This is a genomic window from Pseudoduganella umbonata (assembly GCF_014192225.1).
In the GTDB taxonomy this organism is placed as follows: Bacteria; Pseudomonadota; Gammaproteobacteria; order Burkholderiales; family Burkholderiaceae_D; genus Rugamonas; species Rugamonas umbonata.
The window spans coordinates 56,476-171,818 of record NZ_JACHXS010000008.1; the positions used below are offsets into that span (position 1 = coordinate 56,476).

The 115,343-nt window shown below is 65.1% G+C and carries 94 protein-coding genes and 1 tRNA gene (2 of these 95 only partly in view); 34 read left to right on the forward strand and 61 right to left on the reverse strand.

Annotated features, from left to right (window positions below; genetic code table 11):
* From FHS02_RS19895 to FHS02_RS19915, 5 genes are all read right to left on the reverse strand, one after another.
* Nucleotides 1–137, reverse strand: the start of a protein-coding gene (locus FHS02_RS19895; RefSeq protein WP_137316669.1) for a type II secretion system F family protein. 1,048 nt of this gene lie to the left of the window's left edge; only the first 137 of its 1,185 coding nucleotides appear in the window; the start codon lies at nucleotides 135–137; the stop codon falls past the left edge of the window.
* A 32-nt stretch (nucleotides 138–169) separates the two neighbouring features.
* Nucleotides 170–610, reverse strand: a complete 441-nt coding sequence (gene gspG, locus FHS02_RS19900) for a type II secretion system major pseudopilin GspG (protein ID WP_137316668.1) — start codon at nucleotides 608–610, stop codon at nucleotides 170–172.
* A gap of 195 nt (nucleotides 611–805) precedes the next feature.
* Complete coding sequence (locus FHS02_RS19905) at nucleotides 806–1,378, reverse strand: serine acetyltransferase (RefSeq protein WP_137316667.1); 573 nt, start codon at nucleotides 1,376–1,378, stop codon at nucleotides 806–808.
* Nucleotides 1,379–1,518: 140 nt separating this feature from the next.
* Complete coding sequence (locus tag FHS02_RS19910; RefSeq protein ID WP_229422402.1) at nucleotides 1,519–2,232, reverse strand: LuxR C-terminal-related transcriptional regulator; 714 nt, start codon at nucleotides 2,230–2,232, stop codon at nucleotides 1,519–1,521.
* Nucleotides 2,229–2,897, reverse strand: a complete 669-nt coding sequence (locus FHS02_RS19915) for a response regulator (protein WP_137316666.1) — start codon at nucleotides 2,895–2,897, stop codon at nucleotides 2,229–2,231. The genes FHS02_RS19910 and FHS02_RS19915 overlap by 4 nt, the downstream gene beginning before the upstream one ends.
* 578 nt (nucleotides 2,898–3,475) lie before the next feature.
* Between FHS02_RS19915 and FHS02_RS19920 the strand changes: the two genes are divergently transcribed.
* A complete protein-coding gene (locus FHS02_RS19920; RefSeq protein WP_137316665.1) occupies nucleotides 3,476–4,840 on the forward strand; it encodes an acyltransferase family protein in 1,365 nt (454 codons plus the stop codon).
* Between the two features lie 339 nt (nucleotides 4,841–5,179).
* Here FHS02_RS19920 and FHS02_RS19925 read toward each other — a convergent pair whose 3' ends face one another.
* Both FHS02_RS19925 and FHS02_RS19930 read right to left on the reverse strand, forming a co-directional pair.
* Nucleotides 5,180–5,815, reverse strand: coding sequence for an NF038129 family PEP-CTERM protein (locus FHS02_RS19925; RefSeq protein ID WP_137316664.1), 636 nt, complete (start codon nucleotides 5,813–5,815; stop codon nucleotides 5,180–5,182).
* A gap of 9 nt (nucleotides 5,816–5,824) precedes the next feature.
* Entirely contained in the window at nucleotides 5,825–8,827 is a 3,003-nt protein-coding gene (locus tag FHS02_RS19930; protein WP_137316663.1) for an ExeM/NucH family extracellular endonuclease, read from the reverse strand.
* 282 nt (nucleotides 8,828–9,109) lie between these two features.
* On the opposite strand from FHS02_RS19930, the gene rfbB reads away from it, so the two are divergent.
* Genes rfbB through rfbD form a run of 4 tightly spaced genes read left to right on the forward strand, consistent with a single transcriptional unit; the run spans nucleotide 9,110 to nucleotide 12,507 of the window.
* A complete protein-coding gene (rfbB, locus tag FHS02_RS19935) occupies nucleotides 9,110–10,195 on the forward strand; it encodes a dTDP-glucose 4,6-dehydratase (protein WP_137316662.1) in 1,086 nt (361 codons plus the stop codon).
* A complete protein-coding gene (gene rfbA / locus FHS02_RS19940; protein WP_137316661.1) occupies nucleotides 10,192–11,097 on the forward strand; it encodes a glucose-1-phosphate thymidylyltransferase RfbA in 906 nt (301 codons plus the stop codon). The genes rfbB and rfbA overlap by 4 nt, the downstream gene beginning before the upstream one ends.
* Nucleotides 11,094–11,639 (forward strand): dTDP-4-dehydrorhamnose 3,5-epimerase, encoded by a 546-nt coding sequence (gene rfbC / locus FHS02_RS19945; RefSeq protein WP_137316660.1) that lies wholly within the window; start codon nucleotides 11,094–11,096, stop codon nucleotides 11,637–11,639. Before rfbA ends, rfbC begins: the two co-directional genes overlap by 4 nt.
* Before the next feature lie 10 nt (nucleotides 11,640–11,649).
* Nucleotides 11,650–12,507, forward strand: coding sequence for a dTDP-4-dehydrorhamnose reductase (gene rfbD, locus FHS02_RS19950; RefSeq protein ID WP_137316659.1), 858 nt, complete (start codon nucleotides 11,650–11,652; stop codon nucleotides 12,505–12,507).
* Between the two features lie 161 nt (nucleotides 12,508–12,668).
* On the opposite strand, the gene FHS02_RS19955 is transcribed toward rfbD, so the two are convergent.
* The 7 genes from FHS02_RS19955 to FHS02_RS19985 all read right to left on the reverse strand — a co-directional run bounded on the left by FHS02_RS19955 (nucleotide 12,669) and on the right by FHS02_RS19985 (nucleotide 21,230).
* Nucleotides 12,669–13,715 (reverse strand): TIGR03790 family protein, encoded by a 1,047-nt coding sequence (locus FHS02_RS19955; protein ID WP_307722177.1) that lies wholly within the window; start codon nucleotides 13,713–13,715, stop codon nucleotides 12,669–12,671.
* A 204-nt stretch (nucleotides 13,716–13,919) separates the two neighbouring features.
* Nucleotides 13,920–15,338: a mannose-1-phosphate guanylyltransferase/mannose-6-phosphate isomerase gene (locus FHS02_RS19960; RefSeq protein WP_137316658.1), complete on the reverse strand. Its 1,419-nt coding sequence runs from the start codon at nucleotides 15,336–15,338 to the stop codon at nucleotides 13,920–13,922.
* Nucleotides 15,335–16,501, reverse strand: coding sequence for a nucleotidyltransferase family protein (locus FHS02_RS19965; RefSeq protein WP_137317734.1), 1,167 nt, complete (start codon nucleotides 16,499–16,501; stop codon nucleotides 15,335–15,337). Before FHS02_RS19965 ends, FHS02_RS19960 begins: the two co-directional genes overlap by 4 nt.
* Nucleotides 16,502–16,520: 19 nt before the next feature.
* Nucleotides 16,521–17,519: a UDP-glucose 4-epimerase GalE gene (gene galE / locus FHS02_RS19970; protein ID WP_137316657.1), complete on the reverse strand. Its 999-nt coding sequence runs from the start codon at nucleotides 17,517–17,519 to the stop codon at nucleotides 16,521–16,523.
* Nucleotides 17,520–17,583: 64 nt separating this feature from the next.
* Nucleotides 17,584–18,660, reverse strand: a complete 1,077-nt coding sequence (gene wecB / locus FHS02_RS19975) for a non-hydrolyzing UDP-N-acetylglucosamine 2-epimerase (RefSeq protein WP_307722176.1) — start codon at nucleotides 18,658–18,660, stop codon at nucleotides 17,584–17,586.
* A 203-nt stretch (nucleotides 18,661–18,863) separates the two neighbouring features.
* The gene (locus FHS02_RS19980; protein WP_137316656.1) at nucleotides 18,864–20,144 is read right to left on the reverse strand and encodes a nucleotide sugar dehydrogenase; all 1,281 of its coding nucleotides are present in this window, start codon (nucleotides 20,142–20,144) and stop codon (nucleotides 18,864–18,866) included.
* 42 nt (nucleotides 20,145–20,186) lie between these two features.
* A complete protein-coding gene (locus FHS02_RS19985; RefSeq protein WP_175424930.1) occupies nucleotides 20,187–21,230 on the reverse strand; it encodes a glycosyltransferase family 4 protein in 1,044 nt (347 codons plus the stop codon).
* A gap of 269 nt (nucleotides 21,231–21,499) precedes the next feature.
* Here FHS02_RS19985 and FHS02_RS19990 point away from each other — a divergent pair, with 269 nt between their 5' ends.
* Nucleotides 21,500–22,807 (forward strand): phenylacetate--CoA ligase family protein, encoded by a 1,308-nt coding sequence (locus tag FHS02_RS19990; protein ID WP_137316654.1) that lies wholly within the window; start codon nucleotides 21,500–21,502, stop codon nucleotides 22,805–22,807.
* Between the two features lie 164 nt (nucleotides 22,808–22,971).
* On the opposite strand, the gene FHS02_RS19995 is transcribed toward FHS02_RS19990, so the two are convergent.
* The 14 genes from FHS02_RS19995 to FHS02_RS20060 form a co-directional block, all read right to left on the reverse strand.
* Nucleotides 22,972–24,093 (reverse strand): glycosyltransferase family protein, encoded by a 1,122-nt coding sequence (locus tag FHS02_RS19995; RefSeq protein WP_137316653.1) that lies wholly within the window; start codon nucleotides 24,091–24,093, stop codon nucleotides 22,972–22,974.
* Nucleotides 24,094–24,105: 12 nt separating this feature from the next.
* Nucleotides 24,106–25,623, reverse strand: a complete 1,518-nt coding sequence (locus FHS02_RS20000; protein WP_137316652.1) for an MATE family efflux transporter — start codon at nucleotides 25,621–25,623, stop codon at nucleotides 24,106–24,108.
* Between the two features lie 213 nt (nucleotides 25,624–25,836).
* The gene (locus FHS02_RS20005; protein ID WP_137316651.1) at nucleotides 25,837–28,077 is read right to left on the reverse strand and encodes a heparinase II/III domain-containing protein; all 2,241 of its coding nucleotides are present in this window, start codon (nucleotides 28,075–28,077) and stop codon (nucleotides 25,837–25,839) included.
* Nucleotides 28,078–28,358: 281 nt separating this feature from the next.
* Nucleotides 28,359–29,951: a hypothetical protein gene (locus FHS02_RS20010; protein ID WP_137316650.1), complete on the reverse strand. Its 1,593-nt coding sequence runs from the start codon at nucleotides 29,949–29,951 to the stop codon at nucleotides 28,359–28,361.
* Nucleotides 29,952–29,971: 20 nt separating this feature from the next.
* Nucleotides 29,972–30,649 (reverse strand): exosortase-associated protein EpsI, B-type, encoded by a 678-nt coding sequence (epsI, locus tag FHS02_RS20015; protein ID WP_137316649.1) that lies wholly within the window; start codon nucleotides 30,647–30,649, stop codon nucleotides 29,972–29,974.
* Entirely contained in the window at nucleotides 30,646–31,551 is a 906-nt protein-coding gene (gene xrtB, locus FHS02_RS20020; protein ID WP_137316648.1) for an exosortase B, read from the reverse strand. Before xrtB ends, epsI begins: the two co-directional genes overlap by 4 nt.
* The gene (gene epsG / locus FHS02_RS20025) at nucleotides 31,551–32,426 is read right to left on the reverse strand and encodes a chain length determinant protein tyrosine kinase EpsG (RefSeq protein WP_229422401.1); all 876 of its coding nucleotides are present in this window, start codon (nucleotides 32,424–32,426) and stop codon (nucleotides 31,551–31,553) included. The genes xrtB and epsG overlap by 1 nt, the downstream gene beginning before the upstream one ends.
* Before the next feature lie 24 nt (nucleotides 32,427–32,450).
* Nucleotides 32,451–33,857 (reverse strand): chain length determinant protein EpsF, encoded by a 1,407-nt coding sequence (epsF, locus tag FHS02_RS20030; protein ID WP_137316646.1) that lies wholly within the window; start codon nucleotides 33,855–33,857, stop codon nucleotides 32,451–32,453.
* Between the two features lie 55 nt (nucleotides 33,858–33,912).
* Nucleotides 33,913–34,701 carry a polysaccharide export protein EpsE gene (gene epsE, locus FHS02_RS20035; protein WP_137316645.1) on the reverse strand — a complete coding sequence of 263 codons (789 nt, stop codon included), beginning with the start codon at nucleotides 34,699–34,701 and terminating at the stop codon, nucleotides 33,913–33,915.
* A 55-nt stretch (nucleotides 34,702–34,756) separates the two neighbouring features.
* Nucleotides 34,757–35,767: an EpsD family peptidyl-prolyl cis-trans isomerase gene (locus tag FHS02_RS20040; RefSeq protein WP_260115659.1), complete on the reverse strand. Its 1,011-nt coding sequence runs from the start codon at nucleotides 35,765–35,767 to the stop codon at nucleotides 34,757–34,759.
* A gap of 199 nt (nucleotides 35,768–35,966) precedes the next feature.
* Nucleotides 35,967–37,349 (reverse strand): undecaprenyl-phosphate glucose phosphotransferase, encoded by a 1,383-nt coding sequence (locus tag FHS02_RS20045; protein ID WP_137316644.1) that lies wholly within the window; start codon nucleotides 37,347–37,349, stop codon nucleotides 35,967–35,969.
* 15 nt (nucleotides 37,350–37,364) lie between these two features.
* Nucleotides 37,365–38,564 carry an XrtB/PEP-CTERM-associated polysaccharide biosynthesis outer membrane protein EpsL gene (gene epsL / locus FHS02_RS20050; RefSeq protein WP_137316643.1) on the reverse strand — a complete coding sequence of 400 codons (1,200 nt, stop codon included), beginning with the start codon at nucleotides 38,562–38,564 and terminating at the stop codon, nucleotides 37,365–37,367.
* Nucleotides 38,565–38,595: 31 nt separating this feature from the next.
* A complete protein-coding gene (locus FHS02_RS20055; protein ID WP_229422400.1) occupies nucleotides 38,596–39,336 on the reverse strand; it encodes a CAAX prenyl protease-related protein in 741 nt (246 codons plus the stop codon).
* Between the two features lie 120 nt (nucleotides 39,337–39,456).
* Nucleotides 39,457–41,367 carry an ATP-binding cassette domain-containing protein gene (locus FHS02_RS20060; RefSeq protein WP_137316642.1) on the reverse strand — a complete coding sequence of 637 codons (1,911 nt, stop codon included), beginning with the start codon at nucleotides 41,365–41,367 and terminating at the stop codon, nucleotides 39,457–39,459.
* Between the two features lie 102 nt (nucleotides 41,368–41,469).
* Between FHS02_RS20060 and FHS02_RS20065 the strand changes: the two genes are divergently transcribed.
* Nucleotides 41,470–41,544: transfer RNA gene (locus tag FHS02_RS20065), tRNA-Arg, on the forward strand.
* Between the two features lie 332 nt (nucleotides 41,545–41,876).
* Nucleotides 41,877–42,668 carry a PEP-CTERM sorting domain-containing protein gene (locus tag FHS02_RS20070; protein ID WP_229422399.1) on the forward strand — a complete coding sequence of 264 codons (792 nt, stop codon included), beginning with the start codon at nucleotides 41,877–41,879 and terminating at the stop codon, nucleotides 42,666–42,668.
* 607 nt (nucleotides 42,669–43,275) lie between these two features.
* On the opposite strand, the gene FHS02_RS20075 is transcribed toward FHS02_RS20070, so the two are convergent.
* The 22 genes from FHS02_RS20075 to FHS02_RS31240 all read right to left on the reverse strand — a co-directional run bounded on the left by FHS02_RS20075 (nucleotide 43,276) and on the right by FHS02_RS31240 (nucleotide 69,154).
* Nucleotides 43,276–44,472, reverse strand: a complete 1,197-nt coding sequence (locus FHS02_RS20075) for a glycosyltransferase (protein WP_175424929.1) — start codon at nucleotides 44,470–44,472, stop codon at nucleotides 43,276–43,278.
* Nucleotides 44,473–44,575: 103 nt separating this feature from the next.
* Nucleotides 44,576–45,655, reverse strand: a complete 1,080-nt coding sequence (locus tag FHS02_RS20080; RefSeq protein WP_137316640.1) for an acyltransferase family protein — start codon at nucleotides 45,653–45,655, stop codon at nucleotides 44,576–44,578.
* A gap of 216 nt (nucleotides 45,656–45,871) precedes the next feature.
* A complete protein-coding gene (locus FHS02_RS20085; protein ID WP_137316639.1) occupies nucleotides 45,872–46,261 on the reverse strand; it encodes a RidA family protein in 390 nt (129 codons plus the stop codon).
* A 2-nt stretch (nucleotides 46,262–46,263) separates the two neighbouring features.
* On the reverse strand, nucleotides 46,264–47,451 hold the full coding sequence (locus tag FHS02_RS20090; protein WP_137316638.1) for an acyl-CoA dehydrogenase family protein: 1,188 nt from the start codon (nucleotides 47,449–47,451) through the stop codon (nucleotides 46,264–46,266).
* 1 nt (nucleotide 47,452) lies between these two features.
* Nucleotides 47,453–48,307 carry an enoyl-CoA hydratase family protein gene (locus tag FHS02_RS20095; protein ID WP_137316637.1) on the reverse strand — a complete coding sequence of 285 codons (855 nt, stop codon included), beginning with the start codon at nucleotides 48,305–48,307 and terminating at the stop codon, nucleotides 47,453–47,455.
* Nucleotides 48,304–48,813 (reverse strand): MarR family winged helix-turn-helix transcriptional regulator, encoded by a 510-nt coding sequence (locus tag FHS02_RS20100; RefSeq protein WP_229422398.1) that lies wholly within the window; start codon nucleotides 48,811–48,813, stop codon nucleotides 48,304–48,306. Before FHS02_RS20100 ends, FHS02_RS20095 begins: the two co-directional genes overlap by 4 nt.
* Nucleotides 48,810–51,164, reverse strand: coding sequence for a bifunctional salicylyl-CoA 5-hydroxylase/oxidoreductase (locus FHS02_RS20105; protein WP_137316636.1), 2,355 nt, complete (start codon nucleotides 51,162–51,164; stop codon nucleotides 48,810–48,812). The genes FHS02_RS20100 and FHS02_RS20105 overlap by 4 nt, the downstream gene beginning before the upstream one ends.
* Nucleotides 51,161–52,777 (reverse strand): AMP-binding protein, encoded by a 1,617-nt coding sequence (locus FHS02_RS20110; protein WP_137316635.1) that lies wholly within the window; start codon nucleotides 52,775–52,777, stop codon nucleotides 51,161–51,163. Before FHS02_RS20110 ends, FHS02_RS20105 begins: the two co-directional genes overlap by 4 nt.
* A gap of 110 nt (nucleotides 52,778–52,887) precedes the next feature.
* Complete coding sequence (locus FHS02_RS20115) at nucleotides 52,888–53,565, reverse strand: response regulator (protein ID WP_137316634.1); 678 nt, start codon at nucleotides 53,563–53,565, stop codon at nucleotides 52,888–52,890.
* A gap of 72 nt (nucleotides 53,566–53,637) precedes the next feature.
* Complete coding sequence (locus FHS02_RS20120) at nucleotides 53,638–57,861, reverse strand: hybrid sensor histidine kinase/response regulator (RefSeq protein ID WP_137316633.1); 4,224 nt, start codon at nucleotides 57,859–57,861, stop codon at nucleotides 53,638–53,640.
* A 10-nt stretch (nucleotides 57,862–57,871) separates the two neighbouring features.
* Nucleotides 57,872–59,035 carry a patatin-like phospholipase family protein gene (locus FHS02_RS20125; protein WP_137316632.1) on the reverse strand — a complete coding sequence of 388 codons (1,164 nt, stop codon included), beginning with the start codon at nucleotides 59,033–59,035 and terminating at the stop codon, nucleotides 57,872–57,874.
* A 203-nt stretch (nucleotides 59,036–59,238) separates the two neighbouring features.
* Complete coding sequence (gene ggt / locus FHS02_RS20130; RefSeq protein WP_137316631.1) at nucleotides 59,239–61,047, reverse strand: gamma-glutamyltransferase; 1,809 nt, start codon at nucleotides 61,045–61,047, stop codon at nucleotides 59,239–59,241.
* A 69-nt stretch (nucleotides 61,048–61,116) separates the two neighbouring features.
* Complete coding sequence (locus tag FHS02_RS20135; protein WP_137316630.1) at nucleotides 61,117–61,875, reverse strand: 3-hydroxyacyl-CoA dehydrogenase; 759 nt, start codon at nucleotides 61,873–61,875, stop codon at nucleotides 61,117–61,119.
* Nucleotides 61,876–62,011: 136 nt separating this feature from the next.
* On the reverse strand, nucleotides 62,012–62,572 hold the full coding sequence (locus tag FHS02_RS20140) for a hypothetical protein (RefSeq protein WP_137316629.1): 561 nt from the start codon (nucleotides 62,570–62,572) through the stop codon (nucleotides 62,012–62,014).
* Nucleotides 62,573–62,683: 111 nt separating this feature from the next.
* Nucleotides 62,684–64,843 carry a sodium-translocating pyrophosphatase gene (locus tag FHS02_RS20145; protein WP_137316628.1) on the reverse strand — a complete coding sequence of 720 codons (2,160 nt, stop codon included), beginning with the start codon at nucleotides 64,841–64,843 and terminating at the stop codon, nucleotides 62,684–62,686.
* 195 nt (nucleotides 64,844–65,038) lie between these two features.
* On the reverse strand, nucleotides 65,039–65,695 hold the full coding sequence (adk, locus tag FHS02_RS20150) for an adenylate kinase (RefSeq protein WP_137316627.1): 657 nt from the start codon (nucleotides 65,693–65,695) through the stop codon (nucleotides 65,039–65,041).
* A gap of 120 nt (nucleotides 65,696–65,815) precedes the next feature.
* Nucleotides 65,816–66,589 (reverse strand): 3-deoxy-manno-octulosonate cytidylyltransferase, encoded by a 774-nt coding sequence (kdsB, locus tag FHS02_RS20155; RefSeq protein ID WP_137316626.1) that lies wholly within the window; start codon nucleotides 66,587–66,589, stop codon nucleotides 65,816–65,818.
* Nucleotides 66,590–66,671: 82 nt separating this feature from the next.
* Nucleotides 66,672–66,848 (reverse strand): Trm112 family protein, encoded by a 177-nt coding sequence (locus tag FHS02_RS20160; protein WP_137316625.1) that lies wholly within the window; start codon nucleotides 66,846–66,848, stop codon nucleotides 66,672–66,674.
* A complete protein-coding gene (gene lpxK, locus FHS02_RS20165) occupies nucleotides 66,829–67,854 on the reverse strand; it encodes a tetraacyldisaccharide 4'-kinase (RefSeq protein WP_137316624.1) in 1,026 nt (341 codons plus the stop codon). Before lpxK ends, FHS02_RS20160 begins: the two co-directional genes overlap by 20 nt.
* A gap of 97 nt (nucleotides 67,855–67,951) precedes the next feature.
* Nucleotides 67,952–68,374, reverse strand: coding sequence for an ExbD/TolR family protein (locus tag FHS02_RS20170; protein WP_137316623.1), 423 nt, complete (start codon nucleotides 68,372–68,374; stop codon nucleotides 67,952–67,954).
* Nucleotides 68,375–68,383: 9 nt separating this feature from the next.
* Nucleotides 68,384–68,989, reverse strand: a complete 606-nt coding sequence (locus FHS02_RS20175) for a MotA/TolQ/ExbB proton channel family protein (protein WP_137316622.1) — start codon at nucleotides 68,987–68,989, stop codon at nucleotides 68,384–68,386.
* 3 nt (nucleotides 68,990–68,992) lie between these two features.
* On the reverse strand, nucleotides 68,993–69,154 hold the full coding sequence (locus FHS02_RS31240; RefSeq protein WP_221403912.1) for a hypothetical protein: 162 nt from the start codon (nucleotides 69,152–69,154) through the stop codon (nucleotides 68,993–68,995).
* 828 nt (nucleotides 69,155–69,982) lie between these two features.
* Here FHS02_RS31240 and xseA point away from each other — a divergent pair.
* Nucleotides 69,983–71,341, forward strand: a complete 1,359-nt coding sequence (xseA, locus tag FHS02_RS20180) for an exodeoxyribonuclease VII large subunit (RefSeq protein ID WP_137317729.1) — start codon at nucleotides 69,983–69,985, stop codon at nucleotides 71,339–71,341.
* A 66-nt stretch (nucleotides 71,342–71,407) separates the two neighbouring features.
* Here the strand turns inward: xseA and FHS02_RS20185 are convergent, their stop codons facing one another.
* Nucleotides 71,408–72,382, reverse strand: a complete 975-nt coding sequence (locus tag FHS02_RS20185; RefSeq protein ID WP_137316621.1) for an IS1595 family transposase — start codon at nucleotides 72,380–72,382, stop codon at nucleotides 71,408–71,410.
* A 130-nt stretch (nucleotides 72,383–72,512) separates the two neighbouring features.
* Between FHS02_RS20185 and FHS02_RS20190 the strand changes: the two genes are divergently transcribed.
* From FHS02_RS20190 to mgrA, 3 genes are all read left to right on the forward strand, one after another.
* Nucleotides 72,513–73,532: a LacI family DNA-binding transcriptional regulator gene (locus FHS02_RS20190; RefSeq protein WP_217496864.1), complete on the forward strand. Its 1,020-nt coding sequence runs from the start codon at nucleotides 72,513–72,515 to the stop codon at nucleotides 73,530–73,532.
* Nucleotides 73,533–73,688: 156 nt separating this feature from the next.
* The gene (sodB, locus tag FHS02_RS20195) at nucleotides 73,689–74,267 is read left to right on the forward strand and encodes a superoxide dismutase [Fe] (RefSeq protein WP_137316620.1); all 579 of its coding nucleotides are present in this window, start codon (nucleotides 73,689–73,691) and stop codon (nucleotides 74,265–74,267) included.
* A gap of 98 nt (nucleotides 74,268–74,365) precedes the next feature.
* Nucleotides 74,366–75,406, forward strand: coding sequence for an L-glyceraldehyde 3-phosphate reductase (mgrA, locus tag FHS02_RS20200; RefSeq protein ID WP_137316619.1), 1,041 nt, complete (start codon nucleotides 74,366–74,368; stop codon nucleotides 75,404–75,406).
* Here mgrA and FHS02_RS20205 read toward each other — a convergent pair whose 3' ends face one another.
* Nucleotides 75,407–76,147 carry an SDR family oxidoreductase gene (locus FHS02_RS20205; protein WP_137316618.1) on the reverse strand — a complete coding sequence of 247 codons (741 nt, stop codon included), beginning with the start codon at nucleotides 76,145–76,147 and terminating at the stop codon, nucleotides 75,407–75,409.
* 220 nt (nucleotides 76,148–76,367) lie between these two features.
* Here FHS02_RS20205 and FHS02_RS20210 point away from each other — a divergent pair, with 220 nt between their 5' ends.
* Nucleotides 76,368–77,390 (forward strand): SDR family oxidoreductase, encoded by a 1,023-nt coding sequence (locus FHS02_RS20210; RefSeq protein ID WP_137316617.1) that lies wholly within the window; start codon nucleotides 76,368–76,370, stop codon nucleotides 77,388–77,390.
* 209 nt (nucleotides 77,391–77,599) lie between these two features.
* Here the strand turns inward: FHS02_RS20210 and FHS02_RS20215 are convergent, their stop codons facing one another.
* Nucleotides 77,600–77,998, reverse strand: a complete 399-nt coding sequence (locus FHS02_RS20215) for a hypothetical protein (protein ID WP_137316616.1) — start codon at nucleotides 77,996–77,998, stop codon at nucleotides 77,600–77,602.
* Between the two features lie 292 nt (nucleotides 77,999–78,290).
* Here FHS02_RS20215 and FHS02_RS20220 point away from each other — a divergent pair, with 292 nt between their 5' ends.
* The 6 genes from FHS02_RS20220 to FHS02_RS20245 all read left to right on the forward strand — a co-directional run bounded on the left by FHS02_RS20220 (nucleotide 78,291) and on the right by FHS02_RS20245 (nucleotide 83,907).
* On the forward strand, nucleotides 78,291–78,560 hold the full coding sequence (locus tag FHS02_RS20220) for a DUF4148 domain-containing protein (protein ID WP_137316615.1): 270 nt from the start codon (nucleotides 78,291–78,293) through the stop codon (nucleotides 78,558–78,560).
* Between the two features lie 28 nt (nucleotides 78,561–78,588).
* Nucleotides 78,589–80,031 carry an efflux transporter outer membrane subunit gene (locus FHS02_RS20225; protein ID WP_137316614.1) on the forward strand — a complete coding sequence of 481 codons (1,443 nt, stop codon included), beginning with the start codon at nucleotides 78,589–78,591 and terminating at the stop codon, nucleotides 80,029–80,031.
* A gap of 71 nt (nucleotides 80,032–80,102) precedes the next feature.
* Complete coding sequence (locus tag FHS02_RS20230; RefSeq protein ID WP_137316613.1) at nucleotides 80,103–80,597, forward strand: MarR family winged helix-turn-helix transcriptional regulator; 495 nt, start codon at nucleotides 80,103–80,105, stop codon at nucleotides 80,595–80,597.
* A 37-nt stretch (nucleotides 80,598–80,634) separates the two neighbouring features.
* A complete protein-coding gene (locus tag FHS02_RS20235) occupies nucleotides 80,635–82,815 on the forward strand; it encodes an FUSC family protein (protein WP_137316612.1) in 2,181 nt (726 codons plus the stop codon).
* The gene (locus FHS02_RS20240) at nucleotides 82,805–83,005 is read left to right on the forward strand and encodes a DUF1656 domain-containing protein (RefSeq protein ID WP_137316611.1); all 201 of its coding nucleotides are present in this window, start codon (nucleotides 82,805–82,807) and stop codon (nucleotides 83,003–83,005) included. The genes FHS02_RS20235 and FHS02_RS20240 overlap by 11 nt, the downstream gene beginning before the upstream one ends.
* A 20-nt stretch (nucleotides 83,006–83,025) precedes the next feature.
* Nucleotides 83,026–83,907: an HlyD family secretion protein gene (locus tag FHS02_RS20245; RefSeq protein WP_229422396.1), complete on the forward strand. Its 882-nt coding sequence runs from the start codon at nucleotides 83,026–83,028 to the stop codon at nucleotides 83,905–83,907.
* Between the two features lie 149 nt (nucleotides 83,908–84,056).
* On the opposite strand, the gene FHS02_RS20250 is transcribed toward FHS02_RS20245, so the two are convergent.
* On the reverse strand, nucleotides 84,057–85,187 hold the full coding sequence (locus tag FHS02_RS20250) for a LacI family DNA-binding transcriptional regulator (protein WP_137316610.1): 1,131 nt from the start codon (nucleotides 85,185–85,187) through the stop codon (nucleotides 84,057–84,059).
* 169 nt (nucleotides 85,188–85,356) lie between these two features.
* Nucleotides 85,357–87,564, reverse strand: a complete 2,208-nt coding sequence (locus FHS02_RS20255; RefSeq protein ID WP_229422395.1) for an alpha-glucuronidase family glycosyl hydrolase — start codon at nucleotides 87,562–87,564, stop codon at nucleotides 85,357–85,359.
* A 114-nt stretch (nucleotides 87,565–87,678) separates the two neighbouring features.
* Here FHS02_RS20255 and FHS02_RS20260 point away from each other — a divergent pair, with 114 nt between their 5' ends.
* Both FHS02_RS20260 and FHS02_RS20265 read left to right on the forward strand, forming a co-directional pair.
* Nucleotides 87,679–88,797, forward strand: coding sequence for an endo-1,4-beta-xylanase (locus tag FHS02_RS20260; RefSeq protein ID WP_229422394.1), 1,119 nt, complete (start codon nucleotides 87,679–87,681; stop codon nucleotides 88,795–88,797).
* A gap of 67 nt (nucleotides 88,798–88,864) precedes the next feature.
* Nucleotides 88,865–89,410, forward strand: coding sequence for a hypothetical protein (locus FHS02_RS20265; protein WP_137316609.1), 546 nt, complete (start codon nucleotides 88,865–88,867; stop codon nucleotides 89,408–89,410).
* A gap of 118 nt (nucleotides 89,411–89,528) precedes the next feature.
* On the opposite strand, the gene FHS02_RS20270 is transcribed toward FHS02_RS20265, so the two are convergent.
* The 3 genes from FHS02_RS20270 to FHS02_RS20280 are packed head-to-tail and all read right to left on the reverse strand — an operon-like array spanning nucleotide 89,529 to nucleotide 95,239.
* Nucleotides 89,529–92,390, reverse strand: coding sequence for a glycosyl hydrolase 115 family protein (locus FHS02_RS20270; RefSeq protein ID WP_137316608.1), 2,862 nt, complete (start codon nucleotides 92,388–92,390; stop codon nucleotides 89,529–89,531).
* 3 nt (nucleotides 92,391–92,393) lie between these two features.
* Complete coding sequence (locus FHS02_RS20275) at nucleotides 92,394–93,992, reverse strand: glycoside hydrolase family 43 protein (protein ID WP_217496863.1); 1,599 nt, start codon at nucleotides 93,990–93,992, stop codon at nucleotides 92,394–92,396.
* Nucleotides 93,989–95,239, reverse strand: coding sequence for an SGNH/GDSL hydrolase family protein (locus FHS02_RS20280; RefSeq protein WP_137316607.1), 1,251 nt, complete (start codon nucleotides 95,237–95,239; stop codon nucleotides 93,989–93,991). Before FHS02_RS20280 ends, FHS02_RS20275 begins: the two co-directional genes overlap by 4 nt.
* A 198-nt stretch (nucleotides 95,240–95,437) precedes the next feature.
* On the opposite strand from FHS02_RS20280, the gene FHS02_RS20285 reads away from it, so the two are divergent.
* The 9 genes from FHS02_RS20285 (at nucleotide 95,438) to FHS02_RS20325 (ending at nucleotide 108,116) form a co-directional block, all read left to right on the forward strand.
* Nucleotides 95,438–96,850, forward strand: coding sequence for an enolase C-terminal domain-like protein (locus FHS02_RS20285; protein WP_137316606.1), 1,413 nt, complete (start codon nucleotides 95,438–95,440; stop codon nucleotides 96,848–96,850).
* A 46-nt stretch (nucleotides 96,851–96,896) separates the two neighbouring features.
* A complete protein-coding gene (locus FHS02_RS20290; RefSeq protein WP_137316605.1) occupies nucleotides 96,897–98,114 on the forward strand; it encodes a fumarylacetoacetate hydrolase family protein in 1,218 nt (405 codons plus the stop codon).
* Nucleotides 98,114–98,908, forward strand: a complete 795-nt coding sequence (gene xylB, locus FHS02_RS20295; RefSeq protein ID WP_137317723.1) for a D-xylose 1-dehydrogenase — start codon at nucleotides 98,114–98,116, stop codon at nucleotides 98,906–98,908. The genes FHS02_RS20290 and xylB overlap by 1 nt, the downstream gene beginning before the upstream one ends.
* On the forward strand, nucleotides 98,905–99,798 hold the full coding sequence (locus FHS02_RS20300; RefSeq protein ID WP_137316604.1) for an SMP-30/gluconolactonase/LRE family protein: 894 nt from the start codon (nucleotides 98,905–98,907) through the stop codon (nucleotides 99,796–99,798). Before xylB ends, FHS02_RS20300 begins: the two co-directional genes overlap by 4 nt.
* A complete protein-coding gene (locus FHS02_RS20305) occupies nucleotides 99,795–101,561 on the forward strand; it encodes an IlvD/Edd family dehydratase (protein WP_137316603.1) in 1,767 nt (588 codons plus the stop codon). Before FHS02_RS20300 ends, FHS02_RS20305 begins: the two co-directional genes overlap by 4 nt.
* Nucleotides 101,562–101,928: 367 nt before the next feature.
* Nucleotides 101,929–102,927, forward strand: a complete 999-nt coding sequence (gene xylF, locus FHS02_RS20310; RefSeq protein ID WP_137316602.1) for a D-xylose ABC transporter substrate-binding protein — start codon at nucleotides 101,929–101,931, stop codon at nucleotides 102,925–102,927.
* A 17-nt stretch (nucleotides 102,928–102,944) separates the two neighbouring features.
* Nucleotides 102,945–104,474, forward strand: a complete 1,530-nt coding sequence (gene xylG, locus FHS02_RS20315; protein ID WP_137316601.1) for a D-xylose ABC transporter ATP-binding protein — start codon at nucleotides 102,945–102,947, stop codon at nucleotides 104,472–104,474.
* 22 nt (nucleotides 104,475–104,496) lie between these two features.
* Nucleotides 104,497–105,639: a sugar ABC transporter permease gene (locus tag FHS02_RS20320; RefSeq protein WP_137316600.1), complete on the forward strand. Its 1,143-nt coding sequence runs from the start codon at nucleotides 104,497–104,499 to the stop codon at nucleotides 105,637–105,639.
* Between the two features lie 83 nt (nucleotides 105,640–105,722).
* A complete protein-coding gene (locus FHS02_RS20325) occupies nucleotides 105,723–108,116 on the forward strand; it encodes a glycoside hydrolase family 3 N-terminal domain-containing protein (RefSeq protein WP_137316599.1) in 2,394 nt (797 codons plus the stop codon).
* An 80-nt stretch (nucleotides 108,117–108,196) separates the two neighbouring features.
* On the opposite strand, the gene FHS02_RS20330 is transcribed toward FHS02_RS20325, so the two are convergent.
* The gene (locus FHS02_RS20330) at nucleotides 108,197–108,508 is read right to left on the reverse strand and encodes a hypothetical protein (RefSeq protein WP_229422393.1); all 312 of its coding nucleotides are present in this window, start codon (nucleotides 108,506–108,508) and stop codon (nucleotides 108,197–108,199) included.
* A 49-nt stretch (nucleotides 108,509–108,557) separates the two neighbouring features.
* The gene (locus FHS02_RS20335) at nucleotides 108,558–109,214 is read right to left on the reverse strand and encodes a thiol:disulfide interchange protein DsbA/DsbL (RefSeq protein WP_229422392.1); all 657 of its coding nucleotides are present in this window, start codon (nucleotides 109,212–109,214) and stop codon (nucleotides 108,558–108,560) included.
* Between the two features lie 183 nt (nucleotides 109,215–109,397).
* Between FHS02_RS20335 and FHS02_RS20340 the strand changes: the two genes are divergently transcribed.
* The 3 genes from FHS02_RS20340 (at nucleotide 109,398) to FHS02_RS20350 (ending at nucleotide 113,294) form a co-directional block, all read left to right on the forward strand.
* Nucleotides 109,398–111,509, forward strand: a complete 2,112-nt coding sequence (locus tag FHS02_RS20340; RefSeq protein WP_137316598.1) for a M1 family metallopeptidase — start codon at nucleotides 109,398–109,400, stop codon at nucleotides 111,507–111,509.
* Complete coding sequence (locus tag FHS02_RS20345; protein ID WP_137316597.1) at nucleotides 111,506–112,390, forward strand: hypothetical protein; 885 nt, start codon at nucleotides 111,506–111,508, stop codon at nucleotides 112,388–112,390. Before FHS02_RS20340 ends, FHS02_RS20345 begins: the two co-directional genes overlap by 4 nt.
* 112 nt (nucleotides 112,391–112,502) lie before the next feature.
* Nucleotides 112,503–113,294, forward strand: coding sequence for a DODA-type extradiol aromatic ring-opening family dioxygenase (locus tag FHS02_RS20350; protein WP_229422391.1), 792 nt, complete (start codon nucleotides 112,503–112,505; stop codon nucleotides 113,292–113,294).
* Nucleotides 113,295–113,650: 356 nt separating this feature from the next.
* Here the strand turns inward: FHS02_RS20350 and ylqF are convergent, their stop codons facing one another.
* Nucleotides 113,651–114,598, reverse strand: a complete 948-nt coding sequence (ylqF, locus tag FHS02_RS20355) for a ribosome biogenesis GTPase YlqF (RefSeq protein ID WP_137316595.1) — start codon at nucleotides 114,596–114,598, stop codon at nucleotides 113,651–113,653.
* 94 nt (nucleotides 114,599–114,692) lie between these two features.
* Between ylqF and FHS02_RS20360 the strand changes: the two genes are divergently transcribed.
* On the forward strand, nucleotides 114,693–115,343 hold the 5' portion of the coding sequence (locus FHS02_RS20360) for a hypothetical protein (protein ID WP_137316594.1). Its footprint extends 45 nt past the window's final position; the window shows 651 of its 696 coding nt (coding positions 1–651); it begins with the start codon at nucleotides 114,693–114,695; its stop codon lies off the right edge, out of view.

Sequence of the window (115,343 nt, forward strand, 5' to 3'; positions counted from 1 at the left end):
CCGCGCACCGGGTGGATGGCACTGACGAACAGGCCGCGCGCCTCGACCTGGCGCCGCGCGTCGGCTTCGTCGCGACCATCGACCACGAGATGGCCGATCACCATTTCCGGCGACAGGGTACGGACGTCGAACTGCATGGGATCGCTACCGGAAACGGGTCAATAAAAGGTTATTGCGAGGTGATGTCGGCGTTGTCGGCGGTGCCGCCGGGTTGGCCATCCTTGCCCAGCGAAGTGATCTCGTATTCGCCGCGCGTGCCCGGCGCCTTGTACTGGTAAGGATGCCCCCATGGATCGGGCGGCACGCCCTTCTTCAGGTACGGGCCATTCCACTTCGCACCCGCGGTGGCCGGTGCCGCCAGCAGCGCGCCCAGGCCCTCTTCCGTGGTCGGATAGCGGCCGACGTCGAGGCGATACGTATCGAGCGATTTTTCGAAGGCTTCGATCTGCGCCTTTGCTACCGTGACTTCCGATTTGCCCAGTTGCGAGAAATATTTGGGACCGACATACGCGGCCAGCAAGCCGATGATGACGATCACCACCAGCAGCTCGAGCAGCGTGAAACCGCGCGCGCGGCGCGGCGCGGCCGCGTACTGATTTGGGTTGCGCATTACGTCTTTCACCAGAAACCGCGCTTTGCATTGTGCTGCATGCATCCGTAACCACCTCCGATTGCCGAGTTGACGTCGAAGGCTACCACGTCATTTAAGGTTTAGACAATTTTATTCTATGTTGCAGACCAGGCGGCCCGGACCAGCCCGGTTCCGCCTGCGGCAGCGGGCCCGGACCATCGCCATGTTCGAACTTTAAATGTTTTCCAGCCTCGCCAGCACCGACTCATCGGTTACCGGGCACCACCGGGCGTTCTCCCAATAAACCCACCTGTCGGAATAGCTGTAGAAGCGGTTGTCGGGCGCGGAGCTTTTCTGGATGATTTCCGACGATCCGGAGACCACCACGCTGTTATCCGGCACATCGCGGAATACCACGGCATTCGCACCGATCCGAACGTTATCCCCGATGCGGACATTGCCAACGATCTTCGCACCGGCGCCGATATAGCAGTTACGGCCAATCACGGGAGCACCGAGGCCCCTTGAATCCGGCAACAGGTTCGAACCGATCGTTACTTGCTGAAAAATGACGCAGCCACTGCCGACTTTTGCGCCGCCTGATACAAAGATACTTTTAATTCCGTGTGGAAAGCACGGCTGGCCTTCGAAATCCGAGTTCCATGCGACGGAACTACTGTTCTCATACTGGTAAATCTCGTACAGCTTGATGAATGCCTTTTTCAGGAACCGGTTTTTCGACTTGATGCATAGCGTTTTCAATTTCCAGACCGAGCCAAACGGCAGGACCAGCAGCTTAGCCAACATTACGTTTCCCCGCAAAAAAAATAATAAAGTAGCAAGACTACTGGAAGAGCGCGGCGCTGGCAAGCGCAGCGGAATCGCTGGCCAGCCACCGGCCGGCGTGCAAAACGCACCTGCTTCGCCGACGTTCTCCCGGCGAATCGCTATCGCAGCATTGTGCTGCGCGCCACCGCATGCGTGCGATTGCTGACCCCGAGTACCCGGTACAGGCGCTGCAGGTGGTTTTTCACAGTCAGCGCACTGATACCGAGGATGTGCCCGATCTCGTCGTTACTCTTGCCCTCGCGCAGCCAGCGCAATACCTGGGTTTCGCGCGTCGACAATCCGCGTTGCGGCGGGACGCCGACAGGGGCCAGCCTCAGCAGTGCAAGATGCAGGTGCGGCAGCAGCAGACGGAGGAAATGCGCATGGCGCCCGTCGGGCCGCCGGGGCAGGTCGCACAACAGGAAGAAGGTGAAGCCACCCGCCAGCGGAGCGCTGCCGTGCGCCAGCAGGTTGACGACCCCAAGCGACGCCAGGCTGCCATCATCGTCGGCCTGCAGCGCCAGCGGCCGCGCCCCGCCGCTGCGCCAGCGCTCCAGCAGCGCCGGTAACGGCCCGCGGGCCGGGTCGCGGAAAGCCTGCGCCGCCGGTGGCGCAGCAGCGTCGGCATGCAGCAGGTCGGTACGCAGCACCTCGCCGGCCGGCCCCACCTGCAGGCAGACGAGCAGGCGATGCGGCAACAGCGTCTGCAACTGCCCCTGCGCCCACAGGAACAGTTCGCGTGACTCTGCCAGGTCCAAGCTCGATTCGATGGCGTGCAGCAGGTACTCCTGCTCCTGCCGGCTGAGGATGACCAGCCCGTCCATCGCTGTCATGCCGGAACGAAGCGATAGCCGCTGCCACGCACCGTCTCGATATGGGCATGCAGCCCGCTGGGCGCAAGCGCATGGCGCAGACGGCCTACATGAGCATCGACCGTACGTTCGTCCAGGTAGGCATCGACGCCCCACACGCCATCGAGCAGCTGCGAGCGCGTGTGCACACGTTGCGGATGCTGCATCAGGAAGTTCAGCAGGCGGAATTCGACGCCGCCCAGCACGATCTGCCGGCTGCCGGCCATGACACGCTGGGTGCCGGCATCGATGCGCAATCCTGTTGGTCGTGCCGGGTGATAGCGCCGCAGCACGGCGTGGATGCGCGCCAGTGTCTCGCGCGGCCCGACCGGCTTGGTAAGGTAGTCATCGGCGCCCGCCTCCAGCGCCACCACGGTGTCCTGCTCGGCGTCGCGCCGTGCCACCATGATCAGCGGCAGCTCGGCCGTGCGCGGCCGCGCGCGCAGCCGGCGGATCAGTGACAGGCCGCTCTGGCCCGGCAAATCCCATTCGACCAGCACCAGGTCGGGCAATGCTTCGTCGATCAGTACCAGGGCGCTCTCGGCATCGGCCACGCCACGCACGGCATGGCCGGCCTGCCGGAGGTTGTGCCCGAGCGCCTGCTGGGTCGAGGCATCGTCGTCGATGATGAGTACCTGGATTGACATGGTTCGCCACAGGAGCTGTTGAATATCAATGTGAACTATGCACGAGCCATGGCGAACCAGCCAATACAATTTCGGCAAGGGATTGATAGCTTGCACGAATAAATGCAGGGGGCACTGGCGGGCTTGCCCTTGCCATTCGTCCGTATTCTGCAAAAGGGGAATCCACTACCAATATGAAAGAAAGTACAAGCCCCCGATTCACATTTCTGCAACTACGCTGTACAGGGTAACTTTAATAAGCTTATAATAAAGATATCAGTATCAGCGGCCCTTCCGGTCCTGCCGGGCGACGCCAGTCGGCGCTCAGCTGTAGCCGCATCGTGCTGCCCACCGTCCGGCTCGATATGTATCGCATGCCGGCCGACATGAATTCATATCCCAACCGACGTCGAGGCCTGACGCATTTCCGGCAGCGTTGCAATCGCGGACATACGGAACCGGCTGCTCGCCAGCCGTTGCCGATCGTCGCTTCGAGGATATCGTTCGTGATGGTATCTGTGCTCTTCCGTCAACCGTCAGCCACCTGATGCGTGCCGGACCAGCGGCCGCGTGCATTCAACAGAGCGTTTTGCACGGGAATGGCCGTATTCGTAACGCTGGGAATCCGCAGCCGTACCAATATCGAGTCATCCACCGACGAGCAATGTGAAATGAAAAGTGAAAATCTGGACTCCGGCGCTGTTGACGTTAAAACCGCGGATCCCCCTGCCAAGGACAAGGGATTTTGGGCGCTGAACTGGCTTCGCTTTATCCTGGCGATCTACCTGGTGATGTTTCATACCTTGCTGGTTAATTATCCGACGATCCGGGACGGCTGGTTCGCGGCCTCCCTGAGCCTTGGAAATATGGCCACCAGTATATTCTTCGTGCTTTCCGGCTTCCTGCTGATGCACGCGTATGTGGTGATGAAAAACGGCCGCGAACTGAACACGCGTAATTTCCTCGTCGCCCGGTTTTCGACGCTTTATCCCCTGCACGTCGCCGGCCTGCTGCTGGCAGTCATTCCCGTTTGCGTCACGATGTTCGCGCGTGGCGGGATTACCGTCGGCATGGATTCGCTCGCGCAGATGACGAGGGTGCTCGAGCCATGGGAAGTCGCGCTCGCCCTGCTCATGTGTCTTACCTTGCTCAACGCCTGGAATCCGTTCTACATGGTCTTCAATGGCCCGTCATGGTCGCTCTCGGCACTGGGATTTTATTACGTGCTGTTCCCGCTCATGGCATTGAAGATTTACCGGATGAAGTCGCCCAGGACAGCAATCGTTCTGCTTGCCCTGTTGTTCCTGTTGCCCGGCGCGCTTGCCGATCTGCTGCATCGAACGGATGTGTTCACTGAAGGGTTATTGCACAGGAACCCCGTCATCCGGCTGCCACTGTTCGTTGCCGGCATGGTCCTGTGCGTGATCTTCGCCCGCAGCAAGCACTTCGGCACCCCCATGCAATGGTTCACGTCCGGGTCGCTGATCGTTGCCACTGTCGCGCTGGGCATGATTGCGGTGCACCAGGAACTGCGCTTGCACATCTTCCGGAACGGCCTGTTTTACCCGGCCAGCCTCGCACTCATCTGGATCTGCGCTTGCGCCAAACCGATAGGACAAGGCAGATTGCGCTACTGGGGCGACCGCCTGGGCGCGGCATCGCTCCCCCTTTTCCTGCTGCATATCCCGCTGTTCGCGATGTTCAGGAAGGCCGAGCAGTTCATCGCTGTATGGCCGTCGACGTCAGGCGGCTTTACCACGGTACTGGCCGCCGCGCGCCAAGCCGGACAGTCCCTTGTCTTCTATCCGCTGTTCCTGGTCCTGCTGGTGGCGGTATGCGTACTGGTCCAGGAGCGTTTTGTCACCCGCATGCAGAAAGCGATACGAAACCGCTTCGCCGACCGTAGCGACGCGGCAAGCGGCGCGAGGAACGCGGGCCGCGAACGGGCGACCGGAACTTACTGACCCTGGAAACGATTGCACCGGCTCCGCGAGCCGGCGCAGCCTGCAGGCATAAAACTTCCCTGCCATTCATGTCAGGCGGCGGCTGGCCGTGGCATGCGAGTACCGACGCTTCATCCTTCAGCGCCCGGACACGAATCCATCGCTTTCGTATGGTTGCTCATGGCCAGTGCCTCGATCAGCCCGCAATCCTGCAGTGCCGGTGGTCACGCGCTTTCCGCCGGAGCCACCTCGACAAGCCACGAGACAGTGACCGTTTCGACTGATTCGCCGAGCTCGCGCCGAACCGCCCAAAAAAAAGCCGTACCCCGCGGGGTACGGCTGGCTGGAACGTGCGGTGGATCAGGCGCGGCGGCGGGCGGCGCCGGCGAGCAGCATCGTACCAATACCGAGCATTAGCCACGCCGACGGTTCGGGCACCGGGGAAATCGCGGCGGCGCCCGAATAGCTGGCCGGGGCGAACGTGCCGCTGCCGCCCACCGTGGTGGCAGGCGCCCACGTGATGTCGACCAGCCTGCCGTCGACGGCGGACGAATTGCCCAGCGTTGCCGTGACACCGGCGTCATATGCCCATACCGCGAAGGTCGATCCATAAGCGCCACCGGACAGGTCGACGTTGTCGCCACTGAAGGTGACGTTGAAGCTCAGCACCTGGCCATAATCGACAGCGCGGAACAGGCTGTTGAGGGCTTCGCCATTGCCGATGACGTAGCCGGCGGCCTGCGAGCCCGTGACCTGACCGGCGGTCTCCACCAGCGCGCCCTCATCAAAGCCCTGGAAGGCGCTCAGCGTGATCGTGGTGGCCGGCGACACGCCGGGGTTGGCCGGGTTGTACTGGAAATCGAGCCAGCCACTGTCGCCGAACATCGTGGTATCGATGCTCACAGCCAGCGTGGTGTCGGCCAGCGCGGCACTGCTGCCAAAGACCAGTGCCAGCGCGGCGACGGCGGTACGCAATTTCAGAATATTCGCAAACATGTGTTTTCCTTAGAAGTTACCGCTGTAGATTTTTGCCGTGTACGTGGCATTGACCTTGGCCGGGTTGCGCAGGGTCAGCGGCACCGTCACGGAAGCACCCGGTGCCAGGCTGCCACCAATGCGGATGTATGGCGCGCCATCATGTGTACCGGTCGCGTTGACGACTGTGACGCCGGCGGGCAAGCCGTCGAACTGCAGTGCCAGCGGGCCGGCCAATGTGGCGCCGGAGCGGTTTACCAGCGTGACCGAACCGGTGAACAGTTGCGTGAGGCGGTTGAAGCCCAGGCCGGTAGCGTTGACTTGCACGCTGGCCGTGACATCGCGGTAGGCCGGCGCCAGCGCCAGGCTGACGACCAACGGATCATGGTCGGACGCGCGGTACGGCTGCGCATCGTACAGGTCCTGCGGCTTGCCGTTGGTGTTGTAGTCGATCACTTCCGGCTCGTCGGCATTGGCATGCCATTCGGCGGCGCCGACCACTTGCGGGCTGAGCGAGGCGCTGGCCAGCGCATGATCGAGGTAACCGGCCTGGTGGCCGAACACATACGAGTACGGCGTGCCGGTCGGGCGCACGAAACGTTCCAGCTGGTTCACGTACCCTTTGGCCGTGATCGTGGCGATCGGATCCTCCATCCCGTACGAATTCATGTCGCCGATCAGCAGCACGTCGTCGTCGCCGGCAGCGGCCTGCACTTGCGGCACGAACGAATCGACCAGGCGCTGCGCCTGCGCGATACGGGTGGCATTCCAGCAGCTCTGGCCATCGCCGTTATCGGCCTCCGGGCCCGGGCCGGACGGGCAACTGCCTTTCGACTTCAGGTGGTTGACGACCACGGAGAATTTTTCGCCATTGGCGGCGCGGAATGCCTGCGCCATCGGGGGCCGGTTGTTGACGCTATTGGCATCGGACAGTGCGCCACCAACCAGCGTGACGGCCGCCGGCTTGTAGATCATCGCCACGCGGATCGCATCGGTGCCGGTGGCGGCCGGCTTCGGCACCACCGCGTACACCGGCGCACCGTAGGCCGCATTCAGGCTGTCCACCAGCTGGCCAACGGCAGTGTCGCCATTGTTCTGGATCTCCATCAGGCCGACGACGTCGGCATCGACAGCTTTCAACTGGTTGACGATCTTGTCGCGCTGGCGCACGTACTCGGCGAGGTTGTCGGCGCCGCGGCAGTTGCTCCGGCTGGTCGTCGAACCCACCGTGCAACCCTGGCTGGATTGCCCGGCGGCCGTGGTGCCGTCGGTAAACGTGGTGAAGAAGTTCAGCACGTTGGCGCTGGCCACCTTCACGTTCCCGGCCGGCAGTGCGGGGGCACCCTCGCGCGGATTATCCCGAGTGATGGCCGGCACCACGGTCGGCTGCAGCTTGAAGCCGGCGCCGCCCGCACCCAGTGCGCCGTAGTCGACGACACCGGTCAGGTCATGCACCAGGTCGCCTGCGCGCACGGTGCGGCCTTCGCCGATGTATGGGACGGTCGCCGGTGTCGTGAAGATGCCGTCGTCGAGCACGATCAGGTTGGCGGCATTGGCCGCAGCCAGTGCGGCCGCCTCGGCGCTGCGCGGTGCGTAGCGGTTCGTCGGGATTTCCAGGCGACCGGACGACAGCGACAATTCGCCGCGCGTGCCCAGGTAATCGGTCTGCGAGATGGTCAACGGAGTCGTGAAGCGCACCAGCATGCCCTCGACCTGGTCCAGGCGCTCGTTCGGCAGCGCGATATTGGCGGGTACCACGCCGTGGCCGGTCGACAGCACCGGCGCGAACGTCACGTCGGTCATCTCCGTGTAAGAGCGGTTTGCGCCGCCCGGCGTGTATTCGGTGATCTTGCCGGTGATGCGCACACGCTGGCCTACGGTGACGCCTTCGGCGGCGGCCGCGTTGAACACATACAGGCCATCGGACGTGGCTGGATCGCCGTCGCCGTTGGCATCCTGCAGGAAGAAGCCGCCTGCCACTTTTGCCGTGACGATGCCTTCGGTCGTCTGCACGCTGTTGGCGTACTGGCTGGTGGCGCCACTGCCCTGGATCTGCGGAATGGTGCGCGTGATCGGCGCAAGCGGGCGCACGGAAACGTTGACCGTGCAGCTGGCGTCCTGCGCCTCGTCGTTGGCGAAGCGGATCGTGACCGGGAAATCGCCCAGCGGAACGTCGGCTGCCACGTCGATGCGACCGGCTGCGCTGCCTCCCTCGGCAGTAGCGGGCGTGAAGCCGAGGCTGATGCCGGGCACTGCGGCGGAAGTGATCGACGCCGCGTTGACGATGCTGTCGGCATCGCTGGCAGCGAGTGACGCGGCGCCGGCGTAGCCCTGCGCGATGCCCAGGCTGGCCGGGCAGCGCAGCACGATCGGCTTGACGACCGGTACGTTGCACGAATGCGCCGGCGCGGCCGCATTGCGCGGGGTCGGCGCGGCCACGGCAAAGTCGGCGCTGTTGTTATCCGTGTCGATGCAGCCGGCTTCGCTGCGCAGGACGGCGGTGGCATTGGCGGTGCCGCCCGCCGGCGCGCTGCCTTCGAAGTGGCCGGCGCTTCCCCAGCCTACCAGGTCGACCAGGGCGCCCCCGCTCGGCGCTGCGCCGGCCAGCGGGGCGATGGCGCTGACCAGGGCCACCTTGCCGCCACTGCCGCTCATCGCGATCGCACCGGTCGTGTCCGGGTCCAGGGAGACACTGCCGCCGTTGCCGGTAGCCTGCTGCACCAGGTAGTACTTGCCGGGCTCGATCGTGATCGCCGGCAGCGGCGTTACCTGCCAGCTGCTGCCGGTGGCGCTCGCGTATTGCACGCTCCAGTTCGTCAGCGTGACCGCCGCGTCGCTCCGGTTGAACAGTTCGATGAAGTCGGATCTCAGCGTGGCGCCGCTATTGCCGCCGCCGCCATAGACCTGGCTGATGACGACGTCGGATGCGGCGAGTGCCGGCGCGGCAAAGCCCGTCAGCGACGCGGCCAATGCGGCGGCCAGGGCCGTGGCCAGCGCGGTCTTGCGTCCCGGAGTCGGAGCGTGTGGTGTCATGTTATCCCTGCGATATTGAAAAAGTGAATCGAATATTGCCAATTGCATATTAACTAAACGATATGACTTCTTAATGACACTTCGGTAGTCCGTTCGGACTAATGGATAGTGGGACGATGCCGATGCATGGAATTCGGCGCCGGCACTCTACTGGCGGAAGTAAGTTTTCAAAAAAAACAAAGCAGTTCCACCAGGAATCATTACATTTTTTGCAAGGAATCTGAGCGAAGTTCGATTACAATGCCGGTTGCAACCCTACTAATTCTTTGCACAGGATATTCAATGATTTTCGTGACAGGCGGGGCCGGGTTCATCGGCTCGAACTTCGTGCTGGACTGGCTCGCGCAATCGGACGAGCCCGTGCTCAACTTCGACAAGCTGACCTATGCCGGCAACCTGAACAACCTGGCCGCGCTGAAGGACGATGCGCGCCATGTATTCGTGCGCGGCGACATCTGCGACGGCGAACAGGTGCTGGCGCTGCTGCGCGAGCACCAGCCGCGCGCGATCGTGCACTTCGCGGCCGAAAGCCACGTCGACCGGTCGATCCATGGCCCGGCGGAATTCATCAACACCAACATCAATGGCACCTTCGCGCTGCTCGAAGCGGCGCGCGCGTACTGGAGCGGCCTGCCCGAAGCGGAAAAAGGCGCGTTCCGCTTCCTGCACGTTTCCACCGACGAGGTATATGGCACGCTGGGGCCGGACGATGCGCCGTTCACCGAGACCACCGCGTATGCGCCGAACAGCCCGTACTCTGCCTCGAAGGCCGCCTCGGACCACCTGGTGCGTTCGTACCACCACACCTACGGCTTCCCGACGCTGACGACGAACTGCTCGAACAATTACGGCCCTTACCATTTCCCGGAAAAGCTGATCCCGCTGATGATCGCCAACGCGCAGGCCGGCAAGGCGCTGCCGGTGTATGGCGACGGCCAGCAGATCCGCGACTGGCTGTACGTGTCCGACCACTGCGCGGCGATCCGCCGCGTGCTGGCCGACGGCCGGCTGGGCGAGGTGTACAACGTGGGCGGCTGGAACGAGAAGGCCAACCTGGACGTGGTGCACACGCTGTGCGACATCCTCGACAGCCTGAAGCCGAAGGCCGACGGTGCCAGCTACCGCACGCAGATCGCCTACGTGAAGGACCGCCCGGGCCATGACCGCCGCTATGCGATCGATGCGCGCAAGCTCGAGCGCGAGCTGGGCTGGCGCCCGGCCGAGACGTTCGAGACCGGCATCCGCAAGACCGTGCAGTGGTACCTGGATCACCCCGACTGGGTGGCCGACGTGCAGTCCGGCGCTTATGCCAAGTGGGTCGAAACCAATTACTTCAACCGCGAAGCGGAAGGGAGCAGCGCAGCATGAGCATCGATACCATCAAACAGCGCAAGGGCATCATCCTGGCCGGCGGTTCCGGTACCCGCCTGTATCCGGTGACCACCAGCGTGTCGAAGCAGCTGCTGCCGATCTACGACAAGCCGATGATCTACCATCCGTTGACCACGCTGATGCTGGCAGGCATGCGCGAGATCCTGATCATCTCGACGCCGCAGGATACACCGCGTTTCCGCGACCTGCTGGGCGATGGCAGCCAGTGGGGCCTGCAACTGTCTTACGCGGTGCAGCCCTCGCCGGATGGCCTGGCGCAGGCGTTCATCATCGGCCGCGAATTCGTCGGCGATGCGCCGTCGGCGCTGATCCTGGGCGATAACATCTACTACGGCAACGATCTCGACGCGCTGCTGCGCAGTGCTGCCGGCCAGCCAGACGGGGCCACCGTGTTCGCCTATCACGTGCACGATCCCGAGCGCTACGGCGTCGTTGAATTCGACGGCGAGCGGCGCGCGGTCAGCATCGAGGAAAAGCCGGCGGCGCCAAAATCGAATTATGCGGTGACGGGCCTGTACTTCTATGACAACCGGGTGTGCGATATCGCCGCATCGATCAAGCCATCGGCCCGCGGCGAACTGGAAATCACCGACGTGAACAAGGTGTACCTGGAACAGGGCCACCTGCGTGTGGAACTGATGGGCCGCGGCATGGCGTGGCTGGACACGGGCACCCACGATTCACTGCTCGACGCTTCCCAGTTCATCGCCACGATCGAAAAACGGCAAGGACTGAAGGTCGCCTGCCCGGAGGAAATCGCCTACCGCAAGGGCTATATCGATGCCGAACAGTTGCTCCGCCTCGCAGAACCGTTGAAGAAAAACGGCTATGGCCAATACCTGCTGCAGATCCTGCAAGATAAAGTGATTCCACGATGAACGTCATTCCTACCCCGATCGACGGCCTGCTGATCATCGAACCGACCGTGTTCGGCGATGAGCGCGGCTTTTTCTACGAGAGTTTCAATGCCCAGCGCTTTGCCGAGCTGACCGGCGTGCAGCTGCCTTTCGTCCAGGATAACCATTCGCGCTCGGCGCGCGGCGTGCTGCGCGGCCTGCACTACCAGATCCAGCAGGCGCAGGGCAAGCTGGTGCGCGTGACGGCCGGCAGCGTGTTCGACGTGGCCGTCGATCTGCGCAAGAGCTCGTCCACATTCGGCCAGTGGTATGGCCTGGAGCTGTCCGCGGAGAACAAGCGGCAGTTCTGGATACCGCCGGGTTTCGCACACGGCTTCACCGTCACCAGCGAGTTCGCCGAATTCCTGTACAAGACAACCGACTATTATGCGCCGGCGTACGAACGCTCGCTGCTGTGGAACGACCCGGCCGTCGGCGTCGAATGGCCGGTCGAAGGCACACCGCTGCTGTCGGCCAAGGACCAGAAAGGCCTGCCGCTGGCTGAAGCGGACGTGTTCGAATGAGAATCTCCGCATGAAAATCCTACTCACCGGCAGTACCGGCCAGGTCGGCCACGAACTCGAACGCAGCCTGCAGGGGCTGGGCGAAGTGATCGCGGTCGACCGTGGCCGCATGGACTTGTCGAACCTGGACCAGGTGCGCGACGTGATCCGCTCCGTGCGGCCGCAACTGATCGTCAATCCGGCCGCTTACACGGCGGTGGACAAGGCCGAAAGCGAACCGGAACTGGCGCATCGGATCAATGCCGAGGCGCCAGCCGCCATGGCGGCCGAAGCGAAGGCGCTGGGTGCGGCGCTCGTTCATTACTCGACCGATTACGTGTTCGACGGGCGCTCGCCCGGCGCGCGCGTGGAGACCGATACCGTGGGCCCGCTGAACGTGTATGGCGCCAGCAAGCTGGCCGGCGAACAGGCCATCGCCGCCTCGGGCGTGCCGCACCTGATCTTGCGCACCAGCTGGGTGTACGGGATGCGCGGCAAGAATTTCCTGCTGACGATGATGCGCCTGGCAAAGGAACGCGACGAACTGCGCATCGTCGACGACCAGCATGGGGCACCCACGTGGAGCCGCACCATCGCCGACACGACGGCGCTGATCCTGGCACAGGCGCGTGCCGGCGGCCAACCCTGGTGGGAACGGAACAGCGGCCTGTATCACCTCGCCAGCGAGGGCCGCACCACGTGGTTCGGCTTCACCCAAGCCATCCTGGAGGAGACCGGCATCGATTGCAGGCTGGTGCCGATCACCACCGACCAGTATCCGCTGCCGGCCCCGCGGCCGCAGTATTCGGTGCTCGATACCAGCCGCCTGCAGGAGCGCTTCGTGCGCCTGCCCGACTGGCGCGAAGCACTGCGCCTCTGCGTGCGGTGAACAGGCGGGCGCCCGTCATAGGCGCCCCACAATAGCGTTCGGCGGTGCCCGGCGCTTTTGCCGGCAATGCGCCGCGATGCCAGTAACGGATACCTGTTTCGGGTATCCGTTACTGGCATCTGCGACTAGTCACGGTGCGTTGCGATGCCGATGATTCATGCTTACCGGCGATACGGCGCAGCCAGCGGCTCGCCGATGAAAACGCCCTGCGCCGGCCACGCCACGCTGCGCCAATAGGCTTCGATCGCCGTACTGCCATTGGCATAGTGGCGCAGCAGCACGGCGGGATTGGGGAATTTCTGCCAGAAATTGCACGGCTCGCTCACAGTGCCATAGCTTGCCGTCGCCCCGGCCTGCAGCCACTGCAGGCTGCTCATCTGCCCTTCTCCCAGCAGGTCGCCGCCGACGGAGGTCAAGTGGTCGGCCAGGGCGCCGGGCAGGAACTGGAGCGTGTCGAGTTTCGGTACACGCGCCTTGCCCGTCTGGTAGATCATGATGTCGCGCTTGCCTTCCAGTGCATCGGCCTGCAGCGTATGAATCGTCAACTTGCGTTGCGGGATCGTGCCGGACTTCGGAAAGAACTGCGCGCGGCTGTTGCGCGGCTTTTCGCTGGTAACGAGATAGTAGGCCCCTGCGTTCGATACCCGGAATCCGCTTGCCTTGCCGCGGTCGATGAGTGCCTTCCCTTCCTCAACGGAGTCGGTGGGCAGCAACATCGCCAGCCGCATGCCCTGCTGCACCTGGCGCGGCATGACGGAAGCATTGAAATACGGGCTGGGCTTGCCGGGCGCACACGTCTTGACACATTGCTGCTCGTCGTAGCCGAGCGCGTAGGCGGCCGTGATGCCGTTGCACCCGACGGCATACGGTGCCGTCCATACCATCAGTACGGCTTGCACTTCCGCAGTCAGTTTTCCGTCGATTTCCGCCTTGAGCTGCGCGAATTGTTCCGCGTTCAACGAGCGGGGCTTGCCAGGAATACGAACATGCACGATGTTCGCATCGGGAATACCGCGGGCGGTACGGTAATACTCGCCGAGCTCGACGCTATTGGGCTCGTCGTCGTTGATGACGACTGCGAGTTGCGCTGGCTGAAGCGCCGGCGCCGCGTGGGCGGTGGCAGCAGCCATCAAGGCTGGCAAGAAAAAGGCTATGCGCAAAATGACCGGACTCCTTGCGAGCAGAGATGAACTCGGGATAAACAGCAAATAAGCACTCGGTAATCATCAAGTACGCATCGAACAAGCATCAAATAAGCATCAATGCAAACATCCGCGTACACACCAGTGCAGACAACGTACAAGCGTCAAGGTGAAAAAAAACGGAAGCCTAGGCTTCCGTTTTCATTATAGCGCGGAGACCTGGCGGGCCGGCATCGGCTACCGCCAACCGAACGTCTCCATGCGAAGTGATCAGGTTCTCTGGTACACATCCTCGAAGCGCACGATATCATCCTCTCCCAGGTAGCTTCCGGATTGCACCTCGATCAGGTGCAGCGGAAGTTTCCCGGGGTTTTCCAGGCGGTGGTTCATGCCGATCGGGATATACGTGGACTCGTTTTCCGTGAGCAGTTCGACCTTGTCGCCGCACGTGACCCGGGCCGTACCCGATACCACGATCCAGTGCTCGGCGCGATGATGGTGCATCTGCAACGACAGTTTGCCACCAGGATTGACCGTGATGCGCTTGACCTGGAAGCGGTCGCCGATATCGATACCCTCGTAGCAGCCCCACGGACGGTAGACCTTCGTATGGTGGAGGTGTTCCGTACGATCCTGGCATTTCAGGTGGTCGACTACCTGCTTGACACGCTGCACCTGGTCCTTATGGGCGACCAGCACGGCATCGTTGGTTTCCACGATCACGACGTTCTCGATGCCGATCACCGCCACGCAGCGGTTTTCCGCACGTACCAGAGAGTTCTTCACGCCATCAAGGTAGACGTCGCCACGGCAGGCATTGCCGTTGGCGTCGCGCTGCTGCACTTCCCACAGTGCCGACCAGGAACCGACATCGTTCCAGCCGATCGCGGCTGGAACAACGACCGCGTGGCGCGTATGTTCCATCACCGCGTAGTCGATCGAATCGGATGGGCTGGCGGCGAACGCTTCCTCGTCCAGCCGGCAGAAGTCCAGGTCGCGGTAGCCTTTCGCCACCGCTTCGGCGGTGGCGCTGGCGATCGCCGGCTGGAACTGCTGCAGCTCTTTCAGGTAGTCGTCGGCCCGGAACAGGAACATGCCGCTGTTCCAGAAATAATTGCCGGCTTTAACAAACTCTTCCGCAGTGGCGCGATCCGGCTTCTCGACGAAGCGATCGACCTTCAGGCAGTTGTCGCCCACCGGCAGCGGTTCACCACTCTTGATGTAGCCATATCCCGTCTCCGGTGCCGTTGGCACGATGCCGAACGTGGCCAGTGCGCCATGCTCGACCAGTGCCGCGGCGCGCAAGATCGCAGCGTAGAACGCTTCCGTGTCGCTGATGACATGGTCGGCCGGCAGGACCAGCATCACCGCTTCGGCATCGATCGCCTTCAGGTAATGGGCGGCGGCGGCGATTGCCGGCGCCGTGTTGCGACCTTCCGGCTCGAGCAGGATGCCGAGCGGCTTGACGTTTATCTCGCGCAGTTGTTCTGCGACGAGAAAACGGTGCTCATTGCCGCAAACAATCAGCGGCTGCAGCAGTTCGGGGCGTCCGTTCAGGCGCAATGCCGTGTCCTGCAACATCGTCTTGTCGGCAACCACAGGCAACAATTGCTTCGGCAGTGCCGCCCGGGACAGTGGCCACAGGCGGGTGCCGGCGCCGCCGGACAGGATGACGGGATATATCTTCATGCTTTCTTCTGTTCCAAAGGAGTGACTTCTTGTTCGCCTTCCCGGCGACGGGCCGCACGACGGTCGCGTGCATTGGCCCATTCATCGGATTCGTACTGCGAAACGTGTTTCATTTCGCCAGCGCGGTCGACACTATAGTCTTTAAAGACAATCAATTCGTCCAGCGTAACATCCGGTAACACACGCGTGTATTCGAACAGCACGCTGCGGCGTACGGTTGAACCCGCACAGATATGGCTGCCGTGGCCGATCCAGGTCGGACCGACGATGCACGCACCGGCATCGACCTTGACGCCGGAGCCGATATAGACCGGCCCTTCGATCTTGGTGCCACCGCTCCAGTCGATGCTGGTGTTCAGGCCAACCCACAGGCCTTCGTCGACCTGGATGCCGGGTACGGCCATGTTGGCGACTTCGCCCAGCAAGACACCCTGCAGGACTTCCCAGTAATCCTTGACGCTGCCGATGTCGATCCAGTTGAACTTGCGCGTCTGGTTATAGAACGGCAGGCCTTTTTCGGCCAGCAGCGGGAACAGTTCGGAGCCGATGTCGAACGGACGATCCGACGGAATCAGGTCGATCACTTCGGGTTCGAAGATATAGATGCCGGTACTCGCGCAATTCGATTTGGCATTCGCCGGATCCGGTTTTTCCTGGAACTCGCGAATGCGGCCATCTTCGTCGCTGACCACGACGCCATAGCTGGACACCTTATCCCACGGCACTTCGCGCGTGATGACGGTGGCCAGCGCGCCCTTGCGGCGGTGCTCGAACAGCGCCGATTTCAGATCGAGGTCGATCAGCGCATCGCCGCACAGGACGATCGTGGTCTCGTCGAAGAAGCCGCCGAATTCCTGGATTTTCTTGATGCCGCCAGCAGAGCCGAGCGGCTCGGGTACCACTTCGCCGTCGTCGTTGGTATATCCTTCGAACGAATAACCGATCTGCACGCCGAACTGGTGCCCTTCGCCGAAGTACTCCTCGATCTTTTCGTGCAGATAGCTGACGTTGACCATGATCTCGGTCACGCCGTACCGGGCGAGATGCTCGACCAGGTATGCCATCACGGGCTTGCCAAGGATCGGAATCATTGGCTTTGGAAGTTCGTACGTCAATGGCCGCACGCGCGTGCCTTTGCCGGCCGCGAGTATCATTGCTTTCATGTGAAGACCCCCTGGGAAATTATCGCGATGAGGATTGCCAACGCCATGTGTCGATACACATGCGGGCAATGTCGAACTGTGCTTTCCAGCCGAGCTCGCGCTCAGCCTTCGCCGTATCCGCATAGCAGGCGGCGATATCTCCGGGTCGTCGATCGACGATCTTGTAAGGAACTTGCCGGCCGCTCGCAGCTTCGAACGCGCGCACCATCTCGAGCACGCTGTTGCCGCGGCCGGTCCCTAGATTGTAGGTATAGACGCCAGGCCCTGTCGCCAGCTTGTCCAGCGTCTTGACGTGGCCGATCGCCAGGTCGACCACGTGGATGTAATCGCGCACGCCGGTGCCGTCAGGCGTCGGATAATCGCTGCCGAATACGGACAGCGATTCGCGCTTGCCTTCGGCTACCTGTGCCACGTAAGGCATCAGGTTGTTGGGGATGCCGCTCGGCTCTTCGCCGATCAGGCCGCTTTCATGCGCCCCCACCGGATTGAAATAGCGCAGCAAGGCGATGCGCCAGCTGTTATCGGATTTGTGGAGATCGCGCAGGATCTCTTCGATCATCAGCTTGCTTCGGCCGTAAGGATTGGTCGCCGAGAGCGGGAAATCCTCGGTGATCGGCACCGTAGCCGGATCGCCGTACACGGTTGCCGACGAACTGAAGACGATCGACTTGACGTCGAACTTTGCCATCGTCTCCAGCAACGCCACGCTGCCGGACACGTTGTTGTCGTAGTAGCGCAGCGGTTGCGCCACCGATTCGCCGACGGCCTTCAGGCCCGCGAAGTGAATCACCGAATCGAACTGCCGGGACGCAAAGACGCGTTCGAGCGCCGCACGGTCGCGGATGTCCGCCTCGATGAATTCAAATGCCTTGCCGGTGATGCGCTGCACGCGATCCTGCACGGCGCGGTTGGCGTTGGCGAGGTTATCCAGCACGACCACTTCGTGGCCGGCACTTGCCAGCTCGACGACGGTATGCGAACCGATGTACCCCATGCCACCAGTAACGAGTATCTTCACACTTCATCCTTTGCGAAAAAAAAGGCAGCCCTGCTGGCTGCCCTTTGCTCAAATCAGGGCCTGATCAAGCACGGCAACGATACGCTGCGCAGCCTGGCCATCCCACAGATGCGGCTTTACCCTGCTTGCCGTCGCCACGCAATACCTTGCGCGCCTCGTCGACGATACGCACCGGATCGGTACCGACCAGCACATTGGTGCCCTCTTCGACTGTTACCGGTCGCTCGGTATTCTCGCGGATCGTAATGCACGGCACGCCCAGCGCCGTGGTTTCTTCCTGCAGGCCGCCACTGTCGGTCAGCACGACAGCCGCATCCTTCCACAAATCGAGGAACGCCATGTAGGCCTGTGGACCCACCAGCGATACATTCGGTCCCAGGTCGATGCCGAACCGCTCCAGATTCCCGCGGGTGCGCGGGTGCACCGGGAAGACCAGCGGCAGTTCGCGTGCGATCTCGGTCAGTGCCGAACCGATTTGCGCCATCATCGCCGGATCGTCGACATTGCTCGGGCGGTGCAGCGTAACGACGCCGTAACGCCGGCCGGCCAGTTCGCGCTTCAGCGACTGGCTTTCGAAGCCGCCCTGGGCCAGCTTGCCGGCCTGGTACAGCACATTATCCACCATCACATGGCCGACATAGTGCACGCTTGACTCGGCCTTGCCTTCACGCCGCAGGTGTTCGACAGCGCTCGGCTCGGTGGCGAAGAACCAGTCGCTGATGCTGTCGGTAACCAGGCGGTTGATTTCCTCGGGCATCGTCATGTCGCCGCTGCGCAAGCCGGCTTCCACGTGCGCCACTGGAATGTTGAGCTTCTTCGCAACGATCGAGCAAGCCAGCGTGGAGTTCACATCCCCCACCACCAGCACCGCGTCGGGACGCTGCTCCAGACACAGCTTCTCGAAGCCCAGCATGATCTTGGCGGTCTGGTCGGCATGACTGCCGCCACCGGCTCCCATGAACACGTCTGGCGCCGGGATGCCGAGCTCTTCGAAGAACACGTCGTTCATCTCGCGGTCGTAGTGCTGCCCCGTGTGGATGATGCGATAGGCCAGCCGTGGATGACCGGCCATTGCACGCACGATCGGCGCGATTTTCATGAAGTTCGGGCGCGCCCCGGCCACCAGGTAAACGGTCTTCACGCTAGGTTCTCCTGTGAAAGCATTGTTGTGTCCTTTACGCTAATTGCAGTTGAAAAACCCGTCAGGGCCTGGCGCGGTGTTCTCGCTCGCGGCGCCAAGGGGCCTAACCCAGGCCGTCGGCGCCGCGTGCCCGACAAGGGCCTCCGAGCAGCCACGGCGACGCATTGCATTGCGTTGCATCGCGCTGCGGCCGGGCGGGCGATTTACAGGCGCCAGACTTGCAGGCCGGCCTGCTCCAGTTCGGCTTTGTCGTAGCCGGATTTCACGTCCATGAAGCAGCCACCCTTGACCAGTTTCTTGCACAGGTCTTCGGCCGTGAGCGCCTTCAGTTCGCGGTGCGCCACGGCGGCAACGATGGCATCCGCGCGCGGCAGTTCGTTCCAGCCGAGCAGGCGCACGCCGTATTCGTGCATCGCCTCGTCAGGATCGGCGTGCGGATCATGTACGAACACTTCGACGCCGAAACTCTTCAGTTCGTTGATGACGTCGCCAACCTTCGAGTTGCGCAGGTCCGCGCAATCTTCCTTGAACGTCAGCCCCAGCACGTTTACGCGCGCGCCCTTGATGTAGCTGCCGCTGGCGATCATCTGCTTGATGGTCTGCTCGGCGATGTACTTACCCATGCCGTCATTGATGCGGCGGCCGGCCAGGATCACCTGAGGGTGGTAACCCAGCATCTCCGCTTTGTAGGTCAGGTAGTAAGGATCGACGCCGATGCAGTGGCCGCCGACCAGGCCCGGACGGAAGTTCAGGAAATTCCATTTGGTACCGGCAGCGCGCAACACTTCGGTGGTATCGATGCCGATTTTTTCGAAGATGATCGCCAGTTCGTTCATCAAGGCGATATTCAGGTCGCGCTGCGTGTTCTCGATGACCTTGCAGGCTTCGGCGGCCTTGATGCTCGAGCACCGGTGCACGCCGGGCTTGACGATCGACTCGTACATCGCGGCGACCTTTTCGAGCGTCTCCGGCGTATCGCCGGAAACCACTTTCAGGATCGTCGTCAGCGTATGTTCCTTGTCGCCCGGATTGATGCGCTCCGGCGAATAGCCGACGTTGAAGTCGACCTTCCAGCGCTTGCCGGAAGCCTGTTCCAGCACCGGGATGCAGACTTCCTCGGTGGCACCTGGATACACGGTGGATTCATAGACGACGATGGCGCCCTTCTTCAGGTGCGGGCCGATCGTGCGGCTGGCGCCGATCAGCGGACCGAAGTCAGGGGTGTGGGCGTTATCGACCGGGGTCGGCACGGCGACGATGATGATGTCCGCTTCGGCCAGCACGGCCGGGTCGGAGGTATATTCCGCATGAACCGATGCGGCCATCTGTTCGTCGGACAACTCACGCGACGGGTCGACGCCGCGCTGACATGCCGCCACCTTGGCGGCGGCAATGTCGAAACCAATGGTACGGCCGAGTTTGCCGAATTCCACAACGAGGGGCAGGCCGACGTATCCCAGGCCGAGTACCGCGATTGTCATGATTGAATCACTTTCATTAAATTTTAAAAAATGCAGACCCGGGGCTTACGAGCACCCAAGGTCACGATAGAGACGACCCAGCTTGTCGAGCACCACGGCCGTGCCGAACCTGGTCTCGATAGTGTGACGCGCCCGTTCGCCGAGACGGGCGCGCAAGTCGTCGTTTCGAATCACCTCGGCCAGCGCGGCGGCCAGCGCCACCGGCTGTCCGGGAGGGACCAGCATGCCGTTGTCGCCGTTGGTGATCGCTTCCGGGATACCGCCAACGGGCGTGACAACGACAGGAAGACCGGCAGCCATTGCTTCCAGCATCGCCATCGGCAAGCCTTCATCATAGGATGGCAAGCAGAACAAGGTGGCTTTCTCGACACGGCGGGCCTTCTCTTCCGCGCCGATCCAGCCTGCGATCTCGACATGCTTGCCGATACCGAGCTCTTCGACGGCGCGGGCTACCGCGGCCAGGTCGCCGTCGCCACCGATCACGAGACGAACTTCAGGAATCGTCGCCGACAGGATCTTGACGGCCTGCAGCAGATCGAACGTGCCCTTGCGCTGCCCCGCGCGGCCGAGGAACAGGATGTTGGCCCGTTCCGGCTGGCGCCCGGTCACGGCCGGCAGGTGCACCGAATTCGGAATCACGCGCACATTGGCGCCCGGCGCGAATTCGTGCAGGAAGCCGGCCCAGCTTTCCGACAGTGTGACCACCGCCGAGCTCTTGTGCAGTGTGTGGTGTATCCACCGGCGTGCCAGCGGACCCGACCCGACGGTGGCGAACTTGTTGAACTCCGCGCCGTGCAGGTGGAATACCGTCTTGCAACCGAACGCACGCGCCAGCGCGAGCAGCACCGACTTGCGGTAAAAGCTGACACCCGAGGCCGCGTGCACGTGTACGCATGGGCGCTGCGCCCCGGAACAGCCTTTGACCAGCTGCACGACGGCGCCGATGGCAACGCCGAGTTTGCGCACGCCGGAAACCTGCGCATGGGTGACGATATAGCGCGCATCGTTCAGCTCGAAGAACCCGGCACGCTGCAATACGGCTACCACCGTAGCGATCCCACCTTTCGCTTCCGGACTGGTACCCATCATGATTACTTTTGCCGCTTTTACCATAGTTCTCTCATCCATCCGATTCCTGCAGCTCGATCACGGAGGTGCATGACCGCGCTCGCGTCGCCGGGACGGTCTGCCGCACTCCCTGAAGACGAGACTATTGAATACACATCATAACGATTATACAATATTTTTGGCAGCGCTGGCACCCGACCGAACAGTAAAACGGCATCCGGCGGGCCTGCGCACTATTGCAATTAAGGTATCATTGCATCCCATACCCATCTCTTGAGATTCGCTTCGACATGACCGTACCTTCCGCCACCCTGCCTTCCCGGACCGACACGCAGTCGCCGCTGGCGACCCTGAAGTTCCGCCTGATCGACCTGATGCGCGGGACGAGGACGCTGGAGCTGCTGGCGCAATTGCGCCAGCGGCAGTATGACAGCCCGGAAAAGCTTGCCACGCAAGGCAAGGCAGACCTGGCACGCTATTTCGATGAATTGCGCGCGAACATTCCGATGTTCCGCGACATCCCGGCATTCACGGACCTGCCCCTCACCGACAAGGCATTCATCAATGCCCACCGCGAAGAGCTGCGCAACCCATCGTACAAGGGCAAGGTCATTCGCAAGAAAACGAGCGGCTCGACCGGTTCGCCGCTTGTCTACTATACATCAACGGAAACACAGTCCTACCTGTGGGCAGGCTTGCTGCTGTCGTGGGAAGTAGCCGGCTACAAGCTCGGCGAACCGGTGGCCTTCCTGAGCGGCTCGGCACTGGCCGGCGACGGCTTCAAGCAGCGCGTGTATTACAAGCTGTTGAATGTACAGGTGCTCTCGGCGTTCAACCTGTCGGCGCAAACCATGTCCGGCTATGCCGCCGCCATCGAACAGCAGGGCTTCCGCCTCCTGTACGGATATGCGTCGGCGATCCACCGATTCGCCTGCCACCTCAATGCAAGCAATACCCGCCCGAAACATCGTTTGCGCGGCATTATCTGCACCGCCGAGACGCTTACGCCGGCCATGCGCAAGGACATCGAGCAGGCTTTCGGCGTGCCGTGCTACAGCCAATACGGCTGTAACGACGCCGGCGTGTCCGCGTTCGAATGCGAACACCGGGAAGGGTTCCATCTGCTGTCCACGCGCTGCCATGCCGAAATCGTCGACGGCAATCGCCTGATCTCGACCGACCTGACCAACCGGGCGATGTACCTGCCGCGCCATGATACCGGCGACCTGGTCCGCATGGCCGACAAGCCATGCCGTTGCGGCCGCGGGCTGCCGCTGATCGCCGAAGTGATCGGCCGGCAGAACGATGTGGTGGTGGACCAGCGCGGCCATGCCGTTCACTCGGAATTCTTCTCGCACCTGTTCCGCGAGGATGCGCGCATCCAGCGCTTCCAGGTGGTATTCGACGAGCGCACGCTGAATGTCAACCTGCATGGCGACCAGCTGAGCGACGCAGAACTCGCGGCGCTGGCCGCGCCTTATCGCGAGCGCATCGCGCAGGCCATGTCTTTCGAAGAAGTGCAGTTCGTCTGCAACCAGCCGTTCATTACCCTGGCCAACAGCAAGCATCGCTTCATCATGCGCCGTCCGGCCGCCTGACCGGCGCGCGCGCATGCGCCGCAGGCAAGCCCCGCTTGCCTGGAATTTCCCGAACGGGGCGAACTGCCCCATCCCCGCCCGCGGCCTATAGCGCTGACCACCGCTCCTTACGCGATGCCAGCGGCGCCCTTCACCGCCGGGCGCCGCCTATCCTGCCCGGAACCTCAGGCACGCGCAGCGACGGTCTCCCGGATGATCTGCGCATATTGCTTGGCCACGACACTGGCGGTGTGTTCGGATTCGTAGCGGAGCCGGCCGCCTTCCTGCATGGTGGCGTAATACTCGGGATCCTCGTACAGCCGCCGGACCGTCGAGATCAGCGCCTTCTGGGTCTGGGGCATCATGCCCGACCAACTGGGAACGATGTTGAAACGCGATTGCGGACACAGCACAGGGGTCGAGGTCGACCATGCGTCGCACAGGAAGCCCCAGCCGGTTGTCGATGCGGTATAGGCAAAGTAGGCCGATCCCAGCCGGCGCAGCGCTTCCATGCGGGTGACACCCGGCAGATGCTGGATGCGGTCGCCGTAACGCGCAATCAATTCCTTCACGATGTGCTCGAACGGGCCGCGGCCGATGATCGTGAAACGCTTGACCGGCGTATGCTCCAGAATGGCCGGTATCGTCTTCAGCCAGAGCTGGCAATTCTTGTGACGGATCAGCGAACCGATATAGATCATCTCGTCCCGGTCGCGTTCGGCCGGCAGCTCCAGGCCCGCCGGCTGCTGCGCGCAGTGGCCGGCATAGTACACCGGCGGGCCTCGCCTGCTCAGGCTGGCCAGCAGCGGCACATCGTTCGGGTCGTTGACCATGATGGCATCGGTCCTGCCGGACAGGCTGCTCCACAATTTACGGCCGACCACTTCGCGCCCGAGCCAGGGCACGCCGAGATACTTGCGGCGCGGGATCAGCGTCAGCGGATCGGACGATTCGAGACGCAGGAGCACCGGCACGTCATGTTTTTGACGGATCAGATTGGCCAGGCGCAGGCAATTTGTCGAGTTAACAAAGAGAAACTCCGGCCGGAACTCATCCGCGAGCTTCAGGGCCTCGGCATCGGCCGGGCCGCCATGGAACAGATCCTGGCCCGCCGCGTGGAATACGCGGCATATTTCCACCCCATGAAAGTTCTCGTAATCACCTGCCTCTTCACTGCTTTTCAGGCCCGAACCACGCGTGGTCAGCACACGCACGGCGTTACCGCTCTCGACCAGGGGCAGCAGTGCATACACCACCTCATCGAAAAGGGGGTTCAGGCCGGGGTAAATCGCCAAAATTCTCAACATGCTCTCCAGTTGTCAAACGCCCTTGAACAGCGTACGGCCGCTGCTGCGATTGATGAGTTGCCGGTCGGTCCGGTCGATAACGCGCAGGGCCAGCGTACCGATGCAATAGACAAGCGTCAGCAGAATCATGCCGGCAACCATCCAGTGCAGGCCCGCATGCGGCAGGAATGCCGCGGCAGCGATGCCGCAGCCGAGCGCAAGCATGGAGCGGGCGATCCAGTCCCAACCGGTCTCCCATTCCCGCCCGGCGCCGCGGATCGTGCGCAGGGCCAGCAGGTTCGCCACCACTTCCCCGCTGATGAGGACCGCGGGAACGAACCACACACCAAGGCGGGTCGGTCCGATCAGCAACAGCGGCGGAATGACCAGCAGCGACAGTGCGCAGGCCTTGGCCCACAGGGCCATCATGTCGGCGGCATTGAAGACGACCGCCAGGATAAGCCGATGCAGGCGCAGCGCCAGCCAGAATGTCAGGACCGCGAACAGTACCCCGTAATCGCCATAGCGGTGCGCGCTGGCGACCTCCAGCAGCTCCCGCCCATACAGTGCCGCGATACCACAGACCGGCAATAAGGTCAGCAGACTGACCTTGAAGAGGAAGCGCGCCCACATGCGCAGGTCATCGAAATTGCGGTCGCGCGCATAGCTGCCGATCATCCGCGAGCGCACCAGCGAAAACACCAGCATGCCCGGCAGGTAATTCCGGATGATCTCGATCAGCCGCACGACGAACCCTGCCCCCGCCACCGTCGCCGGTGGCAGGAAACGGCCCAGCACCAGCATCAGGAACGATGTCGAGAACAGGTACTCGATAATGCCGGTACCGTAGTTGAGCATTGCTACCTGCCGCATCTGGCGCATCCCTGGCGGAACCCAGTCCGGGTCCGGCTTGCCCATCGACTTCAGGCCAGCCAGCATGAATACCAGCGACAGGATGAAACAGATGCACGCTGCCGCGGTCTCGGCGATCAGCATCATCTGGGCCGTGCCCGCGCCGTTTGCGCCCATGTAGGCAAGCGCGGCAATCAGCAACAGCGACTTGGCGATCATGATGAATTGCAGGCGCGCCTGGAGAGACAACGCCTCCAGCGCATTGTCGCGCACGATGCGCAAGGCCCCCTCGGCCACCAGCAGGCCGGCGAAATACCAGACCAGGTCGACCGGCAGCTTGCCCATGCCGGCCGGGAAGAATTTGGGCAGCGCGATCAGCACGGCACCGACGGGCACCAGTACCAGCACGCGCACTACCGCCACCCTGGCGATAAGTCCCAGCAACCGGGCACGGGTGGAATGCAACCGGTAGACCGGGGCGTAGCGCAGGATGATCCAGTCGAGGCCGAGGGTGCTGAAGCCAAGCGTCACCTCGAGCATTGCCATGCAAACCACGTACCGGCCGAACTCGTCGGCGGTGAGGTAGCGCGCCAGCATGCCGAGGATGGTCGCGGTGAGGATTGCAGTGGGAACTTTACCGATCAGGAAAGCAACGATGTTGCGCCTGGTATTGGCACCCGAGTACGGGTGGTCGCTCATGGCATGATGCCGACGAATGAAGGCCGCGGGAAAGGAAGGGATGCTTCGATGCACGACAGGGAGATCGCAGGAATGATGCCGGTTGCCTGCAGTGGCCTGGATGCTTTGATACGCGTCATTGAAACTAGCTCATCCTTAATTTTATTGAGCTAATTATAACAAAAGCGATTGCTTAGTCAAAAAGCAATCGCTTTCGTGCGTGCCGGAAAAGGCTTATTGCGGCAGCGTGATCGCCTGGCCTCCGATGGTCAGCGTACGGCCCGTGCTGGTCGTCGTCAGGTAAGCCGGCGGCTTCTTGCAGCCAACGTCGAGCAGCATCAGGAACTCCGCCTTCGTGGCCGACGGCCGGGTGTAGGCAGCATGCGCCTCGTAAGTACCCGCCTTCGGCGCAGCGCCGGAGCGGGTCTCGAACGTCGTGCCCGAAGTCAGCGGCTGGATGCACAGCTTCTCGGTACCGTTGACGATGGTGGAGGTACCGTCGGCATTCCTGGTGATCGCCACCGGTGCGTGGAAATTCCACTCGAACTTGCGGGCGACGGCCGAAGTCAGCTTGTCGAGCACGACAATCTGGTCCTTGCCGCGCAGGTACCATACCTTGCGAATCGCGCCGAGCAGTTGGCCGTCATACGCAGCGGTTGCGTCGCCTTCGACATAGTCGAGCGATGCAGTGGTCGAGAACGCGGTGATCTTGCCCTTGCGCCGCAGGTTCAGCACGTTGCCGCTGGTAGGCTGGCCCACACCGCCATCGAACGTGATCCCGTTGTGTGCCTTGGTCTCGCGGTACCAGGTCGACCACAGTGGCGAACCATAGTAGTCATACCAGCCGGTCTCCATCAGCAGGGTCTTGTTATTGCGCATCAGGACGATGGAGTTCTGATCCGCATGCGAGTGGTTATATGCGCCGTACGGGCTGGACTTGAAGTACAGCGACGTGCGTACCGGATTCCACAGATCGCTATGGATGGCGGCAAAACCGATGCTCGGGTACACGCCGCCATTGTAGGGCGCGTTCGCGTAAGGCGAGCGGGTGACCGGCAGCGGCGACGGTGCGAGCAGCAGCGTCAGCGCATCTTCGGTCCCACCGATATTGTTGAAGTACCAGCGCGATTCCGACGTTGCGACACGCGACACGAAAGCCTTCAGGATCGGCAGGTAGGGCTTGTCCTCATGGCCGTCGCCAAACACGTGCACCGGCTGGCCTGGCGGCAGGAACTGCGCGTAATACTTCGCCAACCCCTTCGCCCAAGGCTTCTCATACAGGTTCACACCGATCAGCTCGGTCAGCGGATCCCAGATCTTCAGCGCGCCGTCGGCCACGACCACGGCATACGCGGTACCCTGCGAATAGCCGCCTTCCGGACCGCTCCATGCAAACACCGAATGGATATACGCACGGGTCGAGAAATCGAACCATTCGCGCGCTTCCGGGAACTCGTTCAGCATCAGCGAGGCAACCAGCGCCAGGAAGCCGAGGTTGTTGCCGCCATGGGAATCGTACGGGAACTGGTCCAGGCGGCCGTTATTGCCGGCCAGGTCGCCGTGCATGTCGATGCCGCGCAAGCGCACGACTTCGACCCAGCGCGCGCGGCGGGCACTATCAAGCTTGCCGTCGAGCAGGTCGATCGCCTTCGCCAGCGACAGTGCGATGATTCGCGTTCCCTGATCCTGGTTGATGAAGCTGGTCGGGCCGCTCGGGTTCAATGCGGCCAGTTCGTCGCCGCGCTTGATCGCCTCGTTCAGATACGTCTGGTTCGGTACCAGCTTGTACAGCAGCGAAGCAGCTTCGAGCTGGTGCGTAGTATTGTTGAGCCGGTTACGGATCTGCGACTGCTGCGATACGAACGCGGTAGTGTTGCTGCTGGAAGCCGTCAGCGGCCACAGGGAGTCGGACACCGGTTCCAGGATCGGAATGTGGCCGACCACGTCATTGGTCAGGGCTTTCACCGACGCACCGCGTTCGGCGATGCGCGCGGCGTTCCATTGGCTGTAAGGCTGGAAGCTTACCGGCAGCATGCGTGGACGAGCACGCGAGGTAGCGCGTGTGCGCAGCACCGCGTTGTCCGGCACTTCGAACAGCGATGAGTTCGGGTTGATCACGAAGCTGCGCTCGGAGGACCACTCGGTAGGAGAATTGCTGGCCACCACGCGCCAGTAATAAGTACCGTCCTCGAGCTTGGCCGCCGGCAGGAACCAGTTGCGCGTCGAGGTATAGCGGACCGGCGTGCCCGCACCCTTGCGGATCTCGATCGTGTAAACGGTGGTCGCGGTCGCCTTGGGATGGCGCGACCACGTAAAGCTGGGAGGATTCTGCGCCTGCAGTGCAAACGACGTAGGCGCCGGTTGCACGGCGTCCAGCAAGGTGGACTGCGCCCAGTCGGCATGACTGGGCAGCGCAAATGCGGAGGCACAGGCCAGGACTACGACACGAATGATACGGAGGGGACGAAAAGACATTGAGTATCTCCAGACAGATGAGCCCAGCCAGTCTTTACATGCCCTGCCTCATCGTGGATGAGTATCGGTCGGGGCAATGCAGGAAATAAAGCAGGCGAGCAGCGAGAAAACTCAGTGTACATCATTCCGTACGGCAACGCGCATTTGTTACGCCACTTTTTAAAAATCGTGACGTATATCAGACGTAAATCAATGATAAACACATAATAGTCATGAGATTATTTTAATTTCCCTGTAAATAATCCCAACTGATTGGCATTAGTTTAATTAACCCTATGCAATCAAACACTTACCAAATTACGAGAACCAGAACTTACGGTCTTCGACGCACGCCCCCGGGTCCATTTCAGATTACCAAACCTGGCGATCTGGATAATCGATGCCAATAGGAACATTACCAATAGTTGCGCAGTAGGTTCTTCGACAAGGGCTCGGAAATAAAGCAAGGTCATCAATGTAATGATCAGCATTGGCGTGCATGTTTCGAGAATCGCCTTTTGCTGCGGCGTGACATTGCTGGCTTTGGACGCCCGATGGCTCACCCACGCGGCGCTGATGATCATGCCTGTATACCCGATCGCTCCTACGATGCCGAACTCCCATAACAGGATTGCAATCACAGTCGCGTCGATGTGCAATGGCGCATAACGTCTCGCAATCGTACCTGGACCGAAGACACCGCTTCCTTTGCTCGCTGCCGGACCATACCCAAGCACGCGACGGGGGATCGATGCCTGCGGATCCTGGACCCAGAACGCGATGGAAGCAGCACGGCTGACTTCGCCGGTGCGGTAATCGATTTTCGTCGTGTCGAAGAAATATCCCCCGCGCGCTTCGAATTTCTCGGAAACCGTGTCGCCCTTCTCTGCGTCCTTGCCCCAATACAGGGCCGCATATACTGTCCAGGTCGCTGCCATGAAGGCACCGATAACGATACAGTAACCGACCATTGCAAAAACGTTGCGCATGATGCGTTTGCGCAATACCCAGAACAGCGTGAACGGCACCCACACGAAAGCGGCCTTCACCTCGCCCAACAAGATGACGCCGACGCCGATGCCGACCAGCAGAGCAGTACGTTTCCCGCTCATCAGTCCCAGATTCCAGCGCGCCAACGCAAAAGTCATCATCGCGATCACGAACAGCACCATGATCGCGCTGTTGCCACCGCCACCCGGCGTGCCGCCGAACGTGCCGACCATCGAATCCCAGTTACCGCCGGTATTGACAAACAGATGCTGATAAGCAAGAACGGGAAGTTGCAGTGCCGCGATGACGAGCATCAGGTTCCAGATCCGCTCGATCTGCGCATCCTCCCAGCGGAACCAGTAGAACGCCAGCATGACACTGAACATCGGCAGGTAGCTCTTGATGCCAGAAACGATCTGCAGCGGCGGCGGCCGGTTCATCGCCACGGTTGCGGCAAAGCTGAGCAGGAACAGGCACGTGAAAAGAACGATGCTGTGGCCGAACGGTCCGGGCCGGATATCGCCGGGGCGGGTGGTACTGATCGTCCGTTTCATCAGGATGCTGATGAAGAACAGCATTGCCATCCCGACGGCGACCCAGGTTGCCGCCTTCATCCCGAAGAAATACAGCAGGGTACCCTGGATCAGGAAGGTCATCACGAACAGGCTCAGCAAGAGCCCATTCGAATTCACCAGGAAAAACAACAGCGTCGCAACCGTGCCGCCACCGATCATCATGACCAGCGTCAGCGATCCCAGCCCGCCAACCAGGCCGGTCAGCAAGGCCAGTAACAGGAAGGCCGCGATCAGTGCTGCCGGGACTCCTTTGCGTGCGACCACCCGATTGCTGCGTGCCCGCGCTGCAGGCTTGCGCTGCAGCCTGCTGAGATAAGACGCCAGTTTCATTTACGTTCCAGGTTTGACGCTCAGCCGCCGATCAGACGCTTGCGGCCGGTCGCATCGAGCGAGGAAAGCATATCGGCGACGAATTTCTGTTGCAAAGCGTATGAGGCTGGCGCATCGGTCGAAATGTTGGAGACCCGCACCAGCATGCCATCGGGAATCGAACCGCTCAGGCCATACTTCAGCTGCTGCAATTTCTGGCTCATGCCGGGCCGCGTGACCTGGTCACCCACTGTAATCCAGTAAGTAATGGGCTCGAAACGCGAACCGGCGCTGGCGTACAGGCGGCGTACTGCAATGTCGCCATAGGTGGTGGGCAACATGCCGTCCACCTGGTCCTTGACGTTGAAACCTTGCGCCGTATAGCAGGTTTCCGGCCTGTGCACGCCCAGCGTATCGCTCTGGTCGCCGCCATAGGCGATCGACAGCATGATGCGTTCGCCATTGCCGTTGATGTAGGTACGCGACAGCGTCTGGTTGTAGATCTTGTCCAGGCTTGCCTGGGTATCCGGGTCGACCTGCAGCGGGATGATGCTTTCGTCGACCCGCCAGTCGCCGAACTGCACCGGCACCGTCTGCGACAGCTCGAAGCGCGCCGCACGGTCCGCCAGCTTTACCGTCGGCGTCAACGCCTTCGTTACTGCGGCGGACGATACCATCATCGCGCCCATGACAACGCTGATCATCAGGGACTTCTTCATGCTTTTCCTCCGACCGGCGCCAACCCGTTACGACGCCGTACGATCCATTGAAGTAGGGAGTCGACACTCAGGATGAGTATCAGCGCCGTCACGAACAGCACCATGCCCGCAAATCCGTGCAGGAAGCCCTGCCCTGCGGCATCTCCCATGAAATAGGTCACCAGCGACAGCGTGATGACCCGGATCACGTTGGCGGAGAACGAGATCGGCACGATCAGGATGGCCAGTACGATATTGCGGAAGGCCGACGAGTGCCGCACGACGTTCAGGTAGAACAGTCCCAGCGCTTCCAATGTCAACAAGGTCTGCAGCCCGGCGCAGGCGTCCGCGACCAGCAGCTGGTATTGACCGATCTGCAGGATCACGCCGGAACGGGCGATCGGGAAGCCCAGCGCATACAGGATGTGTTCGGTGGCCCACGACACGGCCATCTTCATCGGCATCGTCAGCAGGCTGACGACACCGCCCGGCAGCGGGATCATGAACAGCATGAAGAAGAACGGGAACCACTGGGCCCGCAGGGCGCGCACGCCGAACTTGATCAGGATGATCGACATCAGCAGCAGGACGATCGAACCGATTTCAAAGGCGTTGATCTGTTGCGAGCGGCCGAAGATGTACAGCAGCAAGCCGAACACGAACAGCGGCCAGCCGGCGGCCGAACCACTGTCGCCTTCGCTGGCACGCTCCATGTCCGGCCATTGGCGATACAGCAGCCAGAGCGAGAGCGCGAGGATGATGGGACCGTGCGCCTGCTCTTCGCTGGCCCACAAGCCGTTCATCAGCGAATACAGCGTAGGTACGAACAGTACCCCGAGTCCGAGCAGCAAAGGCCAGGTATCGGACAGCGCGGCGCGGGGCACGGCATCGTTACGCATGGAAGGGGTGGCGATGGTATTCATTAGAAATCGACGAGTACGGAGCCGACGACCTTCGCACCGGCCTGGGTGACCTGATCGGTGAAGATCGACACATTGTCGAGCGACGTGCTGTTCTTGCGCACGACCAGCAGGACACCGCCCGTGCGGGCCGCCAGCGGCAGCACGTCGGACGCGGTGGCGAATGCAGGCGCGTCGTACAGCACGATGTCGTGCGCCGCTTCCAGTTGCAGGTTCAGTGCGGAGAAGCCGCTGCGGCTGAGCAGTTCGAGCGGATTCGGCGGCAGCGTGCCGGCTGGCAGCACCGTCAGGGACAGCAGCGAGTCGATCTTCGTCGCGATGCTTGACTCGCCTCGTCCGGCCAGGATGTCGGACAACCCTTGGCGGCCCTTGATGTCGAACAGCTCATGCTGGACAGGGTTGCGCAGGTTGGCATCCACCAGCAAGGTATCTTCGCCCAGCTGGGAAAACACGACTGCCAGGTTGGCCGCGAACAGGCTGGTTCCGTCGCCCGGTTCCACGCCCATGATGGTGAGCGACTTGTGGCCGCGGGCGAACCAGCGCAACATCAGCTGGCTGCGCACCGCGCGCAGCATTTCGACCTGCGGGCTGAACGGTTGGAACGCTGCCACCAGGTGTGGCGACAGCTTGCTCTCGCCCGGCGTCAGGTACGGATAATCGAACTGGCGGGCGAGCACCTGCTGGATATCGGCATCCGTGATCAGTCCCAGCCGCTGCGCCGCCTCGCCGAAGCGGATGCCCAATTCCTTTTGCATGCGCAGCACGCGCTCTGCGCTTTCCGGCGTGATCTTGCCGGATTCAAGCAACAGTGCGCCAATGCTCGAGTCGCCGGAATTAGGCTTGGCGGGAGCCGAATTGATGGGGAGTGGATGATTCATGGCGTTATCCATTTCTGTGGACTGTCAATTCAGGCGCAGCTGGCGCGGGCCCGTCGGTTTGCCGAAGTTGAACCGCTTGCGCTTTGGTGGCGTCCAGTTGATCGCGCCGAGCATCGGCACCTCGGCCACGTCGGTGAGGTCGGTCTCGGAACGCACCCGGCGGTCGAACATCTCGGCCAGCATGCACAGGCCAATGCCCAGCAGCGTACCCAGGAACACCGACAGCGCCACGTTCAGCGTGACTTTCGGGCTGGCCGCCTCGAGCGGGGCCACGGCCGGGTTCAGGATCGCGACGTCGGTCTGGTCGGCCTGGCCTTCGATGCGCGTCTGCGACAGGCGCTGGGCTGCCATGTCGAAGGCGCGCTGGGCATTCTCGACGTCCTTGACCAGCACGTTCATTTCGTCACGTGTACGGTTCAGTTCCAGTACCTTGGTTTTCTGCGCGTCGAGCGCTGCGCGGATTTCCGCCTCGCGCTGCGACAGCACCGAAGCGTTGTTGCCGACCGAGTTCTGCGTCAGGCGCAGGTTCGCGTTCAGCGTGGAACGCAGCTTCTCGACCTCGGCACGGGCACTCTGGTATTGAGGGTGGTTGGTGCTGAGTCGCTGGCCCAGTTCAGCCAGTTTCGATTCGGCTGCCGCCAGGGTTACGCGCGAATTCTGGACCAGCGGGCTGTTGCTGACGTCCGGCGATTCCCCGCCGCGGCCCTGCGCCACCGATCCGCGCGAGCGAGCTTCCATCGCCATGGTCTGTGCCGCGACCAATTGGCTCGACAGATCGTTCAGGCGCGCCGATTCGACGTCCAGGCGGTTGTCGACGCTGACGATACCGTGTTCCTGCTGGTACTTCGACAGGCGGCTCTGCGCGACCTCCAGGTTATCGCGCAGCAGTTTCGATTGCTCGACGAAGTAGCTGGACGCCTTTTTCATCGGATCCGACTTCAGCTGGACGCTGATGCGCTGGTATTCCTCGGCGAACGCATTCGCCACGGCAGCAGCGAATTGCGGATCGGAGCCCTGGAAGCTGATGCCCACCACGCTGCTCTCGCGCGATGGCTCGACTTCGAGCTTGCGCAGCAGCAGGTCGGCCAGCCAGTCGCGCACGGTGCCGCGGCCCTGCGTGGCTTCCGCGAACTGGGCCTGGACCGCCGGGCTCTCCGCCAGGCGCAGACGCTCGACCACGCGCTGCGCAACGTTCTTGCTGCTGATGATGTCGATCTGCGTTGCCATGTAACCAGGCATCAGCGTGCCCGGCATCGCCAGGCCCGTCAGGGTATCGATGCCTTTGGAATTGAGCACAATGGTGCTCGTTGCCTTATAACTCTTGGGCAACATCAAGCTGACCACGACGGTCGCGAGCACCGTTACGGCCAGGGTCAGCAGCGCAATTTTCTTGCGTGCATTGAGGATCAATAAAAATTGCGCGAAATTCATAATAGTGCTCTCTCCGGAACCAGGCCGCCGTTATGCCAGCGGCCCAGGGATGCAATCAGAACCAGCTTTCCTTGACGTAGACAACGTCATCCACTTGAAGCAGGTCGTCGTGCTTGACCTGGACGATCTGTTCCTTGCCATCGGCGCCGCGGCGCTTGACCCGGATACCCCGCTCGGTACCGCGAGGGGACAGGCCGCCGCCAACCGCCAGTGCCTGGATGACCGTCATCTGGCGCTCGAGGCGGAAGGCGCCCGGGCGCTGTACTTCACCGTAGATATAGAAGCGCGGCGAACGCTCCGCGTACAGGATGTCGTTTGCTTCCAGGTCGAGATCCTTCGACAGTTCGCCGGTACGCACCATCTCCACCACGTCGATGATGGTCTTGGTGACCTGGCCATCGCGTTTGCGGATCAGGCTGATGGTGTCGCCGCCATCGGGGCCGAAGCCGCCGGCCAGCGCGAGCAGGTCCATGACGCTGCGCTTGCCTTCGAGCGGGAAACGGCCTGGACGGTTAACCTGGCCCAGCACCGACACTTGCCGGCTCTGGATCTGCGAAACCACCAGGTTGACCTGCGGCTTTTTCAGGAAGCCGCCGCTTTCCAGCAGGCCGGCGATCTTGCGCTCGGCAGCGGCCGAGTTCAGCCCGTTGATGTCGACCTGGCCGACCAGCGGGAAGGTAATCGTACCGGTTTCGCTGACGCGGGTTTCAATGGCGAGATCCGGGTTGCCATACACGGAGATCTTGACGATATCGCCCGGCCCCAGGGTGAAGTCTGCTGCGCCTGCCCAGCCCATTACCAGGCTCAGCAACGCTCCCATCATCCATTTCTGCAGTGATTTCATAGTTAAGCTTCTTTCTTAGTTCCAACAGCGGTTAAACATCGCGCAGCGCAAAGGCTCAACGCATTCCTGCCACGCCACGCTCATGCGCCTCGCTGCTCAATCCCTGCTGGTTGGCAGGAGCATCGGCCGGTGCCGGTGCTGCTGCCGGCGCCGCGGGAGCGGCGACAGCAGGTGCATTGGCCGGGGCTGCCGGCGCCGGAGTCGCAGGCTGGCCCGCTGGCTTGTTCAGGTATTCGATCTTGGCCGACGCACGCAGGCGTTTCAGCTCGGCATCCGCGGCTTCCTTGTTCTTCTTGTTCGAGAGGAACTGTTCGATCTGCGGCGTTGCCTGCTGCAGCGTGACAGGGGCGTCGCGCATGTCGGCAATCGAGATCAGCATGCTGCGGTCGCCTTCGCGCACGATGAACAGCTGCCCTTTCGGCATCGACTGCAGACGCGAGCTCAGCTGCGGCGGCAGCTCGGCGCTGCTACGGCTCAGTTGGGCGCGTGCATAGCGGACCTTTTGCCCGTCGAGCCAAGCTGCCACGTCATCAAGCGACTTGGCGGAGTTGATGACCTCCTTCATGGGGTCGGTCACATCGCGCGTGGCCAGCACCAGCTGACGCATGTCGAACTGCTTGCGGTTGGCAAAAAACTGTGGATTTTGCTCGAAATAGGCTGCCACCTCTTCCTTCGTCGGCCGGGTCGGCGTGCCGATACGTTTTTGCAAGTAGGCCTGGGCAATGATAAGCGACTTCGCCCGTTCCACGGCCTGCACGACTTTCGGATCGCGGTCGATCTTTTCCTTGGCAGCCTCGCTCTCCAGGAGCTCGCGGTCGATCAGCGATTCAAGCAGTTGCTTGCGGGCGGCTTCCTGCTGTGCGGCCGGAATGTTGACGCGCCCGAGTTCCTCGTTCAACTGCATTACCGTGATTTCTTCCCCGTTCACGCTGGCGAGTGCCTGGCCTGGTTTTTTCTCGGCCTTGTCACCACATGCAGTCAGCGCGGCAGCCATCGCGATCAGGCCCGTGCACAGCAGAACGCGCGTAGGGCGAAGCGAGGGGGCTGCAATCTTATTTTTCTTCAAAGTAATTCCTCCGGTTCCATGGATAAGCGCCGCGGCTTGATGCCGGCCATGACTCAACGGCAAAACCAATAATAGAATTATACAACATCTTGCCTTTTATGAAACTATAAATGGCTAGACAAAGTTGCAATAGAAGCTATTGTATCTTGGCCGGCATCGAGTGCGGCTGAAAATTTACTTAAGATTCAATTACTTTAGATCAATGCGCGTTCTCGCGTTTCAGTACCACCGCCACAGTTCGGACGATGATCCACAAGTCCAGCAGCAATGACCAGTTCCGCAAATAGTCGAGATCGTAGCGGATACGCGCTTCCATTTTGTCCAGTGTCTCGGTTTCGCCACGGAAGCCATTGACCTGCGCCCATCCGGTGATGCCCGGCTTTGCCTTGTGCCGCAACATGTAGCCCTTGATCAGCTTGCGGTATTGCTCGTTGTGCGCCACGGCGTGCGGCCGCGGGCCGACGATACTCATCCTGCCTTGCAGCACATTGACGAATTGCGGCAGCTCATCGAGCGAGGTCTTGCGCAGGAATGCGCCGACGCGGGTGATCCGCTGGTCGTTTTTCTTGGCCTGCACAACCTTGGTTCCGTCTTCCGTTACCGTCATCGAACGGAACTTGTATACATAGATCTGCTCCCCGTACAGGCCATAGCGGCGCTGGCGGAAAATGATCGGGCCGGGAGAACTGAGCTTGACGGCAATCGCGATCGCCAGCATCACCGGCAACAGCATCAGCTGGATGATCAGTGCGAGCACGATGTCGCTGGCACGCTTGACCAGGCTGTTGAAGCCCGTGAACGGCGTTTCGCAGATCGCGATCACCGGCATGCCGCCGACGTTGTCGAAGCGCGCCTGCATCAGGTCGAACACGTAGATATCAGGCAGGAAGTACACCGACGCAGTCGTATCCTGCAGATCGTCGAGCAGCTTGCGAATGCGCGGCTGGGCAGAGATCGGCTGGCTGATGAAAATCATCTTGATGTTGTTTTCGCGCACGAACGCGGCCACGTCGCACATCTTGCCCAGGATCGGGTAGTCCAGGTCTTCCGGCTGGCGATCGCCGCCGCGATCGTCGAAGAAGCCGCGGACCTGCATGAACAGGTTTGGATAGCGTTCGATGGTGCGGGCGAACTTGATGCCGACGTCGTTCGCGCCCACGATCAGCACGGAGCGCAACTCACTTGCCTGCGACGGATCGGAGCCCACCTTGCGCGCCGCCAGGTGGCTGGCCAGCAGGATGAACGGCGTAGCGCAGAACCATGCCAGCACGACGCGCTCGTCGTAGTGGTACGACAGGCCACTGACGGCGCCCAGCATCAGCAGGATCAGCGCCGTCACCAGCCAGCCACCGAAGATGTCCCGTGAATAGGCCAGCATGCGGCCGCTGCGCCAGGTGCGGTAAGGATCGATATGCTGGTACACCGCCGATGAGATGAAGAATGCCAGGATCATCAAGATCAGCGAATAGCCGGTGAACGGCTCACCGAACGCCATCGAGGCACCATACAGGGTGCCCATGATGATGACCGGATCGAGGATGCGCTGGAAAAAAGAGATCAGGGGAATGTCATTGATTGTCATTGAAACTACTGCCCATCAGAACTGCACGCTGGCGTTGAAAGAAAGGCCTTTGGCACGGTAGGAATTGGTCCGCAGCAGCGTGTTGCCGTCACGGTTGTCGCGGAAAGCGCTCAGCGAGACTTGCGATTGCAAGGTTGGCGCATACGTCAGGCCGAGCGTGGCCCCGCGGGTGCGGTCGGTCACGTCACCATCGAAAACGACCGTGCTCAACTGTTCAAATTCACGCTCTTCCCGGCGCATCGAGGCATTGGCCTGCAGCTTTGCCGAGATATCCCAGGTGGCGCCTACGCTGGCACCGGTGTTCAGGCTGTTACTGACCAGCGTGCTCTCCACGGCGGCGAAATTACGCCAGCCATCGACGGTGAACTTGACCTTGTTCAGCGGTGCCCACAGCAGCGTCACCCGGCCGTTCGCACCGCTCGAATCGCGTCCGGACAGACTTTCGTATTCGCGCTTGGCATAACCGGCGAGCACGTTGAGTTGCGTAACTGCACTGAAATTCCAGCGCACGTTCGCCTTCAGCTCGTCCTGCGTGTAGCCATCCCGGAACAGGGCATTGGTACGCGATGGATTGGTGTACTTGCCCTCGAGGCGCCGCGCCACCAGGCCGAACCGGCTGCCGCTGGCGGCCAGGAAATCGAAACCGACTTCCGTCAGGTCTTCCTCGCGGTTGTTGATGCTCTGGGCCTGCAGTTCATATTCGTAGCGGCTGCGCGTGTACCCGCTGCGCACCTGCCAGCTGGGATGCAAACGCCAGGCACCGTTGACATACTCCTGGCGCTGCACCCGCAGGTTGCGTTCGCTGGTGTGGAAGTCGGTGAAAGGCGTCAGCGTCTGCTGGTAAGTACCGCCCAGGTTGCCCGAGAAGCGGTTACCCAGCTGCCAGGCCAGGTCGCCCTTGAAGTCCTTGCCGTTGTAGTCCAGCTCGTTGTAATGATCGAACGTCACACGCGACACTTTCGCGCTGCCGGTCAGCCTCTGGCGGCCGATCGGACGATCGACGATCAGGCCCGCCTGGGCCTGCCTCGCGGTATCCGAGCGCTGCGTGACGCCGGCGAAGTCGTCCGGCAGGCGCAGCAAGTTGTCGTCATAGGTATAGCCAATGGCGACAAAGGGATGAATCGTGTCACTGATATCGGCGCGCGCACTGGCGCAGACAAGAAGCGCGACGGCTGCGGACAACAGCCGCAGTCGCGATGGTGGAATGCTCGACATGTTATAGATCTCTTTTGACGATATTGCAATATTACCAGTAAGTCCAGGCGCCGGTTCCAACGATCCAGGCGCCGAGCAGCCCGTTCGTCACGGCATGTGCCAGGATCGGCGCCCACAGATTTCCGGTCCGCATATACAACAGACCGTATCCCAACCCGGCAACGACCCCGGCGAACCACTGGTTATGCTCGACGCCGAACAGCACCGAACTGATGGCAAGTGCGACAAAGCCGACCTGGTTGGGATATACCTTGAGAAACTGGCGATCGTGTAACCACCGCAGCAGGAAAGAGCGCCAGAACAGCTCTTCCATCACCGGCACCACGAGCGCGGCCCCGGCAATGCGTACCGCCACCAGTGTCCAGTCGATGCGCCCCGTGGCGTCGGTGGGGTTGAAGCCGGCCGATTCGCCAGCCAGCATCCACGCCGCATCCAGGTTGACCCACAGCACCAGCACGACGATACCGACGACAAACGACTGCACGATGACATTGCCGCCCATGGTTCGCCATCCCAGTTCGGAATAGCTGCGGCGATAAGCCCACAGGGCTGCCAGCACGGCGCCGATCTTGACCGCATACAGCCAGCGCAAGTCGTCGGCCGACCAGCCGAACCGCTGCAGCAGGTCGGCCACGGCCACGAATGCCATGTAGATTGCAAACGGGAGAATGCGCGCGGTCGATGGACGGCCGAACCAGCCGGTGGGTGCGTCTCCTGTGGAAGACGCTGCCGCGCTCGGAACCTGGGGGTTTTTGCGTTGCTGCATGGTCATGGCGTGATCATCCTTCTGAACCCAAGGTTTCCTATTTTACAACAGGATCTTTGAATGCAGTGCAAAAACATGCGTACGAGAAATTGTCCTTTTTTCTCGTACGCAGGGTCCGGCGATGACTCAGCGCGTGTTGCGCGACTCGATTTCTTCCCAGCGCTCGAGGGCTGTCATCAGCTCGATTTCGATGGCGGCAATGCGCTCGTTGACCCGCTTGGCTTCTGCCGAGGTCTTCTTGTAGAAATCCGCGTCGGCAAGGATCGCCGTCAGTTCTGCCTGTTCCACCTCGAGTTGCGCGATCACCTTGGGCAACTCGTCGAGCTCGCGCTGCTCCTTGAAACTGAGCTTGCGTGCCTTGGCCGCAGGCGCTTCAGCCGCTGCAGCCGGTGCGGCCGCCGCCGGCTTCGGTTCGGCCTTCTTCGCCGGCACCGCCGGGGCGGACGCGCGCACCCGCTCCCAGTCGCTGTAGCCGCCGATATATTCGCGCCAGGTGCCGCCACCTTCGGCCACGATCACCTGCGTCACCACGTTATCGAGGAACGTGCGGTCGTGGCTGACCAGGAACACGGTGCCGGTGTATTCCTCCAACAGCTCTTCCAGCAATTCGAGGGTATCGATATCGAGGTCGTTGGTCGGTTCGTCCAGCACCAGCACGTTGGCCGGCTTCGCGAACAGGCGTGCCAGCAGCAGCCGGTTGCGCTCGCCGCCGGACAAGGTCCGCACCGGCGACCGCGCCCGCTCCGGCGCGAACAGGAAGTCGCCCAGGTAGCTCATCACGTGTTTCTTCTGGCCGTTGATCTCGACCCAGTCGCTACCAGGCGAAATCGTCTCGGCCAGGCTGGCCTCCTCGTTGAGCTGGGCCCGCATCTGGTCGAAATACGCCACCTGCAATTTGGTCCCCTGCTTGACCGAACCGCTGTCCGGCTGGTCTTCGCCCAGGATCAGTTTCAGCAGCGTGGTCTTGCCGGCGCCGTTCGGGCCGATCAGCCCTACCTTGTCGCCACGCAGCAGCGTCGCGGAAAAATCGCGCACGATCACGCGTTCGCCGTATTGCTTGTTCACGTCGACCAGCTCGGCCACGATCTTGCCGGACCGTTCGCCGGAAGTCACTTCCAGGCGCACCTGCCCCTGCTGGTTGCGGCGCGCGACGCGCTGGTCGCGCAGCCGCTCGAGCCGACGCACACGACCTTCATTGCGCGTGCGCCGCGCCTCGACGCCCTTGCGGATCCAGACTTCTTCCTGCGCGAGGAATTTGTCGAACTTGGCGTTCTCGACTTCCTCGATGGCCAGCTGCTCCGCCTTGCGGGTCTGGTAGGCGCTGAAATTGCCGGGGTAGGACATCAGCATGCCCCGATCGAGCTCGACGATGCGCGTCGCCACGTTGTCCAGGAACGAGCGGTCGTGGGTTACCAGCAGCACGCTGCCGCGAAAATCGCGCAGCAAGCCTTCGAGCCACTGGATCGACGTGAAATCAAGGTGGTTGGTGGGTTCGTCCAGCAGCAGCACGTCCGGCGCCGACACGAGCGCGCGCGCCAGCGCCACGCGTTTGCGCATGCCGCCGGAGAGCGTCCCCATCCGCGATTGCGGCGCCAGCGACAGGCGGTCGAGCGTCTGTGCCACCTTGTTTTCCAGGCTCCAGCCATCGGTGGCGTCGAGCTTGACCTGCAATTCGTGCATGCGCTCCATCAGCGCTTCGTCATCGCCCTGCCCGAAGCGTCCTGTGATGTCGTGATATTCGCGCAAGTGCGCTGCCGTTTCTCCGAGACCGGCGGCAACGGCGTCGAACACCGTCATCTCCATGTCGAATTGCGGCTCCTGTTCGACATAGGCAATGCTGAGGCCCTGCTGCATGACCAGCAGGCCGTCGTCCAGCTTTTGCCGGCCGTGAAGGATTTTCAGCAGCGAGGACTTGCCCGTGCCGTTTCGCCCGATGAGCCCGACGCGGTCGCCCGCCTCCAGCGAGAAATCGGCATGATCGAGCAGCGCATGGTGGCCGAAAGCCAGCTGCGCCGCACTGAGGGAAATGACTGCCATGGTGCCTGTTCGTTGAAGCGTGAATCCGGCATTGTACCGATAGTGTGCTGGCAACACTAACTTTTGTCGGCCGGTCGGCTATAATTGCGCTCGCTTTGCGTCCTCCCCGTAGCACAATGGATAGTGCACATGCCTCCTAAGCGTGGGATACTGGTTCGATTCCAGTCGGGGGGACCAGCCCGTTTTTCCTGGCCCCTCTTCAGTTCCCTCCGCAGCCCCTCTCTTTAGTTCCCTGTTGCCCTCCGAGCCTCGGGCCGTTCGGCTTTTGTGTTTTCCGCCAGCTCATCGCGCAACATCCGCCACACGGATGTGCAGATACATAGGTGGTGCCTTTCACAGTCCCGGCCCGGGAATCCGGTCGCGCCTTGTCCTCCAGCGAATTCAGCGCGAGATTGCTTCCACCACCGGTCTTCCAGGCATACAACACTTGCCATTCGATAGTTGTTGAAAATAAGACAATTTTTCACCCAAGGACTACCATCGGTCTCTCCTACATCATGGAGAAATCAATGAAAAGTCTTTTCAAATCGATTCACTGCAACTGCGTGTTGGCGGCTTTCGCGATGGTACTCACTGCTGCCCCGCATGCCCATGCTGCTGTGGCCCAGGGTGCTGCAACGATATCAAATTTACGGTATGCGCTGACAGATCTGGACCCCGACGATGGCATTTCGCCGAATCTGGCGTTCAACCCAGTGTACGGAAACATTTGGGGTGGATTGAATTTTTCTGGATCGAGAGTTTATGAGGACAATGACTTCATTCCTCCGTCGATCTCGGGAAACTGGGAAAATGGCAACAACGCTATTTCTTCCAGGGTGGACGGAAGCGGCCGATTCGAGGATACCGTGTTGTCGGTGTCTCATCGCAGTGAAACGGTCACTACCGAAGCGCACGCATTCATTGACTTTCAGTTCTATCTAACGCCCGGAACACGCATCACTTTCTATAGCGACTATGCGCTTGGTGCCTCAGGTTATGATCCAGACGGCCGGGCCCGCTCCCTTACCTTCTTTCAGGGCCGCCTGAGCGAATTCGGGACGGGGGAAGTCCGGAACTTTTTGCATTTCGCAGGTGATGAAAATCTGGAACTGAACGGTACTGCGAGCATCTCCTGGGACAACGCAGGCCCTGAAGCGTGGGAGGGCAGCCTGAACCTTCATACGTTCGGCTACAGCGTTGGAAGCGCCGTACCAGTGCCAGAACCATCCAGTTATGCAATGCTTGCTGCCGGACTCGGACTGATGGGATTCCTTGCCCGCCAGCGCACGCGCCGCGCAAGACAGTCCGGCAGGGACTGATGCTGACTGCGCACCGGCATCTCGGTAGCTGCAAATTCAACGCTCGAAACATGTAGCGGAGGCGGTCGAAGGAAAACTTTCCTCCTGCACTGGCGGCAATTGTGCTGCCAGTGCTGATCGAAATGCGGCGGCTATTGTTCACCTCTCCAGAGGACCGCCTTATTCCTTGCTGGCGAACAACCCGGCATGCAGTTCCCCTGGTCCTCTACACCCTGGCGCCTCAATTACTCCCGATATAAGTTCGTTGTAGATGCACATCATCCGCAGCGATCAATCGAATTCTTCTCAGGAAATATTATTCCCACATCGCAATTAAATTGCATGCCTGAACGCGTCGTGCCAGAATGGTCTAATCAAGACTGTCAATCGGAAAGTAACATGATCACGAATCCGCACGAGCATGATGTTACCTGTGGCGCGCTCGACCCCTGGCCCACCGCCTGCGATTGTGGTTGCGACGCGCAAGTGCGTGCGTCGGGGGCTGTCCGACCCGAACCATCCCGCCACCATTGGCAGGAAGGCGCACTGCGCAGGAGCGTGCGTGCCCTGTTCGCACGCTTGAAAGGCCAGCCGGCCTGATAACAGGAGCGCTGCGGCGCCCGGTGCCTCAGCGCTTGCCCACCAGTTGCCGATAACGGCCAGCCAGCTGTTCCGCCAGCACGCGGTAGCTGCGCGTCGCTTCGATGAAGGCGGGGCCGCGGGCCGCACGGGCGCGGGAAGCTTCCGGATCGTCCAGGATTTCGCACAGCGCCGCCGCCAGTTCGGCCACCGTACTGCCGGTCAGCCAGCCGGCATCGCTGTTGCGCAGCACCCAGACCTGGTCGGGAATGTCGTTGGCCACGCTGGGCATGCCCAGCGCAAGGTATTCCAGGATTTTCGTCGGTGAACTGACGTCGAAGACAATGCCGCGCGGGATGTAGGAGATGGCGGCATCGGCGGCACGCAACATTCCCCACGCCTGTGGCGCCGGCATCCAGCCAGTGATGCGCACCGCATCCTGCAGTCCCAGCCGGGCCGCGTGCTCATGCAGCGCCGCGGCATCGGAAGGCTCGCCGCCGCCGATCAGCAGCAGTTCGGCCGATGGATGGCGTTCGCGCACCAGCCGCAGCGCATCGATCACCAGGTCCAGGCGGCGCAATTTATCGAGGGTGCCCAGGTAGGCGATCTGCGGCACGCCTTCGCGCCGGCTGCCCGTGCCTTCCGGCTGCACGATCAGTTCGGTATCGACGCCCATCGGCACCGCGGTGATCTTGTCGCGGGCAATGCCCTGCGCGGCGACCATGTCGCCCATCGCGTCACTTTGCACGAACACGTGGCGGGCGCCGGGCAGCACGACCCGGTAAAGAAGCCATTTCTCGAGCAGCCCTTTCGCCAGCACGATGCGTCCGCGCCATCCGGAATTACGCGCACGCACGATGCGCCCTTCGCACATCGGGAACGACATCCAGAACAAAAACGGTATGCCGCGCAGCCTGGCCGCCAGCATGACCAGCAGGCCGGTCGACACCAGGTCGCGTACCTGCACCGCATCGTACCGGTCGGGCGACGCGCCCAGCGCCGCGCGCAGGCAGGTCAGCGCGAAGCGCAGTTCGCGGCGCAGGCGGCCGCCGGTCTGGGCCACCCGGCGCACCGACGCGAAGCCCTGCTGCGCGGTGAGCGGCTTGTCATCGGAACGTCCGATCACGTCGCACGTCACGTCATGGCGCGGCAGGTATTTTCCAAACAAGGCAAGAACATCGACACGGTGGGTTGGCAGGATTTCCGGTACCAGGTGGAGAATGCGGATCGGGGAGGACAAGGTCACGTGCGCCATGCAAGAAAAATAATGCAATGATAAACAAAACCACCGCCTGCCCTCGCAGGCGGTGCCGGCATCAATCAGTAATGAGCGGAGGCAAAAACGAGCCCTAGCGCCCGGCCGCTTTCGCCCCGGCATTGCGCCGCGACGCATTCAGCCAGCGCCGTACCGGGATGTCGAAGCGTCGTTCCAGCTGGATCGACACGACGATCAGCCCGAGCATCATGACGATCCCGGCGGGTACCAGGAATTGCTCTCCCATCCTGCGCGCCACCTGCCAGACGACGTAGATGACGGGGCCGTGCAGCGTGTACAGCGGATAGCTTGCCGCCCCCAGCGCGGCCATTGCACTGCCGAGCCGCTCATTGCGGGGGGACTCGAACGCGGCACCGACCATCGCCAGCGGCAGGATGAAGAAAATGCACGCCAGGGCGATGATGCCGTCGAAGCCCGGAACGGATGGGCTGCCCAGCACGCCCGCCACCAGCACGAAACTGAACCATGGCGGGAAGCGTCCGCGCAGCAGCGCTGCCAGTTTGGCGCGCCGTTCGTACAGCAGCACGCCCAGCGAGAAGCCAAACAGCGAACGCGCCAGGCCGCCGATGACGCCCTGCGCGCTGAAGTCGTATCCATGGTCGAGCGAATCGGTCTGCAATGCGAGGACGGCGCAGGCAATGCCGGACACGATGAGTACGCACTTTACGCCGGTGTCCGTCAGCCGTGGCCGGACGGCTGCGTAGAGAAAATTGACGACCAGCTCGAAAAACAGCGACCAGTACACCGAATTGAGCGGGAACAGGTAAGAGGTCCAGCTCACCGGGAACGGCAGGAAAAAGGCCGTTGCCGCGGCCGCCATCGACAACTGGATCGCCGTGTCGCCGTTGAGCTTGCCGCCGCCGACCTGGCCGATAATGACGACGCCCAGCGCCAGCACCGCGGACAGCAGGTAGATCGGATACAGCCGGATCAGGCGGATGCGCGCGAACTCGGCAAATCCCAGCGTGCCGTTGCGCAGGCGCTCGTCATAGGCATGGGCAATGACGAAGCCGCTCAGCAGGAAGAACAGGTCGACCGCCAGGTAGCTGCGGTAAGTGGCCATGCCGAGCAGGCTCTCGGAGTGCCGCAGCATCACCAGAATGGCCGCCAGACCGCGAAGTCCATCCAAATAGGCATACCGTGTCGGTTGCATGATCGTCGTTCCCCGGTGCGAAGTACGCGATGGCCGTGCACCGGCAGGCGTCGCGTGTCACCCAGAGCACCATTGCTCTGGAGCATTGCAATTTTAGCACGCAAGTCCACTGACGTGTAAATAATGCAATAAACTACCGCAACCGTGCGCGAGCATTCCAACGCTCGGGGAGCGTGGCCGATTACGTGGCCGATTACGTGGCCGATAACCCAGGCGTTACGGAATCACGGCCGTGATCTCGATCTCGACGCGTGCCCGGGCCTCCATCAGCGCCGTGACGGCGACGGCCGACATGGCCGGATAATGGTCACCCATCAGCCTGCGATACGCTTGCCCCAGCGGCTTGCCGGCACCGAGGTATTCGTCGCGGTCCACCACATACCAGGTCATCCGCACCACGTGGCTCGGCAGGCCTCCGGCCTCGGCCAGCACCGCCAGCGCGTTTTCCAGCGCCTGCGCGGCCTGGCCCACGAAGTCGCCGCACTGGAATACCCCCTGCGCATCCCAGCCGACCATGCCGCTGACGAACACCATCCTGCCGCTGGCGGCGATGCCGTTCGCGTAGCCTTTTGGCCGGGGCCACAGCGGCGGTTGCAGGATCTCCATCGTCATGTCTTGGCCGGCACCGCACGCAGCAGTTCGCGCGCGATGATCAGTTGCTGTACTTCCGTCGCGCCCTCGTAGATGCGCAGCGCGCGGATCTCCCGGTACAGCCGCTCCACCGACTCGCCGCTGACCACGCCCTGCCCGCCGAACATCTGCACCGCCGCGTCGATCACCTGCTGCGCCGTTTCGGTCGCCGTCATCTTGGCCATGGCCGCTTCCTTCGTGACGCGCTGCCCGCTGTCGCGCAACCATGCGGCGCGATACGTCAGCAGCGCCGCGGCATCGATACCGGTCGCCATCTGCGCCAGCTTCGCCTGCGTCAGCTGGAAGTCGGCCAGTACCTGGCCGAACATCGATCGCGACGTGGCACGTGCCAGCGCCTCGTCGAGCGCGCGCCTGGCAAAGCCCAGCGCGGCGGCGGCCACCGAAGTCCGGAACACGTCCAGCGTGGCCATCGCCACCTTGAAGCCCTGCCCTGCCTCGCCGACCAGGCAGCCGGCCGGCACGCGGCACCCGTCGAACCGCAGCCGCGCCAGCGGATGGGGGGCGATGACGTCGATGCGTCCGGCAATCGACAGCCCTGGCGTATCGGCATCGACGATGAAGGCACTGATGCCGCGCGCGCCGGGTGCTTCGCCGGTGCGCGCAAACACCAGGTAGAAATCGGCGATGCCGCCGTTCGAGATCCACGTCTTGTCGCCATCGAGCACGTAATGGTCGCCATCGCGCGCCGCCGCGCACGCCATTGCCGCCACGTCCGAACCGGCCTGCGGTTCGGACAGCGCGAACGCCGCGATCGCGTCGCCCCGTGCCACGCGGGGCAGGTAGGCCGCCTTCTGCGCCGCGCTGCCGAACAGGCTGATCGCGCCGGAACCGAGTCCCTGCATCGCGAACGCGAAGTCGGCCAGGCCGTCGTGCCGCGCCAGCGTCTCGCGGATCAGGCACAGCGCACGCGTGTCGAGCGCTTCGCCGCTGCCGCCATACTGCGTGCCGCCGACCGCATGCCGCAGCCACCCCGCTTCGCCCAGCTGCCGGACCAATGCCCGGCAGGCCGCATCCACGTCGCTGCCATGCGCTTCGCCAAGGTGCGCTTCACCCAAATGCGCCGCCGCCCAGGCATCCAGCTCGCCTTCCAGCGCGCGGTGGCGCGGTTCCAGGAACGGCCAGTCCAGGTAAGCCTTGTCCGCCATGTCAGTCTCCCTCGAACGCCGGTTTCTGCTTCGCCACGAATGCGTGGTAAGCACGGTGGAAATCGTTGGTCGCCATGCAGATGGCCTGCGCCTGTGCTTCCGCCTCGATCGCTTCGTCGATGCCCATGTTCCATTCCTGGTGCAGCATCTTCTTCGTCATGCCGTGCGCGAACGTGGGGCCGCGCGCCAGGCCAAGGGCCATTTCCTGCGCGGCGCCGGCGAGCGCCTCGGGCGCGTGCAGCGCATTGAAGAAGCCCCACCGCTCGCCTTCCAGGCCGGACATCGACCGCCCGGTGTACAGCAGCTCCGCGGCGCGGCCCTGGCCGATCACGCGCGGCAGCAGCGCGCAGGCGCCCATGTCGCAACCGGCCAGGCCCACCCGCGTGAACAGGAAGGCGGTCCTGCTGCGCTCCGTGCCGTAGCGCATGTCCGCTGCCAGCGCCAGCATCGCGCCGGCGCCGGCGCACACGCCGTCGACCGCGGCGATGACAGGCTGCGGGCAGGCGCGGATCGCCTTCACCACATCGCCGGTCAGGCGCGTAAAGGCCAGCAGGCCCGGCATGTCGAGCTGCGTCAGCGGGCCGATGATCTCGTGCACGTCGCCACCCGAGCAGAAGTCATCGCCGGCGCCGGCAATGACCACGGCCTTCACGTCGTCCGCCTGGGCGAGCGCGCGGAACAGGTCGCGCAGTTCGGCATAGGAGTCAAACGTCAGCGGGTTCTTGCGTTCCGGCCGGTTCAGCGTGACCGTGGCCACGCCCTCCGCCACGGTGAACAGGAAGTGCCGCGCCGCGTGGCCGGCCAGCGGCGTGCGGAGGCCCGGCAGGCCGTGCGGCTGCCCGTGCAGGTATTTCATGGTTTCTTCTCCTCGCGGGCATCCAGGTGCCCTTTCATCTGCGCCAGCAATTCCAGCAGCCGCGCCTTGTCGCCGGCCGGCATGTCCTGCAGCAGTTCGATCACCCACTCTTCGTGTTCGCGCGCCATCGCGGCAAACGCGCGGCGCCCGGCCGGGGCCAGCTTGACGCTGTAGGCACGGCCGTCGCGCGGGTCCGGCACGCGCACCACCAGCTTCTCCTGCTCGAGCTGGTTGGTGATGCCGGTCACGTTGCCGCCGGTGACCATCAGCCGCTTCGACAGTTCGCCCATCCGCATGCCGTCCGGGTGCCGCTCCAGCTGCGCCATCAGATCGAAGCGCGGCAGCGTCACGTCGAAACGCCCGCGCAGCCGCGCGCGGATCTCGTTCTCGATCCGCACCGTGCACGAGAGCATGCGCAGCCATAATTTCAGCGACTGGTGATGGTCATCGGTCAGGCGGCTGGCAAGGTCGAGCGCCGGGGGACGCGGGGCTTCCTGTTCGTTCAAGTTCGTTCCCGTTCGGTGTTGCGTTCCAGATTGCGGTCAAGATGACGTTCGAGTTGCGCCTTGCCGGCCAGGTACTGCTTCGGCCAGGGTTGCGCACGATAGCCGATGCGCGCCGCTTCCGCCAGTGTCCAGGCCGGGTTGGCCAGGTGCGGCCGGCCCACGGCGCACAGGTCGGCGCGGCCGGCGGCAACGATGCCGTTGGCGTGGTCGGCCTCGGAGATCGCGCCGACGGCCATCGTGGCGATGCCGGCCTCGTTGCGCACGCGGTCGGCGAACGGTGCCTGGTACATGCGGCCGAACACGGGCCGCTCGCGTTTGCTAACCTGGCCCGACGAGCAATCGATCAGGTCGGTCCCGGCCGCCTTGAACAGGCGGGCGACGCGCACCGCGTCATCCGGCGTGATGCCGCCCTCCACCCAGTCGTGTGCGGAAATGCGCACGCTCATCGGCTTGTGCGCCGGCCAGGCGGCACGCACGGCGGCGAACACGCGCAGCGGGAAGCGGCAGCGGTTTTCAAGACTGCCGCCATACTCGTCGGTGCGCCGGTTCGTCAGCGGCGAAATGAATGACGACAGCAGGTAGCCGTGCGCGCAATGCAGTTCGAGCCAGTCGAAACCCGCCTCGTCAGCCGCCCGCGCCGCCCGCACGAAGTCCGCTTCGATGCGCGCCATGTCGGCCGTGGAAGCTTCGCGTGCCACCTGCGAAACGCCTTCCAGGTGTTGCTGCGGCGATGCCGACACCAGCGGCCAGTTGCCCTCCTCCAGCGGCTGGTCGATGCCGTCCCACATCGCGCGCGTGGAACCCTTGGCGCCGGCGTGGCCGAGCTGGATGCCGATCTTCGCATCGCTCGTCGCATGCACGGCGGCGACGATGCGCCGCCACGCCGCGGTGTGCCCGGGCTCGTACAGGCCGGGGCACCACGGCGTGATCCGCGCGTCGGCCGATACGCATGTCATCTCGGCCATCACCAGCGCCGCGCCGCCGACCGCGCGCGCGCCCAGGTGCTGCAGGTGCCAGTCGCCGACCACGCCGTCGACGGCGCTGTACTGCGCCATCGGCGACACCACGATGCGGTTCTTCAAGACCAGGCCCCGCACCCGGAACGGCGTGAACATCGGCGGCACCGCGCAGTCGTCCGGCGCTGGCAGCCCGGCCTGCGCGAAGGCGCGCCGCGCGAACCAGCGTTCGTAGTCCGCCACGTAACCGCGGTCGCGCAGGCGCAGGTTTTCATGGGACAGCCGCTGGCTGCGTGCCAGCATCGCATAGGCGAACTGCGGCGCGTCCAGCGCCGCATAGCGCGCCACGTTCTCGAACCACTCCATCGAATTGCGCGCCGCGCTCTGCAGCTTGAGCACTTCGACCCGGCGTTCCCCCTCATAGGCGGCCAGGGCCTCGGGCAGATCGCCATGGGCGCCGATGCAGCCAGCCAGCGCGATCGCGTCCTCCAGCGCCAGCCTGGTGCCCGAACCGATCGAGAAATGCGCCGAGTGCGCAGCGTCTCCCGCCAGCACCACCGGAACGGATGACATGGACGGCGACCGCTCGGGCCAGTGCACCCAGCGTTCGCAGGCGATGCGGGGAAAGCGCAGCCACATGTCGGCACCGCGCAGGTGCGCCGCGTTCGACATCAGCGGGTGGCCGTCCAGCCGGTCGGCGAACAGCCGCTCGCAGAACGCGATCGATTCCTGCTGCGTCATGTCCTCCAGGCCGGCGGCGCGCCACACGCTTTCGGGTGCCTCCACGATGAACGTCGACATGCCCGCGTCGAACTGGTAGATGTGGGCCTGGAACCAGCCATGCTCGGTCTCGCGGAAGTCGAACGTGAACGCATCGAAGCGCTGTGTCGTGCCCAGCCACGCGAAGCGGCACTGGCGCGCCTCCACTTGCGGGGCAAACGCCTGCGCATGGCGCGCGCGAACGCGGCTGTTCAGGCCATCTGCGGCAATCACCAGGCCGGCGCCGTAGCGGGCCGCCAGCGCCTGTTCGTCCGTGACTTCCGTTTCGAATACCAGCTCGACCCCGAGGGCTTCACAGCGCCGCTGCAGGATTTCCAGCAGTCGCTTGCGGCCGATGCCGGCAAAGCCATGGCCGCCGGAGCGCATCCGCGCGCCCCTGTAGAAGACCTCGATGTCGTCCCAGTGATTGAATGCGGCAAGGATGTCGCGCGCCGAAGGCTCGTCGGCCGCCAGCAGCTTGTCCAGCGTCTGGTCGGAAAACACGACGCCCCAGCCGAACGTGTCATGCGGCCGGTTGCGCTCGACGACGACGACGCGCCGCGCCGGCAGCGCCTTCTTCAGCAGCAGCGCGCTGTACAGGCCGGCCGGCCCGCCGCCCACGCACAGCACGTTCATGACTGGCGCAGCCGGAAGCGCTGCAGCTTGCCGGTCTCGGTGCGCGGCAAGGACTCCGCGAACACCACGCGGCGCGGATATTTGTACGGTGCGATCTCGCCCTTGACGAAATCCTGCAGCTCGGCCGCCAGCGCGGGCGTGGCGCCGCACTTCGGCCGCAGTACCACGTGCGCTTCAACGATCTCCCCGCGTTCGCCATCCGCCCTGCCGACGACACCGCACTCGGCCACGGCGGGATGGCGCAGCAGCGCGTCTTCCACTTCCGGCCCGGCGATGTTGTAGCCGCTCGAGACAATCATGTCGTCGGTGCGCGAGCGGTAGTGGAAGTAGCCGTCGGCGTCCATCTCGTACGCGTCGCCGGTAAGGTTCCAGCCATTGCACACGTAGTCCCCTTGCCGCGCATCGTCCAGGTAACGGCAGCCGGTCGGCCCCTTGACGGCCAGCCGGCCGATCACCCCCGGCCCCACCGGCGTGCCCTGTGCATCGAGCACGCACGCGCGGTATCCGGGGACCGGCTTGCCCGTGGCACCGGGCCGCACGTCGGCGCCCGCCGCCGAGATGAAGATGTGCAGCATCTCGGTCGAGCCGATGCCGTCGATCATGGCCAGCCCCGTGGCCCGCTGCCAGGCCGCGCGCGTGGCAACAGGCAGCGCCTCGCCCGCCGACACGGTTTCGCGCAAGCTCGACAGGTCATGGCCGGCTGCCAGGGCCGCCATGCGCCCGTACGCGGTGGGTGCCGTGAAGCAGACCGTGGCGCGATACCGCTCGATCGCCTTCAGCAGCGTTTCGGGCGTCAGCTTTTCCAGCAGCACGGCGCAGGCGCCCACGCGCAGCGGGAACAGCAGCAGGCCGCCCAGGCCGAAGGTAAACGCCAGCGGGGGCGTGCCGACGAACACGTCCGACGGTTGCGTGCGCAGCGTATGGCGCGGGAAGCAGTCGCAGATCGCCAGCACGTCGCGGTGGAAGTGCATGGTTCCTTTCGGCACGCCCGTGCTGCCGGAGGTGAAGCCGATCAGGCACACGTCGTCCGCCGCCGTATCGCAGGCGTCGAACGTTGCCGGCGCCTGCGCCATCAACGCTTCCAAAGCGCCATCGGGGCCCGCGCCGAAATGCACGACGGGCGGCAGGTCCGGCACCGCATCGAGATCGGCGCACAGCGCGGCGGCGCACAGTACCGCGTCCACGCGCGCCTTCGCCGCGATCGCCGCCAGCTCGCGCGTGCGCAGCAAGGGCATCGTCGGCACGGCGACCAGGCCGGCTTTCAGCACGGCCAGGATGGCGGCGGCCATCAGCGGCGTATTGGTACCGCGCAGCAGTACGCGGTTGCCCGGCACCAGCCCCATCGGCCCGCGCAAGACGTTGGCGATGCGGTCGACCCGCTCCTGTAGCTGGGCGTAGGTCCAGCGCTCATGCTCGCCGATGAGCGCGACGCGTGCGCCATCGCCGGCCGCCACGTGGCGGTCCAGCAGCTCGGCAGCGCAATTGATACGGGGCGGGTAATGCAGCTCGGGCAGGTCGAACACGAGTTCGGGCCAGAGTTCGGCCGGCGGCAGGTGGGCCCGCGCGAACGGATCGACGTGCGCGCTGGCGGTGCCTTGGGTGGAGTGGTCCATGATCGCCTTGTGGAGGATGGTTGGACTGGCCACTTACTTTAAGCCTAAACGATCCACCGCACAAGCCGCCAAGCAGGCCGCCAAGCAGGCCGCCGCGCAGTCGGCCGCCCTCACGCGTCTAAACGCCGGGCCTGGCGGCGCACCGCGTCGAGCACCGCGGCAAGCACCGGCGCCAGCGCAGCAGCGCCGGCCGGCAGTACCGCCAGGGTGCGGGCGGCGCCAGCCAGGCCAAGCGTGGCGCAACCGTCGCGCAGCCGTTCCAGCCGTCCCGCTGCTTCCTCGCGTGCGCCACGCACCAGCAGCGTCTCCAGTTCCGCGGCGGCGGCCAGCAGCTGCTTCTCGAAGCCTGCCAGGTAGGCGCCCAGGCGCACGGCATCGATGCCGAGCCGCGCCTGGGTGATCGCCGGCTCCTCCGCTTGCAGCGGCGCGGCCAGCGCATCGAGCTGCGCGCGTACCTGCGCCGGATCGAACGGCTTGACGATGTAGCCGGTGGCCCCGGCCCGGGCGGCCTGCTCCACTGTCTCGCGATCGTTGGCGGAGGACACCAGCACGAACGGCAATGCGGCCAGGCCGGCGTCTTCGCGCACCTTCTGGAGCAGCTCCAGGCCGGACACGCGCGGCATGCGCAGGTCGCAGAAGCAGGCCGCCGGCCGCAAGCCGGCAACCAGCTGCTGCCACGCGTCCGCGCCATCCTCCGCTTCGGCGATTTCATAGTTGCCGCTGCTGTCGATCAGGTGCATCAGCATCATCCGCGACACCACGTCATCGTCGACTACCAGTACTTTCATGACTCTCCCCCATCGGCCCCACGCCGGCGCGCTGCGATTATAACGACTGGCAGCGCGCGCGGGAAACGCCGGTCATCCAGGGCGGCCGCCATCGGCCGGCGCCAGCATCCGTCCCAGCATCGCGTGCAGCCGCGGCAGCTTGAGCCGGATCGCCGGCCACAGCGCGCGGTCGGCGGCCCTTTCCAGTTCGGCGCACAGCGCATGCAGCTCGTTTTCCTGCAGGTAGGCGGCACTGCCCTTCAGGCCGTGGAACAGCCGGCCGGCCGCATCGGCATCGGCGGCGGCCAGTGCCGCATCCAGCTCGTCCAGCTTGCCCGGCAGGTCGGCCATGAAGGCATCGCGCAGGCGCAGCCGCAGCGCTCCGGCCGCGTCGCCCGACAGCCCGGCTGGCGGCTGGCCGATATCGACGCCGAACATCGCGTCCAGTTCCGCCACGCTCGGACGGGCCACCGACGGGCGCGCCGCCGGCAGCACCGGCAGCGGATCGAGCGCCACGCCGCGCGCCAGCTGGCGTTCGATGGCGCGGGCCAGCTGCAGGTGCAGCGCATCCTCGTCGACGGGCTTGGTCAGGAAGTCGTCCATGCCGGCGGCCAGGTAGCGGCTGCGATCTTCTTCGCTGGCATTGGCCGTCAGCGCCACGATCATCAGGTCGCGGTCGCACACCGGCGCGCCGGCCGGCCCGCCGGCGCGGATCACCCGCGTGGCCGTGGGTCCGTCCAGCTCCGGCATGCGGCCATCCATCAGGACCAGGTCGTAGCGGGTCTGTGCGCAAGCCGCCACCGCCAGTGCGCCATTGCCGACGATGTCCACCCCGTGCCCCATGTCTTCCAGCATCATGCGGATGATGATCTGGTTGGTCGGGAAATCTTCCGCGCACAACACCTTCAAGCGGTGCGTGTGCCGCGTGCGCGCCACCTGCGGCACCAGCGGCGGCGGCACGCCGTCGCACAGCGGCACGGTGAAACTGAACACGCTGCCGGCACCGGGCGTGCTGTGCGCGCCGATCTCGCCGTCCATCAGGTCCACCAGCTGGCGGCAGATCGCCAGGCCCAGGCCGGTGCCGCCATAGCGCCGTGTCGTGGTGGCGTCGGCCTGCTCGAACTTCTCGAACAGGCGCGGCAGCTCGGCGGGCGGGATGCCGATGCCGGTATCCTCGACCGTGAAACGGATCAGCGTGCAGCCCGCCACCTTGCCACCCGCTACGTTGCTGCCCGCCACCTTGCCGCCGGCGCGCGCCACGCGCAGCGTGACATGGCCGCGCTGGGTAAACTTGAAGGCGTTGCCGACCAGGTTGACGAGCACCTGGCGCAGCCGGGTCGGATCGCCGACGACGAAGTGCGGCAGGTCGCGGGCGTAATCGATGCGGAAATCCACGCCCTGGGCGGCAGCCTGTTCCTCGAACAGGCTGGCCACGTTTTCGACGGTAGCGGCCAGCGCGAAATCGATCTTCTCGACCGTCAGCTTGCCCGCTTCGATCTTGGAAAAGTCCAGCAGGTCGTTGATGATCGACAGCAGCGACTGCGCATTGGCCTGCCCCCGCTCGATCTGGTCGCGGGTGACCGCCTGCAGCGTGCGGTCGCGCAGCGCGAAGCCCAGCATGCCGATCACGCCGGCCAGCGGCGTGCGCATCTCGTGGCTCATGTTGGCGAGGAACTCGGACTTTTGCCGCGTGGCGTCCTCGGCGCGCTGGGCCGCGTGGCGCAGGCGCTCGTCGCGCTGTTCGAGTTCGCGCTTCTGCTCGATCAGCAGGCGGTTCTTCATTTCCACCTCGGCCGTACGCAAGCTCACCTGTTGTTCGAGCCGCAGCCGCTGGCCGCGCAGCACGCGCATCCGTCCATGGTACAGGCCGAATCCGCCGCCCAGCAGCACCAGCAGGGTCAGCGAACGGAACCACCAGGTCTTCCATACCGGCGGCAGGATCGTGATCGCCAGCTCGGTCGGCTCGCCCCATACGCCATCCTTGTTGGCTGCCTTCACGCGGAACACGTAGCTGCCCGGATCGAGGTTGGTATACGTGGCAAAGCGCTTGCCGGCGTCCGTGCTGACCCAGTCGCGGTCGAAGCCTTCGAGCTGGTAGGCGAAGTGGTTGTTCTGCGGCCAGGCGAAATGCAGCGCGGCGAATTCAAGCGAGAACACCGAGTCCTCGTGGTCGAGCGTTAGCGCGCGGGTCGCCTCGATCGCGCGCTGCAGGATCACGTCGCCGTCGGGCCGCGCGGCACCAGGGCGCACCGACTGGTTGAAGATCTGGAAGTCGGTGATCGCGACGACCGGCGCGATGCCGTTCGGGCGCACCGCGACCGGATCGAACGCCGTGATGCCGTTGAAGCCGCCGAAGTACAGCGTGCCGTCCGGCGCGGCGAGTGCCGAACCGTCGAAGTAAGCGCCTTCGATGGTGCCGTCGGCGCCGGAATAATTGCGCACCCGGCCGGTGGCCGGGTCGAGGCTGGACAGCCCGCTGTTGGTCGACAGCCAAAGCTTGCCCTGGCGGTCCGGCAGGATCGCCGCGATCGCATCGTCGGCCAGGCCATCCTGGCGGGTGTAGCGGCGGAACGAGATGCCGCGGGTGGAATGCTGCATCCGGTTCAGACCCGAAGCGGTACCGACCCACAGCGTGCCCTGCGCATCCTCGTGCAGGTAATGCACTTCGTTGTGCGACAGGCTGCCCGGATCGCGCGGGTCGTGCTGGAAGTGCCGGAACTGCCCGGTGCTGCGATCCAGCAGCCCCAGGCCATTGAACGTGCCCACCCACAGGTTGCCGCGGCGGTCTTCCAGTACCGGCCGGACGATGTCGTCGGCCAGGCTGGCGGGATTGCCGGGATCGTGCCGGAACGCGCGGATGGCGCCGTTGGACGGATCGAGCCGGTACAGGCCCGCCTTGCTGGACACCCAGATCATGCCGGCACGGTCGCCGAACATGTAGCGCACCGTGTCCAGCTCGGGATTGCCGCGCGACAGCAGCAGCGGCCCGAAGCGGCCTTCGCGCGGATCGAACGTGCGCACGCCGGCGCGGCTGCCCACCCACAGGATACCGCCGGGCGTGCGCCACAGGCCCGTCACGTTCGCGTCGCTGCTGCCATTGCCGGCCAGCGGCAGGCGGTACAGCCGGGCCATGCCGCTGACCGGGTCGTACAGGCTCAGGCCATGGTCGTTGCCGACCCACAGTTTGCCGTCGCCACCATCGACGATGGCGCGCACCCGGTTGTCGCTCAGCGTTCCCGGCTGGTCGGGATTCTTCACCAGCCGGGCAAAGCCGCCGCTGGACAGGTCCACGCGGCTGACGCCGTTGAACCAGGTGCCTACCCAGAACGTGCCCACGCGGTCGCGGAACAGCGCCGACACGTAATCGTCGGCCAGGCTGTGCGCGTCGCCCAGCTCGTGCCGGTAGCCGATGAACTGGCGCGCCTCCGGGTGCCAGCGGAACAGTCCGTCGTTGCGCATGCCGACCCACACCGTGCCGTCGACATCCTGGTACAGGTTCATCACGGTGCCGGCGGGCAGGCCGGCACTGTCGGGCAGCCGCTCGCGCCGCGGCGCCGCGGCGGGTGCCGTCAGCCGCCAGTGCTCGATTCCCGCATGCGTGCCGACCCACAGCGTGCCGTCGCGGTCGGCCAGCAGCGACTGCACCGCCACGGCACGCTTGCCGTCGGCTCCCGAGACGGTGAAGCGCGCCATGCGGGTGGCGCCGGGCGCCAGCATGTCGACGCCGGCCGAGGTGCCGATCCACAGGCGGCCGGCGGCGTCGCGCGCCAGCGCATTGACCTGGTCGTGCGCCAGGCTGCCGGGATCGTCCGCCGCATGGTGGAAGATCGTGAAGTGCCCGGTCGCAGGATCGAAGCGCTGCAGGCCGTCGGCGGTGCCGATCCACAGGCCGCCGGCGCCATCGTCGACGATGGCGCGCACGTGCCGGTTGCCGTTGCCGCGCTGCTCCGGCTCCACCGGGCGGTAATGCGTGAAGCGCTGCGTCAGCGGATCGAACAGGTCCAGGCCATTGTCAGTGCCGACCCACAGGCGGCCGGCCGGATCGACATGCAGCACGCGCACCCAGTTCTGCGACAGGCTGTGCGGATCGGTCAGCGCGTGCTGGTAGATCACGGTGCGGTAGCCGTCGTAGCGCGCCAGGCCGCCCTGCGTGCCGAACCAGATGAAGCCCTGGCGGTCCTGCGCGATGGCCAGCACCGATTCCTGCGGCAAGCCTTCCTGCACGCTCAATTGCTCGAAACGCAGCGAGCGCGGCGGCGCAGCGGCAGCCAGGCCGCTCAGCACCGCCAGGCATAGTAGAAAGAGACGCACGGTCATGCCCGCCCCCTCAATGGCCGAAGAACGCCAGCACGTCGGCGCGCCGGGCATGGGTGTCGTGCTGGCCCAGGCGGATCAGCTCATTGGTGTAGCTGGACTCGAACAGCAGGTAGGACGCCAGCGCGGCGCCGCGCGTCTCGGTCGCGCCGATCCCGGAGAGCATCGCGCGGATCGGCGCGGGCAGGCTGCCGACGTGGCGCGAGGCGATGTCGTCGAGCCGCTCGGAAGGCGCGATCACCAGCAGCTCGACAGGGCGCAGCGGCGTGCGTTCCAGCAGATCGGCGGGCAGCATCGACAGCGTGCTGTTGATGCGGTTCAGCCGTTCGATATCCATCGCCAGGCCATCGAGGAAGATCGACGACATCGCATGGCCGGCGATCTGCGCCAGGCTCGGATAGCGCGCATTGTCGCCACCGGTGCGCGCCGTTTCGGTCAGCCGCCCGGCACCCACCACCAGTACTTTCGCCGCGCCCAGGTGGATGGCCGGCGAGATCGGCGCGAGCTGGCGCATCGAGCCGTCGCCGCAGTACTCGCGGTGCCCGTCCACGTACAGGGGCGTGGCCGGGAAGATGAACGGAATCGCCGACGATGCCAGCAGGTGCTCGACGCCGATCTGGTCCTGCAGTGCGACGCGCTGCATGCGGACCCAGGGCGCGATCTCGGCGGCGGTCTGGTAGAACGTGATGTGCTGCCCGCCGGTGTACGACGAAGCGGTGACGGCCAGCGCATGCAGCAGCCCTTCCTGCAGCACGCCATCGAGGCGCGGCAGGTCCAGCATGCGGTGCAGCAGGTTGACGAGCGGCGTGTTGTTCAGCAACGAGGCCGGCGGTGCCGCGCGCCACTTGCGCAGCAGCCAGCCGAACGACAGCAGCGACAGCCAGCGTGCGCCGGAGCGCAGCACGCCCAGCGAATCGGCACGGTATACCTGTTCGACGGTGATGTGCGACCATACATCCATCAGTTTGGCCACGCTCTCGCCGAAATTGTCGGCACGGCAGGCCAGCGCCGTGGCGTTGATGGCGCCGGCCGAAGTGCCGCAGATGATCTGGAACGGGCAGCGCGCCGGCGCCCAGCCTTCATCCCACAGGATTTCCGCGATCGCCTGCAGCACGCCGACCTGGTAGGCGGCCCGTGCTCCCCCGCCGGTCAGGATCAGGCCGGTCTTCTTTTTCATGCCCCATTGTTATTCATTCCCATTTAGCAAGGGTAACACGGCAACAAGCGCCTTTGGGCAGGCGCGGGGCGCGATACCTGCCCGGCATGCGGCGGCGGCCGTGCATGCCCTGCCGGTGATGTGGATGGCGAGGCGCGTGCGCCGGCGCGGCAGGCGTCAGTCGCCGTGTGGATGGAGAAGCGCGTGCGCTGGCGCGGCAGGCGTCAGTCGCCGCGCACGATGCCTTCGCGGCGCGGATCGGCGCCGCCGAACCACACATCGCGGCCGCCCTGCCGCATCCGTGCAATACCCTGCAGCCCCGAGTTCTGCTCGAACTCGCGCACCTCATGGCCTCGCGACTTCAGCCGCGCGATCACGTCGGCGCCCACGCGCCCCGCCTCGAGCTCGGTCGGGCCGTTGCGGCTGCCGAAATTGGGCAGGCTGATCGCCTGCTGCACGTCGAGGTTCCAGTCCAGCGTGCCGACCAGCACCTTCATCACGTAGTTGATGATGGCCGAACCGCCCGGCGAGCCGGTGGCCAGCACCAGCTTGCCTGCCTCGCCGTCCGCCTTGCGTTCGAACACCAGCGTGGGCGACATCGCGCTACGCGGCCGCTTGCCCGGCTGCACGCGGTTGGCGATCGGACCGTTGTCGTCGGCGGCATCGAACGAGAAATCGGTCAGCTGGTTGTTTAGCATGAAGCCCGCCACCATCTGGCGCGAACCGAATGCGTCCTCCACCGACGTCGTCATCGACAGCCCGTTGCCGTACTGGTCCACCGCGACCAGGTGCGACGTCGATGGCCGGTCGAGCGCCGTATCCGTGCCCCACGCCACCTGCATCCCCTGCGGCGTGCCGGCCGTTGCGCTGCCCATCGATTTCTCGCCGATCAGCGCGGCGCGCTGCGCCAGGTACTGCTTGTCGAGCATCGAGGCGACGCCCTTGCCCGGCAGCGGCACGAAGTCGGTGTCGGCCACGTAGCGGTTGCGGTCCGCGTAGGCCAGCCGGCCCGCTTCGGAGAACAGGTGGATCGCTTCGGCATCGAGGTTGCCGGCCACCGGCGGGTGCGCCGCGATCGCCGTGCGTTCGAGGATGCCCAGCATCTGCGCCACCGCGATGCCGCCGGACGATGGCGGCGGCGCGCCGCACACCTTCCACTGGCGATAGTCGGCGCAGACCGGATCGCGCTCCTTCGGCCGGTAGTCGGCGATGTCGCGCGCCGTCAGCAGGCCCGGATTGGTCGGATGGTTCGCCACCTTGGCGGCGATGTCGCGCGCGATGCGGCCGGTATAGAACGCATCGGCGCCGCCGCGGGCGATTTCGCGCAGCGTCTGCGCCAGCTCGGGGTTCTTCAGCAGGTAGCCGACCGGGCGCGGTTCGCCATTGGCGTCGAAGAAATAAGCCGCGGCAACGGGATCGCGCGGCTGGCGCCGGCGGTCGTACTTCAGCAGCGCATTCAGGCGCGGGCTGACCTGGAAGCCACGGTCGGCCAGCTCGATCGCCGGCTCGAACAGCTTTGCCCAGGGCAGCTTGCCGTGCTTCGCGTGGACCAGGGCCAGCATCCGCACCACGCCCGGCACGCCGGTAGAACGGCCGCCGACGATGCCTTCCTCGCGCGATACCGGCTTGCCATCCTTGTCCAGGAACAGCCGCTCGGTCGCCGCCATCGGGGCCGTTTCGCGGCCATCGTACGAATGCACCTTCTTGCCGTCATACAGCATCAGGAAGGCGCCGCCGCCGATGCCGGACGATTGCGGCTCCACCAGGGTCAGCACCATCTGCGTGGCGATCGCCGCGTCGATCGCGCTGCCGCCCGCCTTCAGCATCCGGTAGCCTGCGTCGGTGGCCAGCGGGTTCGCCGCCGCCACCATGTAGCGCTGCGCGAAGACGCCCTGCTTCTCGTTGTAGCCGGTGGCGATTTCCGGGGCACGCTGCAATGCGGCTTGCTGCGCCAGCACCGGTGTCGTCAGCGTCGCGCCCAGCAGCGCCGCCGCCAGTGGAAGGCCCAGTGGCCAGGAATAAAGTCGGGTCATCGGTTCTCCCTGAAATGCAAAACGCGCGACCGGGTCGCGCGTTGCGTTTGATGATGCACGAATGCTACCTTATTTCGGCTGCATCCGTATCGCACCGTCGAGCCGGATCGTCTCGCCGTTCAGCATCACGTTCTCGATGATGGCCTTGGCCAGGTGCGCATACTCGGCCGGCTTGCCCAGCCGCGGCGGGAACGGCACCATCTTGCCGAGCGCCTGCTGCACCTCGTCCGGCATGCCCAGCAGCATCGGCGTTTCAAAAATGCCGGGCGCGATCGTCATCACGCGGATTCCGCTGCGCGACAGGTCGCGCGCCATCGGCAGCGTCATGCCGGCCACCCCCGCCTTCGAGGCGGCATACGCGGCCTGGCCCATCTGGCCGTCGAACGCGGCCACCGATGCCGTGTTGACGATCACGCCCCGCTCGCCGTGCTCCAGCGGCTTGAGCCGGCTCATTGCATCGGCCGCCAGCCGGCACATGTTGAACGTGCCCACCAGGTTGATGCCGATCGTGCGGGTGAACGCATCGAGCGGGTGCGGGCCTTCCTTGCCGACCGTTTTCGCCGCCGGCGCCACGCCCGCGCAATTGACGATCCCGCGCAGGCTGCCCAGCGCCTGCGCGGCGGCCACCACGGCGAGGCCATCGGCTTCCTGCGTCACGTCGCAGCGCACGAACCTGCCTTCCAGCTCGAGCGCCAGCGCCGCCCCGGCCTCCGCCTGCAGGTCCGCCAGCACGACCTTGCCGCCCGCCTCCGCCAGCGTGCGCGCCGTGGCCGCGCCCAGTCCGGACGCGCCGCCCGTGATGATGAATACGTTGTTCCTGATTTGCATGCCGTCTCCCTGGTTTACCTGCATCGATTTACGCTCGATCGACGCGAACTTCACGCGCACTTCACGCGCACTTTACGCGCACCTTACGCGCACCTTACGTTTACGTAAGCGTCAACTGACGGCATTGTAGCGCCAATCACAGGCAACGGACAAAGCCTCCCACGGTCGTGCAATGCCTGCCCGCCGGGCTGCGGGTGACACCCGTGCCACCCGGCTGGAACGTGGTGCCGGCGGCATCGCGGCACACGCCGCCGACACACGTCGTGGGCTGCGGCCGGCTCGGTGCCGGCGTGGCGAACGTGCCGGGCGGCGGGTTGGTACGGGGCGAGACGTTGCCTGGATTGACGCCCGGCGGCACCGGCGGTACCGGCGCGGCCGGGAATGGCGTGCGGGGCTCCAGCGTGGCGGACGGCAGCACCGCCCGGGGTTCCGGTGCGGTATCGGGAACGGCGCTGCGTGTGCCGCCATAGTCCTGCCCCGGTACCGGCCGCCGCGGCATCGGCCGCTGCGCCGGGGCCGTGCGGCACGGCTCGATCTCGAGACTGCGGCCATCGGCACCGAGCTTGCAGACGGGTAGCCGGGCATACGCCGCGCGCTCGGCGGCGGAGTCCTGTTGCGCGAAGGCGAGCGCGGGCAGCAAAACTGCGGGAAACAGGAGAAGGAGGCGGCGGCGGCGGAACGAACGGAACATTGGCATGGCGAACCCGGGGCGGAAGCGGCGCAACCATGATACGCCGCCCCGCCCGGCCCCTGCCGCACGCCTTGCCGGCGTATCGCCCGCTCCCTCGGACGATGCGCCGCCTGCCGCTCAGCGCTGGGCGGCAGGCGCGGCCGGCAACGCCTGCGGCACTCCGGCGGCCACGTGGCCCTGCACCCTGGCGCGCGCCTGTACCGGGTCGGGCTGGGGCGTAACGGCGAGCCAGCCCGTTTCCGGCAGCAGCGGCACCAGCAGCAGCGCGACGATATTGATGATCTTGATGAGCGGATTGACGGCCGGGCCGGCGGTGTCCTTGTACGGGTCGCCGACGGTATCGCCGGTCACCGCCGCCTTGTGCGCATCCGAGCCCTTGCCGCCGTGGTTGCCGTCCTCGATGTATTTCTTGGCATTGTCCCAGGCGCCGCCGCCCGTCGTCATCGAGATCGCCACGAACAGGCCGGTGATGATGGTGCCCATCAGCATGCCGCCCAGCGCGGCCGGACCCAGCAGCATGCCGACCAGGATCGGCACGATCACCGGCAGCAGCGACGGCAGGATCATTTCGCGGATTGCCGAAGCCGTCAGCATGTCCACCGCCTTGTCATACTCGGGCTTGCCGGTGCCGTCCATGATGCCCTTGATCTCGCGGAACTGGCGGCGCACCTCGATCACCACCGCGCCCGCCGAGCGCCCCACCGCTTCCATCGCCATCGCGCCGAACAGGTAGGGAATCAGGCCGCCGATGAACAGCCCCACGATCACCATCGGGTTCGACAGGTCGAAGCGGATATCGATGTTGCGCGAATCCAGCGCATGGGTGTAGTCGGCGAACAGCACCAGCGCGGCCAGGCCGGCGGAGCCGATCGCATAACCCTTGGTGACGGCCTTCGTGGTATTGCCCACCGCGTCCAGCGGATCGGTGATCGCCCGCACCGATTCGGGCATGCCGGCCATCTCGGCGATGCCGCCGGCGTTGTCGGTCACCGGCCCGTAGGCATCGAGCGCCACCACGATGCCGGCCATCGACAGCATCGCCGTGGCCGCGATGGCAATGCCGTACAGCCCGGCCAGCTCGAACGACACGAGGATCGCCACGCAGACCGCCAGTACCGGGTACGCGGTCGATTTCATCGACACGCCCAGGCCGGCGATGATGTTGGTGCCGTGCCCGGTCGTCGACGCTTCGGCGATGTGCCGTACCGGCTTGAAGTCGGTGCCCGTGTAGAACTCGGTGATGTAGACCATCAGCCCGGTCAGCACGATGCCGACCACGGTCGCGCCCATCATCTGCCAGCGCATGTCGTAGCTGTCCCACACCAGCCAGGTGACGACGGCGAAGCCGATCAGCGACAGGATGGCCGACCACCACAGCCCTGTGTACAGCGCCGACATGATCTTCTTGCCGGGCTTCGCCTTGACGAACAGGCAGCCGACGATCGACGCCAGGATCGACACGCCGCCCAGCAGCAGCGGGTACAGGATGGCCTGGCTGGGCGCATCGGCGATCATCAGCGCGCCCAGCAGCATCGTCGCGATCAGCGTCACCACGTAGGTCTCGAACAGGTCGGCGGCCATGCCGGCGCAGTCGCCCACGTTGTCGCCCACGTTGTCGGCGATGACGGCGGGGTTGCGCGGATCGTCCTCGGGGATGCCGGCTTCCACCTTGCCGACCAGGTCCGCGCCCACGTCCGCGCCCTTGGTGAAGATGCCGCCGCCGAGGCGGGCGAAGATGGAGATCAGCGAGGCGCCGAACGCCAGCCCGATCAGCGGCTTGATCACGTCGTGGTGCGACAGGTTCGGCGAGGGGTAGGCGCCGCTGGCGAACGCGGTCAGCATGCCGTAGAACAGCGCCACCCCCAGCAGGCCCAGGCCGACCACCAGCAGGCCGGTAATGGCGCCGCCCTTGAAGGCTACGTTCAGCGCCTCGTTCAGGCCGACCGTGGCCGCCTGCGCCGTGCGCACGTTGGCCCGCACCGACACGTTCATGCCGATGAAGCCGCACGCGCCGGACAGCACCGCGCCGATCAGGAAGCCCAGCGCGGTCTGCACGCCGAGCAGCAGGAAGATGACAACCAGGAGAATGATGCCGACGATGGCGATGGTGCGGTACTGCCGCGCAAGGTAGGCACTGGCGCCCTGCTGGATCGCCGCCGCGATCTCTCCCATGCGCGCATTGCCGGCGTCCTGCGCCAGGATCCAGCTGCGCGAGTACAGACCGTAAATCACTGCGATGACGCCACATGCCACCGCAAACCACAGACCTGCTGCCATATGTCCCCCCTTTGTGTACCAGCGTTGTCGAATGGAGCAAATCGGACTTCATCACGCCGCGCGGCTGGGAGCCTGCGCGGCAAGCGAAACGATGCAAACGAAACGATGCGAACGGAATCTTGTAGTACGGATTCGGTGCGGCCTAAAGGGGGCCGGCAAAAAAAAACGGACCGTGCCGGTCCGTTTCGAGACTTCTTATTCCGCCAGCGCGGCGAACGCGCGGTCGCGGATCTGATCGACGGCTCCGACACCTTCGATCTTGCGGTATTTCGGGGCTTCCGTGGCGCCCGATTTGGCCCACTCGTTGTAATAGCCGAGCAGCACTTCGGTCTGGTTGTGGTACACGTCGAGGCGCTTTTTCACGGTCTCGGCCTTGTCGTCGTCACGCTGCACCAGCGGCTCGCCGGTCACGTCGTCCAGCCCTTCCGCCTTGGGCGGATTGAACTTGACGTGGTACACGCGGCCGGAGCCCGGGTGGCAGCGGCGGCCATCCATGCGCTCGATGATCTGTTCGTCCGGCACGTCGATTTCCAGCACGTAGTCGATCTTCACGCCGGCATCCTTCATGGCGTCGGCCTGCGCGATGGTGCGCGGGAAGCCGTCGAACAGGTAGCCGTTGGCGCAGTCGGCTTCCTTCAGGCGGTCCTTGACCAGGCCGATGATGATGTCGTCGGAAACCAGCTGTCCAGCGTCCATTACTTTCTTCGCGGCCAGGCCCATTTCGCTGCCGGCCTTGATGGCGGCCCGCAGCATGTCACCGGTCGAAATCTGGGGAATGCCGTACTTTTCCTTGATGAAGTTGGCCTGGGTGCCCTTGCCGGCGCCGGGTGGTCCTAACAGAATGAGACGCATGAAAATTCCTAAAACGATTTTAATAGTTTGATGGTAGGTCAGTTAGTGACGAAACTTACCACAAAACGCCGGCCCAACGCCACTTCGCGGGGCCGCCTGCCGCGTAAAAACGTCAAACGCTCAAGCGAAGTGAGCGCGGACGCGTTCCAGGTCTTCGGGGGTATCGACGCCGGGCGCCGGTGCCGCGTCGGTGACGTGCACGGCGATAGGGTGGCCGTGCCACAACACACGCAACTGTTCGAGCGCTTCGATGGTCTCGAGCGGCGACATTTCCAGCTGCGGATAGGCCTGCAGGAAATCGTTGCGGTAGGCGTACAGGCCGATGTGGCGCAATGGCACATAGCCGGCGGGAAGTATGGCGGGAAGCACGGCGGGACGGGCCTGCGCAGCTTGCGCGAACGCATCGCGCGCCCACGGTATCGTGGCGCGGCTGAAGTACAGGGCGCGGCCGGCCTTGTCCAGCACCACTTTCACCACGTTCGGATTGAAGGCATCGCCGGCATCGCGAAGCGGGTGCGCGCAGGTGGCCATCGGCACGTCGGCACCGATACGGGCGGCGCAGGCAGCCAGCAGCGCCGGCTCGATCAGCGGCTCGTCCCCCTGCAGGTTGACGACCACCGCCTCCGGCGGCAGGTCGAGCTCGCGCGCCACTTCGGCGATGCGGTCGGTACCGGACGGATGATCGTCGCGCGTCATCAGCGCGACAATGCCGTGCGCGGCGCATGCATCCAGGATCGACTGGTGGTCGGTGGCGACGACGATGCGGCCGGCGCCGGACAGCGCGGCACGCTCGGCCACGCGCACGACCATCGGCTTGCCGCCCAGGTCGGCCAGCGGTTTGTTCGGCAGCCGGGTCGAAGCCAGCCGCGCGGGGATGATGACGGTAAAGGTCACGGTGTCTCGTTATAGGTAGTGGGCGCGCATCATGGTGGCGCGCATCGGGCATTCAGGCGGTGCGGATCCAGTCGACGCGAAACTAGTCTGCAGTATCCTGCAGCGTGCGGGCTTCGTCGGCCCACATGATCGGAATGCCGTCGCGGACCGGATAGGCCAGGCGGTCGCCGCGGCAGATCATTTCCTGGGCTTTCTTGTCGTATTCGAGCGGCCCCTTGCAAACGGGGCAGACCAGGATGTCAAGCAAACGTGCGTCCACGGCATTTCTCCACAATGTGTGCGATCAGCGCGGCATCGAGCTGCGCGCTGACGGGAACGACCCACAGCCGCGGATCGTTCCTCAGTTCTTCGATATGCGCGCATTTTACTGCATCCTTCTCGGTCATCAAGATCGCGTCCGCCGTCACATGCGCAAACGGCCGGTCCAGGAAGTCGTGGTGATCGGGCAGCGGCAATGCCTCGAACGCCAGCCCGGCATCGGCCAGCATGCGGAAGAAGCGCTGCGGATTGCCGATGCCGGCAGCCGCGGCCAGCCGGCCCCTGTCGTTCATTGCGCCCAGCGGCACGCGGTCGCGGCGGTCGGCCAGGCGTTCGGCAACGGTGCCGGCAAGCGTCATCCGGAACGGCATGCCGCCGACGCTGGCCGCCAGTTGCGGCGTCAGCGCCGGCGCATTGACGATGGTGACGTCGCGCCGGCGCGACGGCGGCTCGCGCAGCGGGCCGGCCGGCAGTGTCCAGCCGTTGCCGACGCCGCGGCCGTCGAACAGCACCACTTCCACGTCGCGCTGCAGCGCATAGTGCTGCAGGCCGTCGTCGGTGACGATCACGTTCACTTCCGGGTGGGCGGCCAGCAACGCCCGCCCCGCCGCGGCGCGGTCGCGGCAGACGAACACCGGGCAGGCGGCGCGGGTGGCGATCAGCACCGGTTCGTCGCCCACCTGCGCCGGCGTCGACAGCGCGGTCACCGGGCGCGGCCCGTCGCCCTTGCTGCCGAAACCGCGCGATACCACGCCGGGGCGCATGCCGTGCGCGCGCAACTGCTCGACCAGCCAGATCGTCAGCGGTGTCTTGCCGGTGCCGCCGATGAAGATATTGCCGACCACGATCACGGGCACCGGCAAACGGCTCGACTTCAGCACGCCGGCGCGGTACAGCAGGCCGCGCAGGCCCGCGAGCGCGCGGAACAGCAGCGATACGGGATACAGCGCGCAAGCCAGCGGGCCGCGTTTCAGCCAGGCGCGGGTCAGCGTGGATTCAAGGGTCATCGGCAGGGCTGGATGGGCAACAATGGCAAAAAGGGCAACGCAGGCGGGCGGCGGCCTGGCGCTGGCGGCTGGAAACCGGGAGCTGGGGACCGTGAGCTTATTTCCCGCCGCCCGTCTGGGCCGCGAACGTCAGCTTGCCGAAGCCGGCCAGCCGGGCCGCTTCCATCACGTTGACCACCATCTGGTGCATCGCGAACTGGTCGGCATTGACCACCACGACCGGGTCGCTGCCCGGCCTGGCGGCCGCCTTCAGCACCGAGGCCAGTCCGGCCACGTCGCGGAACGAGACCGGCTCGCCGTTGATCGTGTAGTTGCCCTTGGCATCGACGGTCACGTCGAGCTGGTCCGGCTGCTCGACGGCCTTTTGCGCGTCCGCCGTGGGCAGCGTGATCTGCAGTTCGGTGAACTTGCTGTAGGTGGTCGTCACCATCAGGAAGATCAGGATCACCAGCAGCACGTCGATGAACGGAATCAGGTTGATCTCCGGGTCTTCCCGGCGCCGGCCCTTGCGGAAATTCATGCCAGGCCCTTACTTTCGCTCGTTGTGGACGATGTCGACGAAGCGCACGGCCTGCTGCTCCATCTGGATCACGAAACCGTCCACCAGCGCGCGGAAGTGGCGGTAGAACACCAGCGCGGGCATGGCGATCGCCAGGCCGAAACCGGTGTTGTACAGCGCCACCGAGATGCCGTGCGCCAGTTGCGCCGGGTTGGTGCCGGCGGGATTCTGCGCGCCGAAGATCTCGATCATGCCGACCACGGTACCGAACAGCCCCATCAGCGGGGCCAGCGTGGCGATCGTGCCCAGCGTCGTCAGGAAGCGCTCCAGCGTGTGGGCGACCCCGCTGCCCGCCTCTTCGATCGATTCCTTCATGACCTCGCGCGGCGCGTTAACGTTGCGCAGCGCGGCCGACAGCACCACGCCCAGCGGGGAACTGCTCTCGAGCTTGCCGGTGATCTCGGGCGTGATATTGCCGCTGCGGTACACCCGCACCACTTCATCGAGCAGGTTCGGCGGAATGATCCGGGCGCGCCGCAGCGTCATCAGGCGTTCGATGATCAACGCGGTAGCCACGATGGATGCGATCAGCAGCAGCCAGATCGGCCAGCCGGCAGCTTGGAAGATGGCGAGCAAAACTTACTCCTTGAGATAGCGCAGACGCGCAATGTAGCGTGTTGCCGTGCCGGCGGCAAGTGTGGACAGGCGCAGCGCGCCGCCCCTGCCTTTTGCACAAATTCTGTGGAAAAGATTGTGTGCAATACCCAATCGGCAATACAAGTCGTTGATTTCAAACAGCAATTAAGCAAAGCCTGTTTTTTAGGCAGTTTCGTGACTGGCCGAGCCATGCCTATTCTCAACAGTTTCTGTGGACAATATTGTTGGCAACGCCCCCTATCCACGTGCAAGCCATTGATTAATCACAACAATATTGTCCTGCATAAAAATTGCGCAGCGGCTTGATCGGGCGGATCGGCGACGGTGCGCTTTTGCACAGTAACTGTTGATAAGATTGTTGGCAAGACTACCCATTCACTCCCAACCGATTGATTTATAAGGATAAAATAAGCATGCACAATAAAGATGCAAATCCTGCGGATCGTTCACGTGGCGGGGCTGGACGGCAGCACGGCATCCTTCTGCACACAAACTGTGGACAATATTGTGCGCAACGCCCGATGTAGCAGGTAATACCGTTGATTTATAAGGAAAAAGTAGCTCCGCTCAAAAAACAGGCAGGCTGTACCTGGAGTGGTGGATGCCTGTTTGCGAATGCAAAGCAGCCGGCGGACGCGGCGCTTCTGCACAAATTCTGTGGATAAAATTGTGGGAAAGCTTGAATTTCCATCGCCAAGTGCCTGATTCGCAAGGATTAAATTGTTCTGCGGAAATTTCCGGCAGAACACGGCAAACTTGACGAGGTTCCCCACAATTTCTGTGGATATCTTTGTGCGTAAGAATGGTCGGCTTTCTTGAAGTCCTTGATTTGTAAGAATTTTCTTACACTGCCCGCGAATGCAGCATGCCGTTTTCCCTTTAAAAATCAATACCTTGGAAATACACCTTGCTGTTTTAGGCGAGATATGACATAAGCATGACCGCTTGATGACTCTGTGGACAGTCTTCCCGATGCCGACCTTCGACCGACCCGATTCCGCCCCCGGCCAGAGTGCCGTGATCACCGTCAGCGCCCTGAACCAGGCCGTATCCCGCCTGCTCGAGCGCTCTTTTCCACTGACCTGGATCGCTGGGGAAATCTCGAATTTCACGCGCGCCAGTTCAGGCCACTGGTATTTCACGCTGAAGGATGACGCGGCCCAGGTGCGCGCCGTGATGTTCCGCGGCCGCGCGCAATATGCCGGCTTTGTGCCGCGCGAAGGCGACAAGGTCGAGGTGCGTGCCCTCGTCACGCTGTACGGGCCGCGCGGCGATTACCAGATCAATGTCGAAGCGATCCGCCGCGCCGGTGTCGGCGCGCTGTTCGAGGCCTTCATGCGGCTCAAGGAAAAGCTGTCGGCCGCCGGCCTGTTCGACGAGGACCGCAAGCGCGCCCTGCCCCTGTTCGCCCGCACCGTCGGCATCGTCACCAGTCCGCAGGCGGCGGCGCTGCGCGACGTGCTGATCGCACTGAGGCGGCGCGCGCCGCACGTCAACGTGGTGCTGTATCCCACGCTGGTACAGGGCCAGTTCGCCGCCGAGCAGATCGCGCTGGCGATCCGCACCGCCTCCGCGCGCGCCGAGTGCGACGTGCTGATCGTCTGCCGCGGCGGCGGCAGCATCGAGGACCTGTGGTGCTTCAATGACGAAGCGGTGGCCTACGCGATTGCCGAATGCGCGATGCCGGTAATTTCCGGCGTGGGTCACGAGACCGATTTCACGATCGCCGATTTCGCCGCCGACCTGCGCGCGGCCACGCCGACCGCCGCCGCCGAACTGGCGGCCACGCCGCGCGGCGACTGGCTGGCGTCGCTGCGCGCCGACGCGGCCGACCTGCGCCGCGCGATGCGCCGTACGCTCGACGATGCCGCCCAGAGCCTCGACCACCAGAGCCGCCGCCTGCTGAGTCCCACGGCACGGATCCGCCAGCAGCGCCTGGCCCTGCTGGCGCTGTCCACGGCGATGATGCATGCCAACCGCGCACCGCTGAACGGCGCGCGGCACGCCCTGGAGCGCCTGGCCGGCCGGCTGGCCGCGCAGCGGCCCGACACCCGCGCCGCGCGTGCCCACCTGGCGGCACTGCAGCATCGCTGCAGCGTCAACGTGGCGGGCCGCCTGCAGCGCCAGCGGGAAGCGCTGGGCGCGCTGGCGGCGCAGCTGGAACTACTGAACCCGCAACGTACGCTGGAGCGGGGCTACGCGATCATCACCGACAGCAAGGGCACTATCCTGCGTTCGCCGGACCAGTTGCAGCCGCGCCGCAAGCTGACCGTGCGGCTGGCCGAAGGCAGTGCCGACCTGACCGTGTCCGGGGTGCAGCCAACGCTGTAATGGCAGTCGCTGTGGTGCATTCTTCTAGGCGCTGTCACCCAAACCTGTGGAAGTTTCGCCAGGTCATCAAGAAAGAGCGTCATTGCCGCGCAGCGCGGCGATCAGGCAGTCTGCCGGCGCCAGCCAACGCCGCCCGTCGAGGCCATGGCGCCAGCCCAGGTAGTTCGGCAGGTATTTGCTCGCCACGCCATTGAACCGCGACAGCCAGCCATGGAAGCGGCTGTGATAGCCATTCACGTGCTGCAGGTGGATGGCACCCCGGACGCGTACGCCTGCCCTAAGGTTGACTGCTTCGTGCAGGATGCCGGTGCGGCGCGCGAATGTGCGGTAAGCGGCAGCGCTGTCCGATACCAGCAGGACATCGGCGGCTAATACTGGTGACAGGTGGCGCGCCAGCTGGCGCGCCGTGACCGGGCCTCGGCCGCAAACAAAATCCCGGGTTTTTCCGTCCCGGTCGCGTGCCACGAGGATGCAGTCGAGTTCGTTCGAGATGCCGCGCCGCCTGGCCTTGCCGCCACGCCGGCGTGCCGGCCGGTCCAGGTGCCGGCTGCCCTTTTGCGATTCGAGCAGATAGGTCTCATCCGCCTCGACAATGCCTTGCAGCCGGGGTGGCCGGTCGTGCCGTGCGCTGCCCATGAACCGATGGCGCCAGCGAAAGCTGGTGTTGCGGTGAATGCCGATGTTTTCGGCGGCGCTCCGGACCGTGCGGGAATCCAGCACCGCCTGCAGGAATGGCAGCCATTTGCCGCGCAGGCGCAGGAAAGCGAACGGCGTGCCGGTCAACGCATTGAAGGTGCGGCGGCACGTCAGGCAGCGGTAGCGTTGCAGGCCGCCAGTGCTGCCGTGACGATGGATGCGGATCGCCGCGCAATGCGGACAGCGATCGCACGGCCGGCCGAACTTTTCGATCAGTTCCAGGCAAGTCGTCAATGTCGAAGCCGACTCGAACAGGGCACGCAGTGTCGCCAGTTGGGCGCCGGAGAACCCGTCGAGTTGCCCGCGCAAGCGTTCCAGCAAGCTGTTGAACACGCCGTCGTGCATCGCCGCCTCCATCGTCAATACGATATGAGACCGCGCTTGCGGCGAATGGTTCAGCTCACCCACGCGCTCGGGTGACAGCGCCTTCTTCTATGTTAATCTTGCCCGTCGTCACACTCACGGGATAACAAAATTGACAAAACCAACAGTGGCAGCCGGACCCTCGACCCTGCTCGACGTCGCCCGCGAAGCGGGCGTTTCGCCGTCGACCGTCTCGCGCATCCTGAACGGCACCGCGCGCGTTTCCGACGACAAGCGGCAAGCCGTCATGAAAGCGATTGCGCGCACCAACTTCGCGCCGAACCTGATGGCGCAAGGCCTCAAGAAAGGCCGCACGCACACGATCGGCATCATCGTGCAGGACATTTCGTCGCCCTTCTTCGATGAAACGCTGCACGGCGTCGACGATGGCCTGAAAGGTACCGGCTATGCATCCGTGATCGTGACCGGGCACTGGAGCGCGCTGGAGGAAGCGGACCGGATCCGGCTGCTGCTGGCGCGCAAGGTCGACGGCATCATCTTACTTTCCGGAAACTTACCGGACGAGGAATTGCTGCACTTCGCCACGCAGCGCCCGATCGTCGTCACCGGCCGCGCGCTCGACGCCCCGAACGCGCTGGGCTTCACGATGGACAACGAGCATGGCGCCTACCTGGCGGTACAGCACCTGATCGAACTGGGTCACCGGCGCATCGCCTTCGTGTCCGGCCCGCCCAGCCATGCCGACGCCTCCAGCCGCCTGCGCGGCTACCGCAAGGCACTCGAAGGCGCCGGCATCCCGGTCGATCCGGCGCTGGTCGTCGAGGGCAATTTCCATGAAAACAGCGGCCTGATCGCCATCAACCACCTGTTCGAGACGCGCCAGGAATTCTCCGCCGTGTTCGCCGCCAACGACCAGAGCGCCTACGGCGTGCGCCTGGCCCTGTACCGCAAGGGCGTGCGCGTGCCGGAAGACGTGTCGCTGGTGGGCTTCGACGACCTGCCCGGCTCCGCGTTCACGACGCCGCCGCTGACCACGGTGCGCCAGCCGCTGTACGACATCGGCCTGACCGCGATCACCGCGCTGCTGCGCCTGATTACCGGCGACCGCGTTCCCACGCGGGTGCCGCCGGTCGAACTGGTGGTGCGGGAAACCACACTGCCCCGGCAGTGACAGGCATGACGATGATGCGCGGCCCTGATGCGCGGCTATGCACTTTTCGGTAGCCTCACTATTTACGGGGGATTTCGGCAGGGCCGCGGGCGACGCATTACAATGATGGGCGTTTTGAAAACGTTGATTCTTTAGTCCCTTCATAAGGAAATGCACATGGAACATACCCTGCCGCCGCTGCCGTACGCAAAAGACGCACTGCAACCGCACATCTCGGCTGAAACGCTGGAATACCACTACGGCAAGCACCACCAGGCTTACGTCACGAACCTGAACAACCTGATCAAGGGCACCGAGTTCGAGAACCTGTCCCTGGAAGAGATCATCCAGAAATCCTCCGGCGGCGTGTTCAACAACTCCGCCCAGGTGTGGAACCACACGTTCTTCTGGCACTGCATGGCACCGAACGCCGGCGGCGCGCCGACCGGCCCGGTGGCTGAAGCGATCAACGCCAAGTGGGGTTCGTTCGACAAGTTCAAGGAAGAATTCAGCAAGTCGGCCGTCGGCAACTTCGGTTCCGGCTGGACCTGGCTGGTGAAGAAGGCCGACGGCTCGGTGGACATCGTCAACACGTCCAACGCCGCCACCCCGCTGACCACCGACAACAAGCCGCTGCTGACCGTGGACGTGTGGGAACACGCGTACTACATCGACTACCGCAACGCCCGTCCGAAATTCGTGGAATCGTGGTGGAACCTGGTCAACTGGGAATTCGTGAACCAGAACTTCGCCTGAATCTGACCGGCGCTTGCGCCGGTTCACGTTTCGGTTGCCACGGCCCGCCTCGCGCGGGCCGTTCCTTATTGCAGATCAGATCACCGCAGGAGACATGCATGACTTATACGGCATCCCGCCACCGCTATGAAACGATGCAGTACCGCACCTGCGGCCGCAGCGGCCTGAAGCTGCCGGTGCTGTCGCTGGGCCTGTGGCACAACTTCGGCGACACCACCAGCACCGCCACGCAGCGCGACATGCTGCGTACCGCCTTCGACCTCGGCATCACCCACTTCGACCTGGCCAACAACTATGGCCCGCCGTACGGCAGCGCCGAAACCAATTTCGGCCGCCTGTTCCGCGACGATTTCCAGCCCTACCGCGACGAACTGATCATCTCCACCAAGGCTGGCTGGGACATGTGGCCGGGCCCGTACGGCCAGGGCGGCGGCTCGCGCAAGTACGTGCTGGCCAGCCTGGACCAGAGCCTGCGGCGCATGGGCCTGGACTACGTGGATATCTTTTATTCGCACCGCTTCGATCCGGATACCCCGCTGGAAGAAACCATGGGCGCGCTGGCCCAGGCGGTACAGCAGGGCAAGGCGCTGTATGTCGGCGTGTCGTCCTATTCCGCGGAAAAGACCGCCGAGGCGCAGCGCCTGCTGGCGGAATGGAAGGTGCCCTGCCTGATCCACCAGCCGTCGTACAACATGCTGAACCGGTGGATCGAGACGGAGGGCCTGCTGGATACGCTGGGCCGCCAGGGCATTGGCTGCATCACGTTCACGGCGCTGGCGCAGGGCATCCTGACCGGCAAATACCTGGACGGCATTCCGCAGGATGCGCGGGTGAACCGCCCCGGCGGCGGGTCGCTGCTGCCGTCGCACCTGTCCGAGGACAACCTGCGGCGCGTGCGCGGCCTGAACGAGATTGCCGCCGCGCGCGGCCAGTCGCTGGCGCAGATGGCGCTGGCCTGGGTGCTGCGCGACCCGCGCATCACGTCCACGCTGATCGGTGCATCGAACAGCGCACAGATCCGAGAGAACGTCGCCGCGCTGGACCAGCTGGCATTTTCCGACGACGAATTGCGCGCCATCGATGCACTGGCCCAGGAAGGTGGCATTAACCTGTGGGCCGGCTCGTCCGGCAGCGCCTGATCAGACGATGCCGCCGTTGGCGCGCAGCGTCTGCCCGTTGACCCAGCCACCCGGCCGTACGAGGAACGCCACCGCTTCGGCGATATCCTCGGGCCGGCCCAGCCGCTCGAGCGGCGCCATCTTCGCCAGCCGCTCGACCTGCTCGTCGGTTTTACCGGTCAGGAACAGGTCGGTGGCGGTCGGGCCGGGCGCGATGGCGTTCACGGTGATCTCCTTGCCGCGCAATTCCTTGGCCAGGATGTTCGTCATCGTTTCCACGGCCGCCTTGGTGGCCGCGTAGATCGCATAGCCGGGCAGCGCCAGCCCGATCACGCTGGTCGAGAAATTGACGATGCGCCCGCCATGCCGCAGCCGCGTGGCCGCCTCGCGCAGCGCATTGAACGTCCCCTTCACGTTCACCGCGAACAGGCGGTCGAACGTGGCATCGTCGGTATCGCCCAGCTGCGGCAAGGCCGACGGCAGGATGCCCGCGTTATTGACCAGCACATCGACGTGCCCGAACTGCGCGATCGCCGCATCGAACAGCCGGCGCACCGCCGCCGGATCGGCGACGTCGGCCTGCACGGCGGCCGCGCGGCCGCCCTTTTCCTCGATTGCCGCCACTACCTGGGCCGCTTCGGTGGTGCTGCCCGCGTAATTGACGATGACCGCATAGCCGTCGCCGGCAAGACGTTGTGCAACGGCGGCGCCGATGCCGCGCGAGGCACCGGTGACGATGGCGACCTGTTGTCCGGTTTCCATTCCTGCTCCCTGATCGGTTTCGATGGGGGCAGTATGGCGTATTCCCGGCGTTGCCTGCGCATCCCCGCTCGCGTGAAGGACACCGAAGCGGGCCAGAGTCTTGACTACCGGAATGGTGTGCCGCGTCCAGTGAGCTCGCGGGTACGATACTGCGTCAATCCATTGTCAATAATTTAACTGGGCGACCAGCTCAGCGACCAACACAGCAAAGGAGCACAGCATGCGTTTGAAACGACTGTCGGACCAGGTCATCGTCATCACCGGCGCCACCAGCGGCATCGGCCTGACCACGGCCCGGATGGCCGCCGCGCGCGGCGCCAAGGTGGTGCTGGCGGCACGCGGTGAAGAAGCCCTCGAACAACTGGAACAGCAACTGCGCCAGCGCGGCGCGGAAGCGCTGGCGGTACCCACCGACGTGGGCAAGAAGGATGAGGTGCACGCGCTGGCGCAGGCCGCGCTGAAGCGCTTCGGCCGCATTGACACGTGGGTCAACAATGCCGGCATCTCGATCTTCGGCCGCGCCGAGGAAGTATCGGAAGAAGACAATCATCGCCTGTTCCAGACCAATTTCTGGGGCGTGGTGAACGGCTCGCTGGAAGCCGTCAAGCACCTCAAAAAGGATGGCGGCGCGCTGATCAACCTGGGCAGCGAACTGTCGGAAGTGTCGGTGCCGCTGCAGGGCATGTATGCGGCATCGAAGCACGCCGTCAAGGGTTACACGGATGCGCTGCGCATGGAACTGGAGCATGACAAGGTGCCCGTCTCCGTCACGCTGATCAAGCCGGCGGCGATCGACACGATGTTCCCCGTCCACGCGCGCAACTACATGAAGGTGGAACCGACGCTGCCGGCGCCGGTCTATCCGCCGGAAATGGTGGCCGAGGCGATCCTCGACGCGGCCCAGCATCCGAAGCGCGACGTGTTCGTCGGCGAGGCGGCACGCGCCAATGCGATCGGCGGCTTCACGCTGCCCAGCCTGTTCGACAAGCTGGGTGCATCGGCAATGTGGAACCAGCAGCGCACGAACAAGCCGTCGCGCCTGCTGCGCAACGATGCCCTGCACTCGCCCGATCCGGACCAGGAACTGCAGCAGCGCCTCGGCATCCAGACCACGGGCGACACGACCTATCGCCCCCGGGCCCGCACGCCACTGAAGCTGGCGGCACTGCTGGGCGGCGGCGCGCTGGCCGCGGCGTGGCTGCTGACCCGGCAGGCCGCTCCGGCGGAGAAGCAGCAAAGCTGACGCGCCTCGTGCCATGTTCCAAGGGCTGCCGCGGCAGCCCTTTTGTTTGGCCGCGGAGCAATCCGACTCCCCCGCAGCGATCACGCACGGACGTGAAAACGGGGCCTGTGGCCCCGTTTCTTTGCCGGCGCTTCTTCCGCGCCGCGTTCACTGCGCCGTTCAACCGCCTCGTTCGCTGCGCCGTTCAACCGCCTCGTTCGCTGCGCCGTTCAGGCGCCCCGTTCGATATCGTCCGCTTCCCGCTCGCCGCTCAGCGGCACCGATTCGATGTGGTCGACATTGATGTCGGCGCCATCCGGCGACGTCGTGTCGCGCCCCACCGTGGCCCGTTCGCCGGTGCCGCCGGCATCGGAATCGCTGTCGAGGTCGGCATCGCCGACATCCGGGCCGGCCGTGCCGCCTGCCGTGCTCTCGTCGATATCCTCGTTGGTCCCGCCATCGAGGTTGTTTTCCTCGATCTGCTGGGCCAGGCCCGAACCGCCCTGGATATCGCTGCCGGAGTCGGACGTGTCGCTGGGACCGAGCGCGCCGGTGCCGTGGCCGCGGCCGAGCACGCGGTCCGGTGCGGACGGGAAGTTATCGGGATCGAGTGTGCTGGTACCTGACATATTGCCTCCTGTAATTGCATCGCCGCCCTGCGCGGCCTTGTAAAGACTGTAACAGCCGATGCCGAACGGCGTCGCACCCGAGGCGCCGGCCTTCCCCCCTGCACCGGCAACATGTTGCAAAAAGCTTGGGGACAGTCCCTCCAGGAGGGACTGTCCCCGGTGTTGTTTAGCGACCAGCTCAGCCGAAGAGCGCGCGCAGACATTGCACGGGTGAATCTCCCCTATCACAACACTTTATTTCAGTAATGAATAATTCAGGCATATAATGAGTTCATTCTGACAGGAGGACATCATGAAAACCGCTTACTACCTCATCGCCGCATTGACCCTTGCCACCGCCGGTGCAGCCTTCGGCGCCGAAAACACCGATGCAACCGTGGCTGCTTCGGCCAGCACGGCCACTGCCGCCGCCGCCGTGACCACGCAGCAGGCGCCGAAACAGCACGGCCTGACCCGTGCCGAAGTGCAGGCGCAAGTGATCGCGGCACGCAAGAACGGCACGCTGATCGAAACCGAAGCCGACATGGACGTCGCGCAGACCCGCAAGCACTACGCGCAATAAGTACACGCAATAAGGTCGGGCTGCGCCGATGCCACGTGCTTTGCCATTCGCACCAGGCGTTGCGACCTGTGTCGTGCTGGCGCTGGCCGGTTGCGCGGACATTGGCGACATTAAGCCGCAATCGCATCGATTGGCACCAAACGACCTCGCCACCGGCGCGGCGCTCGCCGCCGCGGCGGCGCCCGCGGCGCAATGGCCGGCCGAACAATGGTGGCTCGCATTCGGCGATCCGCAACTCGACCGCCTGGTCGCGTCCGCGCTGGCCGGCAATCCCGGCCTGAAGGCGGCGCAGGCCCGCGTGCGGCAAGCCGCCGCGCTGGCGGACGTGGCCGGTGCGGCGGCCGGGCCGCAGGCCAGCGCGAGCGCGGGCACGACCCGCGAGCGGTTTCCGGCGCACGGTTCGGCGGCCGCGCCGCTGGCGGGCAACTGGGCCTGGTACAACGCGGCCACGCTGAACGGTTCGTACGACCTCGACCTGTGGGGCAGCCACCACGCCACGCTGGCGGCTGCGCTGGGCGACGCCCGCGCGGCCGCGGCGGAAGCGCAGATGGCGCGGCTGTCGCTGCAGGCGGCGGTGGTGCGCACCTACATCCAGCTGTGGTACCGCCACGCGCTGCAGGACAGCCTCGCGCAGAGCCTTGCGCAACGGCGCCGGATCCTGGACATCGTGCGCCGCCGCCACGCTGCGGGCCTGGCCAGCGGCATCGACGTGGCCACCGTTGAAAACACGCTGCCGGCTGGCCGGCGCGAGCACGAGCGGATCGGCGAATCGATCGCGGTGCTGCGCAACCAGCTGGCGGCACTGGTCGGCAAGGGACCGGGCGACGCGGAAACGATCGCCCGGCCAGCGCCGGCCCTGCGCCAGGCCGCCGCTGCATTACCCTCTGCCCTGCCGGCGGAACTGCTGGGCCGACGTCCCGACATTGCCGCGATGCGCTGGCGCGTGGAAGCCGCGGGCAGGCGGATCGATGGTGCCCGCGCGGCGTTCTACCCGAACCTGAACCTGGTGGCGTTTGCCGGCCTGCAATCGTTCGGCTTTGCCCGTTTCTTCGATGCATCGGCCCGCACGCTCGGCTTCACGCCGGCGTTCAGCCTGCCGGTATTCGAAGGCGGTCGGCTGCGCAGCCGGCTGGCTGCGGACACGGCCGCATTCGATGCCGCCGTCGAGCAGTACAACGAGACCGTCGTCAACGCACTGGCCGACGTGGCGAATGTTGTAGCAAAGATACAGTCATCCGCCGAGCAGGGCCGTCTCGCCGAACAGGCGCTGGCCACTGCCGCGCGGGCCCATGCACTGGCCGATCGCGCCTACCGCGCGGGCATCACGGATGCTACCGACGCCCTAGAGGCACAACTGATATTGCTGGGTGAACGGGACGCTCTGCTGCGCGTGGAAAGCGAGCGCCTGGACAATTACGCAAGCCTGATGACGGCACTCGGCGGGGGTGCCGGAATGGAGGAAGGCATCTAAAAACAATTTACCTTTGTGCAACCACTAGTACAATCCATGTATTGATAGCCTTATTGCACAGGAGTGCGCCAATGAGCAGTTTCGACGCAACGAACAAGCGCCTGAAGACCATCCACGAACGGATTCCGGCTTTCCCGGAAGATCTCATGCGCCTGCTCCGCATGACGTACCACGTGCAGAAACGCATGAAGGATTTGTCCAACGCGGCACTGCGCAAATATGACCTGGTCGATGCGAGCTACATGGTGCTGGCGGTGTTGTACGGCTCGGAAAACGAGACATCGACCGCATCGACCTTGGGCGAGTCCTGCATGGAAAAGCCGGCCAACCTGACCCGCGTCTGCAACGACCTGGAAACGCAGGGCCTGATCGTGCGGGGCAACCGCCCGGGCGACCGCCGCTGCGTGATGATCTCGCTGACCGACCAGGGGCGCAGCCTGATCGAACAGGTGATGCCTGAAGTGTGGGGGCGCACCACCCGTGCGTACGATGGCCTGACGCCGGAAGAACTGCGGCTGCAGGAGCGGCTGTTTGCCCGGCAGCTGGAAAACCTGGACAACATATAGCGCCCCCCGGCTGCGGCGGGGTCGCCGACAAGAATAAATGACACCCGAATCCGCAGCACCCGCCTCACTTCCCGGCCTTCACTGGCTGCGCCGCGAATTGCGCGGCTGGGCCGCCACCGACGGCGTACGCATCCTGTTCGTCGTGCGCACGCTGGCTGCCGCCTACGCCGCGCTGTGGCTGGCCTTTCGCCTCGGCCTCGACTCGCCGGCAACGGCGATGACCACCACCTTCGTGCTGGCGCTGCCGGCGTCCGGCATGGTGCTGGAAAAGGCGCTGTACCGCCTGCTCGGCACGGTCGTCGGCTGTGCTGCCGCGCTGGCGCTGGCAGCCGTCTTCCCGCAGCAGGCCCCGCCGCTGTTTGCCGGCCTCGCGCTGTGGATCGCGCTATGCACGATGGGGGCGGCGATGCACCGCAACCAGCAGTCGTACAGCTTCGTGCTGGCCGGGTACACGGCATGCATGATCGTCGTGCCAGCGCTCGACGCGCCGGCCGGGGTGTTCGCTCTGGCCGTCACGCGCACCACCGAAGTGGGCCTCGGCGTGCTGGTCGCTGCCGTCGTGCACGACGTGCTGCTGCCGCGCCACCACGGCCGGCAGGTGATGCGCGCCGTGCGGGGCCGCCATCGGCAATTCCTGGCCTTTTGCCGGCAGGTGCTGGAACACCGGCTGCCGCCTGCCGAGGCGGAACTGCACCACCTGCGCTTCGCGGCAGACATCGCGGCACTCGAATCGGGCCGCGCCGCCGCAGTGTTCGAAGCGGGCACAGCGCAAGCGCGCCAGCTCCATGCGTTCAACGGCGCATTCATGACCGCGCTGACCACCTTCCATACGCTGCACCGGCTGCTGCACCGCCAGCGCCACGATGCCGCCTCGCCAGTGCCGGCGCTGGTGCAACCGCTGGAAGCCGTGCTGGCCAGCGCGCTGGCATCGGGCGCTCCACCCGCCACCCTCCCCGGCGCGGTCCGCCAGGCCGCCGCCCTCGCCCGCGCCGCCCTGCCTGCCGACGCCGATGCCGATACTGCGGCGCACCGCTGGCACATCGACTTCGATACCGCCGCCGAACTGGCCGAACGCTTTGCCGGCAATCTGGTGACGTTTACCGGGATACATGACGGCCTGGCCACCGCCAGGCGGATGCCGCCCGGTGGACCCCTCCCCTATGCGCCGAAGACGCCGCCCGGCATCGTGGCCGCCAGTGGTTTCCGCGCCGCCTGCGCGATGCTGGCCGCCGCCACGCTGTGGTACTGGCTGGCATGGGCGCCACTGGCCAATGCGCTGGTCATGACGACGATCTTCTGCGCGCTGGCCTCCGGCTCGCCGCGCCCGACGGCGATGGTGCGGCAGGTACTCGCCGGCTTCGCGCTGGGGGTGCCGCTGACGTTCGCCACGCAATTCCTGCTGGTCGCCCGCGCCGACGGCTATCCCGCGATGATGCTGGCCACCGCACCGCTGCTGGGGTTCGCGGCCTGGCTGATGACGGACCCGAAGCGCACCGGCGCCGGCATCGGCATGGCGATGTTCAGCAGCCAGTTCCTGGCGCCGGCAAACCTGATGCACTACGACGCCGGCGCCGTCCTCAACAACATGCTGGGCCAGCTGGCCGGCGTGCTGCTGGCCCTGGTGGTCTTCCACGTGGTGCTGCCGGGGCACACGATGGGCAACCGCGCGCACGTCGCTGCGGCCCTTTGGCGCGAGGCACTGTCGACCTGCACGGCGCGCCTGCGCGGCCGCGGCGAACGGCTGCGGCACCGCTTCGACAACCGCGTGCGCGACCTGCTGGCGCAGCTGAACGCGGCAGCCGGCCCCGCGCCGTCGCCCGAAACGCGCGCCGTGGTGCGCCAGGCCCTGACACTGCTGGAACTGGGCCATGCCGTCATCGAACTGCGCGTCCTGCTGCAGGCGGGCATCGGCAGTCGCGTCGCCCATGCCGTCGACGCGGCGCTACAGGCACTGGCCGCCTACCTGGCGGCACCGCGTGAAGACACGCGTACCGCGGCGATCTACGCGCTGCGGGCCGCCGGGCCGGTCGTGCGGGCCGGTATCGCCGTGGCGTCCGCCCCGGTTACCGCTTCGGCTTCAGCTTCCGCCCCGGTTTCAACCGCGGGCGCCGATGCCGCCTGCCTGCGGCTTGCGCTGACCGACCTGCATTCTATCTACACCGCGCTGCTGGACCAGGTGCCGCAGCCTGCGCTGAATGGAAACGCCGATGCCGCGTGAACTGTCGATCTTCGGCCTGCTGATCCCGACCCTGCTGCCGCTGTTCCTTGCCAGCGTGCTGGCGCAGGCCGTGCTGGACCGGCTGCTCGGCGCGGCCGGCGTCTACCGGCGCCTGTGGCATCCGGCGCTGGCGCGCCTGGCGCTGTTCGTCTGCATTTTCGGCGGCCTCACCGCCGTTCTCTACCACTAACCTCGACCGGAAACCGAACCGTGCCCCTTGCCGCCAAGCTCTTTCGCATCGCCATCACCCTGCTGCTCGCCGCCGCCGCGCTGTATGCCGGCCGGGCCGGATGGGACCACTACATGGAGGCGCCCTGGACCCGCGACGCCCGCGTGCGGGCCGACGTGGTGACGATTGGCGCCGACGTGGCCGGCGTCGTCACCGCGGTGCGCGTGCGCGACAACCAGTTCGTGCGAAAGGGCGACGTGCTGTTCATCGTCGACGACGCGCGCTATGCCAGCGCCCTGGCCACGGCGGACGCCGCGCTGGCCGCGCAGCAGGTGGAACGCACGCGCCGCGGGAGCGAGGCGAAACGGCGCGCCGCCCTGGACGACGACGTCATTCCGGCCGAGAGCCGCGAATCCGCGACGTACGCGGCCAGCACCGCCGCCGCCCAGTACCGCGGCGCACTGGCGGCACGCAGGCTGGCGCAGCTGAACCTGGCCCGCACGGTGGTCCGGGCGCCGGTCGCCGGCTATGTGACGAACCTGCACGTGCACCCCGGCGACTTCGCCGCCGTGGGCGCGCCGAAGCTGGCGCTGATCGACAGCGCGTCGTACTACGTGACGGGTTATTTCGAGGAGACCCGGCTGCCGCTGCTGAAGCCGGGCGCCGCGGTCGACGTGCAGCTGATGGATGGCATGGCGCTGCGCGGCCACGTCGACAGCATCGCCCGCGGCATCACCGACCGCGACGCCGCCACCGGCCACGAACTGCTGGCCGACGTGAACCCCACGTTCAACTGGGTCCGGCTGGCCCAGCGCATCCCGGTCCGCATCGCCCTCGACAGCATCCCGCCCGGCGTCCCGCTGGTGGCCGGCACAACGTGCACCGTCACCATCACGCAGGCACCCCGCAAGAAAGTTGCGTGACCGAATTCGAAGGTTCTGGTGTCGGACACTATTTCCCGCAAGGGAAATGGTGTCGGACACCGGTTTCCGCCGCTGGACCGTGTACTGAAACCGGTGTCCGACACTTTCCCGGGTGCTGCTTCCGGGAAAATGTCCGACACCAGCACTGCTCAGGCGTCGGCAGCCTTGCCGGCCAGCTTCGGCCGCCGCCGCGGGGCGGCATCGGATTGCCGCCGGATGAGGGAGAAGTCCATCACGATGTGTTCCGGTTCCTGCACGGCGCCGTCGCGCTGGGCGCGGATCTGCCGCACCAGGAACTGCACCGCCATCTCCGCCATCTGCGCGATGGGCTGGCGCACGGTCGTCAGCTCGGGCCAGATCGTCGTGGCCAGCGCGGTATCGTCGAAACCGGCCACGGTCAGGTCGCCCGGCACGTCCAGGCCCAGCCGGTGGGCGATGGCGACGGTGGCCGCGGCCATGTCGTCGTTGCTGGCGAAAACGGCGGTGGGCCGCTTTTCCAGGCCCAGCAGGATTTCGGCCGCATCGAGGCCCGAGCGGTACGTGAACATGCCCTGCACCACCAGTTCGGGCGCGGCGTCGCCGCCCTTGTCGGCGATCGCGGCCTTGTAGCCGTCGAGCCGGCGGGCCGATGCGGTCTGGTTCGGGTGCCCGATGACGAAGCCGATGCGGTGGTGGCCCAGCGCGATCAGGTGGCTCGTCATGTCGTAGGCGGCGTGGAAGTCGTCGATCGACACCGCGCCCACGCGCCGGTCCGGCTGGCCGCAGGCCACGGTGGCCGCCGGCATGTCGGCCTGCGTGATCAGCTCGAGCAGCTCCGGCGTGTCGCACAGCGGCGGCGGCAGGATGATGCCGTCGACGCCGTTCTCGATCAGCCGGCGGGCATGCGCTTCCCACGTGTGTCCGTCCTCGCAATTCTCGACGACGAGCTGCACGTTGTGGATACTGGCCTGGTTCAGCAGGCCGACGAGGAATTCGCTCAGGTAGCCGGCCGACGGGTTCGAATACAGGAAGCCGATGCGGATCGCGCGCGCGCCGGCCAGGCGCCGCGCAGCCTGGTTCGGCACGTAGTTCAGCGCCGCCACCGCCTCGTCGACCTTGCGCCGGGTGGCCGGGCGCACGTTCGGATCGCCGTTCATCACGCGCGACACCGTCATCGGCGATACGCCTGCCAGCTTGGCAACGTCTGACATCGTCGGCACGCCCGGCTTGTCGCCGCGCCCCGCGGCCGGCGCCTTTTCCCCTGGCGTGCCGCCGTGCGCCTTGGCCTGTATTTTCGTCATCGGACTGTACTTATCGAATAGTTATTTTGCGGACTCTAACATACGCCTGCCGGGGGCCTGCCGGCCACTGCCCGGCAGTAGCGGCACCCGGCACGCGCGTGTCATCCCTTTATCATTCTAACATCCGAAAGCGGCGCCGATGTTAGCGCACCCATCGCCCCGGCGGCACTCAGTGGTGCCCTGCCGCGTAAGGAAACTTGATAGCCTTGTACTGTTCCAGCGTACGCTCCGGCTTGCGCGCACCCGGCGGCAGCGGCAGCCCGGAGACCGACTGGAAGTACGCCACCGACGCGTCGCGCCACCAGCGTGCTTCCCTCACCTGCGTATCGAGGCGCTGGGCCACTTCGTCGTAGCGGCGCCCGTCCACCAGCGGTTTCAATTTCTCCCAGCGGGCGCGCAAGCCTTCCGCCTCGGTCACGCCGCGGTCGTAGCGGGCCACCAGTTCGGTCCACAGCGTGCGGCCGGACGGCATCGCGTAATCCCACGGCAGGTGGTGGAACCACAGCAGCAGTTCCTCCGGCGTGGTACGCGGGTCGGCCCAGCGCTGCGCCACGCCCGGCGCATACTGCGCCAGCGCGTTCGACCCGGTGGCCGTGCGGTCGAAGCCGATGCCTTTCTTGTCGGCCTTGTGGTAATAGGTCGGGTTCCAGTCCGGGCGGCCCAGGTTGTCGACCCACGGACCGGGGCCGTGGTGGTGGCCGGTATCCATCAGGTGGTGCAGGCCGAGCGGCGTCATGTAATCGACGACCGCTTCGCGCGAGCGCATCATCATGTCGACGATCTGCGTGACGGCCTGCGGCTCGCGGCTGAACGTCTGCATCGCCCATTCCTGTGCAAAGGCGCGCGAATCGCCCTGCGGGTCCCAGGCAAAGCGGCCGTACGCATACCAGTTGGCCTGGTCGAAGTGCGAACCGCTCCACGTGCGCGAGCTGCCGATGTTGGCCACGCCGGCCATACCGGTCGGGCGCTGGCCATGGTCGGTGTCTTCCAATACCTGTGCCACCGTGAAGCCGTTCGGCCGCTGTTTCGTGTCGGCCTTCAGCACTTCCTCGAACAGCGGGCCGAGATACGCCATGTGCATCGCGAAGCCCAGGTATTCCTTGGTGATCTGGAATTCCATCATCAGCGGCGTCTGCGGCATGGCGCCGAACAGCGGGTGGAACGGTTCGCGCGGCTGGAAGTCGATCGCGCCGTTCTTCACCTGCACCAGCACGTTCGGGGCGAACTTGCCGTCCAGCGGCTTGAACTCGTCATAGGCCTGCTTGGCGCGGTCGTCCGGCTTCTCGGCCGCGTACACGAACGCGCGCCACATCACGATGCCCTTGTGCGGCGCCAATGCGGCAGCCAGCATGTTGGCGCCGTCGGCGTGGGTGCGCTGGTAATCCTGCGGGCCTGGCTGCCCTTCCGAATTGGCCTTGACGAGGAAGCCGCCGAAGTCGGGGATGGTGCGGTAGATCTCGTCCGCCTTGGCGCGCCACCACGCCGCCACCTCGGGCGCCAGCGGGTCGGCCGTCTTCGTTTCCTTCAGTTCCAGCGGCGTGGACCAGCGCGCCGACAGGTAGACCTTGATGCCGTACGGCCGCAGCACGTCGGCCAGCGCGGCCACCTTGGCGATCCACGGCGCCGTCAGGATCTCGGCCTTGGAATTGACGTTGTTCAGCACCGTGCCGTTGATGCCCAGCGACGCATTGGCGCGCGCATAGTCCACGTACTGCCGCTCGCGGATGTCGGGCAGCTCCCACCAGTTCCAGATCGACTGGCCCGAGTAGCCCCGCTCCACGGTGCGATCGAGGTTGTCCCAGTGGTTCAGCACGCGCAGTTGCAGCTTCGGCACCGACCGCTCGTCGATCGCGGCCAGCGCCTTGCCGGTGTTCAGCGCGCGCAGCAGGCCAAAGGCGCCGTACAGCACGCCGATATCCTCGTTGGCGGCGATCACGGTCACGCGCTTGCCGTTCACGGTGGCGCTCTTGAGCAGGTAGCCTTCGGGCCCGAGCGCGGCCAGGCCGTCGGCCTTGAAGCCCTGCGGCAGCGCGCCCGCTTTCGCCAGCACGATGGCGCCGTCGGCAACCGACGTGCCGGACGCGGGCACCTTGCCCGTCATGCCCTGCAGGCCGCGGCGCAGTTCGTCGATGGCGGCCTGGATCGTCGGCGACGCCTTGCCGGCGTAGCTGATCGAGCGCGCCTGCTGCTGTACCTGGCTGGCCTGCTGCAGGGGACGGTACCGCAACCAAAGGTCGTAGCCATCTTCTTCCACCGCCTGGGCAGGTGCCAGCACCACCACCAGCGACACGACCGCCGCCAGCGCTCCACCCAGCATGCGCCTCGCGCTTTTCCCGCCGCGCGGGTGCCCGCCGACGCTCCGGTTCAACATTCGCATCTTGTCTCCGTTGTTTTTTGGTAGCGCAACCGTTTGCACCAGAAACGATGTTAGCGTAACCTTCAGCCACACGCCATAACTAAATCGCGGACATGATCCGCACAGGAGACGACATTGACTACTACCCGCCGCGACGTGCTGCGCCTGCTGGCCGGCACCGCCTGCGCCACCGCCCTTCCCCCACTGTTCGCCGCCGACCCGGAACCGCTGAAGGCGCTTGCCGCGGCCAGGGGCCTGCGCTTCGGTAACGCGCTTGGCTACAAATACTTCAAGGACCCGGCGCACCGCGCGCTGATGGCGCGCGAATGCGGCGTCATCGTGGCCGAGAACGAAACCAAGTGGCCGGCGCTCGAACCGCAGCGCGGCCGCCACAACTTCGGCCCGGCCGACGAGATGTTCGCCTGGGCCCGCAAGGAAGGCATGCAGGTGCGCGGCCACACGCTGGTGTGGCAGCCGGCGAAATGGCTGCCGGCCTGGGTCGCCAAGCATGACTTCGGCCAGGGCAGCGCCGAAGCGGAGCGGCTGCTGCGCGAGCACATCACCACCGTCTGCAAGCACTACGGCACCGGCATCTACAGCTGGGACGTGGTCAACGAAGCGGTCGAGCCGGAAACCGGCGAGATGCGTGTCAACGCGTTCACGCAGCGGATGGGCGCGATCGAGCAGATCGACTTCGCCTTCCGCGTGGCGCGCGAACAGGCGCCCCATGCGCAGCTGGTCTACAACGACTACATGCGCGAGGACGCCGGCAGCACGAAGCACCGGGCCGGCGTATTGAAGATGCTGGCGGAACTGAAGAAGCGCGGCACGCCGGTGCACGCGCTGGGCATCCAGAGCCACATCGGTTCGTGGGACGACGCCAAGCAGAAAACCAACCCGGAACGGGACTGGCGCGCCTTCCTCGACGAAGTCACCGGCATGGGCTACGACCTGCTGATCACCGAGTTCGACGTCAACGACCGCATGCTGCCGGCCGACTTCGCGATGCGCGACGCGGGCGTGGCGGCGCTGGCCAAGGACTACCTCGACATCACGCTGTCGTATCCGCAGCTGAAGGACTTCCTGCTGTGGGGGCTGTCCGACAACGTCAGCTGGCTGCAGACGTGGGACGAGGCGCCCCGCAAGGACAAGCTGCCGCAGCGCCCCTGCCCGTACGACGCCCAGCTGCGATCGAAGCCGCTGCGCGACGCCATCGCCGCCTCGCTGCGCGCGATGCCGAAGCGGGCAGCGTAGTGCCGGCGGCGCATGGCTGCTGGCGCCCTTCCGTACACCGATACGAACCCTGGCCGATGGATGAATCATGACGGACGTGCCGAAACTCGCCTCCGGCGTCATCGACACGGTGTCCTTTGCCGATTACTTTGCCGATACCTTCGACAAGTTCCATCTGGAGGGGTTCGACGGGCGGCGCCGGCATTCCCTGGCCGCGCGCTGCGGCTTCGATGAATCGGCAAGCCTGTTCGCCACCGTGCCGACGGTGACAAGCAACATCTACCTGACCATTTCCGACGGGGACGGCGGCACGGCCAGGAGGGTCCTGGCCACGCTGGAGGATATCGAAGCCGGGGGAAGCGTCGAGCCGGGAAATGTCGTGCTGTTCGACGATCCCGCTCTTGACGCGGTGGGCTACTGTGGCGTCCTGGTCGCCTTGCCGGGTATCTTCAATGCGCTCGGACACGTGCCCTGGACCATGACCGTGCAGGACGTGGAATATCGGCTGCTGGCCGTGCTGTTCCTGTCGCACGAGGAGCACCTGGTCTGGCGCGAACGGGGGCACGATGCGCTGATGGAGCACTTCCAGGCGACCAACCGCGACCTCATCCATTTCGGCGTCCGGGCGGACTGAGACGGGGCCTGAGAAGGGCTTGAGAAGGGGACTGAGAAGGGGACTGAGGCAAGGCCGGCGATACGCCGGCCTTGTGGTATCTGCGGGCAGCAACTTGCGTGGCCGGCCCGCTTGCCGATCACTTCACCCGCGGGCTCTCCGGCGGCCCCAGGTAACTGGCCTTCATCCCGCCCGCATCCACCACCACCTTCTGCAGCACCACGGCCGGATCGAGCGCCCAGATCTTCAGCACGTGCGCGCCCGGCTTGCCGGGTGCATGCCGCGTGGTGAAGACGGCGGCACCGTCGCCAACGATCTTTTCCCAGAATTTTTCGGACGCATCGGCATGCAGGTTGACGACCTGCGGCGCTTCGTCGTCGAACGCGATCGCATAGCGCAAGCCCTGCCCCGGCTGGAATTTCAGGGTCGGCGCCACGGTGACGTGGACCTTCACGTTGCCGCTGCTGAACAGGTGCATGTCGTATTCGAGGCGCATGCCGTCGGCCGGTGCCAGCGCCGGCGCATCGACCGGCAGCGTGGTCATGCCCGACAGCGTGCGGCCATGGTCCGGCACGTTGAGCCACTCGCGGCCCGGCGCGGCCACGGCGCGGGAATAGTGCTCGGCTTCGATCGAGACCACGCCCTGGGTTTCGACGAAGCCCACGACGGTACCACCCGCGGCGGGCTTGTGAATCGGCACCTCGATCCTTGCTTCGCCGTTCGGGCCGGTGACGAACAGCGTGGCACGCGTCGTGCCCGCCGGCACCTGCTCCCAGCGCGCATCGACGGCGATGCGCTGCACCTTGTCCACCGTGCCGGCAGGCTTGTCGAGCACGATCCACGGTTCGCTGGCACGCACCGAGTAGCGGAACGGCGTGCCGCCCCGGTTGAACAGTTCCACCGCGCGCGCCTTGCGCTCGAACGCGTTGAGCGCCGGCAGCTTCAGCCCCTGCGCATCCGGCCAGGCGCCTTCGCTGCCTTCGACGGCGATGCCCAGCGCGCCGGCCTTCGGCACCTGCACTTCGCTGACGGCCGGCATCACGTTGACGGGTGGCTGCTGCCAGTACGTGTAGCCCAGGTGGGTCTGCGCCATCATGTGGTTCCACTTGCCGCCGTTGACCGCGTGATAGCGGCGCGTCAGCGCGGCATCGTCGCGGAACAGCGCGCGGGCGCGTTCGGCCATGTCGTTCGCCGCCGCCCTGCCCTGTTTCGCGTACAGCCGGTTCAGGCCCGCTGTCGCATACAGCTCATTGACGATGGCGCCCGCCTTCACCGGATGCAGCACCAGCTGGTAGAACGCGTCGCGGCGCTCCTTCGGCAGGCTGGCCGAGATCTTCTCGGCACGCGCCTCGAGTTCGCGGTACTCGGCCACGATACGGGCCGATTCGCCATAGTTCACCAGGCTGTAGGTATCCGGCTCCAGCATCTCCGGCCGGCGGCGGCCGTTGTACTTGGCGTACTTCGCCACGATGTCGGCGATGTCCGCCGCATCGCGTGCGCCGAATTCGCGCGCCGCCCACAGCCGCAGGTATTCCTGCAGGCGGTCGGCCGGCCACGCGGCCGGGTTCCATGCATACGACAGGAAGAACTCCATCGGCACTTCCATCGGCTTCAGGTCGCCCACGTTGACGATCCACATGCGCGTCGCCTCGTGCTTCCATGCCAGGTGCATCTGCTCCCACACCTTCGGCAGCGGCGTCACGTTCAGCCACTTGTAGTTGCGCGGCCCGCCCACGTAATCGAAGTGGTAATACACGCCGGCGCCGCCGGCGCGCTTGCGCTCCTGCGCGGTCGGCAGGCGGCGGATGTTGCCCCAGTTGTCGTCGCACCACAGCAGCAGCACGTCGTCCGGCACGCGCATGCCCTGCTCGTAGTAATCCTGCACTTCCTTGTACAGCGCCCACGCCTGCGGCACCTTCGCCATGTCCGGGTCCAGTTCCTCGCCGATCATCTTGCGCTGGTCCGCCACGATCTTCTCGAGCAGCGCGACATTCGCATCCTGCGACATCGGCTCGTCGCCATCGCCGCGCATGCCGAGCGTGACGACCTTCTCGTAGTCGCGCGTCTTCTTCAGGCCGTCGCGCCAGAAGTCCTTCAGCACGCTTTCATTGCGGCTGTAGTCCCATGGCCCCTTGCCGTAGCGCGACCATTCCTTGTGGGCGCGCATCATCGGCTCGTGGTGCGACGTGCCCATCACGATGCCGTATTCGTCGGCCAGCCGGCCGTTTTCCGGATCGTCGTCGAAGAAGGCGGCGTCCCACATCGCCGGCCACAGGTAGTTGCCGCGCAGGCGCAGGATCAGCTCGAACACGCCCTTGTAGAACTTGCTGTTGTAGCCGCCGAAGCGCTCCTTGGCCCAGCCGGTCAGCGCCGGCGCCTCGTCGTTCAGGAAGATGCCGCGGTACTGCACCACCGGCGCATCCGCGACCATGGTGCCGGCCTGCGCGTACAGCGCCTTGCGCTGTACCGGCGGCACGTCGGCCCACCAGTACCACGGCGATACGCCGATCTGCTCGGAGACTTCGTAGATGCCGTAGATGGTGCCGCGCTTGTCGCTGCCGGCGATCACCAGCGCGCGCTGCACGCCGGGCATCGGGTTGCGCACGGTGCGCACGAGGTAGCCTTCCCACTTGCCGCGGATGGGCGCCACGTCGAGCATGCCGGACCTGGCCAGCCCGTCGATCAGCGCGCTCTTGCCGACGGTGCCGACAATGACCGCGTCGATGCCGATCGGTGCCGCGCCGGCGCGCAGCTGGTGCAGTACCGGCTTGACGCCGCCGACGCGGGCAACGTCGGCCTGCAGGTCGCCGGCCGCGCGCCGCACGCCGGCGTGGTCGCCGGCATCGATGAAGATCGGTGCCGCGCGCCCCTTGGCCAGCAGTTGTACGGCATCGGCGTCGGCATTATCGCGCTCGAACGCGATGAACGGCTTCTGGCCCAGCGCATGGGCGGCCCCGGACAGCTGGAGCAGCAGCGCCAGCAGGATGAAACGTAACAACATCGATCAGTCTCCCAGCGGTTCGTAGTCGAACCAGTCCACATCGGCCGGCGCACCGGTCGCCACCACGCCGGCAAACACGCCGGTAAAGCCGCCCGCGTCCTCCGACGACAGCGCCGCGGTCGGCGCGCTGCCCAGCACCACGGGCTTGCCGCCATCCTGCAGGTAGCTGAACTCGTAGCGGTCGGGCCATGCGCGGACCTGCAGGTCCACCGCTCCCGCGCGCAACGCGGAGGAAGCTGCCACCGTGGTTTGTCCCTTCACGCGCGTGACGAGTTCGATGCGGCGCGCGGCCTTGCTGCCGGCGATGCGCAGCTGGTAGTTGTTGGCTTCGTTCTGGCGCAGCGCGAGGCCCGCATACTGGCCGGGGCCGTCGGGTTCGAATTCGATGCGCGCGGCGATGCGGGCATCCAGGTGCTGCTGGCGGCGCGCCACGAAGGCCGGCGTGGCCACGTCTTCCAGCGTGGCCTTGTTGCCGTTCAGGCGCAGGAAGCCGGGCCGCGCCGCCAGCGAATACAGGCCGGTGGACGGGCCGCGCACGAAGGTCCAGTGCAGGTCCAGCTTCGGACGGTCGAACTGCGTGCGCACCGGCTCCTTCGGCAGCGGCGCCAGCGGCGGCAGCCCGGCCGCGCCCATCTCCAGCGCCAGCGGCTTGCCGCCGTTCACGACGGGCCAGCCATCCTGCCACGTCACCGGCGCCAGCAGCGTTTCGCGGCCCAGGTGATGCCGCTTCTTGCCATCCTGCTCCTGCGGCCGCACGCCGAGCAGCACCATCCACCACTTGCCTTCCGCCGTCTGCACCAGGTCGCCGTGGCCGGTGGCCTGCAGCGGCGATTGCGGGTGATCGCGGTGCGACAGGATCGGGTTGCCCTTGTGCGCCTCGAACGGTCCGAACGGCGACTTCGCGCGCGCCACCGTGATCATGTGGTCATACGAGGTGCCGCCTTCGGCGACCATCAGGTAATACCAGCCGTTCACCTTGTACAGGTGCGGGCCTTCCGGCCACACGCCGCCGGTGCCGTTCCAGATCCGCTTCGGTTCGTCCAGCAGCCTGCCGGTCGCGACATCGATGCGGGACTGGACGATGCCGCCCTTCTCGCCGCCATCGTGCCGCGTGTAGTACACGGTGCCGTCGTCGTCGAAGAACAGCGACGGATCGATCCACGGCGTCTTCTCCTTCAGCCACACCGGTTCCGACCACTCGCCGGCCGGATCCTTCGTGTGGACGATGAAATTGCCGCCGGTTTCGACGTTGGTGGTGATCATGTAGAACGTGTCGCCCACGCAGCGCAAGGTCGGCGCATAGATGCCGCGCGAGGCGCGCTGGCCCTTCAGCGGCAGCTGCGATTCGCGCGTCAGCGCATGGCCGATCAGCTTCCAGTTGACCAGGTCGCGGCTGTGGAAGATCGGCACGCCGGGGAAGTACTCGAAAGTACTGTTGGCCAGGTAGTAATCCTTGCCGACGCGGCAGATGCTGGGGTCCGGATGGAAGCCCTTGATGACGGGGTTGCGGTAGGTCGCGGTCGAGTTTGCAACGGCCGGCGTATCGGCGGCCTGCGCCGCCGTCGCCATCAGCAGTGCGGCACCAAACAGGACAGCCTTCATTTCGCGCCTCCGCAGCGGGTCTGCAGCGCCTTCAGCGGCACCGCTTCGGCCATCGCGCGCAGGCCGGCGATCGACGGATGCAGGCCGTCGTTGTCGTACTCCTTGCGCAGCTTGTCCGGCTGCTGCGGATCGCGCAGCGCCGCGTCGAAGTCGGCCACCGCGTCGAACACGCCGGACTTGCGGATCCAGTCGTTCAGCTGCTGGCGGTCCGCCTCGTTGGTGGCGGCTGGCCGGTAGTAGTCGCTGCCCGCATACGGCGTGACGGTGCCGCCGATCACGCAGATGCCATGCGCGTGGGCGCGCTCGACGAGCTGGCGGTGCGCCTGCTGCAGGTCCTCGATCAGCTTGGCCCGTGCCGTCGGGATGTCTTCGCCGTTGCGGTGCTGTCCGCCCAGGTCGTTCACGCCGATCATCACCACCGCGTGGGTTACGCCGGCACGGGTAATCACGTCGCGGTCGAAGCGCGACGCCAGGTTCGGTCCGAGGCCATCGCGCAGCATGCGCCCGCCGCCGATGCCCACGTTGACGACGCCCATCGCCTTGCCGCCGGCGGCGATGCGGCCGGCCAGCACGTCCGGCCAGCGGTCGTTGCCATCCGTCGTGGTGCCGTAGCCATCGGTGATCGAATCGCCGACGGCGGCCACGGCGCCCACGTCGCGCGGCGCCTGCACTTCCACATCCGCCAGCATGTACCAGCGCGGGATCTTCTCGGCGCCGCTCCATGCCGCGTCCAGCGTGCGCTGGCCCTTCGCCACGAAGCTGGTCGCGCGCGAGCCCGGGTGACCGGTCTGCTTCGACGGCGCGCCATTGAAGTACAGCGACACGGCGATGTCGGCGCCGGCCTTGTGCGGCAGCGCGACCACGTCGCTGTAGTATTCGGCGCCGGCCGGGATCATGACGGAAGGACGGCCGCCGAAGGTCAGCGCCCTGGCCGATTGCGGATCGATATCCGGATTGCCGGGCGCCCTGGCCAGGCCGATGCCGGCCGCCTCCACCGTCAGCGGCGTGGTGCCGAACGCATTGCTGATGCGCACGCGCACCTTCTCGCCGCCCAGCGCCACGTGCACGATCTGGCGCAGCGTGGCGTCGCGCCAGTGCTCCTGCGGCAGTTCGTTCTGCGCTTCGGGCACCATCTGGGCCGAACCCCACGAGGCAACCCAGTGCCATTTTTTCGAGGAATCGGCGGCCGTGGCGGCAGCGGCCAGCAGCAGGCCGGCCGCTAGCGCGGCCATATGCGTTTTTTGCATGTTGTCTCCGTTCTTATCGTGCCTGGAAGCGGAATTCCGGCACTTTGTCTGCATCGATCGAGTCGCAGTCCGCGCCGCATGTTGTAGCGCTATCTTCACCCTCCGCTTTGCCGATCTTTACACCGCGGATATGTTGACTTGCCATCCCAAATGCCGCACACTGCAAAATGTTAGCGCTATTCATTTTAGGTTAAGCCGATGGTACAGGCAACATATAATAACGAGACGAATGTGGGGACAAAAACGCCTGTCATCACCGCGATGCGGGTGATTCCAGTGGCCGGCCATGACAGCATGCTGTTCAACCTGTGCGGCGCGCATGGCCCGTATTTCCTGCGCACGCTCGTGTTGCTGACCGATAGCGCGGGGAACACCGGAATGGGCGAAGTACCGGGCGGCGCCGGCATCACGCAGGCGCTGGAAAATTCGGTTCCACGCGTGGTCGGCACGCAGATCGGCCGCTTCAACCGTACCCTGAACGCGGTTCGCGAAGGCATCGCCGGAAAAGCCAGCGGCCCGCAGACGCTGCAGCACCAGGTCACTTCGGCGGCCGAAGCGGCCGTGCTGAAACAGCCCCATGAAATCAACCTGCGCCTCGAGAACGTCGTCACGGCGATCGAGGCCGCGCTGCTCGACTTGCTGGGCCAGCACCTGGGCGTGCCCGTCTGCGAACTGCTCGGCAGCGGCCAGCAGCGCGACCGGGTACCGATGCTTGCCTACCTGTTCTACATCGGCGACCGCACGCGCACCGACCTGCCCTACCTTGAAGGCACGGGCAAAAAAGACGACTGGTACACGATGCGCCACCAGGAAGCCGTCACGGTGCAGGCCATCGTCGAACAGGCCGAAGCCACGGTGGCCCGCTACGGCTTCCGCGACTTCAAGCTGAAGGGCGGCGTGATGCGCGGCGAGGATGAAATCGCCGCCGTCACCGCCATCAAGAAGCGCTTCCCCGATGCGCGCGTGACGCTCGATCCGAACGGTGCCTGGTCGCTCGACGAAGCGATCCGCCTGTGCCGCAACCAGGGCCACGTGCTGGCCTATGCGGAAGACCCGTGCGGACCGGAGAACGGTTACTCGGGCCGCGAAGTCATGGCCGAGTTCAAGCGCGCCACCGGCCTGCCGACCGCCACCAACATGATCGCCACCGACTGGCGCCAGATGGCGCATTCGCACCTGTTGGGCGCCGTCGACATCCCGCTGGCCGACCCGCACTTCTGGACCATGCAGGGTTCGGTGCGCCTCGCCCAGCTGTGCCAGGAATGGGGCATGACGTGGGGCTCCCATTCGAACAACCACTTCGACGTGTCGCTGGCGATGTTCACGCACGCGGCCGCCGCCGCGCCGGGCCGCATCACGGCGATCGACACGCACTGGATCTGGCAGGAAGGGCAAGAGCGCCTGACCCGCGAACCGCTGCAGATCGTCGGTGGCGAAGTCGCCGTACCCGATCGCCCCGGCCTGGGCATCGAACCGGACCTGGACCGCATCGCCGCCGCCCACGAGCTGTACAAGAAAGTCGGTACCGGCGCGCGCGACGATGCGATGGCCATGCAATATTTGATCCCCGGATGGACCTACTCGCCCAGGCTGCCCAGTCTTGGCCGCTGAAGCGCGCCAGGTTTTTCATCCATAACCAGAACAAGAGGAGACTCACATGAAGGAAGCGCCAGCCTTGTCTTTGTTGCCTGCCGATCTGCCGCAGGCGTTGCTCGTGGGCCGTGTATGGCGGAGCGGTGACATCGACGGCCCCGCCGTCGTGGCCGTCCGCAACGGCGAAGTGTTCGACATCACACGGCACGCGGCCACCGTTGCCGACCTGCTGGAACGCGACGACGTCGTCGCCATCGTGCGCTCGGCACCGGGCGAGTCGCTCGGCCGCGTCGAAAAGCTGATCGAGAACGCGCTGTCGGCCAACCCGGCGGCGGACGTGCCGCGCCTGCTGGCACCGAACGACCTGCAGGCCATCAAGGCCTGCGGCGTGACGTTCGCCGTCAGCCTGCTGGAACGCGTGATCGAGGAACAGGCCAACGGCGACCCGGCCCGCGCCGAACAGCTGCGCGGCGAACTGCTGGCATCGATCGGTGCCGATCTGTCCAGCATCAAGCCCGGTTCGCCGCAAGCCGAACAGCTGAAGCAGGAGTTCATCAGCCGCGGCGCCTGGTCGCAGTACATGGAAGTGGGCATCGGCCCGTATGCGGAAGTGTTCTCGAAGTCGCAGCCGATGTCGGCGGTGGGCTTCGGCGCCGACGTGGGCCTGCATCCGGAATCGAAGTGGAACAACCCGGAACCGGAAATCGTGCTGGCCGTGACGAGCCAGGGCAAGCCGGTCGGCGCCACGCTGGGCAACGACGTCAATCTGCGCGACATCGAAGGCCGCAGCGCGCTGCTGCTCGGCAAGGCCAAGGACAATAACGGCTCCACCGCGATTGGCCCGTTCATCCGCCTGTTCGACGACAAGTACTCGCTCGATACCGTGCGCAACGCCGAAGTGCGCCTGACCATCGAAGGCGCGGACGACGAGTTCGTGCTCGACGGCGTGAGCCTGATGAAGCAGATCAGCCGCGACCCGCTCGACCTGATCGGCCAGACCTGCGGCGCGCACCACCAGTACCCGGACGGCTTCATGCTGTTCCTCGGTACCATGTTCTCCCCCATCAAGGACCGCGACGCCAAGGGCGGCGGGTTCACGCACCACAAGGGCGACCGCGTCACCATCGCGAGCCCGGCGCTGGGGGCCCTGATCAACCACGTCCACCGCAGCGACGAAATCGCGCCATGGACGTTCGGCGTTCGCGCCCTGTACAACAACCTGGCACGCCGCGGCTTGCTGGGCAATGTAACTAAAGCAACTCAAGCAACTGGAGAAAAATGATGGCTGGCGAAACAAGGCAACCATTCGAATATGCCACCTATCCCGACCTGACGAACAAGCGTGTCGTCGTCACCGGCGGCGGCACCGGCATCGGCGCGGGAATCGTCGATGCGTACGTCAAGCAAGGCTCGCAGGTGGTGTTCCTGGACATCGCCGACGAACCGTCGCAGCAGCTGGCCGCCAGCTACCCGGATGCCGCGCACCAGCCGCGCTACATCCACTGCGACATGACGAACATTGAAGAGCTGAAGAAAACGTTTGCAGAGATCGAGCGCGACGGCGCCGTCGACATCCTGATCAACAACGCTGCCAACGACCACCGCCACGCCGTGGCCGACGTCACGCCGCAGTATTGGGACGACAGCCTGGCCGTCAACCTGCGCCACCAGTTCTTCTGCGCGCAGGCCGTGGCGCCGGGCATGAAGGCCAAGGGCGGCGGCGTGATCCTGAACTTCGGTTCGATCTCCTGGTACCTGGCGCTGCCCCAGCTGACCCTGTACATGACCGCCAAGGCGGCCATCGAAGGCCTGACGCGCGGCCTGGCCCGCGACCTGGGCAACGACGGCATCCGTGTCAACACGGTCATCCCCGGTTCGGTGAAAACCCCGAAGCAGATGGCGCTGTGGTACACGCCGGAAGGCGAAGCGCAGATCATGGCCTCGCAGCTGCTGAAGGAGCGCATCGAGCCGGAAGACGTGGCGGCGCTGACGCTGTTCCTGTCGTCGAACCAGGCATCGCGCTGCACCGGCCGCGATTACTTCGTCGACGCCGGCTGGTACGGAGACGGCAAATGACGTCCGTGGCCAAAGCGGCGCCAGAGTGCATCTGGCCGCTGGAAGCCACGCTGGGTGAAGGCCCGATCTGGCATCCGGTCGAGCAGATGCTGTACTTCGTCGACATCAAGCAGCACAAGCTGCACCGCTGCGATGCGCACGGCGAGAACCGCCAGACCTGGGACATGCCGGGCGAGACCGGCTTTGCCCTCCCTGCTGAACGCGGTGGCTTCATCTGCGGCCTGGCGGGCAAGCTGGTGCACTTCGATCCGGCGACGGGTGAATTCACCCCGGTCACCGAGTTCGAAGCGGACCGCCCGGGCAACCGCCTGAACGACGGCCACGTGGCGCATGACGGCGCCGTGTGGTTCGGTTCGATGGACAATGCCGAAGCGTCGGCCAGCGGCGCCCTGTACCGCTACGACGGTGAACTCCGCAGTGGGCTCACCAGGCACGACGACGGCATCATCATCACCAACGGCCCGGCATTTTCGCCGGACCGCAAGACCTTCTACCACACCGACACCTTCGGCAAGACCGTCTACGCATTCGACGTGACCGCCGAAGGCACGCTGGCCAACAAGCGCGTGTTCGCCACCATCGACGAACCGGGCTGGCCCGATGGCAGCGCCGTCGATGCCGCCGGCAACGTGTGGGTGGCCGTATTCCGCGGCGCCCGCGTGCTGTGCTACTCGCCCGCCGGCGAACTGCTGGACACCATCGCCTTCCCCGTGCCGAACATCACGAAGATCGCCTTCGGCGGCCCGGACCTGAAAACCGCTTTTGCCACGACCGCCACGAAAGGCCTCACGCCCGACGAACGTGCCGCCGCCCCGCTCGCGGGCGGCGTGTTCGCGTTCCCCGTCGACGTGCCGGGCCTGCCGCAGCACATGATTGGATTCGACAAATGACCCGCCGTTACCGTTCCCAGGACTGGTTCGACAACCCGGACCACATCGACATGACCGCGCTGTACCTCGAGCGCTTCATGAATTACGGGATCACTCCCGACGAGCTGCGCAGCGGCAAGCCGATCATCGGCATCGCCCAGTCGGGCAGCGACATCAGCCCGTGCAACCGCATCCACCTCGACCTGGCCAAGCGCGTGCGCGACGGCATCCGCGATGCGGGCGGCATTCCGATGGAATTCCCGCTGCACCCGATCTTCGAGAACTGCCGCCGCCCCACCGCCGCGATCGACCGCAACCTGGCCTATATGGGCCTGGTGGAAATCCTGCACGGCTACCCGATCGATGCCGTGGTGCTGACCACCGGCTGCGACAAGACCACGCCGGCGCAGCTGATGGCGGCCGCCACGGTCGACATCCCGGCGATCGTGCTGTCCGGCGGCCCGATGCTCGACGGCTGGCTCGACGGTGAGCTGGTCGGCTCCGGCGCGGCGATCTGGAAAGGCCGCCGCCGCCTGGCTGCCGGCGAGATCGACAACGAGAAGTTCCTGGAAATCGCCGCCGCTTCCGCGCCGTCCGCCGGCCATTGCAACACGATGGGCACCGCCTCGACGATGAACGCCATCGCCGAGGCGCTGGGCATGTCGCTGACCGGCTGCTCGGCGATCCCGGCACCGTACCGCGAACGGGGCCAGATGGCCTACGAGACGGGCCGCCGCATCGTTGCGCTGGCCGAGCAGGACATCCGCCCGACGGCGATCCTGACGCGCGAAGCGTTCCTCGATGCGATCGTCACCAACGCGGCCATCGGCGGTTCCACCAATGCGCAGCAGCACATCATGGCGATGGCGCGCCACGCCGGCGTGGAAATCCACACGGAAGACTGGATGAAGTACGGCCACGACGTGCCGCTGCTGCTGAACATGCAGCCGTCCGGCAAATACCTGGGCGAGCGCTTCCACCGCGCCGGCGGCGTGCCGGCCGTGATGTGGGAACTGGAACAGAACGGCCTGCTGCGTTCCGACCGCCTCACCGTCACGGGCAAGACCATGAAGGAAAACCTGGTCAACCGCGAAACCAACGACCGCGAGATGATCTGGCCGTTCGCCGCGCCGCTGAAGGAAAAGGCCGGCTTCTTCGTCCTGTCGGGCAACCTGTTCGATTTCGCGATCATGAAGACTTCCGTGATCTCCGACGAGTTCCGCGCCCGCTACCTGAGCCATCCCGGCAACGAAGGCGTGTTCGAAGCCCGCGCCATCGTGTTCGACGGTTCGGACGACTACCACAAGCGCATCAACGATCCGTCGCTGAACATCGACGAGGACTGCATCCTCGTGATCCGCGGCGCCGGCCCGATCGGCTGGCCCGGTTCGGCCGAAGTCGTCAACATGCAGCCGCCCGACGCGCTGATCAAGCGCGGCGTGAAGAACCTGCCGACCCTGGGCGACGGCCGCCAGTCCGGTACGTCGGACAGCCCGTCGATCCTGAACGCCTCGCCGGAATCGGCGGTGGGCGGCGGCCTGGCCTGGATCCGCACCGGCGACACCGTGCGCATCGACCTGAACAACGGCACCGCCAACATGCTGGTCGACGACGCCGAGATCGAACGGCGCAAGGGCGACGGCATCCCCGCGTTCCCGGCCAGCCAGACGCCGTGGCAGCAGATCTACCGCTCCACCGTCGGGCAGATGCAATCGGGCGCCTGCATGGAGCTGGCGCTGGAGTACAAGAACGTGGCGGGTGTGCTGCCGAGGCATAACCACTGATTCTTGCGCCGGAAAGGAACCCGGCGCGGGAAGTCGCAGATAGCGCTGGAGCTACAGGGGTCTGTCCCCGGTAAGTGTTGGCTCCAGGCCTTGCTGTTGGCGGTATGAGGGGACTGACCCCGGTTTTTTGCCGGCATCTTGATGCATCCGGCAAAAACCGGGGTCAGTCCCCTGACGGCGCCAACGGCAAAAGCACATGGCAACACTTACCGGGGACAGACCCCTGCTGATCTACCGCCGTCTGCACCATCGAACAATTACTAGCAACATCAAGCATCAAACAGGAACCGCACCACCCAGTACACGCGCATCACTCATCCAAAGATAACAACAACAGGCCACCGGCCACCCATCTTAGGAGACACACATGAAGTTGAAGATCGCCATCGCGAGCGTCCTGCTCGCCCTTACCTCCACCGCCGCCCTGGCGGATGCGAAAAATCCGAAAATCGGTTTCTGCATCGACGACCTGCGCCTCGAGCGCTGGACGCGCGATCGCGATTACTTCGTCAAGGAAGCCGAGCGCCTCGGCGCCAAGGTCTACGTGCAGTCGGCCGATGCCAGCGAACAGCGGCAGATCTCGCAGATCGAGAACCTGATCTCGCGCGGCGTCGACGTGCTGGTCATCGTGCCCTACAACGCCACGGTGCTGAACAACGCGATCCGCGAGGCCAAGAAGGCCAAGATCAAGGTGGTGTCGTACGACCGCCTGATCCTGAACTCCGACGTGGATGCGTACATCTCGTTCGACAACCAGAAGGTGGGCGAACTGCAGGCGGAAGCCATCAAGGCCATCAAGCCGAAGGGCAACTACTACCTGCTGGGTGGCGCGCCAACCGACAACAACGCCAAGATGCTGCGCGAGGGCCAGCTGAAAGTGCTGCAGCCGCTGATCGACAAGGGCGACATCAAGGTGGTCGGCAAGCAGTGGGTCAAGGACTGGAGCGCTTCCGAGGCGATGGCCATCGTCGAGAATGCGCTGACCGCGAACAACAACAAGATCGACGCCATCGTCGCCTCGAACGATGCCACGGCCGGCGGCGCGATCCAGGCGCTGACGTCGCAGAAGCTGCAGGGCAAGGTGCCCGTGTCCGGCCAGGACGCCGACCTCGCCGCGGTGAAGCGCGTGATCGCCGGCACGCAGGCCATGACGGTCTACAAGCCATTGAAGCTGATCGCCACCGAAGCGGCGAAGCTGTCGGTGCAGCTGGTGCGCAACGAGAAACCGGCGTTCAATTCGCAATACAACAACGGTTCGAAGCAGGTCCCTACCATGCTGCTGAAACCGATCCCGCTGACCAAGGCCAATGTGCAGGTACTGGCCGACGACGGCTTTTACTCGAAGGCCCAGCTGACCGCCAACTGAGACCGCAAATACAGCGCATGAGCGATTACCTCCTCGAGATGCGCGGCATCGTCAAGCAGTTCGACGGTGTGCGCGCACTGAATGGCATCGACATCAAGGTGAAGGCCGGCGAATGCGTCGGCCTGTGCGGAGAAAATGGCGCCGGTAAATCCACGCTGATGAAGGTGCTGTCCGGGGTCTACCCGCACGGCACCTACGACGGCGAGATCCACTGGGACGGCGCGCCATTGAAAGCCACCTCGATCCGTGAAACGGAAGCCGCCGGCATCGTCATCATCCACCAGGAACTGATGCTCGTGCCGGAACTGTCGGTGACGGAAAATATCTTCCTCGGCAACGAGATCACCCTGCCCGGCGGGCGCCTCGACTACGGCACCATGAACCGCCGCGCCAACGAACTGCTGGCCGAGCTGAACATCCGCGACGTGAACGTGGTGCTGCCCGTGAAGCAGTACGGCGGCGGCCACCAGCAGCTGATCGAGATCGCCAAGGCCCTGAACAAGAATGCCCGGCTGCTGATCCTGGACGAGCCGTCGTCGTCGCTGACGACGTCGGAGATCCGCATCCTGCTCGACATCATCCACCAGTTGAAGGCCAAGGGCGTCACCTGCATCTACATCTCGCACAAGCTCGACGAGATCGCGGCGATCTGCGACACCATCGTGACGATCCGCGACGGCCAGCATATCGCCACCACGCCGATGCGGGAGATGAGCGTGGAAAAGATCATCGCGCAGATGGTCGGCCGCGAGATGAACCAGCTGTATCCGGAACGGCGGCACACGCCGGGCGACGTGATCTTCGAGGCCAAGCATGTGACGTGCTGGGACCCGGACAATCCGCAAAGGAAACGCGTGGACGATGTGTCGTTCGCGCTGCGCCGTGGCGAGATCCTCGGCATCGCGGGACTGGTCGGCGCCGGCCGCACCGAGCTGGTATCGGCCATCTTCGGTTCGTACGAAGGCCAGTACCAGGCCGAGGTCTGGTACGACGGCAAGCGCTGGGATACCGGTTCGCCGCTGAAATCGATCCGTTCTGGACTGGCGATGGTGCCGGAAGACCGCAAGCACCATGGCATCGTGCCGGACCTGTCGGTTGGCCAGAATATGACGATGGCGGTGCTGCAGCAGTTTTCGCATGGCACCCGCATCGACCAGGACGGCGAGCTGAAAGTGATCCGCGAAGAGATCGGCCGGCTGAAGCTGAAGACGGCCAGCCCGTTCCTGCCGATCACCGGCCTTTCCGGCGGCAACCAGCAGAAAGCCGTGCTGTCGAAACTGCTGCTGACGAAACCGAAGATCCTGATCCTCGACGAACCCACGCGCGGCGTCGACGTGGGCGCCAAGTTCGAGATCTACCAGCTGATGCTGAACCTGGCCAGCGAGGGCATCTCGATCGTCATGGTGTCGTCCGAACTGCAGGAAGTGCTGGGCGTTTCCGACCGCGTGCTGGTGATCGGCGAAGGCCAGCTGCGCGGCGACTTCGTCAACGACAACCTGACGCAGGAAACCCTGCTCGCCGCCGCCCTGGCGCAACCGCTCCACTGACGGGCTCTATCGAAAAACACTCATGAAAAGCAATCAATTCAAAAAGCTGTTCACGCAGTACAAGATGCTGGCCCTGCTGGTCGCGATCGTGCTGATCTGGGGCTTCTTCACGTGGATGACGGAAGGCGGCTTCCTCACGCCGCGCAATATGTCGAACCTGATGCGGCAGATGGCGGTGACGGGCATCCTGGCCTGCGGCATGTCCCTGGTGATCATCGCCGGCGAGATCGACCTGTCGGTCGGTTCGCTGCTTGGCCTGCTGGGCGGCGTCGCGGCCGTTCTGGACGTCACGCACGGCATGGGCCTGCCCGCCAACATGATCGCCGTGCTGGCGGTCGGCCTGTTCATCGGCCTGTTCAACGGTTACCTGACGGCCTACCTGCACATCCCGTCGTTCATCGTCGGCCTGGGCGGCATGCTGGCCTACCGAGGCATCCTGCTCGGCGTGACCGATGGCGTGACGATCGCGCCCGTGTCCGAGGAATTCGTCTACATCGGCCAGGGCTACCTGCCGCCGCAATGGGGCATCGTGCTGGGCGTGACGCTGTTCGTGATCGCCATCGCGCTGACCTTCCGCCAGCGCAAGAGCCGCGCGCACCACGGCCTGGAACAGGCGCCGGCCTGGCGCGACGGCCTGCGGCTGGGCATCATCGCCGCCGTGCTGTTCGGCTTCGTGACCACGCTGAACAGCTACGAAGGCATTCCGCTGCCAGTGCTGCTGCTGCTCGCGCTGCTGGGCGTGTTCACCTACATGACGACGCAGACCGTGTTCGGCCGCCGCATCTACGCGGTGGGCTCGAACATGGAAGCGACACGCCTTTCCGGCATCAACGTCAAGGCCGTCAAGCTGTGGATCTTCGGGATCATGGGCCTGATGTGCGCCCTGGCCGGCCTGATCAATACGGCACGCCTGGCGGCCGGTGCGCCGTCGGCCGGCACGTCCGCCGAACTCGATGCGATCGCCGCCTGCTTCATTGGCGGCACATCGATGCGCGGCGGTTCCGGCACCGTCTACGGCGCGCTGATCGGCGCGCTGGTGATGGCCAGCCTGGACAACGGCATGTCGATGCTGGACGTGGACACGTACTGGCAGATGATCGTCAAGGGCAGCATCCTGACGCTGGCCGTGTGGGTCGACGTGGCGACGCGGACCGGCAAGCGCTGACCGCCGAATGGATGAGCTTGTGTCACCGTGCCTGGCACCGGGACACGGACTCAGCCAGCAAATCAACAAGAACGAGGAGATACATGCAACACGAATCGAACAACGGCCGCCGGCGCTTCCTGGCAACCATGGCGGCAGCCGGCGCGGCCCCCACCCTGTCGATCGCCGCGACGGCCCGCCCGCTCTACAAGGACCCGGCGGCGCCGGTGCCGAAGCGCGTCGAGGACCTGCTGAAGCGGATGACGCTGGAAGAGAAGATCGCGCAGATGGATTGCGTGTGGAACGAAAAAGGCAAGATCGAGGACAACGGCGCCTTCTCGGCCGCCAAGGCGGCGAAGGTGTACCCGCACGGCATCGGCATGCTGGCCCGGCCCTCCGACCGCCAGGGCAAATCCGAAGCGGGTGGCGCGGTAGCCGCCGGCGACGATGGCGCGCGGCCGAACCGCGGCGCGCAGGACACCGCCAACTACGTCAACGCGGCGCAGAAATGGGCGCTCGAGCAGACCCGCCTGGGCATCCCCCTGTTCATGCACGAGGAAGCGCTGCACGGCTACGCGGCGCGCGATGCCACGTCGTTCCCGCAGGCGATCGGCCTGGCCTCGTCGTTCGATACGGACCTGGTGACGCGGGTGTTCTCGGTGGCCGCGCGTGAAATGCGCGCACGGGGCGCGAACTTCGCGCTGGCACCGGTGGTGGACGTGGCGCGCGAGCCGCGCTGGGGCCGCATCGAGGAAACCTATGGCGAGGATCCGCACCTGTGCGCGGAAATCGGCAAGGCGGCCGTGATCGGCTTTTCCGGCACGACGCGGCAGCTGGCGAAGGACAAGGTACTGACCACGCTGAAGCACATGACGGGCCACGGCCAGCCGGAATCGGGCACCAACATTGGCCCGGCCGAAGTCTCCGAGCGCACGCTGCGCGAAGACTTCTTCCCGCCGTTCGAGCGGCTCGTGAAGGAGACCACGGTGGCGGCGATCATGCCGTCGTATAACGAGATCGGCGGCGTGCCGTCGCATGCCAACCGGTGGATGCTGAACGACGTGGCCCGCAAGGAGTGGGGTTTCAAGGGCGTGATGGTGTCCGACTACATGGGCATCAGGGAACTGGTCACGCGCCACCACATGGCCGCCACGCCGAAGGAAGCCGGCTACTACGCCGTCAAGGCCGGCGTGGATATCGAAACGCCGGACGGCCACGGCTACCGCCACCTGGCCGAACTGGTGAAGGAAGGCCGCGTCTCCGAAAAGGAAATCGACGCGATGGTGCGCCGCATCCTGGAGCTGAAATTCCTGGCCGGCCTGTTCGAGAACCCGTATGCCGACGCGGCCAGTGCCGAAGCACAGACGGCGACGGCGGCCGACGTGGCGCTGGCGCGCGAAGCCGCAGGCCGCTCGGTGGTGCTGCTGAAGAACGACAAGGGCGTGCTGCCGCTGCAGGCCGCCAAGACCGGCAAGCTGCTGCTGCTCGGCACGCACGCGAAGGACACGCCGATCGGCGGCTATTCCGATATCCCGCGCAAGGTCGTGTCGATCCACGACGCGCTCGCCGCCGAGGCGAAAGCGCAAGGCTTCGGCTTCGACTACCGCGAAGGCGTGCGCATCACCGAGGAGCGCATCTGGGGCAAGGACGAGATCCGCTTCACCGCGCCCGACGTCAATGCGCGGCTGATCGCCGAGGCGGTGGCGGCGGCGAAGACGGCCGACACGATCGTCATGGTCCTGGGCGACAACGAGATGACCAGCCGCGAAGCGTGGGCCGACAAGCACCTGGGCGACCGCGCCACGCTGGACCTGATGGGCCAGCAGAACGACCTGGCGAAAGCCATCTTCGACCTGGGCAAGCCCACCGTCGTGTTCCTGCTGAACGGCCGGCCGATGTCGGTCAACCTGCTTGCCGAGCGGGCCGATGCCATCGTCGAAGGCTGGTACCTGGGCCAGGAGACGGGCAACGCCGCTGCCGACGTGCTGTTCGGCCGCGTCAACCCGGGCGGCAAGCTGCCCGTGTCGATCGCGCGCAACGTGGGCCAGTTGCCGATCTTCTACAACCACAAGCCGTCGGCGCGGCGCGGCTACATCGACGGCAGCACGAAACCGCTGTATCCGTTCGGCTTCGGGCTGTCGTATACGACGTTCGACATCTCCGCGCCGCGCCTGAAGAAGGCGACGATCCGGCCGAACGAAGGCACGCAGGTCGAGGTGGATGTGACCAATACCGGCAAGGTGGCCGGCGATGAGGTGGTGCAGGTCTACATCCGCGACGATATCTCGTCCGTGACGCGGCCCGTGCTGGAACTGAAGGCGTTCCGGCGCGTCACCCTGCAGCCGGGCGAGAAGCGCACGGTGGTGTTCGACATCAAGCCTGCCGACCTGGCGCTGTACAACATCGACATGAAGCGGGTGGTCGAGCCGGGTAGCTTCACGATTCATGCGGGGCCGGATAGTGTGCGGCTGAAGTCGGTGAAGCTGATGGTGGGCTGACGAAGCGTTCATGATGAGTTGAGATCATCTGACGAAAAAAAGCCTGCAATCGCAGGCTTTTTTATTGGTTGTGCTCCGGCTTACTTCTCCGGCGTCAGATGCCTTATCCCATAGCCGAGATGCTGCCACCAGTGCTCGCGCGACCGCACGGTCAGCAGGCAAGTCTTGTCGACTTCCTCCTTGAACACACGATCCTGGCACTGCTTGGTCATCAGCGCGTGGCGCTGGTTCTCGGCATTGACGAGCGCCGCCGCCAGCCAGCAGGCCAGGATCGCCAGCAGCACCACCAGGCTCCATGCCAGGTGATTGACGTTGCTGACGCTGAAGAGCCGCTTTTCATCCGGCTCCAGCGCGTCGAACGCTTCCATGATGCTTTTTTCGCGATCGGTCATGACACTACCCCTGCCTTGTGAATTTACTGCTGACACTACCAAAAAAACCTTACTTCTTCTCGGCCGCCGCCTTGGCCACCAGCTGGTCCAGCACGGCCATCGTCTGGCGGCCGGCCTGGGTTTCCGACATGCCGGTACCGCCGGCGATCGACGGCGACGTCATGTAGCGGCCATCGACGACCAGCGTGGGCGCCGAGCTGACCTGGTATTTCGAGATCGTGCTGGCCAGGGATTTCATCTTAGTCTGCACGCTGAAGGAATTAAAGAGCTGTTCGTAGCGTGCCTTGTCGACGCCGTTCTTGACGAGGAATTCCTTCATCTGCTCGTCGCTGCGATAGATGCGCTGGCGCTCGCCGTGGATGGCACGCAGGATCTTGCTGTGCACGAGCTCGGTCTGGCCCATCGCTTCCAGCGTCACGTAGGCATGCGCCAGCGGGTCGGTGGGGCCCTGCGCGAAGTGCAGCCGCTTGAACACGATGCGGTCGCCCTGCTTCTTGACCCATTCTTCCAGCAGCGGATCGAGCGAATAGCAGTGCGGGCACGTATACATGAAGAACTCGATGACCTCGACCTTCTTGCCCGGCGCAGTCGCGGCAACGGGCGTGCTCAGGGTCGTGTAGCCTGGGCCCGCGGCCGTGGCGGAAAACGTGGCGGAGAACGCCAGCGTGGCGGTGGCGGCAAGCATGAGGCGGCGCATTGGACGCATGATCTTCCTTCTCGGTTGGGTCGCATGGTAAGTCAAACGCCGGGAGATTACCATTTTTTGCGCCAACGTAAGTAACGTAGTGCTGCATTAAGCCTCTCCTAAGCGGCGGCCGACGGACAAATGCGTTGCCGGACCGGCATGGGCCTCGCTATAGTGACACATCGTCATTGTCCAAGGAGCAGCATGCGCGCCCTGCCCTGCCTCGTTGCCGCCACCGCGGCAGCCGCCGTCCTGCTGATCCCGCCGGCGCCGCTGGCCCAGGGGCATCGACCCGCTGCCACGCAGGAAATCCCGTTCGCGCCACCGCATGCCTCGGCCGTTGCGACGCCCAGCAGCCCGAACGCCTGGGGCGGTATCCGCACCGGCACCGAGGCCACGCTGTCTGAGCGGGTGGCGAACTATCGCATCGAAGCAACGCTCGACCCCGTCCGGCACACGGTCGCCGGCCGCCAGCAGCTCAGCTGGCGCAACCGCAGCGACCGCACCGTGAACAGTGTCTACCTGCACCTGTACCTGAACGCGTTCCGCAACGGCGACAGCACGTTCAACACCGAGCTGCGCGCCCAGGGCCTGGCCGACGGCATGGGCGAAGGCGAATGGGGCTACACCGACCTGCGCCACGTGCGCCAGGGCGGCGCCGACGTGCGCTGGACCTTCGTGCAGCCGGATGGCGGGCCGGCCACCGACCGCACCGTGGTACGCCTCGACCTGCCCGCCGGCGTGCCGCCCGGCGCCAGCACCACGCTCGACATCGGCTTCTTCGACCAGTTGCCGCGCGTGACCGCGCGCACCGGGCACTTCGGCACGTTCCACTTGGTAGCGCAATGGTTCCCGAAGATCGGCGTGCTGGAGCTGCCGGGCGAACGGGGTGCCACGACCGTGCGGTGGAACGTGCACGAGTACCACACCGATTCCGAGTACTACGCCGACTTCGGCCACTACGACGTGAAGCTGACGGTCCCGCAGGGCTACACGGTGGGCGCCACCGGCGCCCTGCAGGGCAAGCCGGTGGCGAACGGCGGCCTGGTCACCCATCATTACGTGCAGGGCGACGTGCACGATTTCGCCTGGACGGCGGACAGCCGCACCGCGCCCCCGCTGCGCGCCACGTGGACCGGGGCGGATGGCCGGAATGTCGACATCACCGTGCTGTATCCGCCCGATTACGCGTCGAACGCGGCGCCGGTGCTGGAGGTGACGAAGAAATCGCTGGCGTATTTCGCCGGCAAGCTGGGCCCCTACCCCTACGACACGCTGACCGTCGTGATCCCTCCCTACAATGCCGCGCACGCGGGCAGCATGGAGTACCCGACATTCTTCACCACCGACAGCGTGCACGACCCGGCGCCCGGCACGCGCGACCTGTACGACCTCGATTTCGTCACCGTGCATGAATTCGCGCACCAGTACCTGCAAGGCATCCTCGCCAGCAACGAGTTCGAGGAACCCATGCTGGACGAAGGCCTGAACGAATACTGGAACGCGCGCATGCTGGGCCAGCGGCCCGCGTCGCTGCCGGTGCTGGCCTCACTGCTGTACGGCGGCGGCGCGTTCGCCTTCGGCGGCTTCCCGGGCGAGCGCTTCGATTCGCCGCGCGAGGAACCGGCCGATCCGCTGGGCGCCAATGCTTACGACCGGCTCGAAGGCGTCGGGCCGGTGTATTCGCGCACGGCCGTGATGCTGCACGACCTGCAGGCGCAACTGGGCACGGAGACGATTGACCGTGCCTTCCGCGAATACTACCGGCGCTGGCGGTTCCGGCACCCAAGCGTGGCGGACCTGCGCGAGACCATCGCCGAGGTCAGCGGCCAGCGCGCGCTGGTGGAATCCGTGTTCGCGCAACAGGTCTACGGCGTGCAGAAAGTGGATGACCGCATCGCCTCGCTGGACAGCGAGGAAGTGACGCCGCAACCCGGCTACGTGGTCCGGCAAGGAAAGAACGTGGAGCTGACGGCGGAAACGGCCGCCGCAGCGGGTGGCACGTTGCCGTTCAAGACCACGGTCGTGGTGCGCCGCCGCGGTGCGGCCGTGCCGCAGACGCTGGTGGTCACCTTTGCCGACGGCAGCAAGGAAACCGTGCAATGGAACGGGGCCGAACCGTGGCGGCGCTACGCGTGGGTAAAGCCGGTGCGCGCCGTATCGGCGCAACTGGACCCTGAGCGCCGCCACCTGCTCGACACGAACAAGCTGGACGACACGCGCACGTTGGCGCCCGACGACGGCGCCACGCGCCGCTGGACGCTGGACTTCGCCGCCGCCGTGCAGGCGCTGCTCGCGCTGGTGGTGGCGATATGACGCGCCCGCCGCTGGATCGCCTGCTGGCCGCCTGCCGCGCCGCGCTGCAATGGCGCCTGCTGCTGCTGTGGCTTGCCTGCCTGCTGCTGCCGGCCGTGCTGGCATCGCTGCCCGTGTGGCTGCTGCTGTCGCCCGAGCTCGATCACTCGGTCCACGCGCCGGCGCTGGCCCGTGCGCTCGACATGGTGGCGATCACGGACCTGGGCACCGTCCTGGACCGCGAGCGCGATGCGCTGACGGCGGCCGGGGCCGGAGCATTGCTCGTCACGCTGCTGCTGTCGCCATGGCTGACCGGCGCCGCCATCACGGCCGCGCGTTCGCCGCAGGCGCCGCGCCTGCGCGAACTGCTGGCTGGCGCCGGCGATCAATATCCGCGCATGTTCCGGATGCTGGCCTGGGCCGTGGTGCCGCTGGGCGCGGCGGCGATGCTGGGCGGCGAACTGGCCGACGCCGCGCGCCATCATGCCGACCGGGCGTTCACCTACGCCGACACGCAGCCATGGCAGGTCGCCGCGGCCACGGCGGCCGTGCTGCTGGTACTGCTGGCGAACCTGACGCTCGATGCCGGCCGGGCCATGCTGGCGGCCGACCGCCGGCGCACCGGCGCCGTCCGCGCCTGGTGCGACGGCGTGGCGCTGCTGTGCCGGCGGCCCGGCGGCGCGCTGCTGGCGTGGGCGGTGCCGACCGTTGGCGGCCTCGCACTGGCGGCAATGGTCGGGTGGACCCGCATGCACGTTCCCGCCATCGGCGTTGCCGGCACGCTGGGCGCGCTGCTGCTGGCGCAACTGCTCGTGCTGGTGCTGGCCTGGATGCGGATGGCGCGGCTGTTCGCGCTGATACGGCTGGCGCAGGACCAGGCCGGACCGTCCCACCTGCATTGAGGTGTGGTCTTGACGCGCTGCGAACAATTCGAACGTCAGTATCGATTTTCTGGCGGTTGCGGCGGCATGCGGGCGGCCGTATAGTCGTTCCGTTCAAACGATGGAGCCAGGCATGTTGCCCACTTATTTCCTGTCGCACGGCGGCGGCCCGTGGCCGTGGATGAAAACCGAATTCGGCGGCGCGTACGACGTGCTCGACGCTTCGCTGCGCGACATCCCCCGGCAGATCGGCGGCAAACCGAAAGCCGTGCTGGCCGTGACGGCGCACTGGGAGACACCGTCGTTCCAGCTGTCTTCCGACACGCAGCCGGGCATGATCTACGATTACGGCGGCTTCCCGCCGCACACGTACCAGATCCGCTACCCGGCACCCGGCTCGCCGGAACTGGCGGCCCGCGCGCAGGCGCTGCTGGAGGCCGCCGGCATCGGCGCCGGCCAGGATGCGGAACGCGGTTTCGACCACGGCACGTTTTCGGCCATGTACCCGGTATTTCCCGAAGCGGACGTGCCGATCGTGCAACTGTCCCTGCAGCGCGGGCTCGATCCGCTGGCGCACCTGGAAGCGGGCCGCGCGCTGCGTCCGCTACGGGACGAAGGGGTGCTGATCGTCGGCAGCGGGCTCAGTTACCACAACCTGCGCGCCTTCAACGGCGCCGGTGCCGCCGCCTCGCAGCAGTTCGACGTCTGGCTGCGGCAGGCGATGGCGCTGCCGCCGAAGGAACGGGGCATCGCGCTGATGAACTGGGAACGCGCTCCCGCCGCCCGCGCCGCCCATCCGCGCGAAGAACACCTGCTGCCGCTGATGGTGGCGCTGGGCGCCGCAGAGGACGATGCCGCCAGCATGGTCTACCACGAGGACGCATTCATGGGAGCGCTCGCCGTCAGCAGTTTCAGGTTCGGCTGAGCTCGTGTCCCGGTGCCAGGCACGGTGACACGGGCTCGGCTGAGGATTGGACGGCTGAGCTCGTGTCCCGGTGCCAGGCACGGTGACACGGGCTCGGCTGAGGATTGGACGGCTGAGCTCGTGTCCCGGTGCCAGGCACGGTGACACGGGCTCAGCTGAGGAATGGACGGCCGAGCCCGTGTCCCGGTGCCAGGCACGGTGACACGGGCTCGGCTGAGGATTGGACGGCTGAGCTCGTGTCCCGGTGCCAGGCACGAGGACACGGGCTCAGCTGGAAACCCGACGTTTGGTGTCAGACACCTTTTCCGGAAGACTCACCCGGAAAAGGTGTCTGACACCGGTTGTCCCGGCCCTTCCTAGGTGCCCCGCTTGCCCCGCATCCGCTCGGCTTCCTTCTCGGCGGCCTTCGCGGCGGCGGCTTCGGCCTTCACGCGTTCCTGCTCGGCGAACACGGCCAGCGCGGCGGCGCGGCTCTCCGGCGTTTCCAGCGAAATGCGGCCCAGTGCGCCGCTGCGGTAGTCCTGCAGCAGCATGTGCGACGCCTTTTCGTAGTCCCAGTCGCCGCCGCGGACGCGGTAGCCGCGTTTCTGCGCGATGCCCTCGACGACGGCGATGCCGTCCATGCCTTCCGTCTTGTAGCCGTAGCGGGCTGCCAGCAGCTGCGGATAGCGCTTGAGCAGCTCGGCGGCCAGCCATTCGGCCACTTCTTCCTCGATCAGCGCATTGGCGCCGATCGCGTGGCTGGCGGCCAGCGCCAGGCCGTCGCTCGGCATTTCGATCTTCGGCCACAGCAGGCCGGGGGTATCGATGATGGCCGTGTTCATGTCCAGGTAGATCTTCTGCTGGGTCTTCGTCACGGCCGGCTCGTCGCCCACTTTCGCCACGCGGCGTTTCAGCAGCGCGTTCATCAGCGTGGATTTGCCGACGTTCGGGATCCCCATGATCATCATCCGCAGCGGCTTGGTCGGCACGCCCCGGTGCGGCGCCAGCGCGCGCGCCTTGTCGATCACCTTGGCCACGTCGGACGGCTTCTTGGTCGTCATCGCGTACGCGGTCACCGAGCTGTCCTGCTCGAAGTGGCGGATCCACGCGTTGGTCGCGTCCGGATCGGCCAGGTCGATCTTGTTCAGCACCTTCAGGCACGGCTTGGAGCGGAACTTGCGCAGTTCCTCGACCAGCGGATTGGTGCTGGCCTGCGGCAGGCGCGCATCGACGACTTCGATGACGACGTCGACGTCCGCCATCTGTTCGGCCGCCTTTTTCTTGGCGGCGTTCATGTGCCCCGGGAACCATTGAATGGCCATGCTGTTACCTTCTGTCTGTCTGAAACAATCCGCTATTTTACCGGCACTGCCGCTGCTGTTACCATCGGCGTTTTGCCCCACCGTTGTGCGTGCCATGAAATTCCCGCCCTTCTTCCCTGCCTGCCTGGCGTTCGTTGCCATTTCCGCATCGGCGCAACCCGTCGTCGAAGTCAGCAACGTGCGCGACCCGGAACTGAAAGCCTACGCCACGATGGCCAAGGGCCTCGATGCGTTCGACGCCAGCCGCGCGCACGCGCCGCGCGGCACGCTGCGCTTCCTGCTGCGCCCGGCCACCCGCGAGGACAGCCTGGAAGGCCTGGAGCTGAAGATCGTCGGCGAAGCCGTCACGCTGCCGGTCCGGCTCGACGCCGACGGCGGCTTCACGCTGCCGCGCGACACCGCGGCGCTGGACGACAAGGCGGCGCTGGTGCTGAACAAGAAGAAGAATTCGTTCCGCTGGCGCCCGGAAGTGCGCAGCCCCGGCGTGCCGGCCGATGCGCGGCGCCTCGGCGACCTGCGCGTGCAATGCGCGGTGCAGTGGGCGATCGAACAGGAAGACCTGGCACCCCAGGCGCGCGGCGCGCTGTCGGCCAATGGCGGGCCATGCCGCGCGATGACGATGCACATGGGCTTCGATGCGCCGGCGCCGCTGCGCGCGGCGTGGCTGCAGGACGGCGCGCGCCGCGAAGCTATCCCCGTCAGCCGCCATTACCGCCGCGTATTCAATCCGCCGCTGGCCGACCGC

Bases quoted from the DNA above. Each gene is read 5' to 3' on its own strand.
- gspG (WP_137316668.1), bottom strand. From the start codon at position 610: ATGCGCAACCCAAATCAGTACGCGGCCGCGCCGCGCCGCGCGCGCGGT.
- FHS02_RS19905 (WP_137316667.1), bottom strand. From the start codon at position 1,378: ATGTTGGCTAAGCTGCTGGTCCTGCCGTTTGGCTCGGTCTGGAAATTG.
- FHS02_RS19910 (WP_229422402.1), bottom strand. From the start codon at position 2,232: ATGACAGCGATGGACGGGCTGGTCATCCTCAGCCGGCAGGAGCAGGAG.
- FHS02_RS19915 (WP_137316666.1), bottom strand. From the start codon at position 2,897: ATGTCAATCCAGGTACTCATCATCGACGACGATGCCTCGACCCAGCAG.
- FHS02_RS19920 (WP_137316665.1), top strand. From the start codon at position 3,476: ATGGCCGTATTCGTAACGCTGGGAATCCGCAGCCGTACCAATATCGAG.
- FHS02_RS19925 (WP_137316664.1), bottom strand. From the start codon at position 5,815: ATGTTTGCGAATATTCTGAAATTGCGTACCGCCGTCGCCGCGCTGGCA.
- FHS02_RS19930 (WP_137316663.1), bottom strand. From the start codon at position 8,827: ATGACACCACACGCTCCGACTCCGGGACGCAAGACCGCGCTGGCCACG.
- rfbB (WP_137316662.1), top strand. From the start codon at position 9,110: ATGATTTTCGTGACAGGCGGGGCCGGGTTCATCGGCTCGAACTTCGTG.
- rfbA (WP_137316661.1), top strand. From the start codon at position 10,192: ATGAGCATCGATACCATCAAACAGCGCAAGGGCATCATCCTGGCCGGC.
- rfbC (WP_137316660.1), top strand. From the start codon at position 11,094: ATGAACGTCATTCCTACCCCGATCGACGGCCTGCTGATCATCGAACCG.
- rfbD (WP_137316659.1), top strand. From the start codon at position 11,650: ATGAAAATCCTACTCACCGGCAGTACCGGCCAGGTCGGCCACGAACTC.
- FHS02_RS19960 (WP_137316658.1), bottom strand. From the start codon at position 15,338: ATGAAGATATATCCCGTCATCCTGTCCGGCGGCGCCGGCACCCGCCTG.
- FHS02_RS19965 (WP_137317734.1), bottom strand. From the start codon at position 16,501: ATGAAAGCAATGATACTCGCGGCCGGCAAAGGCACGCGCGTGCGGCCA.
- FHS02_RS19985 (WP_175424930.1), bottom strand. From the start codon at position 21,230: ATGATGGGTACCAGTCCGGAAGCGAAAGGTGGGATCGCTACGGTGGTA.
- FHS02_RS19990 (WP_137316654.1), top strand. From the start codon at position 21,500: ATGACCGTACCTTCCGCCACCCTGCCTTCCCGGACCGACACGCAGTCG.
- FHS02_RS19995 (WP_137316653.1), bottom strand. From the start codon at position 24,093: ATGTTGAGAATTTTGGCGATTTACCCCGGCCTGAACCCCCTTTTCGAT.
- FHS02_RS20000 (WP_137316652.1), bottom strand. From the start codon at position 25,623: ATGAGCGACCACCCGTACTCGGGTGCCAATACCAGGCGCAACATCGTT.
- FHS02_RS20005 (WP_137316651.1), bottom strand. From the start codon at position 28,077: ATGTCTTTTCGTCCCCTCCGTATCATTCGTGTCGTAGTCCTGGCCTGT.
- FHS02_RS20010 (WP_137316650.1), bottom strand. From the start codon at position 29,951: ATGAAACTGGCGTCTTATCTCAGCAGGCTGCAGCGCAAGCCTGCAGCG.
- epsI (WP_137316649.1), bottom strand. From the start codon at position 30,649: ATGAAGAAGTCCCTGATGATCAGCGTTGTCATGGGCGCGATGATGGTA.
- xrtB (WP_137316648.1), bottom strand. From the start codon at position 31,551: ATGAATACCATCGCCACCCCTTCCATGCGTAACGATGCCGTGCCCCGC.
- epsG (WP_229422401.1), bottom strand. From the start codon at position 32,426: ATGAATCATCCACTCCCCATCAATTCGGCTCCCGCCAAGCCTAATTCC.
- epsF (WP_137316646.1), bottom strand. From the start codon at position 33,857: ATGAATTTCGCGCAATTTTTATTGATCCTCAATGCACGCAAGAAAATT.
- epsE (WP_137316645.1), bottom strand. From the start codon at position 34,701: ATGAAATCACTGCAGAAATGGATGATGGGAGCGTTGCTGAGCCTGGTA.
- FHS02_RS20045 (WP_137316644.1), bottom strand. From the start codon at position 37,349: ATGACAATCAATGACATTCCCCTGATCTCTTTTTTCCAGCGCATCCTC.
- epsL (WP_137316643.1), bottom strand. From the start codon at position 38,564: ATGTCGAGCATTCCACCATCGCGACTGCGGCTGTTGTCCGCAGCCGTC.
- FHS02_RS20055 (WP_229422400.1), bottom strand. From the start codon at position 39,336: ATGACCATGCAGCAACGCAAAAACCCCCAGGTTCCGAGCGCGGCAGCG.
- FHS02_RS20060 (WP_137316642.1), bottom strand. From the start codon at position 41,367: ATGGCAGTCATTTCCCTCAGTGCGGCGCAGCTGGCTTTCGGCCACCAT.
- FHS02_RS20070 (WP_229422399.1), top strand. From the start codon at position 41,877: ATGAAAAGTCTTTTCAAATCGATTCACTGCAACTGCGTGTTGGCGGCT.
- FHS02_RS20080 (WP_137316640.1), bottom strand. From the start codon at position 45,655: ATGCAACCGACACGGTATGCCTATTTGGATGGACTTCGCGGTCTGGCG.
- FHS02_RS20085 (WP_137316639.1), bottom strand. From the start codon at position 46,261: ATGGAGATCCTGCAACCGCCGCTGTGGCCCCGGCCAAAAGGCTACGCG.
- FHS02_RS20090 (WP_137316638.1), bottom strand. From the start codon at position 47,451: ATGGCGGACAAGGCTTACCTGGACTGGCCGTTCCTGGAACCGCGCCAC.
- FHS02_RS20095 (WP_137316637.1), bottom strand. From the start codon at position 48,307: ATGAAATACCTGCACGGGCAGCCGCACGGCCTGCCGGGCCTCCGCACG.
- FHS02_RS20105 (WP_137316636.1), bottom strand. From the start codon at position 51,164: ATGAACGTGCTGTGCGTGGGCGGCGGGCCGGCCGGCCTGTACAGCGCG.
- FHS02_RS20110 (WP_137316635.1), bottom strand. From the start codon at position 52,777: ATGGACCACTCCACCCAAGGCACCGCCAGCGCGCACGTCGATCCGTTC.
- FHS02_RS20115 (WP_137316634.1), bottom strand. From the start codon at position 53,565: ATGAAAGTACTGGTAGTCGACGATGACGTGGTGTCGCGGATGATGCTG.
- FHS02_RS20120 (WP_137316633.1), bottom strand. From the start codon at position 57,861: ATGACCGTGCGTCTCTTTCTACTATGCCTGGCGGTGCTGAGCGGCCTG.
- FHS02_RS20125 (WP_137316632.1), bottom strand. From the start codon at position 59,035: ATGAAAAAGAAGACCGGCCTGATCCTGACCGGCGGGGGAGCACGGGCC.
- ggt (WP_137316631.1), bottom strand. From the start codon at position 61,047: ATGACCCGACTTTATTCCTGGCCACTGGGCCTTCCACTGGCGGCGGCG.
- FHS02_RS20135 (WP_137316630.1), bottom strand. From the start codon at position 61,875: ATGCAAATCAGGAACAACGTATTCATCATCACGGGCGGCGCGTCCGGA.
- FHS02_RS20140 (WP_137316629.1), bottom strand. From the start codon at position 62,572: ATGCCAATGTTCCGTTCGTTCCGCCGCCGCCGCCTCCTTCTCCTGTTT.
- FHS02_RS20145 (WP_137316628.1), bottom strand. From the start codon at position 64,843: ATGGCAGCAGGTCTGTGGTTTGCGGTGGCATGTGGCGTCATCGCAGTG.
- adk (WP_137316627.1), bottom strand. From the start codon at position 65,695: ATGCGTCTCATTCTGTTAGGACCACCCGGCGCCGGCAAGGGCACCCAG.
- lpxK (WP_137316624.1), bottom strand. From the start codon at position 67,854: ATGACCCTTGAATCCACGCTGACCCGCGCCTGGCTGAAACGCGGCCCG.
- FHS02_RS20170 (WP_137316623.1), bottom strand. From the start codon at position 68,374: ATGAATTTCCGCAAGGGCCGGCGCCGGGAAGACCCGGAGATCAACCTG.
- xseA (WP_137317729.1), top strand. From the start codon at position 69,983: ATGCCGACCTTCGACCGACCCGATTCCGCCCCCGGCCAGAGTGCCGTG.
- FHS02_RS20185 (WP_137316621.1), bottom strand. From the start codon at position 72,382: ATGCACGACGGCGTGTTCAACAGCTTGCTGGAACGCTTGCGCGGGCAA.
- sodB (WP_137316620.1), top strand. From the start codon at position 73,689: ATGGAACATACCCTGCCGCCGCTGCCGTACGCAAAAGACGCACTGCAA.
- mgrA (WP_137316619.1), top strand. From the start codon at position 74,366: ATGACTTATACGGCATCCCGCCACCGCTATGAAACGATGCAGTACCGC.
- FHS02_RS20205 (WP_137316618.1), bottom strand. From the start codon at position 76,147: ATGGAAACCGGACAACAGGTCGCCATCGTCACCGGTGCCTCGCGCGGC.
- FHS02_RS20210 (WP_137316617.1), top strand. From the start codon at position 76,368: ATGCGTTTGAAACGACTGTCGGACCAGGTCATCGTCATCACCGGCGCC.
- FHS02_RS20215 (WP_137316616.1), bottom strand. From the start codon at position 77,998: ATGTCAGGTACCAGCACACTCGATCCCGATAACTTCCCGTCCGCACCG.
- FHS02_RS20220 (WP_137316615.1), top strand. From the start codon at position 78,291: ATGAAAACCGCTTACTACCTCATCGCCGCATTGACCCTTGCCACCGCC.
- FHS02_RS20225 (WP_137316614.1), top strand. From the start codon at position 78,589: ATGCCACGTGCTTTGCCATTCGCACCAGGCGTTGCGACCTGTGTCGTG.
- FHS02_RS20230 (WP_137316613.1), top strand. From the start codon at position 80,103: ATGAGCAGTTTCGACGCAACGAACAAGCGCCTGAAGACCATCCACGAA.
- FHS02_RS20235 (WP_137316612.1), top strand. From the start codon at position 80,635: ATGACACCCGAATCCGCAGCACCCGCCTCACTTCCCGGCCTTCACTGG.
- FHS02_RS20240 (WP_137316611.1), top strand. From the start codon at position 82,805: ATGCCGCGTGAACTGTCGATCTTCGGCCTGCTGATCCCGACCCTGCTG.
- FHS02_RS20250 (WP_137316610.1), bottom strand. From the start codon at position 85,187: ATGACGAAAATACAGGCCAAGGCGCACGGCGGCACGCCAGGGGAAAAG.
- FHS02_RS20255 (WP_229422395.1), bottom strand. From the start codon at position 87,564: ATGCGAATGTTGAACCGGAGCGTCGGCGGGCACCCGCGCGGCGGGAAA.
- FHS02_RS20265 (WP_137316609.1), top strand. From the start codon at position 88,865: ATGACGGACGTGCCGAAACTCGCCTCCGGCGTCATCGACACGGTGTCC.
- FHS02_RS20270 (WP_137316608.1), bottom strand. From the start codon at position 92,390: ATGTTGTTACGTTTCATCCTGCTGGCGCTGCTGCTCCAGCTGTCCGGG.
- FHS02_RS20275 (WP_217496863.1), bottom strand. From the start codon at position 93,992: ATGAAGGCTGTCCTGTTTGGTGCCGCACTGCTGATGGCGACGGCGGCG.
- FHS02_RS20280 (WP_137316607.1), bottom strand. From the start codon at position 95,239: ATGCAAAAAACGCATATGGCCGCGCTAGCGGCCGGCCTGCTGCTGGCC.
- FHS02_RS20285 (WP_137316606.1), top strand. From the start codon at position 95,438: ATGGTACAGGCAACATATAATAACGAGACGAATGTGGGGACAAAAACG.
- FHS02_RS20290 (WP_137316605.1), top strand. From the start codon at position 96,897: ATGAAGGAAGCGCCAGCCTTGTCTTTGTTGCCTGCCGATCTGCCGCAG.
- xylB (WP_137317723.1), top strand. From the start codon at position 98,114: ATGGCTGGCGAAACAAGGCAACCATTCGAATATGCCACCTATCCCGAC.
- FHS02_RS20300 (WP_137316604.1), top strand. From the start codon at position 98,905: ATGACGTCCGTGGCCAAAGCGGCGCCAGAGTGCATCTGGCCGCTGGAA.
- FHS02_RS20305 (WP_137316603.1), top strand. From the start codon at position 99,795: ATGACCCGCCGTTACCGTTCCCAGGACTGGTTCGACAACCCGGACCAC.
- xylF (WP_137316602.1), top strand. From the start codon at position 101,929: ATGAAGTTGAAGATCGCCATCGCGAGCGTCCTGCTCGCCCTTACCTCC.
- xylG (WP_137316601.1), top strand. From the start codon at position 102,945: ATGAGCGATTACCTCCTCGAGATGCGCGGCATCGTCAAGCAGTTCGAC.
- FHS02_RS20320 (WP_137316600.1), top strand. From the start codon at position 104,497: ATGAAAAGCAATCAATTCAAAAAGCTGTTCACGCAGTACAAGATGCTG.
- FHS02_RS20325 (WP_137316599.1), top strand. From the start codon at position 105,723: ATGCAACACGAATCGAACAACGGCCGCCGGCGCTTCCTGGCAACCATG.
- FHS02_RS20330 (WP_229422393.1), bottom strand. From the start codon at position 108,508: ATGACCGATCGCGAAAAAAGCATCATGGAAGCGTTCGACGCGCTGGAG.
- FHS02_RS20335 (WP_229422392.1), bottom strand. From the start codon at position 109,214: ATGCGTCCAATGCGCCGCCTCATGCTTGCCGCCACCGCCACGCTGGCG.
- FHS02_RS20340 (WP_137316598.1), top strand. From the start codon at position 109,398: ATGCGCGCCCTGCCCTGCCTCGTTGCCGCCACCGCGGCAGCCGCCGTC.
- FHS02_RS20345 (WP_137316597.1), top strand. From the start codon at position 111,506: ATGACGCGCCCGCCGCTGGATCGCCTGCTGGCCGCCTGCCGCGCCGCG.
- FHS02_RS20350 (WP_229422391.1), top strand. From the start codon at position 112,503: ATGTTGCCCACTTATTTCCTGTCGCACGGCGGCGGCCCGTGGCCGTGG.
- ylqF (WP_137316595.1), bottom strand. From the start codon at position 114,598: ATGGCCATTCAATGGTTCCCGGGGCACATGAACGCCGCCAAGAAAAAG.